The sequence below is a fragment of the Acidobacteriota bacterium genome, assembly GCA_029861955.1.
GTDB lineage: Bacteria > Acidobacteriota > Polarisedimenticolia > Polarisedimenticolales > Polarisedimenticolaceae > JAOTYK01.
The window spans coordinates 1-115,343 of the sequence record JAOTYK010000002.1 but is presented as its reverse complement, the minus strand read 5'-3'; the positions used below and the strand labels follow the sequence as shown (position 1 = coordinate 115,343).

The window sequence follows — 115,343 nt, the reverse complement described above, 5'->3', positions numbered from 1 at the left end:
ATTACGGTCGATGCCCTCTCGTATTCGGGTTCCGAGAGTCTCGTCGTTCTCAAGACCGGCCAGAGTTCAATCGTCGACTTCCAACTCGAGGCCGCTCGTTACGTGGACACGATTGAGATTGACAATGGATGGGTCTACGACACTCAGAGTACGGCGACCCAGGGCCACTGGAGGCGGGTCGATCCGGTCGGGACGGGCGGAGGCACGATCGAGCCGGCGGACGATCACACACCGTCACCCGGTATCCGCGCGTGGGTCACGGGGCAGGGTCTCATGGGAGGGGCCGCCGAATTCCAGGACGTGGACGGCGGCACCGCGGCGATCTTCAGCCCCACCATCGACCTGAGCGGCATGCAGAATCCCGCATTCAGTTACTTCCGCTGGCTTTCCACGACGGCCGGCTCGCTGGACGGCGGGACCTTCCGCGTCCAGATTTCCGACGACGCCGGCGCCACGTGGAACACGGTCGAGCAACTCACCAAGGAGGCAAACTCCTGGACTCGCTCGGTGATACCCGTGGTTTCCCACATCGCCGTCAACGATCAATTCCGCGCGCGGTTCGCGTGTGAAGCGATTCCGGAGTTGGACCAGCAACGCATTCTCGAGTGTGCGTTTGATGACATCAGCATTGTTGAGGAGTGCCGCTCTCGAGTGGTGACGGGAGGTTCCGACCTCGACGCCGATGGCCAACTCGACGGTTGTGACCCCTGTGCCCTGGATCCAGGAAATGACATCGACGGCGACGGCATCTGCGGCGACGTCGATAATGCACCCTATGCGGCCAACGCCGGTCAGACCGACGGCGACGGCGACGGAGTGGGCGACGTGGCCGACAACTGCCCGGCGATATCCAACACCGTTCAGAGCGATCTGGATCTCGATGGTCTGGGGGACGCGTGTGACGCCGATATCGACAACGACGGAGTTGAAAACACTGCAGACACGGACCAGGACGACGACGGAATCCTGGACGTCACCGACGTTTGCGTGACCCGATCGGACCCGGCGCAGATCGATCGCGATCTGGATCTTGAGGGTGATGCCTGCGACACGGACGACGGGGTGGTTCATGGACTGCATGTCGACGGCAATGGGCTGACATGGGCCCCCGAGTCGGGTGTCGATGGATACAACGTCTATGCCGGCGAGATTGGCGCCGAACTGCTTCTGGAGTTTGCGTCCTGTCGAGTGTCAAATCTGTCCCGAACCGATTTCTACGATCTCTTCATCCCCGAACCCGGTGCCGGAACGTTCTTCCTGGTGACGGCAGTTGTCGGCGGTGTGGAGGGACCGTTCGGTGAAGGGCGAGACGGGTTGCCGCGATCCATCGCGCAGCCGTGTTCCGCCAACCCATGACTCGTTCTCTCATCAGTCGGCGATTTCGCACTTGGGTGGCAATCGCGCTCCTGAGCGCAGTGTGCGCTCCTGCGATGGCCCAGAAATGGAAGCCGGTCGAGGACCAGAACAAGGCACGGCAAGATGAACCGGTCGTCGAGAGGGTTCCGGTTCGCTACCGCGTGATCGCGACGGACCTCAGAATCAACCGTCGCTCGCTCGGGGAATCGACCCACTCGATACGCGGAGTTCCCGCCGAGCCCGTCGATGCGCTGACCTATGACGGACAGGGACACACCCGGCTGAAAGGGGAGGCGGTGATCGAAGTCGATCCCGTCCATCAGCGCGGACTCGTCTTCGCGCGATGGCAGGATGACCACGGCGCCTGGCAGCTTCAGCAGACTTACTTTCATCATCCCGAACACTCGTCCGGTGTCCGGCTTGGCCGTTCTCGCAAGGATGTGGAGGACCTGCTGAATCTCGGGATCGCCCGCAACGTCTACATCCACGGTGATACCGGAGGGGGGACGCCGGTCCTGCCAACGGTCTTTGCGTATCTGGCTACCTGGGGTTTCGTGGAGGTCGATCTCGATGGTGAGCTCTTTCCGAATTCGTTCGGTTGGCCGGGCCCCGAGCGTTGGATCGGCCATACGATGTTGACGGAGGGCGTCATCGACGACTCCGATGGCACCGTCCGGGCCATCGCGGGAGAGATCTACGACCCAAAACGCCACAAGAGCCAGGGCGAAGTGGACCGCCAGGATATGGAACTTCACATCGCGTTCCACGACGAGCGGTATCCGCTGACCGAGAATCGACCGGCGATGTTCGCCTTCAAGATCCACCTGATCTTCGAGGACGTCGTGCTCCACATCGTCGATACGCAGGAGCCCCTGGACTTCAGTCAGGCGGAGGCCATCCTCGAGTCGATGCGCCCCACTCTTGGTAGCGACGGGCTCTGAGCGGTCACTTCCGTCGCAGTCCTCGGGTGAAGACCTTCCCCTGGATGATCTTGTGGGCCGGCTTTCCCGCCATCATCCGGAGGCGGGCGAACTGCTGACCACAGCCGTGGCAGTGACCTTTGCCTTCGGTGAAATCCTCGACGATCCGCTCGACGAAACACTTGACGAGCCCACCTCGCCCGCCCTTCGAATACCGGTATAGTGCGGTGCGGCAGCCGGCGCAGAAAATGTGTATCGTTCGCCGTTCCGGGCTTCCTTTTCGGGCCATGATCGCGCCTCGGAATTAAACTACTATAAGAATCTGGAAGCGGTCTGCGCGGTTGTCCAGATATGCGTCATCACAGGATCCGGGTTACCAATTAATGCTTGGAACCCATCGCGGATTTACCGTACTCCAACCTTTGAGACAAGTTGAGGAAGATCTAGTGACCCACACCTTGCGTAGATTCGGGCCGGGCCCGCTGGTACTGCTGTGCCTGCTGGTGACTGCTGTCTCTGCTGGAGACGATCGCATCGCGACGGATGCTGCGAAGCAGGACTGGGAGAAGGTGACCGAGACCTGGTTCGACGATCTTCAGCCTGGAAAGACCGTTCACCTGACGAACCCCCACGGCAACGTCTACTGCCGGTTCGGCGGCTATGAGCCCCGGGTCGAGATCATCGGCACATTTCAGAGACTCGACGATCAAGCGTTGCCGGCGCTGACCGTGCGGCGAACCATCGCCGCGAACGGTGATCTGGAGGTGGAGGCGGTTTTCGGCGACGGAGCGGCCTCCGGTGACGGAAGCCCGCGCGTGCGGCGGGACCGTGTCGACATCGTCGTGTTCCTACCCAAGGGGATTCACCTGGAGGTTCAGACCGAAGACGGCATGGTCGAGGCCAAGAAACTCCAGAGCGATTTCGGGTTTCGTTCTTCCACGGGAACCCTGATGGCACGCGGCATCAAGGGAACGGTCCATGCGTCCTCGGATCGCGGAAGACTCCAGGTCTTCCTCGACAACGGCCATACGGATCAGCTTCAGGAGTTTGTCACCGTGACCGGTGAGATTGAACTGACGCTCTGGGAGGATGCCACGCAGGATGTGACGCTTGCGACCTCCGGCGAGATCAGCACGGACTTTTCGTTACAGTTTGAATACAAGAATTTTGAGGAGCCGGGCAAGATCGCGACGGCGACGACCAATGGCGGTGGACCGGCGGTCCGACTGCACTCGCAACGCGGTCCGATCCGACTTCTCCGACAACAACGAGACTTTACGCCGGCAGAGAACCGATAGGGGGCCTCCGTGTCTAAGACACAGACCGATTCAAGGAAATGGGTGATCGCGACCTGCGTCGTCGTGACGCTTCTCGCTCTTGGGACGCTCGTCGTCACCGCCGAGGAGCAGGCAGTTGAGAACGAAAGGCCTCGACTGGCAGAGGTCAGCGCACCGGTCACACCGTTCGTGTGGGACGGCGACGTGCGAACCCTACCGAAGCCCGAGGAATGGAAGCCGGGAGACCCCGTCCGCGAGATTCCTCGACGGTACTACCCAAAACCGGGCTTCGTCGATTTCGATCCGATCGGCGGTCGAGATCCGCTATTCGAGTTGCAGAGCGCGTTCGATTCGTCACGCGGATCGGCGGACGACAATGATCAAGACCGTGCGGCCCTGGGCGGTGATCCGTTTGGTACGCCGTCACGGAACTTCCCGGGCTTCGCAGCTACTGGAGCCGGAGTCCCGGATACAGTCGGCGACGTTGGCCCTAACCATTTCATTCAGAGCGTCAACGCATCGGGCGGCGCGAGGGTTCGAATCTGGGACAAGGCTGAGCCGACTCCCAATCAACTGGCGGACTTCTTCATGGATTCGCTCGGTAGCGGGCAATGCGGTTCCGGTTTCGGTGACCCGATCGTCCTCTACGACCGCGAAGCCGACCGGTGGATGATCAGCGAGTTCGCAACATCCGGAAACAACAACTGCGTGTACATCTCGCAAACCTCCGACCCGGTGTCGGGCGGCTGGTTCGCGTATGCGTTCAGCGGGCCGTCGTTCCCCGATTACCCGCACTACGCCGTCTGGCCAACCGACGCGAACGGCGGACTGGGTTCTTATCTTGTCACCGTCAACGACGGGCCGAGTGTCTGGGCGATGGATCGCGGGAACATGCTTGTCGGAAACGCTGCGACGTTCCAGCGATTCACTCTTCCGAACCTTCCCGGTTTCGGTTTCGAGACGGCGACCGCAGCCGATATCGATGGTCCAAACCAGCCGGACTCCGGCGAGCCCGGGATCATCATGCGACACCGAGACACCGAGAGTCACAGCGGACCCGCGGCGCCGGGAGACCTCCTCGAGATGTGGGAGTTCGACGTCGATTGGGTCAACAGCGGAAACTCCACGCTGACCCAGCTCACCAGCATCGATGTTGCGGAGTTCGACTCAAGCCTCTGTGGTTTGACATCGTTCAACTGTTTTCAACAGCCGGGGACGGGAACGACTCTGGATCCTCTTCGCGAGGTGATCATGCACCGGCTGCAGTACATGCGACACGGTGCCGGATTCGAGACCATCGTCGGCAACTTCGTGACCGATATCGACGGCGCGAACACCGGCGGCATTCGCTGGTTCGAGCTTCGTCGCAATAACTCGTCCGATCCATGGAGTCTCGAGCAAGAGGGAACCTGGTCGCTCGCAGATGGCGATAGCCGTTGGATGGGTGCAAGCGCCATGGACCAGTCGGGCAACATCGCGCTGGCTTACAACGTCTCCTCGACGTCGACGTTCCCCAGTCTTCGCTACACCGGACGTACCTTCGATGCACCGCTCGGCATGATGACGCAGGGTGAGAACATCATTCATGACGGCACCGCGTCGAGTGGCACCAACCGCTACGGCGACTACGCCGCGATGGGTCTAGATCCGACCGACGACTGTACGTTCTGGTTTACCGGGGAGGACAACACCTCCAGCGTTTTCCGGACACAGATCGCGTCGTTCCGTTTCGAGGCCTGTGGTTGCGAGACACCGCCGACCCCGTTGGTGGCCGATGCCGAGACCAATGGTGACAATCAGATCGATGTCACGTGGAACGACGCGGATCTTGGATCCGTCGTCGAGTATCGGGTCCGTCGATCGCGCACGATGGGTGGGCCTTTCACGTTGGTCGCAACGATTCCGGACAGTAGTCCGGGTGTTGGAAACTCCAACGGCTATCTGTTCTCGGATACCGATGTGTCCGGTGGATTGACGTACTATTACATCGTTCAGGCGTTCGATGGCGAAGCCTGTATCTCTTCGCCTTCCGCTGAGGTCAGCGATACGGCTACCGGAACGTGCCTGTTGGCGCCGTTGTTCGGTGGGTTGGACTCGGCAACCGGCAACCCGTTCGGAGTGTGTAGCATCGATCTCGCCTGGACCGCCGCCACGGCCGAGTGCTCGGGCCCGATCAGTTACAACATCTATCGTTCGACGGCAGTTCTGTTCGAGCCGGGTCCCGCGAGCCTCCTGGTTTCCGGTCTTACAGCAACGGACTTCAAGGATCTCAATTCGTTGGTCGATGGTGTCAACTACTTCTACGTGGTCCGGTCCGTCGACGAGACGAACGGCAAGGAAGACACGAACGTCATCAAACGACAGGTCGTTCCTCAGGGCGTCGGCGGGCAGGATTGCATTACGGGAAGCGGTTGCGAAGACAACCCATTCGTTGATGTCCAGCCGAACGGGCCGCTGACGGTGTGTTCCGAGTCGGTTCCAACGCTGACCGGAAACCTCACGAACGGTGTCGGTCCTTTCGTGTACCAGTGGACCAAGGACGGGATCGATATTCCCGGTGCGACTAACGAGGCCTTCACGCCGACGGATCTTGGTGTTCACGCTTACAACCTCAAGACTCGGGCGATCTCGTGTCCGGATACCGTGTTCGACGGTCTGGACACGGAGTTCAACGTCGTCAATCAGCCATTCTTCAATGGCGTGGGAACCGTTACGAATCCTCAGAACGACACGTGTACACTCAACGTCGACTGGGATCCGGCGACCAGTGTCTGTGCTGGCCCTATTCGGTACTTCGTCTATCGCGACACCGATTCGAACGTCGAGACGACGCCCCAGAATCTGATCGCCGGCGGCATCCTGTCGGATTCGTTCTCCGATACGGCAGGGCTGGATGACAGTGTTCAGTACTTCTACGCCGTTCAAGCTGCCGATGACGAGACGGATGTCCCGGATGGCAACGCTGTGTCGCGGAGCGGTACGCCTGACGGCCCGTTCAATGGAATCCAACCGTTCTTCTTCGAGGACTTTTCGTCCGCGAACTCTCTGAACGGCTGGACTATCACGACCGGACCCGGTAACCACAACTGTGGCGAGTGGTTCCTCAGCAGTGGTTCGTCGGAGCGGCCCTCGAACGGTAGCGGCCAGTACGTGACGGCAAATTCCCGGTGCCAACCGTTGCTTCCGCTGACTTCGGCCAGCCTCGATACGCCGGCGATCGACGTCTCGATCGTCAGCGGTCTCATTGGGGTCACGTTGGAGTACGACATCTACTACAACCACCAAGATGGCGACGATGCCACCGTCGAGGTCTGGGACGGTGCGCAGTGGGTCGTGCTGTGGGCGGACTCCAATAGCGACTTCAACAGCCATGCCGTTCACGATGTCACGGCATACGCCGTCGGCAATCCGAACTTCAAGGTTCGCTTCAACTACCAGAATGCCAACGGCGACCGTTGGTTCTCCATCGACGATGTCGAGGTCAAGACGGAGGCCGTCGTGGTCTGTGACACCGGTCTGGGCGGCCCGTACGCAGTTCCTCTCGGGGCGGGGTTGACGGATCCGATCCGCGGCGATCGCGTCAATGTGTCGGGCAGCGAGATCGACGTTAGCTGGGATACCAGTTGCGGCGCGACGGAGTTCAACCTGCTGTACGGTGATCTGGGCAACGTATCGACGGTGGCACTATCCGGCAGTGAGTGCAGCCTCGGCAGCAGTGGTTCCTACTCCTGGACCAGTGTCCCGGTAGGAAACCTGTTCTTCCTGATCGTCGGTAGCGATGGCATCGATGTTGAGAGCAGTTGGGGAACCGACAGCAACCTCGGTGAGCGGGGAGCCCTGGCGGCGTCCGGCGAATGCGGAGCCGCATTCAAGGACGTCGCAAACACCTGCGAGTAAGCGTTCGAGTCTCTCAAATAGAAAGCCCCTCCCGAATCTCGGGAGGGGCTTTTTCTTGGTCGCGTGCAAACCCGGACTACAGCGGGAAGAGCGTCTCCAGCAGGTCATCGGTCTGATTCTGCCAGGCCGCCCAGCCGATACCGGTAGGAACCTCGCCGCCGACCGGACGATACCCGCGGTCCCGCAGGAATGCGCGGAAGTCGGAGTTGGAGTCCCTCATGTCCCAGGCCTCATGGGGCGAGCGCAGGTCGTACGTGCCCCAGTCCTGGTAAATCGTCAACGGTTGCTCGTCGGCATTCCGAACCTTCGCTTTCAGCGCGTCGAGTTGCCCGCCAAAGAGGATGGCCGACTGAGTCAGGACCTGACCGAAGATGCCGGGTTGCTCGAGGGCCGTGAAGTAAGCAGCGTAGCCGCTTCCTCCGGCTCCAAAACTGGCGCGACCGGCTGCCTCTGCAATGGTGCGATAGGTCTCGTCCACCACCGGCACAATCTCTGTCGCCAGGAGAGCCGCCATGCCTTCCCGGTTGGGCGGCCCCGGGGTCCGCTCACCGGCGTGGAGAAACACGCCGATGACCGGTGCCACGGTCTTTCCGATCAAGTTGTCGAGCGCGTTCTTCATGCCGCCGTCGTCGAGCGCTTCGTCCCCACCGTGAAAATAGATCACGGGTAGTCGGCCCGTCATCTCGTCGTAGCCCGCGGGTAAGTAGGCGCTGAAGACCTGCGTGCGACCCTCGACGACCTTACTCTCAAGCGTGTGCTCGACGATCTTGCCCTGTCGATCCGCGCCGGCCTCGTCCAGGTACCACGGCTTGCGCCAGGCGGGCATTGCGAACCAGGACAACTCGCCGTCTTGCCCGTCCGGTTCCGTTCGGTCGTTGAGCGGGTCGACAATGTTCTCTTCGAAGTTCTTGATGAACCCGTAATTAACCCGCGCATTGGGCTCGAAACGAGCCGTGTAGTAGAAAAGATCGGTTCCAGCCACGCGTGTCATGGGGTCTTCACGGCGGGCGCCGATGATGTCGCCTCTGACGCCCACGTCGTTCGCCTCGCCACGATAGACGAAGTGGACAAGGTCCATTCCCTCGATGATCGGGAAGCTGACCTGGCTTGCGAGGTACTCGTCTATCGTCGCGCTCGGTTCGGTCGCAGACTCGAGCTGGCGAAGAAACGACGCAAACGTCGAGCCCGCAGGCATCGCGGTGGTCATCGTCTTCATGCTCTCGTCGAAGGCGTTCGAGAGATCGACTCGCGCGATCTCGTTCATGCTTCGGGCGAAGAGCCCGCCGTCCGCAAACGCGACCTGTGACCAGGACAACTCCTCGAAGAGGGGTATCTGTGCGATCTCTTGATAGCCGTCCGGAGTTGCGCGAGCGAGATGAAGCGTACCGGCCTTGGTGATGATCACCAGATGATCATCGAGAAGCGTGATGAATCCGTCACCCGGCTGCCGGGACTTCCAGACGGACTCGCCCGTCTCGACGCTGACACAAGTAAGAACCCGACCGGTCACGCCGTATAGATGTCCGTCATGCACGACGGGGGTCACGTAGGTTCCCCGAATCGAGTTGGAGTTCCACAGTTCCTCGACGGCATAACCGAGTTCCGGGTCCGGTTTGACCTGGATCATCGAAGAGCCATCCGTCGTGTTACTGAGGAGGAATCGGCCTTCGCCTGCCGCGACCGGGTTCATGCTGCCACTTCCGATGGCGCGTCCATCGCCCTGATGTTCGTATTCGAAGGCTATCGTGCCGGCCGAGGCGTTGATGCCGAACAACTTCTTGTTGCTCGCGGCGATGACCAGTCGTTTCCCGCCGATAAGGGCGACGGTCGGGGACTGGTAGGCGACCTGGTCCGTACCGAGGGTCCATTTCAGTGCGCCGGTTTCCGGGTCGAACCCTCCGACCGCTTTCCCGCCTCCGGTGTCGGTGGGCTCTTCTTCTACCTCGCCTTCCTCGGCGTCGGCATCCGGAGGAGGAGGTGGTGGGTCTCCCAATTCCACGACGAGAACGCCATCGACCAGGATCGGCGACGTGGAGAATCCGTAGTGAGGCTTTGGAATCTCGTGGTTCTCGACCAGGTGAGTGCGCCAGAGTTCCTTGCCGGACTTCAGTTCCAACGCGAACAGTTCGCCCCACGCACCTAGCATGTAAACGCGCCCGCCGGCGACGAACGGCGTCGCGATCGGGCCATCGTGGGACCCGTCGTGGCCGTTGTAGATGGGTCCGATCTGGGCGCGCCAGACCTCCTCACCGGTCGTCGCATCGACGGCGGACAGAAGGTCAAGATCGCCACTGGAGAAGCCGCCGATCACCAGACCCTGGGTGGCGACCAGAGACGCGTACCCGGAGCCGTAGTCGTGCTTCCAGTTCAACTCCAGCCCGGTCTCGTCGGTGATCCCGCCGACCCCCTGGAGGGCGCCGTCGAGGTTGGGGCCGCGGAACGAGGGCCAATCCAGTTGCCCCTCGGCAGCGATCGCACCACCCGTCGCGGCGACGGTCATCAGGCAGAAGACAATCATCGTTGGGACTCTTCGACTCATCATGTTCACTCCGCGTGCCGCCGAAAGTCGACCTTGAAAGTCGATCCGGCTTGCGTCCAGTCGCCTTCAATCAGGGATCCGGATTCGTTCATCGTGCCTTGATAGGTGCTCTGGGCGGCCGGGATGTCGAACGTTACGCCCCGATCCTCCCCGATTGCGATCTCGGCGATCGGGGTATCGGCCCCGCCTTGATCGAGATTCTTGATCGAACCCCCATAGCCCTCCTCGGCACCGCTGAGGTTCAGCACCAACCGGAGCTTGTGAGGGCCAGCGACGATCATACCGTGCCAGGTGCCCGGTAGGCCCTTGCCGGCCACGCCGTCACCGGTGAAATCGGCATAGAAATCCTTGTCGTAGTCCGCCGGTCTCTCACCCCGGGTCATGGAGAACGGGATCGCCTGCCCGCCCTGTTCGAACGTCCCGGCCAGCGAGTTTTCATCTTCCGACAACGTGCCGTTGAATGTCGGGTCCCCCGGCACCTCGGGGATGGAGAAGCTGGCGCTGCCTTCTTCCACCGAGACGCCCGCCATGGCGACCTGTCGAATTCCCTGGGAGGGGACATCGATCCGTGCTTTCCAGCTGCCGTCGTCACCCTTCTCGAGCGCGACCGTGACGGCGATCGCGCCGCTTGGCACCTGGATATCTCCGGCCCAGAATCCGGCGAAAGCATCGTCTCCGGCCGCAGAGGCGACCGAGATCGCCGAGAGCAGCAGGGTCGCCGCGAAGCAGGTTTTCAATCTAGATTTCATCATGGCTCCTCGAGTGGATTAGTGTGTCGGATGAGGCCATTGATTACACCTCAGACCGCGGCGACCCGCAAGGGCTGGAGGGGGCGCCAGAGGGGGATACGGAGAGCCACCCTGCGAAGTTTCACGGTCGAGGCGAGTTGTGAATTGTTGTAAAAATGGGCCCTCGGCATTCGCCGTGGGTTGAGGAGCGGGTAAAGGGGTCGCGATGTTCGACGAACAGTCCATTCTCGTCACCGGCGGCGCGGGGTCCTTCGGTCGAGATTTTGTTCGAAATCTCCTGAGGCGCCACGCCCCCCGTCGAGTGGTCGTGTTCTCCCGCGATGAGTTCAAGCAGTTCGAGATGCGAAACGAGATGGGCTCGCGTGTCTTGCAGTTCGTGCTCGGTGACGTTCGCGACCGCGATCGTCTCGTCGAGGCCATGCGGGGCATCGATCTCGTCGTTCACGCTGCGGCGCTCAAACAGGTTCTGGCGGCAGAGCAGAATCCGATGGAATGCATCAAGACGAACATCCACGGTGCGGAGAACGTGATCTCGGCTTCTCTGGCAAACGATGTGAAGCGGGTGGTTGCTCTCTCAACGGACAAGGCGGCCAGCCCTGTGAGTCTCTACGGCGCGACGAAATTGGCCGCCGATCGACTCTTCGTCGCGGCAAACAATATCGCGGGCCAGCATCCGACCTTGTTCTCCGTCGTACGCTACGGGAACGTTGTCGGGTCTCGAGGCTCCGTCCTTCCTCTCTTTCGTGCACAACTGGCCGCCGGCAAGGATGAGCTACCGATCACGGATCTGCGCATGACGCGTTTCTGGATCACCAGCGATGAGGCCGTCTCGTTCGTCAGCGCGGCCTTCCAACGGATGCAGGGCGGCGAGATCTTCGTTCCGCGTCTTCCTTCCGTTCGAATCGAGGATCTTGCACGATCGCTCGACGAATCGGTTTCTCTGCGGGAGATCGGTATTCGTCCCGGCGAGAAGCTCCACGAGATGATGTGTCCGGAGGCAGACTCCCATCACACGCTTGAGTTCGCGGACCATTTTGTGATCTACCCGAACACCGAGAACAGCGAGCGAGAGGTTGATTACACTCGTAATCTACTAGGAGAGATCGGCAAGCCGGTCGACCCTGGATTCGAGTTCTGCTCGAATTCGAACGAACGATTCCTCACCGTGGAGCAGCTGCGGGAGATCAACCGCCAGAGTTGAAGCGTCACTCGTAGAACTTCAGGAGTTTTCGTTCAACCCGCTCGAAGTTGTGGAAATTCTTCAGCTTTCTCAGGTCTCGGGCGCGGGGGCTCATCAACCCCAGTTTGAGAAGCACGCCAAGCAGCGGATTAGGTGGGCGAACGTTGAACGGGATCAGGTTGAAGTCGAACAGTTTCGGGATCGGTTGGCCATCCGAGTCTTCAACGACCATGACATTCATCGAGTGAAGGTCCACGTCGTATAGTTCTGCCTCGTGAAACAGCTTCACCATCTGACGAACATGCTCGAACAGTGACGGCGGTAGCTTCCCCTCGTGGCGTCGGTAGTAAAAGTAGTACAGCTCGCCGTCGAGCCGTTCCTGCATGAACCCGCGTACGTCGTCGACGACGAGTGTCCCATACGGGCGAGCAACGTACCTTGCCATTCCGGGAGCCTCGTAGAATGCCAGATTCCGCGAGTACTCGAACTCTTCAAGGCGGACCGGGTGTTTGCGCGCGTGGCGTTCCAACGCAGACAGCTTGTAGATCTTCAGCGCAACTTGTTGGCCGTTCCAGATGGCGTTGTACACGCCACTACGCCCACCCTCGCCCAGGCGATCGAGCACCTGCACATCGCCGATGGTTCGGTTTTCGAACGACGGGGGGTCGGTATCGCTATGCGTTGTGGGGAGACTCACCGACCACGATCCACTTGTCGGAGAAGACACGGGCGACGGGAATTACACGTCGAATCTTGATGCCGGCTTCACGGAACTCATCTTCCATCTCGCGTCGAGAAACTCGCTCGAGTGGAGTCTTTGTCATCCTGAGGGCACTCTTGATCTTCCACTTCAGATAGCGCGGCGTGTAGCAATGCCGGTAATCGATGATCAACCAGCGGCGGGAGACTCGACCCATCTCTCGAAGGATTCGAACTCGCGTTGCGGGATCGACGTGAAACATGAATCGGATGGACATCACGCAGTCGACCGAGCTATCAGGCATCGGGAGCGCCTCGGCATCCGCCTGGACGTACCCGGCAAACCTCTCGAGATCGTTGAACTTGCTTTGCGCCTCGACCATCATTTCCAGGGAGATGTCGCTTCCGATCACCAGGTGTCCACGCTCGGCAAGACTCCCGGTGAATCGTCCGGTTCCGCAAGGGATGTCCAGGACCGACTCGACGCCATCGGTCTCGTCGAGCGCCTTGCAGATCGCCTTCCACTTCTTGATGTTTCGCCGTACTCTCCGAGGTTCGCCGAACCGATGAAAGTCGTAGTCGCTAGCTACCGCGGATTCCCGGTAGAACTGTTTCTTGTACGCGTAGCCGTGCTCAGTCGGGCGACTGGGGTCATCTTTAGAAGGTTTGCGCGCCTGGTCCATCGTCGAGCTTTTTGTAGTGGAGTTATGCGGGAAAGTCAAGCGAAGCGTCGTGCCAACGGAACCCGGACGGGTCGATAGACGGCGAAAGCGGACTATCGGGCCAGCTCTTGCGGTGCGCGAGAGAGTGGTATTTCACGGGGGCCACGTCGTTGGGCGCATCGCCATGAAACAAGCTGGCCAGGTACTGGATCTGACCACGCCCGACGCCGAGCTCGTATTGCCCGCCACCGTAAAGTGAAATCGACGCATCGAGGAAGTGATCGTAGGCGTCGAACAGGGTTCGGAGTCTTCCAAACCGTGAGGGTTTCATGTTCAGAATCGTTGGCCGGTAAGGCAGCCCTTTCAGATCGTCGATACTGTGGATATTGGCGTCCCAACTGACACGGTCGCGATGGGGTCCAAGGACCCGCGCACACTCGGCGTCATCGGCGGGGTCCTCAAGGATGGCGTCCGGAAGGCCCTCCGCGATCGTCTTGTACATCGCAGGGTGGGGGGGCGGGCCGCTGAACGAACCCACGTAGAGCCCCTTGAGATCCACGACACGGATGTTCCCTAGCTCGCCCAGCCGGTCGACGAAATGGGGCGTCCACGACGCGTCGTAGTCAATCTTGACCTCCAGTGAGGGCTTGTCGATCCTGCGGGCAAGAACGGGTTCGACGCTTGGAGGGTTGCCGAGGGACATCGACGCCGCGAAACGAACAGGTTGGGGGCGGCGTTGGAGAATTTCAGCCAGGGTGGTGTCCGACTGGCGCAGCGCGAGGTCCAGCGCTGCACTCTCGAACGCCCAGCGCCGGTAGTTGCGGGATGCCGGCGACTCGGGGGGTGCCGGAAACAGATCCAGGGTATCCAGATGTCGACTGAAATCGTCGAGCGTGAATGTCCCGGCAAGATTCAGAGTCGCTCCCCGGTCGAGGAAGGACCGCTGCTCGTCCGCCGAGTAATTGACGTCCTCTCCTAGCCCGTCGTGTCCCCCACCCTGCAAACAGACTGTCGTCGTGAGACGAGTCCAGCCTCCGTTCGCGATCTGCTGCTGGTGGAGTCGATAGCCGTCGATCGTGACCGGCAGATCTGCCAGACGTTCGTATAGCGACGTCATCGTGTCTGGGCCGCCGCGGACTTCCAGACCAGGTGGATTCCGAACGCGCGTCCGGGAGCGAGAGGGGACTTGTCGTCCGCCGACCGGAAGTAGGACTCGTCCAGCAGGTTTTCGCCACTCACGTGCAGAGCCCAGTCGGTGGAGAGGTCATAGCGGATCGCGGCGCTCAGAAGCTGCACGGATGGAATGGCGACCTCACCGGAAGGGGCGAAATGGTCCTTCGCCCCTCGTACTCGAAGACGGGCCCTCCAACTCCAGCGACCCGTTCGATGGGAGACCCCGACGAATGCCTCATGAGGTGGGATGTCGGCTAATTCGTCACCTGTTCCGTCATCCTCGCCGCGGATCAGATGGCCACCCCACTGCAACATCCAGTCGCCCTCGAACCGTCTCAGTCCTTGAAGCTCTACCCCGTTGATGGTCCCGGAGGTCAGGTTAACGAAGCTGCGAAGCTCGTCTGGACCGATGGTCACCCGTTCGATGTAGTCGTCGATTCGGTTTCGGTACAACGCGAATGAGACCAAAGACCGTTTGCCGATCCTGCGGGTCGAGAACTCTGCGTTCAGGGAGCGTTCGGAGTCGAGGTCGGGGTTGCCGACTACCCGGCCACGACCGGTGGAGCCGCTGAAGAACCTCTCCGTGAGACTTGCAAATCGAAGACCACTGCTGATCGAGCTGCGCACCTCCCAGCGGTCGGAGAGTCGATAGGAGATTCCGGTGAAGCCGTTCGCGGTGAATTCATCCGGACGTTCCGTCCCATTCTCCTGGACATCGCTGGACAGGCGGATGCCGCCCTCGATCTCGATTCGATTTCGTCGATGACGAATACTCGAGAACACGCCGACCTCGATCTCGTCGGCACCGTCGAGCGTCCGAAACGTCTCGACCGGATCCATCGACATCGGATCCAGCGGTGTCCTTACTTCACGCGAATCCACGTCCCGACGACCGATCGTCTCGACGCCGTATCGAATACGAGTGTCGATGCCCTTTCGATGTTCTCGCTCGAATCGCACTCCGAAATCGAAGGCGTCATTGTCGACGACTGCGCGCTCCACGCCCGCCTCTACGATATCCGTCTGCAGGTCCTGGGTGTGAACGTAGCTATGAAAGCGCCATCCCGCATCGGCTTTGACTTCGAACTTCAGCAGTTGATGGCGCTCGCGGGGGTAGATTGTCGTCCTGGCCGGAAAATCCGTATTGGACTTTCCGATGTCATCTCCGTAGCTGGGTATCAAGATCCATCGATATTGCTTGTTACCCGCGCGATGACTGTAGCGAAAGACGGCTGATGTCTGGCTGAACGCTGAATTGAGGACGTCGCCCTCGGCGGTCTCCGCGTTGTTCGCGGTCCGATGGGCGAAACTGATCGAGCCGTTTCCGGCTCCGAACGAGCCGGCAAGCCAGCTCTCATCGCCGTCGCTTTTGTACCCGGTCTGAAACATCGATCCCGACGGGCTCGACGGGAACGATTGCACCACGCCTCCCAGCGCACCGGAGCCGTGAAACGTGGTCGCCGGACCGCGAACGATCTCGACACGCCCGACGAGGAGAGGATCGAGAAACGAGGCCGAGACTCCGGCACGCCGCTCGCTGGTGATTCGCATTCCCGAGATCAACTGAATGACACGTTGTCGAGAGACGCCGCGTATCGAAATCGTCTGGAACAAGCCATCCTGACCGTTTTCCGAGACGCCCGGCGCACTCGCCGCCAGGCGTGTCACCGACTCCGGTGTATCCAACGTCTCGCCGGGTGTCAGAACCGTCGAGCTTGCTCCCACGGGACTGTCCGTTGCGCCTTCGATCTCTGCCTTGGCGGAGACGTGCTCCTGCCATTCGATCTTCTTCGCCTCTTCGGTCTCGACCGAGTCGCCCTTGTCGTCCTTGTCGGACTGGGCCCCGATGATCGAAACGACGGACAGAGCTAACACCAGGCATAGGACGCGGGAGGGCGCAACACGTTGCATTAGACCGGAAGCTCCTCGATTCGACCCGACGTCTCTCACGCCGGCGCGGCGTGCTTCGTATCTAATGATAGTGTCCGACCGGGGGCCGTACCACCGTCAGTTCAAGGTGGACCATTCGTCGCCGCAAGTTCGAACACCTGCAAAGCCCCCGTGTCGCGAACGTAGAGCCGGGTGCCGACGAGTGTGGGAGCCGTCCACGTCTTCTCATCCGAGATCGTCGCTCGCGAGAGGATCTTGAGACCGTCGCGTCCCAATCGCACCAGGGCCAGATTGCCATGCTGATCCAGGAAGAGTGTCTTGTCTCCGATGTGGACAAAATTGGCCTGTGAGAAACCTCGCTCTTTCCAGAGAATCTCGCCGGTTTCCGCGTCAATTGCCGCCAGGATCGATCCGTTGTTGCCGATGGAGGCGTAGAACGTGTCGTCGATCCGGATCGAATTCCAGTAGTGAATGCTGACCTGGCGATTGGCCCAGAGTTCCGTCACCTGGGTCAAACCATCATCCGCAAGCGCGAGTCGGAGCACGCGCGTCCCGCCATCCGGCTGTGTTGCGACCCACAGAAGGTTGTCTTCGCCCCACACTGGTGCCGTCGAATTGTTCTTCCACTGGTTTACCGACGGGTGACTCCAGAGTCGCGCGCCATCACTTGCATCGACGCCGATGATCTCGTCCGCGGAGAAGTAGACGAGCTGTTCTTGCCCGTCGACGTCGATCACTGCCGGCGATGCGTAGCTGACGCTGCCAGGCTCGCTGGCCCACACGACAGATCCGTCTACCGGGTCGAAGGCGGCAACGGCCATCTGCGCGCCGCCGACGAGGACGATCACGTTCCCGTCGTGTTCGATCGGACTCGCCGAAAATCCGAAATCCAAGACGGTCGCACCCAGATCGGGGACCAGATCGTGGGACCACAGGATCTCGCCGTCCTCGATCGCCATGCAATGTAGGAGGCCGCTATAGCTCAACGTGATCAGTCGATCACCCAGTATCAGGGGTGTGGCGTTGGGGCCCGTGCCGAACTGCAGTACGTTGCCGTCGTGCGCCGGCGCCTCGTAACGGCGACTCCACTCCTCGACGCCGTCTTCTGCTCGAAGGGCGACGACAACGTCCTGATCTCCCTCGCGATAAAGCGTGAATAGTTTGCCGCCCGCCACGACGACCGCCGAGTAACCGGCCCCCAGATCGCGCCGCCAGACCGTCGTGGGACCCATGGAAGTCCAGATGTCCGCGAGGCCTTTCGTCGGGAGTTGGAAGTCTTGGGTCGGTCCGCCCCAACCTGGCCATCCGCGTCGAGTCTCATCTGTCGACAGACCCATCTCGGATGGGTCCTCGCCGGCGGCGGAAGGACGGCGATCGCCGTTCGCAGGGCAACCGACGGAAAAGACGAGAGAGACGAGAGCCAGGGCAATAATTCGAACGGTCATCATGGGGCAGAGCTTAGCGGTGGACGGGGGAGCCCGTCAATTGATCGGCCGTTACCCTGGGCCGGGATGCTCGGGGTATCATGACCCGCGGCACAGGTCGGTCATTAAATCTCATCGGTCGGGAGTCACGAACATGATGAAAGTAATCGTCGGGTTGATCAGTCTAGCGATCGTCAGCTGGGTGCCAGCTCTATCCGTAGAAGGCGAAGACGCCAAGTCCGACGCGGTCGGCGTCCTGACGCGCTCCGATGCGGCGCTCAAGGCGGTCAAGTCGGCGAGCTATCGTACGGTCACCACGGTGACCGGCGTGGCGGAGAATTTCGTCAAGCCCTCGAAGGGCGAGGCCGTGATCAGCGGCTGGGCGAACCAACTTCCCGAGAAGATGTACGTGCATGTGGCGGTCGCCGACGGTGAAGACACGCTGGAGCTGACCGGCGGCGGCAACGGCGACAATTACTTCGTGATCGATCACTCCAACAAGAAAGGCTACGAGGACATGGATCCCGGGGTTCTCGGGTCTCTGGGACGAACCCTGCAGGCCGCGATCGTCGCGGAATTCGTTCACCCCTCGCCGATGGGCGATGAAATCAACGCCGAGAGTCTGGAGATGTTGGAGGAGCACGAAGTCGGCGGCGAGTTATGCCACCAGATTCGCGTTGTCTACAGCGGCGGGCGAGGGCAGTCGATCTGGTCGATCGCGAAATCGGACGACCTTCCACGCCAGCGCACTCAGATCTTCAGCACCCCTCAGGGAGAAGGATCGCTGACCTATCAGCTGTTCGACCTGGCAATCGACCCCGAGATCGACCCGTCGAAGTTTCGCATGAAACTTCCCGAAGGTTACGAGCAGGTTGACGACTTCGCGCCCTGAATCGAGGGCAGTCGCTATTTCAAGCTGAGCGCCACCATCTTCTGCTGATCACGGACGTACATCGTCGCTCCGATGATCGTTGGAACTGTCCATGAGACGCCATCGAAGAGGGAAGTCTGTGCCTGCATCGTCAGGTCTTCCGGTGTCGCCGTTGTCATGGACAGAACGCCATCCTCATCGAGGACGAATAGGCGACCGTCAGCGGCAATCACGTTCGCCTTGGCATAGCCACGCTTGCGCCAACCGATTTCTCCGGTCGAGATGTTGACGGCAGCCATGAACGCAGGTGTTCTCATGCCGGTCGATCCATAAACCCAGTCACCGTCCTGAACACTTGTGACGTGGTAGAACTGGATCTTGCGGGTTGACCAGGCCTCTTCTGCGGTGCTCTTGCCGTCCTTGACACTCAGTCGAATTCCCTTGGCACCCGCTTCAACTGCCGAAATGAATAGAACGTTGTCGTTCGAAAGCACCGGCATGCTTACGTTCTGCTTCCATGTGTTCTCGTGGGGTATCCGCCACTTCAGGTCGCCGTTCTTGGGATCGAGACCGACCACCTCGCTGGCCATGAACGTGATCAACTGCTCTTCGCCGTCGATCGTGAATATCCGCGGAGTTGAATAGCTGTTGCCGAAGCTCTGGTTCTTCCATGCGACGGAACCATCGTCTTTGTCGAACGCGACAACGCTGGTGCCTTCGCCACCGACCAGTGCGATGATCGTATCGCCGTAGGCAATCGGACTGGACGAATAGCCATGATTCAGGAAGTTGCCGTTGAACGGTTCGCTCCAGAGATCTTTCGACCAGATCGCCTTGCCGGTCTTCTTCTCCAGGGCATGCATGACGCCTGCGATCCCGATCGTATAGACGCGGTCGCCGTCGATCAGGGGTGTCGAGCGAGGGCCGATACCGAATTGGGTGACATGACCGTCACGAGGCGCGGACGCGTAGGCGTGCTCCCAGATGGTCTCTCCCGACTTCGCGTTGGCGCAGAGGACGACCTCGTTGTCGCCGGTGCGATACATCGTGTATATCTTGCCCGCCTCGTAGAGGATTCCCGAGTAGCCGTCGCCAAGCGAGCGGCTCCAGAGTTCTTTTGGACCGCTCTCGGGCCACGCGTCGGCCAGTCCAGTTGCAGTAGCTCTAAAATCCTGAGAGGGGCCGCCCCACTGGAGCCAGTTACTCTCTGTCGGTTTGTCCGCTGCCGGGAGCAGGGAGACCGTAAGTACAAGCAGGCCAAACAGAGTGCGTTTCATCTTGTCACCTCTTCTGCGACGTCGTTCGAATCGAGACTATCGGGATTCGGTCCTGCCCCTCAGGCGATTCCCAGCATATACCAGACCGGATCTTGGCGGCGGAAGGCGGTATTATTGATGGTCATGACCCGTTCCCATTCAATTCAAGTCCATTGGGCCGGCGCACTCGCGGTATTCCTGATCTGGACGTTCGTCGGATGCGGCCCACAATCGTCGCCGCCCGTAACCCCGGCCGATGAGAACGTTCTGCTCATCACGGTCGATACCTTGCGAGCAGATCATCTCGGTGTGTACGGAGCCACGCAAATCGAGACTCCGAACATGAACCGCCTGGCCACCGGAGGCGTGTGGTACGAGCAGGCAGTTGCCGCGTCACCGATCACACTCCCGTCCCATGCCACGATCCTGACGGGGCTGGACACACCGCACCACGGGGTTCGTCACAACGGCCTGTTCGTGCTGGATGAGAAGTTCGAGACGCTGGCGGAGATTCTTCGTCAGCGTGGCTACTCCACGGCTGCGTTCACGGGTGCGTTCGTCCTGGACCAACGCTACGGTCTCGGCCAGGGATTCGACCACTACGACGACCAGGTCCACATCGGTGGCGGCAAACGCCCCGGTGGGACGTATGTTGAACGCGACGCCGGAGTCGTCGTCGATCGAGCCTTGCAATGGCTGAACACCCGCGATACTGATCGCCCTTTCTTTGTCTGGTTGCATTTCTACGATCCCCACGCGCCCTACCGCGCCCCGTCGCCGTGGATGGAGCGATACGCGACGAACCCGTATGCGGGAGAGGTCGCCTGGGTCGACGACCGCGTCGGTCATCTCCTTGAAGAACTCGGAGAGGCCGAACTTCTTGATCACACGCTTACCGTACTGACCGCGGATCACGGTGAGGGTCTGGGGCAACATGATGAGTGGACTCACGCCGACCTGATCTACGAGAGCACGATGCGTGTTCCGCTGATTTTCTCCGGACCATCGGTCGCACGAGGCGGCGGACCGGTTCGCGATCGCCTGGCCGCAACCGTAGATGTTCTTCCGACCGTACTCTCGCTCCTCGATATTCCGTTCGACGGCAACCGCTTCGATGGGATTGACCTGATAGGCGAACCCATCTCACCGGACCGACAGGTTCATGTCGAGACGATGGCACCGCTCCTCGATTACGGATGGTCGTCGCTGCACGGCTTGCGCACACTGACCACCAAGTACATCGACGCCCCCGATCCGGAGTTCTTCGATCTCGCGACGGACCCGGGAGAACTGACCAATCTCTACAACGATGACGCCAGAGCTGTGGAGTCAAGGCGCGTCCTATCCGAGCTGCGAAGTCATTGGGGTGATGATCTCGCATTGCTTGACGGCGGTCGCGAACAGACACCCGACGAGCGCCGTCGTCTCCAGTCGCTCGGATATGTCGCCGGTTCGAACGCGTCACGGCGAGTGGGTGGCGAGGATCCGAAGACGATGATGGGGGTCTGGCGTCGGATGCGGGAGGCCGTGGATCTTGCGCGTCAGAAACGATACGAGGACGCGCAGGCGGCGATCGAGGCCGTTCTCGCCGAGCAGCCGACATCGGCGCGGGCGTGGTACAGCGCGGCGAGCATCTATGAAATGGCCGATGTCCCGGATCGCGTCGAGCATGCGATGCGGCAGGCCGTTGCGCTTCAGCCACGCTCGGAGGGGTACGTCACCCTGGCCCGTTACGCCCTTCAAAGAAACGATGAAGTCGCGTTTCGTGACGCCCTTGACGCTGCGGAGGCGCTCGACCCACGGGACGGCGGCGTGGCGATCGGCCTGGGGCACTACCACGCGTCTCGTGGCCGAATCGCCGAAGCGTTGGCCGCGTTTCGCCATGCGATCGAGGTGGATCCGATCCGGTCCGGCCCGTACGCTCGTCAGCAACTGGAACGACTCGAGGCGGCGCAGGGAGATACCCCATGAGACGATCGCATCTGCATGCACTTCCCCTGTTGTTGTGTTTGACGGTTGGCCTGACGTGGTCATTGGACTCCCCGTCGACGACCGAATCCGACAGCAGCCTCGCGACCGCGTTGTCTCTCGAAAACGCCTTCATCGAAGTCGCGGAACGGGTTTCGCCAGGGGTAGTCGCGATTCGCGGCTACCGAAAGATCGCCGCTGGGGCCAGTCCCCGCGACGAGGACGGCTGGACCGGGCAGGAGGCCGAGCGGTTTCCTGGCCACGCGAGACGGACGGCGCGAAGCGGGTTCTTCGTCAGCAAGGACGGATACATCCTCACGACTCGCGACGCGGTTCAACACCCGGATGACCCAACGCCCGTGGACATCCTGGAAGTCGAATTCGGTCGGCAAGTTCGCGTTCGTGGTCGAATCGTCGGCATTGAACCCACGATCAACCTCGCGGTCGTCAAGGTTGACACTCCGGTCGAGCTGACCGTTCTCCCATCGGCAGATAGCGATCTCATACGTGTAGGGCAATGGGCGATCGCTTTCGGCGATCCGGAAGGAGCTGAGCGAACTTTCGCGGCGGGAGTCGTCTCTCTTCGTCCCCAACGTGACTGTTACCAGGAGGAACTGACGCGAACCTACGTTCAGACGTCGAATCGCGTCCCGCCTCAGAGCCAGGGCGGTCCCCTGGTTGATATTCACGGTAGGGTCGTGGGGATGAGTGTTCCGCCCGGGGCCTCTGCGCCATCGGATGAGCTGGATCGGGTCGCCGGAGTCGGATCCGGCTTCGCACTGCCGAGTAATCTGGCGATGACGCTTTATGGAGCGCTGCGTGAGAAGGAGAGCCGCGTCTCGCCGTGGCTCGGGTTCTCGGTTCTCCAGCTCTCTCCTGACCTGCGAAAACAGTTGCAGTCGTCACCACGAACGGGTGTCTACATCGACGATCTGTTCGTTCCCAGTCCGGCATCACAAGCGGGTGTCCAGGTGGGTGACGTGCTGGTCGAGATGGGTGGGCAACGGATCCTGGCGGTCAAGGACTTTCAGCGGTGGCTCTATCTGTTCGGCATCGATCGAGAGGTCGAGTTGCTCCTGTTCCGCGACGGGAACGAGATCAAAACGACGGTCACCATCGAACAACGTCCAGCGGCCGCAATAACCCGCTGATCCGAACCGGTGTCTCCAACGGAATTTCGTTTCCAACGCGACGGGATTTCGTTTATCCTTCCGCCCATGAGTCACGGACAACCGCTCAGATCTCTCGATCAGGTCCTGGTCGACCTCGCCGCCCTCCGAGACCGACAAGAGTTGGGGAACTGGCTCGTGACGACGCTCGCAGATCGCCCCGACGTGTTGTGGGCCTCTCTCTGGGATCAGCGGCGAACCGACGATGAGATGTCCGGCACCGGGGCCGACTCGACGGCCGCGTGGAGGATCTGGGATCGGGCGGGGCTTGCCGTGGTCACTCCCGTGATCGATCGGACTGGCCTTCCGCTGGGTGCCGCCACCATCATCGACGGTGACGACGCCGGGAAGACCAATTGGCACAACGATCTGGCGGACTCCAGATTGGCGTGGGCTCGGATGCCGGGTGTCCGCGGCGTCGCGTTTCAGCCGATTACCGGACCCGGGAACGACGCCGGAACCTGCGCGATCCTTGTCATTCTCGCATCGGTGACGTTCGTCGGCGGGGGTGTCGCCTGGCTCAAGACGTTGGCCGCCCACATGACTCAGGCTCTGGGGCGCGCGGCGTTCGTCGGGCAGTCGAGTTTGACAGACGGGCCAGTGCTGAACGAAGAGCAAATGAGAGAGTTCGAGCGCCGAAACCTCCGGGCCGCGCTCCAGGCCAGCGACGGCAAGATCTACGGTGACGACGGTGCAGCGGCCCGTCTGGGACTTCGTCCGACGACGCTGGCCTCTCGGCTCAGTAAACACGGCCTCGATCGCCGGTCGTCTTAGCGCTCCCGGCGCCATTCGCCGATTCCGGAATAAAAGACTCGCGAATTGTCATTTGAGATGGCATTTTGCTGTCAGCTATCGTCTATTGTGATCGATGGAACGTCGAGTGTCGGATTCCAATCAGATGCCCCGCGGGATTTCGCTGGCGACGAGTCATGTCGACCGGCAGGAGGCGATCTTCACGCCGGAAGCGGTCTCGTTCGTTGCACGGCTCACGCGCCGGCACGGACCCGCCCTGGATCGGCTGCTCGCTGCGCGGGTGGATCGCCGTGCGCGGATGGCAACGGGCGAAGAGCTTCGGTTCTTGCCCGAGACAAAATCCGTTCGCGATGGCGACTGGAAAGTCGCTTCGATCCCGTCGGATCTCCTCAGGCGACACGTCGAGATTACGGGACCCGTCGATCGCAAGATGATCATCAACGCGCTCAACTCGGGCGCGGACTGTTTCATGGCGGACTTCGAAGACTCGTCCGCCCCAACGTGGGATGCCATGGTCGCCGGGCAGGTCAATCTCCGCGACGCGGTCGCCGGGACGATTTCGCTCCACGATGAATCGCGCGACAAGCACTACCGTCTGAACGAGAATACGGGGACGCTCCTGGTACGACCGCGCGGGTTGCATCTGGTCGAACAGAACATGCGAATTGACGGGAAGCCTGTTCCTGCAGGCCTTTTCGATTTCGCGCTCTATTTCTTCCACAACGCACACCGATTGCTCGCAAAGGGGAGCGGACCGTACTTCTACCTTCCGAAACTGGAGAGCCACCGTGAGGCCAGATGGTGGAACGACGTCTTCGTCGATGCCCAGGAATTCCTGGGACTCCCGATTGGATCGATCAAGGTCACGATGCTCATCGAAACGCTCCCGGCGGCCTTCGAGATGCACGAGTTGATGTTCGAGCTCCGGCAGCACTCTGTCGGACTCAACTGTGGTCGCTGGGACTACATCTTTAGCTACATCAAGACCCATCGCGAGCGACCCGATCGCGTTCTTCCGGACCGATCGCAGGTGACGATGGAACAACACTGCATGCACGCCTACTCCCGTCTGGTGATTCAAACGTGTCATCGGCGGGGCGCACATGCGATTGGCGGGATGGCCGCCCAGATTCCCATCAAGGGGGACGATGCGGCGAACCAGGTCGCGATGGAAAAAGTCCGTCGAGATAAGCTCCGCGAGGTCACCGATGGCCACGACGGAACCTGGGTAGCTCATCCGGCGCTGGTGACGATTGCCCGCGAGATCTTTGACGATGGAATGCCGTCAGACAGCCAGGGCAACAATGACCACCAGCAACACGTACTCTTGCACGATCTTCGCGTGTCGGAAGAAGACTTGCTGCGAGTCCCGGAAGGAACACGCACCGAAGAGGGACTGAGGCTCAACGTGCGTGTCGGCATCCAGTACGTCGCAGCCTGGCTGGAGGGTCTTGGCTGTGTTCCGCTCTACAACCTGATGGAAGACGCGGCGACGGCTGAGATCTCTCGCGCTCAGGTATGGCAGTGGGTCCACCATGGCGTCGAACTCGAGGATCAATCTCCTGTGACGGTGGAGCGAATCAGCTCCGTGATCGATGAGGAGATGGTCAAGATCCAACAAGAAGTCGGCGATTCCAGGTTTGTTTCATCGCCGTACGCCGAGGCGGCGGAGCTCTTTCGCCGCTGGTGTTGCGCCGAGACGCTGGAAGAATTCTTGACCAGCGCCGCGTATGCGCGATTGATCGAACGCGATTCAAATCGCTGAATCACCTCGCTGATACGGGAAGCTACGTGAGATCGTCGTCGTTTCTCGCGTCGTGATAGCATCCGTCCTTACTCAAGCCTCGAATCGCGTCTTTAACGACGCGACGGCGGGTCAGCACGGGGGATGGAGTGTTCCGGCGACGCAAGAAAGTTGGTCTGCTTCTCTGCGCCCTCATGTGGACCGCCAGTCTCTTGCACGCGCAGAGCGGCGGATTGGAAGTCGTCGTACGCAACTCGACCGACGGTTCACCGATTGTCGGTGCCGTCGTCACACTGAGCCATCCGGAGCAGTTCATCTCGACGACGGCGGTCGCGACGAACGCGTCGGGAATCAGCCTGTTTCCGGTCCTGCGGTCGGGTGGTGGCTACATCATCGAGGTCGAAGGAACAGGATTCTCCGGCCGTCGATTCGATCAACTCCGAATTCAGAGTAATGCGGTCAACCGAGTCGAGGTTTTGCTAGCGGGCGAAGTTATCGAATCGGTCTCCGTCAAGACCGAGGGGTCTATCGTCGATCTTACGGAAGTCGGAAACCGGACAAAGTTCGACGCTACCTTTCTGGAGAACCTCCCGATACCGGATCGCCAATACCAACGGATTCTTACACTCTCGCCAGGGGTGAAGGATGATGATGGCGATGGCAACCCGAACGTACACGGTGCGCGCGATCGAGATTTTCGCGCAGAGGTGGGCGGCGTCGGGAATACCGATCCACTCACCGGCGAGTGGTTGAGTTACCTCAACCTGGATGCCATCGAGGAGCTTCAGGTTCTCACGACCGGCGCCGGCGTCGAATACGGGAGAGCCTCCGGCGGGTTTGCAAACATTCTCCAGAAACAAGGCAGCAACCAGTTCGAGGGAGTTGCCAGCCTCATCTATCGGTCGTCGAACTTCGATCGCGATGGAGCGGCAAACCGAGAGACGCCCGACTTTCGTTGGCTCCAGCCATCATTCCAGGTAAGCGGGCCTCTCGTTAGAGATCACGCCTGGTATCGCCTCTCGGCCGAGTATATCGATCGAGAAGATCCGATCGTGTTTCTGGATCGCACCGAGACTCAGGTTCGAAAGCAGGCGATTCAGTCGTATCAGGTGACCACACAGCTGACGCCACGGAACAAGTTGGCGTTTCAGTTTTCGTCGGACCCATTAGAAATTGAGCGCTTCAACCTCTCCTCGACGATACCGGGGTCGGCGGCGACCGATTTCGATCGTGGCGGCGAGACTTTTACCCTTACGTGGACAGCGCCGTACTCGCCGAACCTTCTGGTGGAGAACATCGTTGCGTACCAGAACCATAGTCAGGAGATTGTTCCTTCCGTTGAAGGAGTTCCGAACGACTGCGTGGTTTTCGGTGCCGTGCCCGCCGACAGGTTCGGCATCCTCAATCAGGCCAATTGCCTGGATATCGAGACGGGTAGGCAGAGTGGGACGGCAAACGAGTCATCGGCAGACAAACGGCAGCGGCTGACAACGCGTAGCCAGGTCACCTATTTCGCGAACAACCTCTGGGGCATGAGTCATCGATTCAAGTTCGGACTTGTCGTCGAGAACGAGCGTTACTTTCGGCGAATCGAGCGAAATCCTACGCTTCGCTTTACGACCGAACGGGTTCCATTGGGGTCACCCCCGATCGTGGCCACGGTCGAGGCTCGGATCGCGGCGCCCAATGGTTCGCAGGGGCGTGCGACGGGCGTCAACACCACGCTGTTCTTCGAGGATCAGCTACGACCGATTCCAAGCCTGACCATAACCGCCGGGTTCCGGTACGACCGCGAGGAGATCAATTCCGACGGATTCAGACCGTTCGACCCCGAGGCCGAGGCGGCCACCTTTCTGGCTCCGTTCGATATGACCGGCCCGATTCCGCTCGACGCGTTCGCCATTTTTACGCGGTTCAACGACATCCTCGATTTCCGCAACGAAGTCGGCGCCGTCCTGGGCATCTCACCGTCGTTTATTCCCCTGAGTGCGGCCGCAAACGTTAGTAGCAGGTTGGTCAAGGCGCGACAGATCGAAGACATCAATCTCGTAAACCATAATGTTGCCCCTCGTATCTCTATCGCATGGGATCCAGGGGGAGACGGAAAAACCAAACTGACGGCGACGGCGGGACGGTATTACGACAAGATCTTTCTCGCAGTACCGCTCGTCGAGATCGAGCCCGCGGAGACCAACATTACTTTCCGCGCGTTCCCGCAGGGCGATCGGTTTGTCAATAACGGACGGGTCGGATCATTCGACCCAGCCGTATCGGTCCAGGCGATCGATCACGACCTTCGAACCCCCTATCAAAACGAATTCACGCTGGGGTTCGAGCGTGCTCTATGGAACGAGTCGTCCGTTCGATTGACCTACATCAAGAGGCGTTTCCTGGATCAACTTCAGGACCAAGATTTCAACAACGCGGTCGATGACCGGGGGCGCTGTGTGGTTCCAATCTTTTTTGGACAGCGGCCCGTCGCGGCCTCTCCAGGGGTTGGAGCGCTCATAACGGTTCCCGGGACCGGGGAACAGTACACGGATACGGATCCCGGTGTCGGGGACGGACGTATCGACGACTGCACCGGGGATCTCCTGACGTCTGGTACACCGCTAAACCCGATCCAGGCGGAAGTCCCCGATGGACTTCCCGATCTCTACAACCAGAATCCTGCCTGGGGAGAGATCCTGGTCATCGGGAACTTCAATCAGACCGACTACCGCGCGTTGGTCCTGGAGTTCGTCAGGCGCCAGTACCGAAACTGGCAGATGAACTTTTCCTACACGTACTCTCGGGCCACCGGGAACGCCGAGGATTTCGATCAACTCCTTGGCAACGAGCGAAATCTCATCGAGGACGAGGAGGGATTCCTTTCCTTCGATCAGCGACATGTAGCTCAGCTCAGTGCGATCTCGCTGACCCCCTGGGGTTTCCGGCTTGGGGGAACGCTTCGGTGGGAATCCGGGCTGCCGTTTTCCGATCTCCAGAGCAAACAGACCGTCTTTGGTCGTGCCCCCGAGTATTTCAATCTCGCGTCGTTCAATCAGAAATTCCGACTGAGATACACGCGTAACCAGCGGAACGACGAACGCAACCCAGGCTTCTGGACGGTCGACATGCGTCTCTCGAAGGAGTTTTCTCCCTCTGCCGGAACCCTGCTGCAGGTGACCGTGGAGGTGTTCAACCTGCTCAATGACGACACCCTTCGACTTGAGGACCGTGTCCGCAACACGAACGCCGGCTCCCAGCGCTTCGGGCGGCAGTGGCAGTTGGGACTGAGGTACAGTTTCTGACCCGATCGTCGTAGACACGCGGATATCTTCAAAGAATTTGATCGAGACGGCCTTGAAGTATTGCGTTTTTTGCGGCCCATTTATTGACGTTTAGACGTCGGCCTCTCAGCGGACCCACCTCCATCGTGAAGTTAATATAACTTCATTCACGTTCACAGCGCTATTAGCTTAAGTTTGATTAAGCTATTGTAATTTGCTTGATACATATTCATCTCGCAAATTCCGTCTCTGTGTGCTCGCCGAACTGGGTATTCGACGTGCACTCGTGAAGACAACGTCCGAGAAAAATCTCCCGACGTTCCCAAGGTGAGGAGGCATTGAGATGAGCAGGATTCAAGGAAATCGGCGGTGGACTCGGGCGATGACGATGATCGTCGTTCTTACGGTTCTGGGGTGCGGGTTGGCTCTCGCAGCTCCGGGTCCGGAGGTCGAGATCAAGGTCGATGTCGCGCGGCTTGCCGTTCGGACGGTTGCCGACGGCAGCCAACAGACGATCGAAGAACCCGTCACGAATGTGACTCCCGGCGACGTGCTGGTCTATCGGCTGACTGCGAGCAACGTGGGCAAGGCCGCGGCACGGAATATGCGCCTGCAGGATCCGATCCCGAAAGGGACGGTCCTCGTTACGGAGTCCGTCAGCAGTGATCGCGCCGTTGTAACGGCCAGCATCGACGACGGCGTAACGTACGCCACGTTTCCGATCCAGATCGAAACGACTGCCGTGGATGGGTCTGTCACACAGGTTCCTGCTCCCTCGTCGGCTTACACGCATCTGCGTTGGAAACTCGCAGACACGATTGCGCCAGGCGACGAGAAGTCCGTCAGTTTCAAGGTGCGCGTTGAGTAATTCATTCAGGGCTCAAGACATTTACACGGAACCGTCTCGGCATTTGGCCGTGGCGGAGGAGAAGAGGTGATTTGATGGCACACACGTACATCAAGCGTTTCACGCTAGGTGTAGCGCTGACGTTGCTGATGGTGGCTTTTGCCGCCGATAGCTTCGCGGCAGGTACTCCGGCGGGAACCGTTATTTCCAATACGGCAACCGCCGACTACGAGGACGCCAATGCCAACGCGTTGCAGGCAATCTCGAATACGGTGACCACGACGGTGAATCAGGTCTCTGCGGTCGATATTTCCCCACCAACAGGTTCGCTCAACGCAGATCCCGGAGATCTCGTTTGTTACGCTCATACCGTTTCGAACAACGGTAACGACGCCGGTATCATCGATATCGCCACGAGTAGCAGCCAGGGCTTCACGGTCACGGTCTACGAGGACGTCAACACCAACGGTACTTACGAATCCGGTACCGATACACTTCTCACCGACACGGGTGGCAGCGCGGATGTGGATACCGGCATACTGCCGGACAGCGTCAGTTCCCCCGGTAACAACTCCATTGAAATTCTCGTGTGCATCGCGGTCCCGGCTGGAACTGCCGACGGAACGGTGGATGCGACCGACATCGATATCGCCTCCGTTAACGATCCCGGAGCGACCGATTCTGCGACGGACACGACGACGGTCCAGTCTCCTGATCTGGGTGTCGTCAAGTCGGTGTCGCCCGTCGGCAACCAGCCCCCCGGCACCACGCTGACGTACACCATCGTCGTGACCAATAATGGCGCAGTGGACGCTCTCAACATCGTGCTGACGGATCCGGTTCCGGCCAACACAACGTATGTTGGATCGTCGATTACTCAGGATGCCGCTACCCGAACCGATGGTGCGGACGGCGACAACGCCGACCATGACGACACCAATGCTGGCGAGGTCACCGTCGCCATCGGGACACTGGCGTCAGGCGCGAGTACGACGATCGTGTTCGAGGTAATGATCGACTGATCGTAGGCTCAAGGACCGAATAGCTCCTCACCCAGGGTGGGGTGTCCTTCTTCGGAAGGGCACCCCGCCCAACTATCTCTCGTTCTCGGGATAACTCTTTTCGGAGTTCGCCTGCAATGGCTAGGTGCGCCGTAGACGTGTCGACCGCGTTTCGTCTACTAAAGACGAAGGGCGGTCGTTCGCTCGTCGGTATGTGCGTGCTGATTCTGGGAACTTTCGGCCTCCTGAATGCGCAAGGCCCCACTCCGGCCGGCGTAGAAATCACAAACATCGCAAGTTCGACCTTCGAAACCGAAGGTTTTGGGTTCGCGGGACCCCAAACCGTGGACTCGAACGTGGTCGTCACGATGGTTCTTGGCACCCATTGTTTCGAGAGCCCGCAAATCGGCGTGATCCCGCAGGGAACGGTCGCTCCCGCCGAACTCCTGACCTTCACCGTCGCGATCACCAACGACAATTCGCTCGATCTGAACGACGTAACCGTGCGGACTCCACTGGACGTGGGGCTCCTGGCGCCAATCTCGTTTTCGACAATGACCGTGACGACCGCGAATGGGGGTTCGGCAGAGGTAACCGGGGTCTACGACCCGATGAGTCGCACGCTCACCTGGACCGTGGACCAGATCACGGCCGGTGACTCGATCGAATTGGAATTTCAGGCAGAGGTCCAGTCGGGCCTCGTTCCGGATTCCACGATTGCCAAACAGGCCGAAGTGTCCTCGCTTGCGTGTCCGGTCCCAATCTCTACCAACGTGTTGGTCATCGGGATCGTTCCGCCGGTTCTACAACTCACAAAATCCGCCAATCGGTCCAGCGCGACGGTCGGCGACTCTGTGATCTACTCACTCGTCGCGGCCCATAGCGGGACTGTTCTCGATCTTGACAACACCGTCGTGGTTGACCGGTTGCCACCGACGCTTCGCTATCTGCGGGGCAGTACGACGATCGACGGGGTTTCTGCACCCGATCCGATCACCGCCGAGAAAGGTCGACTCCTCACGTTCGGCCTCGGTCTGCTGCAGCCCGGTGATGGGCGACTCGTCCGTTACGCAACCGTCGTCGCCGCCGGCGCCGTCCGCGGAGAAGCCATCAATCAGGCACATCTCGAAGCGATGACTCCTGCGGGTTCGCTCGTCGTGTCCGATCAGGCTACTGCGGCGGTTCGACTCACACCCGGGCCGTTCAGGAGAGAGGCTCAGTTAGTGGGGCGTGTCTTCGTCGATGACGATTCCGATGGAGTCCCGGACGATGGCGAACCCGGAGTCCCGGGAGCTCTGGTCACGATGGAAGACGGTCGCGGAGCCCTGACCGACGTAAGCGGCCGCTGGAGCATCACGGGCGTGGATCCCGGATTGCACGTCGTTCGCATCGATCCCGCGACCCTTCCCAGTTCGATCATTCCTACGATCGGTGGCACCCAATGGGTCGGCGATGCCGGCACTCGTTTCGTGGAGGCTCGAGCTTCAACCCTTGTCATCGCCGATCTTCCCGTGGGGCCACCGCTCTCCCCGCGTTGTTCGATCACCGCCGAGCCAATTAGCTACACGTTGCCACTGGCGATCTTTCAGGATTCGCGCGGGCGATATGACAGCGCCGCGGATCGCCATCTGCAGGCGCTGGCTCGACTTGTCGACGATGCCGGCGTTTCCTCAGACCGTTCCATGGCAGTCAAATGCGGTGACGACTCCGTCCGCCAACGCATGGCCCGGGAAATCTCCGCAGCGCTCAACGTCGTCCGACGAATAAGAGATTCGCGCCCGGAGGAGAACCGACCGAAATCCTTCGAGCAGACTCTACGCACCGTGAAGCCCGTGGCGCAGATTCTGTCTCCGCTGGAAGGCGATGTCGCGGATCGGACACGCATCGATATCGACGTCATCGTACCGACGGAGTCCGGTTCGGAACTGCGCGTCAACGGCGGACTGGTTCCCGAGAGACGGGTCGGAACACGTTCCGAGCTTCCGTCTCGTGGTTTGATCGCGATGCGCTACGTGGGTGTAGAGTTGCGACCGGGGGACAACGTCATCGAGTTGAATTCGGGGGCGGCGGTCATTCATGTCAGTCTTCCCGATGAGCCCGTCGAACTTGTCGCGTCGGCCGAAGGGGGGCACTGGGTCGCCGACGGCGTCACGACTCCGGTTCTTATTGTCGAGACTCTCGATCAGTTCGGAGCCCGTTCGCTCGCCAGGCAGACGCTAACGTTGGAGATCGAAGGCGCAACGGTCGCTGAGGACGATCTCGATCTCGAGCGTTCCGGACTCCAGGTTCGGATTGTCCGCGGCGTCGCGAAAGTCGCAATGTCACCCCAGACGTCGCCTGGTCGCGTTCGCGTCCGAGCTTCCACCGATTTGATGGAGATCGAAGAGGAGATCGAGGTTCATCCTGGAGGCGGCGGATGGAGAATCACGGGTCTCGCCGAGGCCAACCTGGTGGGGGACGGTGGCGTCGAGGGTGACGGCGGTGCGGCACCCGGGCTGGGAGATCCGATCACGGAAAGCGGCGGAAGAGTTGCGTTGTTCGCACGCGGTCCTCTCGGCGACAAGGCGCAACTGACAGTCTCGGTCGATACGGAGCGAGAGCGAGATAGGGACCGCCTCACCAACGACTTCGAACCGGATCTGTTCTATCCGGTCGTCGGAGACGAAAGCGTTGCGATCGATGAGGCGGCATCTCAGGGCAAAGTGTTTGTACGGGTTGACGGAACTCGCGGGTACGCACAGTGGGGAGATTTCTCTACTGCGTTTCGACGGACCGAACTCGGTCGCTATGATCGCAAGTTGACCGGAGCACGCGGAAACGTCTCAAAGGGCGGATTCTCTTTCGATGGATTCGCCTCGAGCTCGGATCAACAAGTCGTCCGGGACGTATTCGAGGCCGACAATACATCGGGCCCGTTCATCCTTCGGTCGAGCCCCGTCGTGGCACGATCTGAGACCGTCATCGTGGAGACACGCGATCGGTTTCACACGGATGAGGTGATCTCTCGTGAGATCAAACGTGCGGACCTGGACTACGATCTCGACCCTGTTGCAGGCACAATTCTCTTTCGTGGGCCCATCGCCGCGTTCGATGCGGCGCTGAACCCACGTCGCGTGGTGGTCTTGTACGAGTCGCGCGGCGGTGGAGAGGATCAGTGGACCGGTGGCGGCCGCGTAGCGTGGAGAAGCGGCAGGAATTTCGAAATCGGCTCGACCGCGGTCGTCGAGGAGAGATCCGGAGAGAACTACTCACTTCTTGGGATGGATCTACATTGGCGTCTGTCGCCGGGCACACAACTTCACGCGGAGGTGGCTTCGAGTGATGCCGGCGAGCAGTCGACGGCTTACAGACTCCATCTATCCGGCGCGCCCCGACACCAGCTTCGTTGGGAATTCGGGTTCGAAGACGTCCCTCAGGCGTTTGACAACCCGACGCTCCTTGCCGCGCCGGAAGTCGGGTCTCGACGGATTCGGGGCCAGATCGAATGGCAACCTACCGACGACTGGAGGATCAAGGCTGAGGGATACACCCAGGAGGACGAGGGTGCGGGCATCGATCGAACGGTGCTCGGTGTCGAGGCGGAGCGTCGCGCGGGCCCCGTCACCGCTCTCGGCGGATTGCGTCATGTCTCCGCCGAAACCGGTGCAGGCCCGGAAACCGATTCGACGCTGATCAAGGCGGGGTTGCGCGGAAAAATCTCTGATCGTTGGTCCGCCGAGTTCCATCGAGAGCAGGCGCTCAGCGGAGAGACCGCGCCTGGTTTCCCCACGCGCACCGCTGTCGGTGTCTCCTTCGATGTACGGACGGATACGAAGATCTTCCTACGCGAGGAGATCGAGTCCGGCGATGGCCCTGATCGGGATCGAACCGTTCTCGGCGTCGAGAGTCAAATCGGACCCCACACGCGGGGCCTGATGAACTACAGCCTTAACGGAGGGGTCCAGGGCGACTCCCTCCGAGCACTCGCCGGTGTAGAAACCGTTCTCCCGCTCGATGAGAGGCGGTCGCTCCAATTCTCCGCCGGCCGACTTCAGACGACGTTGGGTGACGACACAGGTGACTACACCACCCTTGGCGCCGGTTTCGAGTACCGAACCGGAAGCAAACTTCTATCGACTCGATACGAACTTCGACTCGGCGAACTCGACGATCGCCACTTGCTAACCGCGACCGGAGCGTTCAAACCATCCGAGCCGTGGACGATCTTTGTGAGAGAGCGGTTATTTGTTGATGCGCGAGATGGAATCGACACATCGTGGCGCGGGGAGGGTCTGCTGGGAACTGCGTATAGACCCCTTGCGGGGAGATGGCAGTTCCTGACGAGACTGGATCATCAGATTGGCAACGGCGTGGCTGGCACCTCAGCCGGAGTCTTGCCGGGGACAGCCCCCACCGAACCGTCCAGCTCGATCGGAACGCCGTCACCCTCAACAATCGGCATCGGTCTGGGCACGGATCCGGGCCGCGGGTATCCGGATACCGATGTGATCTCGATCTCGGTCGCCGCTGGCTTTCGACCCACGGCCAAACACCGCGTCGCGAGTTCCGTGATCGTCCGTCACGTCGGTGAGGACGAGACGCTCAATATTCCCTCAACGCTGGCCCGACTCGTTTCCCTCCACTACACGACACAGGTCCATCAGCGTTGGACGTTAGGAATGAGTCTGCGAGAATTCGCCGAGCTTCGCAGTAGCACTCGCGACTCCGGAGCCGGTGTAGAAGTTGGCTTCCTCGCGTTCCGAAATCTGTGGATCACAGTCGGATACAACGTCATTGGATTCGACGACGGGGACTTCTCGGCCGCGGAAACGACCGAGAGCGGTGCGTTCGTTTCGTTCAGATTCAAGTTTGACGAACGCAGCCTGACCCGACTCGGAGACTTGCGACTGGATCGCTAGTCGAGGTCGAGCATGCGGAGATCTTCGAGGTAGTGGGTTGTTCGAGGATCCTGCAGACGGATCAAGCGCTGAGCGACGTCCGCCATTCGGGTCGCGACAAGCCCCGCCTCTTTCAAATGATGACTCGATCTTGCTTCGTTCTTCTGATCCAGGTATTGCGAGAGTAATTCCATGTGGCCGAATAATGCTGTGAGCGGATTATTGATCTCGTGACCCAGCGTCGCAGCCATCTCCAGTAACGCAGTCTGATGCTCGGTCTTGCGTAACTCATCGTTTAGCCGACGTGCACGGATTCCAACCCGAACTCTTGCAAGGAGTTCCGGTGGATCAAACGGCTTGGCGAGATAGTCGTCGGCACCCGAGTCGAGACCCATGACTTGATCTTCTGCGGAGTCCCGTGCGGAGAGGAGGACGACATAGGTCTCTCTCAGGCCCGGGTCACTCTTGATCGACCGGCAGTACTGGATGCCATCAAGGTTGGGCATGACCCAGTCGCAGAGAACGAATTGGGGGAGGAGCTCACGGGTCCGTTGGAGACCCTCGCGTCCGTCCTTCGCTAGATGAACCTCGTACCCGGCGTCGAGGAACCGTTGCTCCAGGACCGCGCGCATCGAGTGGTCGTCGTCGACGACCAACAACCGATCCCGTTTTGACATGTCTTCCTCATCGCCGGACCCTCCGACGGGACTAACTTAGGGACCTGGAAACCCAATTGGCAAGTTCGAGTGGAAAGTCGTGGAACTCTCACTTCTTGAGGCTCATGGAAAGAAGACCAAAATGGTCCGGTCTTCTGGTTGACGGATGGTAGGGCTACGTGCATATTGATCACGCGCAAATCGAGTTGCTTCAAGCACTTATGCGAATGTTTCGCAACTAGCTTGCGGCTCAGGGTCGACATCCCATCACCCAACCAGGTTCGGTCTGTGGTTGGAGTCGACGAAGCGACTAAGTTGCGACCGGTTCGCATGAAGAAGTCTGAAGGGCGTGAGGAAAGGGGAATCGTGAGAATAGCTGACATCACTCATGCGAACGGTTCGCATAACAGTTCGGGCTCTCCTCGTCGTCGACGCGGGTGGGCCGCAGCGATGGCCGTCGTCGTGACGATGGCAGGGTCGGTCGGATGGATACTTCGAGCCGACGAGACCTCCGAAAAGCCGGCCGAATCCAGGCCTGTCGAGGAGGCAACGACCGAGTCGTCCGTCGTCGTCGAAGAAGTCCGCGTCATCAGTAAACCTCCGAGTCGGACGCCTGGGTCGATCTCCTATATCGGCCCCGAAGAATTGGAACGTCAGGGCCACACCGATATCCACCGGATTCTCCGATCGGTACCCGGGGTCAACCTGCAGGAGGAGGACGGATACGGCCTTCGTCCTAACATCGGGATGCGCGGGACGGGAAGCGAACGGAGCCAGAAGATCACCCTCCTCGAAGACGGAGTGCTCATCGCCCCGGCCCCCTATTCGGCGCCGTCTGCGTACTACTTTCCAACGACGGGGCGGATGGACGGAGTCGAGATTCGTAAAGGATCGAGCTCCATTCGTCAGGGACCTCAAACCAACGGCGGGGTGCTCAATCTACTCTCCGCAGGCATTCCGTCCCATTTCGGGGGACGCCTTCAATGGACCACGGGGTCGGATGCGTCACGGCGAACGAGCGCCAGAATTGGGGACTCCGGGCCTCGCGTCGGGTGGCTCTTCGAGACCTATCAACTCAAGACGGACGGATTCAAGGAACTGGATGGAGGCGGTAAGACGGGATTCGACCTCCAGGACTACCTGTTCAAGGTGAGATATGTCATCCGCCCCGGGGCGCGACGATTTCAGATGATGGAACTCAAACTTGGAAAGACCGACCAATTCGGTCGCGAAACCTACGTGGGTCTTAGTGACGCCGACTTCAATCTCAATCCGTACCGGCGGTATGCCGCGTCGCAGAGAGACAGGATCACTGCGGACCATGAACAGGTCCAACTGCGCCATGTCATTCGACTGCGAGATGGGTTCGATGTCGTAACGACCGTCTATCGCAACGACTTCTTCCGAAACTGGAGCAAAGTACAGTCGGTCCAAGGTCAGTCAATCGCCAATGTTCTTCTCGCGCCTGACGACTTCGCAGACGAGTTCGCGGTTCTTCGCGGCGATATCGATAGCGTGGACGATGCACTGTCTTTGCGCCACAACCGTCGAGACTACTTTTCGCAGGGTGTGCAGACCACGGTTCGGTATAGACCTGGTTCCCGCCTATCGAATCACGAGTTCGAATTTGGACTTCGCGTTCACGAGGATGAAGAGGATCGGTTCCAGGAGGAAGACGGCTACCGCATGCTGAGTGGTCAGATGATCCAGACCTCGATTGGATCGCCGGGAAGCCAGAGTAATCGCATCAGCGGAGCAACCGCAGTCGCGGGCTATGTCGAGGATGAGATCACTCTGGGTCGCTGGACCGTGACGCCCGGAGTTCGGTTCGAGAGCATTGACTTTTCGCGCAGTGATTTTGGAAAGAACGATCCACTTCGGGTGGGGGACTCCTTGACGACCGGCCGCACGGAGTTCGATGTGATCATCCCCGGACTCGGCACAAATGTACGCATCGGTGACATGAGCCACGTATTCGCAGGAGTCCACCGGGGCTTTGCCCCTCCGGGGCCGGGCTCGAGTCAACAGGCCGATCCCGAGGATAGCGTCAACTACGAGATCGGTTACCGATTCGAAGGCCCGACTCTCGGCACCCAGATCGTCGGGTTCTTCAACGACTACAAGAACCTACTGGGTTCCGACACGCTCTCATCGGGTGGAACCGGCACGCTCGATATGTTCAACGGTGGCGAAGTCGATGTGATGGGTCTTGAGACGTCATTCCATGCAGAAATGGGACGAGTTGCCTCGTCCGTACGTTTCCCCCTGGCCGTGACCTACACGTTCACGGATGCCGAGTTTCGGAGTAGTTTCGAGAGCGATTTTGCCGGATGGGGCGATGAGGTCATCCGTGGCGATGTTCCTCCCTATCTGCCGAAGCATCAGGCTGCGCTTCAACTCGGGATTGTTCACAACGCGTGGTCTCTGAACACCGAGATGTCCTGGGTTGATCAAGCGCGGACGGTGCCCGGTCAAGGGCCGACGACCGACGAAGAGACTATTGACGCGCACTTCCTCCTGGACGTGACTGCAGAGGTTCGTGTTCACGACTCCGTTCGAATGTTCGTCCAATCTCGCAATCTTACGGACGAGCGATATATCGCCGCACGTCGGCCCGCCGGTGCGCGACCAGGGATCGGAAGGACGATCGCAGTAGGGTTCAAGTGGGATTTCTAGGATGCCGTTGCGTTGGTTGACGTACGCGGCGGGTCTAGTCGTTGCGACGTTTGTCAGCGCCCCGTTGTTTTATCTCGTGATGCGAGCGATGGCTCTCGGACCCTATCGTGTCCTGGAGTTCTGGTGGCGTCATGGTCAAGTTCAACTGCTCATGCAGACAGTTGCCTTGATGGTGGGCGTTGTGGCGATCGCGAACGCGATCGCGATTCCGGCAGCGTGGCTGGTCGCTCGGACCGACCTGAGGTATCGGGGCATCTGGGCCACCATCCTTGCGTTGCCGCTTGTCATCCCAAGTTACGTTTCGGCGTTTTCCTGGGTCTCCGTACTGGGCCCACGCGGGCTGCTTCAGGGAATGGTCTCTTTTCTTGGCGTCGAGCGATTGCCCGCAATCGCGTACGGTTACACCGGTGCGCTATTCGCTCTGGCGTTGTTCACATACCCGTACTTGTTTCTCCCCCTGGTCGCGGCAATGAATTCACTCGACGGGAGCACAGAAGAGAGTTCACGAGTACTCGGAATCGGACCGTGGAGAACGTTCTTCCGCGTCACACTTCCGCAACTTCGTGGATCGATCGCGACGGGATCCCTGCTAATCGCGCTCTACGCGTTATCCGATTTCGGGGCAGTGTCAATCGTTCGATATAACACCCTTACACTCGGTGTGTACAACGCATATCGGAGTCTGTTCGATCGATCCGGCGCGGCCCTGGCGGGATTGCAGTTGGCCGTTGTCGCACTCGCCGTTGTGGGTCTGCATGGGCTTGTACGTCGCCGCGAGCGCCGGAGCACAACGGGTTCGCAGCGGACGCGATCAGTAATAGAGCTCGGTCGATGGAGGATTCTGGCACGGATAGGCCTGAGTTGTGTCGTCGTACTCAACATAGGCATTCCGCTTCTCGCGATATCGGCCTGGTTGACCCGTTCAGGATTGCCGCAGTCAACACGAGGTCTGATGTCGGCCACGCTGAATTCCTTCACGGTTTCGAGCCTTGCCGCGATCGCGGCGGTCGTGCTGGCCTTCCCCGTGGCGCTGTGGGTTACTCGCTCTCCAGGGTTTGTCGGCCGGTGGGTCGAGCGATTGTCCATCACAGGGTTCGCGATGCCGGGGCTAGTAGTGGCTCTCTCGTTGGTGTTTGTTGCGACGCGGCAGCTGCCGTGGATGTATCAGACTACGCTGCTTGTGGTCATTGCTTATGTCATACGATTCTTGCCGGAGAGCCTCGGGGCGACCCGGAACGCACTGCTGCAGTTCTCGCCTCATTACGAAGAGGCAGCCCGCAATCTGGGCCACGGCGCAATATCGACGTTTCGATCCGTAACCTGGCCACTCATCAGGCCAGGCGTTCTTGCAGGAGGGGCTCTGGTCTTCATGACCGCGATGAAGGAGTTGCCGGCAACTCTGATTCTCAGACCCATTGGGTTTGAAACACTCGCGACAACTATCTGGAGTGCAGCCTCCGAGAGTTACTACGCGGATGCTGCCTTACCGGCATTGTGTCTCCTGTTCGTCGGCGCGGTTCCGGTCTATCGTTTCTCAATCCAACCAACGTTGAGGGTGCCGTGAGTCAGAGAACCACACCCCATCTCCTCGAGACGCGATCATTGACCGTCTATCGAGGCGATCAGCTGGCCGTCGATGACGTCGATCTCACACTCGACGCTCACGAGATCCTGGCTCTTGTGGGCCCCTCTGGCTGCGGGAAAACTTCGTTCCTGAGGTCTCTCGCAGGATTCGAAAGGCCAATTCGCGGGACGATCGAGATCGGTGGAATCGTCGTCTCGGATGATTCTCGCTGGCTGGCACCGGAAACTCGTCAGGTCGGGTTGGTCTTCCAGCACGGTGCGCTCTTTCCCCACCTCAATGTCTCGGAGAATATCCGCTTTGGGATTCGCAAGAATCCGCACAGCGATGACCGAGTTCGCGAACTGTTGGCGTTGACTCGAACCGAGGAACTTGCAACTCGCTTTCCTGACGAGTTATCCGGCGGGCAATCGCAACTTGTCGCGCTCGCCCGCGCGCTGGCGCCGGCGCCTCGTGTGATTCTCTTCGATGAGCCGTTCGCAAATCTGGATGTTCATCTCCGCGCCGATGTGCGGCGGCGTATTTGCGACATACTTCGCGAGACCCGAACCGCGGCCCTGTTTGTCACGCACGACCAGGAAGAGGCATTGAGCATCGCCGACAGGGTCATCGTGATGCTTGAAGGAAGAGTCCTCCAGGATGCGCCGGCTCAGACGGTCTACGACCGTCCTGCGGATCTCGGTGTCGCGCAGTTCATCGGCGTTAGCCAATTCATCGAAGGCCGGGCCAACCACCAGCGGGTCGATTCGCTGTTCGGTCCCGTGGTCGAAACGGATCTGTCTGGTCCAGTCCGGATTCTAATTCGTCCGGAGGACATTCGGTTGGAACCGGGCGGCGTCGAGGCGCGGATCTGCGGGAAGCAATTTTTCGGACATGACGTCGTCCAGGAGATCGAACTTTCCGGAGGGGAGCGCCTGGCGATGCGGGTCTTGCACGGCAACTCGGCGGAGAACGGCGACCTCATCCGAATCGGCCTGCGTGAGAAGAGATACCAGGTATTCCCGATCGATACAGGTTCCTCAGACTCTTAAAACGACTTTCGTACAGCCATCGAGTTTCCGATCGAAGATGTCGTATCCGTGAGCCCCATCGGCAAGAGGAAGTACATGAGATACGAGCGACGCCAGAGTCGATTGGTTGTCTCGAGCGAACGGTAGCAGCTGCTCCATGAGATGGCGTGCTGGGCACCGCCCGACTCGGTAGGTCAGGTTCTTGTCGTAGGCCTCGGTAGGAGAAAAACTGAACTGCGGTTCGTTGTGAACCCCGACAACGGAGAGTGTCCCTCCCGGTCGGAGCAGGTCAATCGCAAGTCGATGAGCATCTGCGTTGCCGACGACCTCCATCACGGCGTCCGCACCTCGGCCGTCGTTCTCCGAGTGAAGCCGTGCGACGACATCTTCGGTTGCCCCGTCAATGGGAATGGCTCCGAAGTCGACGGCCCGTAAGAGACGGTCGGCAACACGATCTACCGCGTAGACACAGGTCGCGCCGAGATGACGTGCGGCGGCAATTGTCAACAACCCGACCGGTCCGCATCCCACGACGACATAGACTCCGTCAGCCTCGACGCCGGCCTGAAGCGCGCAGAAATAGCCGGTAGAGAGTATGTCGCCGAGAAGAACACCCACACTCTCGTCGATGTCAGATTCCAGTTCGAGTAACGTTCCGTCCGCATCGGGAACCCTAATGTACTGCGCCTGGGCGCCTTGCAGTCCCACACCATTCTGTACCCACCCGAACAGTCGCGAACGGTCGCAACGCGACGTCAAGCCGGTTCCACAGAAGTAACAGTGACCGCACGAAGTCGTGAATGGCGACATCACCCGTTTCCCCGGCCGAACCGTGTGTACCGACGAACCTACCTCGACGACTTCTCCGACGAATTCGTGCCCCATCACGGTGCCGACATCGATACCGCTCTCACGACCATGTAGGACATGTAGATCGGAGCCGCAGATGCCGGCGAGCGAGACGGCGACGATGGCGTCACCCGACTCAAGAACTCTGGGGTCCTCGACGGAGTCCAACTGGACTTGCATTTGGTCGACATAGGTAATCGCTTGCATGCTCCAATGCTAGCAGAGTCCGAGAGTGTTTCAGACAATCCAGACAACGTGGACAAGCCCGTCACTAGGAGTCCATCGAGGGTGACTCGTGCCCGGAAATGTCGAGTTCGGATACGTACCTTCAGAATGCGGAAAGGCCCGCGGTAAGTTGGGGTTCCACATGGATAGGCTGTCACCGGCACAGGTAGAGGCGTTCTTTCGTCAGGGGTATCTCGTTGTCGAGGGCCTCTTTACGTACCGTGAGGTGGTCGCGATCCGAGATGGCTTCGATCGAATCCTCGACAAGGCCAAGGGGATCTCAGAGACGGCGGACCTCGATGGTGCGCGATTTGTCGTGGGGCGCGATGACCGAGGCCGACCCAGAATCGATCGCGTCGTCTGGTGTGGCGCCGCCGATTCGGGGCTGCTTCGAGTCGGCGCAGACTCACGCCTACTCAGTCTCGCGGCGCAACTTCTTGGCTCGCGTCGAATAATGCAACTGATCAACCAGGCACACTACAAACTCCCCGGCGACGGGCTTGAGTTTCCGTGGCATCAGGATAGCCATCATCGGAGGTACGGTGGCGCGCTGTGGAACGACGTCAACGGCCGTGGGAGCTACGTTCAGACGGTCCTTGCGGTCGACCCCGCCCACGCGGACAACGGGCCGTTGCGCCTCATTCCTGGATCCTCGCGGGGCGGCCATCGAGACTGCACGGTCGGTTTGCCGGCCGATCTGCGGGAGCGGGACGCGATCGCACCGGCTCTGGCCGTCGGAAGCGTGATGCTGTTCGGCCCGTATACGTTTCATGCGAGCGCGGCGAATCGCTCCAGCAAACCCCGTCGTGTACTCATCAACGGGTATGCCTCTCCGGGGGCCAACGCCCGGCACTACCCGGGGTGCGGTCTGGGGAGAGATCTTATCGCCCCAAGAAACGTCGGTAGTGAATATCACGCCCTTACCACGCTACAATAGCGCTCCGCTCTAGCTGTGGCCGGGTTCGATGACGCGTGCACTCTCGACAGTCCAGCGATTCTTACGCTTCGCGCAGGCGATCAGTTTAGATATCGTCTGTGGTGTGGTCTGTGGAGGCTACTTCGCAACGACCGTTACCGGCTCCGACCTGCCGATCATGTGGTACGTCCTCCTGGGCTTGTCCACGTGGGTTATCTACCTGGTCGATCATCTGCTCGATGCATTGCGTGTCCCGCGACGTGATCTGTCGTGGCGCCACTGGACGGTGTTGCGTCACCGCCACTGGTTCGTGCCCTGCATCGTGACGCTCGGCATCGTGCTGCCGATTCTTGCGCTCAGGTTTCTTCCAACACCGACTCTGTGGTGGTCGGGAATTGTCGTCACTGCAGCTCTCTCGCATCTCTGCTGGGCACAGCGCGCGCGACGGCACTGGCTTCCCAAGGAGGTAACGGCGGCAACAATCTACGTTGGGGGAATCTGGTTCGTTCCGCTCGCGATGGGGCGGGTTGACCGCTGGACGGTATCTCTGCTCGCGCTGCATTGGGTCGCAGCGTTGTTGAATCTCACCGCGTTTTCCAGGTTTGATTGGGGCGCGGATCGCGCGGGAGGGCGCTGTTCCGTCGTTCGAGACTGGGGAGACCGAGCCTGCGATGCGCTTGTCGTCTGGTTGGGGATCGCAGCCAGTGTCGGAACCGTGGTCGTGGTCCTGACGGCTCCGCCAAACATCTATTTCGCGGCAATCGCTTTGATTCCTCTGACGCTGGCACCCCTTCTGCTCTTACGACATTTCCACTGGTTCGCGACATCGGATCGGTATCGATTGGCCGACAGCCTGTTCCTTCTGTTGGCGATCCCCGCCGTCGCCGGCTGATGTCTGTGAGTACGCTCAAGGGCGACCGCTCGGTCCTCGGAAGTTTTGACGGTATCAGCCCGATCTATGATCTTCTTAGCTGGTGCTATGGATTCGGGGCGATCCAGCGCAGTCGCCGCCGACTCACTCCGTTTGTGTCTCCTCCTGGGCGAGTGCTTGTACTCGGCGACGGTACGGGGATGGCCCTCTGCGAGTTGCTTCAGTCGTTCGAGCCGCTGCAGGTCGTTTGTGTCGATGCGTCTCGGCAAATGTTGCAGAGAACCGAGAAGCGGCTGAGCGTTCGCGTACCCCATGCCATGTCGCGGGTTCGTCTGATTCACGGCGGCATCGAGGATGTTCCCGTTTCGGACTCGTTCGATCTGATCGTGAGCCACTATTTCCTGGACTTGTTCGATCCGTTGAGGCTCAACGCGGCACTCTCTCGGCTGGACGTCATCTGGGAACCTGGCGGCAGTTGGTGGGTGACGGACTTCACGAGACCGACGGGCGTTTCCGTCGGTGCCCGCTTGCAGGGGGCGATGCTGAGGGTGCTTTATCACTTCTTTCGCTCGAATTGCGGCATCACGACGCGAACGCTTCCCGATATCGAGGGTGCCTTCCTGGCCAGGGGCTATTCGACTCAGCGGAGGATTCGCAGCGCATGGGGAACTCTGGAGACGATGCTTTTTCTGAAGCCAGAAGTCGTCACCGAATTGACCGGTCGCCCCGACGCCTCCCCCTCGAGTTGATTGCATCCGCTCACTTCGTCACAATGGAACTTTAGCGACGGAGTTGTAACGAGTGGATGTTCAGGTTCGATGCCCCGCCGACGGCTGCCATCATCACTTTAGGGTCCCGGCCCGAAAGTTGGGCCGAAGCACGACCTGTCCGACGTGTGGGGTTCGGATGACCGCTCGATCGCCAGAGGTCGACGATCGACTGAGGGACCAGGAGACGCTGATCCAGGGGAGTGCCGGTGAGCCGACGCCGGGTATCGAGAGACTCGAGTTCGTCGTTCTCCTGGACAACATTCGCAGTGCGTGGAACGTTGGTTCGATTTTTAGAACCGCCGATGGCTGCGGAGTCCGCCACGTATACCTCTGCGGAATCACCGCGACTCCTCCGCGCCCGGATATTGCCAAGACCGCTCTCGGCGCGGAGCGAGCCCTTTCATGGGATTACCACGCCTATCCAGAGAGCGCGCTCAAGCACGCGATGGCCGCCGGTTATACTCCCGTCGCACTTGAGAACGAGGCGTCGGCCACCGTCGACGAGTTCGATTGGCCGAAACGGGTATGTCTAGTCGTAGGTAACGAAGTAGCGGGTGTTAGCATCGAGATAATGCATTCGAAACCACGCCTGGTCTCCATCCCGATGATCGGAGTGAAGAATTCTTTCAATGTGGCCGTCGCGTTCGGTATAGCGGCGTATTCGGCGGGGCTCTCGCTTCGATCAAGAGCGACCTCGTCGGTGGATCCAGGGGAGCGAGGAGAATCATGAGATGGACTGTCGTCCTCGTCGTTGGTATCAGCCTGGGCCTCGCGCTGCCGGCACCCGCGATTCACGCAGAGGAACCGGACGAAACCCTGAATCTACCGTTGACCATCGAACAGGTCTGGTATCGAACAGAGCGCAAGCGGGGCGTTGTAGGCGCCAAGAGCCGAGGCGATCTGACAATCTCCGAGAGTTCTTTCGATTACGTGGCGCGCAAGGAGTCTTTCACCCTGGCTCTCGACACGGTTCACGGCATCTTCATCGGCAAGATGCGTGGTGACGTGGACACGGACTGGGTCCTGTTGTGGGTTGGTTCACCGGAGAGTCCAGACCTGATCGGGTTCCGGGATGGTCGCAGGATGGGCTATGGACAGCGAACCGAGGAGATCTACCGGACGCTTCGCATCGCACTGAAACAGACCCAGTCAGCTCAGTACCGTTCGCCTGCGGGCTACGTACCGTACGATCGTAGCGGTCGAGAGTTTGCCATCTCTATCCCCGAACAGTGGATCGGAGTACGTCGAACCTTCGAACAGAGGGAAAAGGGACCGCATCTCGGTACAACCGTCTTTGGCAGCCGCGAACGGGTGCTCGATACGCCTCCATCAGCTACCGATCGACAACGTGGCGACGAGGTCGTGCTTCAACGTCGTCCGATCTCACCTCGGCTGTCGTGCGATGCGTTCGGCAAGAGAGGCGTAGACACCGTCACGAGCTGGGTAACGGAGGAATTAAGTGGACGCGGGGTCGAACTTGTCGGTCCGCTTGACGTCGAGGCGACCCGTCTGGGTAGCTGCAACGGAGTTCGGGTCAAGGGTCGACTATCCGACGGAGGCGATCGAACGCGAGTTGTCGAGTTTCGCGGGATTGCCGATCTCGGCGTGGCCTATCTGCTTTCATTCGAGACGGACACTGAAACGTACGAGGAGCATCTTCAACGATTCGAGAGAATCGTCTCGACGTTTCAGATCTCTCCGACACGCCAATGACGACGGTCAGAAGGGGTCGCTAACGATGGCATGGATCAAGACGGTCGCGCCGGAGGACGCCGACGGGCTATTGAAGCGGCTCTACGACGCGGCGATCGGAAGGGCCGGGAGAGTTTTCAATATTATCCGGTTGCAGAGCCCGCGCCCGCACGTCCTGCGGGCCTCGACACAACTCTACCGAGAGGTCATGTTTGGTCAAGAAAACGGTTTGAGGCGGATGGACCGTGAACTGATCGCCACGGTCGTCTCGCATGCAAATGCGTGCTTTTACTGAACGAGAGCGCACGCCGACGATCTCCGGGCCGAGGTCGAAGACCCCACTATCGCAGAGAAGCTATGCGCAGACGTCATGGTCGACTTCCGAAAGGCCGACCTTGATCAAGCGCAACGTGGCATGCTCGAGTTCGCGGTGAAACTCACGAACTCCCCCCAGTCGATGAACGGGGGAGACATCGACAGTCTTCGGCGGCTGGGATTTGACGACCCGGCGATTCATGACATCGTTCAGGTCACCGCAATGTTCAACTACTACAATCGCCTCGCGGACGGTCTCGGGATCGAGTCCGAGGTCGATTGGTAAGAGGATCTAATCGTGCTTCCGTTGGAAAGCTTCTTCCGAAAACCAGAACGAACGGTGGTCCGCATTTCTTGTGGGGGGCAGCGGATCGCCTGGATGGCTCCGTACGAGCGCCGCCTCAACATCTACACTCGCGATCTGACGGACGGAACCGAGATGCGGGTGACGGCCGTCACGGATCGGGACCTATCGGGGTACACCTGGGTTAGCGATACGCGTCTGCTCTACGCGCGTGATACCGGAGGAGACGAGAACTACCACCTCTTCGCGGTAGATCATGACGGCGGAAATCCCGTCGATCTCACACCCTTCGATGGCGTCAAGTGCGAACTCGTGGACGACCTTCCGGATGTCGACGACGAGGTGTTGGTTCAGATGAACCGGAGAGTCCCGGAACTCTTCGATGTGCATCGACTCAATGTGGTGACGGGAGACCTGACGATCGTTGCGGAGAACCCGGGGAACGTTCAAAGCTGGATTACCGATCACAACGGGCAATTGCGTGCCGCGATGACGACCGACGGAGTTCACTCGTCACTCTTGTTCAGAGAGTCCGAACAAGATTCATGGAAAGAGCTTGCCTCCTACGATTTCAAGGAATATGCCCGACCGCTTGCCTTTACCTTTGATAATCGGCGGTTGTACGTGACCAGTAACCTGAAGCGGGACAAGGCGGCTATCTTCGTCTTCGATCCGGCAGACTCCGCACCCTCCGAGCTGATCTACGAGCACCCGGAAGTTGATGTTGCCAACCTCATCTACTCGAGAGTCCACAAACGACTCCTCGGTGTGGCCTTCGAGACCGATCGTATCGAGCGAGTGTTCTTTGACGATGAAGGAGGGAAGGTTCAGGCGCTTGTCGATAGCCGACTTCCCCATCGTGAGAACTCTCTCGTGTCCGAGAGCAAGGACGAGAGTCGGTTTATCGTTCACTCCGGGACGGATCGAGACCTGGGAAGCTACCATCTGGTCGATGCGACCGAGATGACGGTAGAGAAACTGTTCGACGTTTCGCCATGGCTGGACCCGGATCAGCTTGCGCCGATGGAGCCCATTCGGTACACGGCTCGCGACGGTTTGACGATTCCCGGGTATCTGACGCTTCCGGCAAAAGGGGGGGGCAGGCCTCTCCCGACGATCGTCTTACCCCACGGGGGACCCTGGCACCGCGACTCCTGGGGCTTCAATCCAGAGATTCAGTTTCTCGCCAATCGGGGATACGCGGTTCTTCAGATGAACTTTCGTGGCTCCGCAGGGTTCGGTCGAGCCTTCATGGAAAAAGGGTTCGGCGAATGGGGCAAGACGATGCAGGACGACATATCCGATGCGGTCGCGTGGGCCGTCGACCGTGGTACGACCGACCCGAAAGCGGTCGCAATCTACGGCGGCAGTTATGGAGGGTACGCGGCGTTGGCAGGGGTTACGCTGACGCCGGAGTTGTACGCGTGTGGTGTCTCGTACGTGGGGGTTTCCAACATCTTCACGTGGATCGAGTCGATCCCGCCGTACTGGAAGCCCTACCTGGAGATGATTTACGAGATGGTGGGTCACCCCGAACGTGATGCAGAGCGATTACGAGCGACGTCACCACTCTTTCACGTCGACAACATTCGCTGCCCCCTGCTTGTGGCCCAGGGGGCTAACGATCCTCGCGTGCCCAAGGCAGAGTCCGATCAGATCGTTGCCGTTCTACGGGAGCGCAGTATCGACGTCGAGTACCTGGTGAAGGACGACGAGGGACACGGGTTTACCAACGAAGAGAATCGCTTCGAATTTTATCGACTTCTCGAAGCGTTTCTCGCTCGGCACATGCCATCCTGAGAACATTCAGGGAGCCTTCGGCTCGTTGAACCTTGAATGCGATCCGTGCCCGATCGGAGGGTCGCCCGTCGACCGCACAATCCCACCGATCAACCGGTCAAGATCTTCGATCTCGAATGGTTTCATCAACACATGATTGTCGAGCGACGCCAGGAACTCCGTCGTCGTGGGACTGCCGGTGTCGCGCGTCGTGAAGATCACGCGCGACAAGAGATCGGGACGAACTCTACCCAGCCATTCATAGAACGAAATGCCGTCCATCCCCGGCATTCGCAGGTCGACGACGAGGACGTCAAACTCGAACGTATCGACCGCTTCGAGGGCTTCCGCGCCGCTTCGCGCGGAGATCACGGTCCAACCTGCCGATAAGAAGAAGTCTGAGAGACCCTGCAAGATCGATGATTCGTCATCGACGACCAGGATTCGGCCCCTGAAGGCGAGAGTATGCGGAGTCGTCGAGGCTTCCTTGACGGCGACCGGCGCAGCATCCGCCTCGACGATCGGGAGCGTAATTCGGAACGTCGTCCCGGATTCTACCGATGAGTCCACATCGATATGCCCATCATGTTCCTGAATGATTCCATAACAGATCGAAAGCCCGAGGCCGGTTCCGCGACCGACTTCCTTTGTGGTGAAGAAGGGCAAGAAGGCGTTCTCCGCAATCTCGGTCGCCATACCAGGACCGTCGTCGGACACGTCTAGCTGGATGGTATTCCCGCGGGTCCTGGTTTCCAGCGAGATCACGCCGGACCGTCCCGTATCCTCGATCGCCTGCTCTGCGTTGCTGACAAGGTTGATCAAGACCTGCTGTAACTGATGGGCGTCGGCAAACGTCGTCGGCAGATCCCGCGAAAGGCGAAGATCGAATTCGATATGTCGGATCTTCATCTCGTGCTCTCGAAACTCGACGAGTTCGTCGCAGAGGCGATTGAGATCGACCGCGGATCGTTCGGGTTTGTGGCGCCGTGAAAACGTCAATAGGTTCTGGACGATCTTTCCCGCCCGCCGCGATTCACTTCCTATCCGGCTCAACATCGCATGGCGACGCCCGTCGTCCTCTTCCGGCAACAGCAGTTCTGCGTAGCCCATGATGGAGGTAAGCGGATTGTTGAGTTCGTGTGCCACGCCGGAGACCATGATGCCGAGCGCGGAGAGTTTCTCGTTCTGTCGGATCTGGTTCTCGAGCTCGCGACGATCGGCCAACCATCGCGCGTTGGATAGCGAGACGTTGATGAATCGAACGAGTGTTTCCAGATGTGCCAGATCATCTCGATCAAAACTCCGGCGCTGGAAATCGTGAGAAAGAACGAGAATGCCCGCGGGTCTGTCGAGGATGGTGAGGCCGGCGACAAGCATGGACGGCGAATATGTTCCGATCGTTCTGAGAGATTTCGGAATCTCCCTCTCTCCCCTCAGTAGCGCCGCGCCGCTCTCCGGGAGTCTCAGTTCTTCTAGAGACGCCTCCAGCCGATCCGGGGCCGGGGCACTCAGGCCCCGGTGGGCCGTAACGCGGAGCCCCGACCGATCTTCATCTTGAAGGGCGAGAAGTGCAGAGGGCGCCTCAAGCGCCTGACAGGCAATTCGAAGGATGGCCTCCTCCAGTCTGTCTTCGTCGAGTTCCTTTCCAAGTTCCAGCCCGAGGTTCTGGAGCGAGTGGAGTTCGCTGGCCGAGACTTCCAGATTGCGTTCCTTCCCCGCGAGTCGCGCCAACAGCAGGCTGACCCCGAAAACCGGCAGCGCGATCAAGAGGATGAGGGCGGGGTGGATCACCCAGAAGATCGCCATCGACAGGCCGGACACCAGGCACTGGAGTTCGTTGTAGACACCCGCCATCGCGATCCACTTTCGCAGAAGAATCGGGGTTCGATTGACGAGACTGACGACTGTGATCGTCAACGCGTGATTGACGAGAGCAAACGCAACCATCGTCGCTACGGCCGCACCCAGAGGCGCGAGGGCGATCGTCAGTTCACCGGAAGTCTGCTGAAGGAGCAGCCGCCGAACGAGGCTCGCGACCCCAAGGGAGATCCAGAGATTCCCCAGGTTGAAAGCGGCGTGGAGTAAGTTTCGGCGGAAGACCACCTGATCCGAAACGGTGACGATCAGCACGGCGATACATGCCATGCCCGGATTGGCGACGGCCAGCAGGGCGTAGATGAAAGTGCTCGAAACCTGGTGGGCGATCCCGGTAGGCAACTTACTGACGTACCGCACCGTGGTCAGCGGTGCCAACGCGCCCAGGCCACCAAGAATGAGGACGGCGGTCCAGTGCCCCCCGAGAGGATCGACGTGTGCGATCTGCCACGCGCCGCTGACAATCCCGGCGATGATGACCGCCCGACTGAAGAGCCTTGCGGGGAGGGTCAATGCCTGATTTGTGGACACCGAGTTACCCCCGCTCCAGACCGACGTTTATGCGATTATACTCCCAAACCGGCACGCGACGGTGCTGCGAACGCACGGCGAGGAGGAGGGTTGACGTGAATTCCGCTGAACTGGGACGCCTGCTAGACACGGTGTTTGCACCGCAAGAATCAGATCATGGCATCGCGCTACTGGTGGACCTGCCGGATGAGGCGAGACCCGACCATCCCGCGTGGAGGCGACGACGAGAGCTGGCCGATGAATGGCACCGCGAATTGAAGGTGGTGGCCCGGGAGCGGTCACTCGGGCCGGTATCGCTATTTCGTTTCCCGAACGTCCGCGGCAACAACGCGGATCTTCCGGAGAGCGCCCGCCGATCGGATTCAGAGGGACAAGACGGACCGAGCGAGTCGTTCGAGACGATTTTCAAGACACACTCCCTTTTCATTGCCATGACCGAGTTTTCGGCGACTGCACCGATGAAGTTGGCGGCACGTCGTTTCGGGTTTCGCGCGGCAACGATGCCGGGATTCAGTGAAGCCATGATCCCGGCGCTGCGTCTGGACTTCGTCGAGATCGATCAACGATGCGCAGCGCTCAAGGCTCGGTTGGATGTCGCCGATGCCGCTGAATTGATCTTCGAGGTCGAAGGCACTCATCACACCCTGTGTCTCGATCTTCGGCACCGTGAAGCGACATCGAGCAGCGGGCGTCTGGTCCAGGCGGGGATCGCGGGCAATCTTCCATCCGGCGAGACGTATATCGTGCCTTACGAAGGAGAGCGTGACGGCGATTGTTCTCGAACGACCGGAACGATGCCTCTGGAGCTCGACGGTGAGTTGATCTACTACCGTTTCGAACGCAATCAGGTCGTCGAGGTCGTCGGTGACGGACCCGTGGCCGCAGCCGAGAGGCGTCATCTCGATGCCGAACCGGGTTACCGTAATCTCGCAGAGCTCGGTCTTGGGGTTCTCGGGGACTACGGGATCCAACCCATCGGGGAGATTCTCCTCGATGAGAAACTGGGGCTGCATCTCGCGCTTGGTCGTAGTGACCATTTCGGTGGGGCGACGGGTGTGGAGAGTTTCTCCGCGCCCGACAAGGTCGTTCATATCGACCGGGTCTATCTTCCGGAACTCCAGCCGCGAGTGCGGGTTCGACGGGTGACACTCTCCCGCGAAGACCCGACGGTCGAACGAATCCTCGAGGACCTACTGATGCAGGACGGGGGATACGTCTGAATGGGGTCTGAAGGCTTTGCGGATCCACCAGAGGTAGCCAACGCCCGCGACGGTCAGGGCCACCGTCGCGACGGCCAGCCCCTGGGTCGTCGCATGAGATCCCGACAGGATCGGGATGACGCTCTCCGGGTAACCCAGCGCCTTGTACATCTCGGAGACTGGGCGAGCCACGATGGTCCACAGAGTCGAGACGCCCGCGAGTAGAAGGGTCAACTGCGAACCCCACCATCCCAGCGGCTTTTGCCGATAGCAGAGAACAGCCAGGGCGACGGCGACGACGATTCCGGCCAGCGTCACACCGCGACCGGCATTCGTGGCGAGATAGCGTCCGAACCACGGAACGGCGGGTCGCCCGAGCGTGGGGATACTAACGACCGCCAGAAGGAACCACCCGATCGCCAGTGGCAGTATCCTCTCCGGACAGCGATCGGTCCACGATGGCCGGGTGTCGTGTCTTCGTACCGTCGCTCGCACATCGGCCCCGTGATATCCCCAGGCCAGGATTCCTGGAACGACGACACCGAATGCGGCGACGATCAGCAGCACGAACTTACGGGCAAGATCTGCGGCCTGTTCGATGTCCTGTTCGATCTGGGATGACGCGATGGCGAGCAGATCATCCAGGAGCATTGCCGTCAGCACGAGCGCAACAATCCCGGTCAGTAACCAGGTCCAGGCGACGGTCCTCATGACTGGTGGAACCCATCGCCGCAGCCGAATCGACCCGATGCCCAACACGATCAGCCCGATGCCGACCCCTGCGTAGAGGGAGGCACCCATCCCTGCCGCCTGACCGGAGCCGACGGTGGCAGCCCCGTCCCCCTGGAACATCGGAACCGCGACGATGACGGCGAGCCCGATTGCTCCGATCCCGATCAACACGCAAACCACTCCGAGCCCGAAGAGTCGCAGGCTACGGTCAATCGAGGTGGAGTCCGCGGGGGGCTGCATCGCGAAGCGATCTTATCAGGACGCGGAAAAGAAAACGGCGCGGGTTTCCCCGCGCCGTTTCGGACTTTAACGTTAGAGCGAGAAACTACAGCCAGCCCTTCAGCATGTCTTCGGAGAGACGCGCCGGGTGGCCGCGCCAGACGACCTTTCCGTCCTTCACGACGGCCGCAGCCGGCACACCGCGAACGTTGAAGTGGCCGGTCGCTTTTCCGTCTTCCTTGGCAACGGGGTAGCTGAGCTTCTGGTCGGTGATGAACGCCGAAACCTTGTCATCGGTGGCAGAGCGCGTCACCTTCGTCAGTCCAACGACCTGGAGACCCTCATTCTTGAACTTTCCGTAAAGCGCTTCAAGTTTTGGGACTTCGCGTTGGCAATGCGGACACCAGGTCTCCCAGAAGACGAGTAGCGTAGGTTTGTCACTGCTCAGGTCGATTTCGCTCTCGCCCTGGAACCACTTTGTGATGCCCCAATCCGCAGGCGTCGCCTTGCCGACGACCTGCAACTCCTCATTCATGGTACGAGCGCGCTTGGCTGCGTTTGTCGAAGAGTACTTCTTCATGAACGCGCCCATCTGTGTTTTGGCGCTCTCCAGATCGCCGGCGAGGACGGTCTTGGAAATCGCGGCAAACGCCTGCTCGGCTTCGCCTTCCAGGGGATTGACTTTCGCCTGGCCCGCGGACTGAATCTGACGAGTCAATTGACTGATACGGGTGTTGGTCTGGGCCTCGAGGTTGGCAAGGCGCTTCTCAAGAGTTGCGACCTTACTCTCGAGTTCCGCGACCCGATCACCCTCCTGGGCAAACGTCGTAGACGAGACCCCGAGGGCCAGCAGGGCCAGAACGCAAACGGTTAACAAGATGCTCGAACGGCGCATGGAGCCTCCAAATAGACACTGAACTGGATTCGAATTTGACGAATGCCTGAACACTGATAATACCGTCAGATTCAAATGCGGCAAATGAAACCGGCCCACGGCAGATTCGCCTTGGGTCGCCAGGGGCACGATTCCGTCATGGGTCCGGCCGTCGGCCTGAAAAACCACCCCAAAAAGGACCCTTTTCGGGGGTTCATCGACCGATCCCGGTTCAGTTGATGGCGTGCGGCTCGCTGAGGGCGAACGGGGCAATCTCGACCCGAAACTCCCGGCCACCTTCTTCGCGCATCTCGTAGCTGCCGTGCATCGTCCCGAAGGGTATCGAGAGTGGGCAGCCCGAGGTGTACTCGAAGGACTCGCCGGGGGCGAGTACCGGTTGCTCGCCAACGACCCCGGGCCCCTGGACCTCTTCGGTTGAGCCGTCACCGTCGGTGATGATCCAGTGGCGAGAAAGGAGTTGGACGGTCTGGACGCCCTGGTTCTCGATCGTGATGTGATACAGGAAGAACCACCGCGACGCCCCCGGCCGGGAATGTTCGGCAGAATATTCCGATCGCACGTGGACTCGAATCTCTTCCGTCGTTGCCGAAGACTCGTTCATATCGGGGCCCTCTTTCCGGGTCCGAAAAGGCTACCACAGCCGCGTCGACGACCCGCAGCCGAACGTGCTAGCCTTCGATTATCCAACGGCAAGGGGAAAGCAATCATGAGTTATCTGACTGACGATAAGTTGGTGATCCTCGGCTCCGCCGGAGCCATCGGGTCAAACATGGTCCAGGCCGCGTTGACGCTGAGTTTGACTCCTAACGTGACGATGTTCGATCCCTTCGACAAGGGAAATCAGGGAGCGGCCGAGGAGATTCACCACTGTGCGTTTCCCGGGGCTCGCATCGAGTGGACATCGGACATCGGACGCGCGCTTGACGGCGCGAGTTATCTGATCTCGTCCGGCGGCGCCCCGCGCAAGGAAGGGATGACCCGCGAGGATCTCCTTCGCGGCAACGCCGAGATCGCCGCTCAACTCGGAAAGGACATTCGCGAGTACTGTCCGGAGTTGCAGTTCGGCGTCATCATTTTCAATCCCGCAGACATCACCGGGCTTGCAGCCCTCGTCCACTCGGGGCTGGCGCCGGCCAGAATCGCGACTCTTGCGGCTCTGGACAGCACCCGATTGCAGACCGCCCTCAGTCAACACTTCGACGTGCCACAGGACGAGGTGAGTGGCTGTCGCACATACGGTGGGCACGGAGAGACGATGGCCGTGTTCGCCAGCACTGCAAAGGTCTCGGGGACCCCGTTGACCGACTTGATCGGCACGGATCGATTGACCGATGAGGCATGGGCAGAGATTACACAGCACGTCAAGCAGGGTGGGAAGAAGATCATTGAACTGCGTGGCAGGAGTTCGTTCCAGTCGCCGGCGCATCAGGCTGTTCGAATGGTCCAGGCCGTGATGGCGGGCGGGGGATACGAGTGGCCGTCCGGAGCTTTCGTGAATTCCGCCGAGCACGGTTTCGAGAACATCATGATGGCCATGGAGACTCGACTCGACCGCAACGGTGTCCAGTGGGAGATGCCGACTGGGTCCGAGAGCGAACTCAGCGAGTTGCGGGCCTCGTACCAACATCTATGCAAACTTCGCGATGAAGTGATCGAGATGGGCATGCTGCCGTCCCTCGACCGCTGGTCCGAAGTCAACCCGAACCTGAAGTAGTCTCGTCGTGGAAGAAAACGGGAAGCTAACCATCGATCGCGTCAATCTCTCCGGGAAACGCGTCCTGATGCGGGTCGATTTCAATGTTCCGTTGGTCGACGGGAAGATTGACAACGACAACCGTGTGGTCGCAGCGCTCCCGACGATCCGCCATGCCCTCGATGCCGGCGCTTCCGTCATCTTGATGTCCCACCTCGGGCGGCCGAAGGGGAAGGTGTGTCCGGAGTACAGCCTCCGGCCGGTCGTCGACTGTCTGGCGTCCCATCTCGATCAAGAGATCGATTTTGCGACGGATGCCGTGGGTCCCGAGACCCAGCGATTGGCCGACGGGCTCGTCCCCGGGCAGGTCTTGCTTCTCGAGAACTTGCGATTTCACCCCGGCGAGGAGAAGCCCGACCGGGAACCGGATTTCGCCCCGGCGCTGGCAGCGCTGGGCGACACCTATGTGAACGACGCGTTCGGAACCGCCCATCGAGCCCACGCATCGATGGTGGCGGTCGCCAAGCGGTTCGATCATCGCGCTGCCGGCTTCCTGATGGCGCGAGAGTTGAACTACTTCAAAGCTGTACTCGACAACCCCGGACGTCCCTTCGTTGCAATCCTTGGAGGCGCGAAAGTCAGCGACAAGATCGTGGTCCTGCAGAGACTCGTCGAAAAAGTCGACGGCCTTCTGATCGGGGGTGCCATGGCCTACACGTTCCTGGCGGCCAAAGGAGTCGCGGTTGGAGATTCAAGGGTCGAAGAGGACAAGGTGACGATCGCCCGTGAGATTTTGGCCGCGGCCACCGAAGCGGGCGTGCAGGTGGATCTCCCTCAGGACCACGTTTGTGGTCGCCAGTTCGAACGCGACACGGAGACCCGGGTCACCGAGGGCGCCGAGATCGAGGCGGGCTGGATGGGGTTGGACATCGGGCCCCGAACTAGAGAGGCATTCGCCGCAAGAATTGGCGGCGCCCAGACCGTCGTCTGGAATGGTCCGATGGGCGTCTTTGAGTGGGATCCGTTTGCCGCCGGTACGATGGATGTCGCGCGGGCGGTCGCCGAGAGCGATGCCGTCTCGATCATCGGGGGCGGCGACTCGGCCTCCGCAGCGAAGCGATCCGGGTTTTCCGATAAGTTCTCTCATATCTCTACCGGTGGTGGTGCAAGCCTCGAACTGCTCGAGGGGAAGCCTCTTCCCGGAGTCGAGGTCCTCACCGATGGATAGATCGCAACTGCGCCGACCCCTGGTCGCTGGTAACTGGAAGATGCACGGCCTCGGGCAAGAGGCCGTCGAGTTGGGGACCTCCATCATGCGTGAGGTCTCGGGCATAGACGACGTCGAGGTCCTCATCTGTCCGCCGTTCACGGCGCTGACGGAAATCGTTGCGGCGGTTCGTGACAGCAAAATTATCGTCGGTTCCCAGAATTGCCACTGGTCTGAACGCGGCGCGTTCACCGGTGAGGTCTCCGTTCCGATGTTGAAAGCGGTCGGCTGTCGCTACGTGATCGTCGGTCATAGCGAGCGGCGTCATGTGTTTGGCGAGGATGACGAGATCGTCGCGGCCAAGGTTGCGGCATGTCGCGACGGAGGCCTGATCACGATTCTCTGCGTCGGTGAAACCCTAGAACAGCGTGAGGCCGACCGAACGTCCGAGATCGTGTCCACTCAGTTGTCCGGCGCACTGACCCTGGGGAATCTCACGCCGGAGAACCTGGTCATCGCGTACGAGCCGGTCTGGGCGATCGGGACCGGTCGTACGGCAACTCCTCAGCAGGCACAGAGCGTGCACGCCGGCATTCGTCAACAGCTTGGCGATAGCCTGGGGGGCGATGCCGCCGCGGCGATTCGCATCCTGTATGGCGGTAGCGTCAACGCAGAGAATGCGGACGCGTTATTTGCAATGGAAGACATCGACGGTGGACTGATCGGGGGAGCCTCGTTGGCCATCGACAGCTTTGTGCCAATCGTTCGGGCCGCTTCGGCTTCCCGATAGTCCGTGACGAACAACCGCAGGAGAGATCGAATGCGCAGACTCCGTGTAGCCGGATGGATTCTTCTGGTGGCCGCCCTCACACAGGTCACGATCGCCGAGGAACGCGACGAGCGATCGCTTGCGCTCGCGAATTCCGTCATGGAGAAGATGGGTGGGCAAGAGGCGTGGGAGACGACACGCTTCCTGCAGTGGGATTTCTTCGGTGGTCGAACCCACCACTGGGATCGCTACAGTGGAGACGTGCGTATCGAGGCGACGTTCGAGGATCAGGAGTACCTGTTCCTGATGAACATCAACTCCAGGAAAGGGCAGGTCTTCAAGAATGGGGAGTTACTTCCGGAAGGCGAGGAACTCGACGCGGCGTTACAACAAGGCTACGAGGTCTGGGTCAACGACTCGTACTGGATGGTGATGCCCTACAAGCTTCTCGACCCGGGGGTCTCGCTCGCCTACCTCGGCGAGCGCGTCATGGAAGACGGGACCGAGGCCGATGTCGTCACGATGACGTTCGGCGACGGTATCGGTGTCACACCGCAGAATCGCTACGACCTCTTCATCGGCAAGGTGAGCGGTCTAATCGAGGCCTGGTCATTCTATGCCGACGCGGCCGACGAGGAGCCGCGCTTCACGCTACCGTGGGCAGACTGGAAACGATTCGGAAAGATCCTCCTGGCGACGTCACACGGCCAGGACAAGGACTGGGCGATTGCGGTCCACCAGACGCTGGACCGCACGACGTTTACCGACCCATCGCTGCAAGATTGACCCCGACGATCTAGGCGTCGATCCCGAGGAGGTGGATCTCCTCGACGGAACGGGACTCTGCGAAGAAGATCTGCTCGACCTGGTCGGACAGCTCTGAATCCAGTCCGCCACCATCGAGGATTTCACGATAGCTCTTGGCGGCATGGACCTCGGTCTTCATCGCTTCGCTCAACATGATCTGATAGTCATCGGTGTGGATGATCTCTGTCGTATCGGCGTCGGTGCGTGCAACCCCGCCAAGCTTGACGATAGCGCCACGAACGATGTTGCTGTGAGTGAGCGATTCGGTGGCCTCACTGTCAAAGAACGGCTTCAATTGCAGCCGGTAGATTCCGCGGACGTACGCAGCGTAGTGGGCGTACATCGTCATCGCACGCATCTCCCACCCAAGCGCGTCGTTCAATCGTTCGATCAGTTTCTTGCGTTCAGACATAATTTATCGCTCCAGTTGATGTCTCTAATCTAGCACGTCGGCGTCAATCGAAACGGTTGTGCGGCTGCTTCGTGTTGGAGAAGCCAGCGCTTCATCTCGACGCCACCGCCGAACCCGGAAATCGATCCATCGGCGTGGATCACGCGGTGGCACGGGATCACGATGGCGATCGGATTGGTGGCGTTCGCGGTGGCCACAGCCCGTGCGGCGGTCGGCTGTCCAAGCCTTAGCGCGATTTCGCGGTAGGAGACGGTCGAACCCACGGGAATCTCGCGCAGAGCCGCCCAGGCCCGTTTCTGAAACTCGGATCCCTGGGGCGCGACCTCGATGGCTTCGAGCGCCTCGTGCCGTCCGTCGAAGTAACTGCGAAGGGCGCTCGCCACCGGTCCGTCCGCGTCGTTGACCACGTCCGGCAGCGGACCGAGCCGTTGCTCGAGCCGTGGACGAAGATGGGGCCACCGATCCGGCAGCGCGAGCCCGACCAGGATCTCGCCACGCTGCACAAGGTGGAGGTCACCGATCGGGGTCGGGAATCGCTGGATCGAGTGAGGCACGGGCGTATTCTAACGTGACGACAGTCTGTCCTCTCCCGGAGACAGAAATCCCAGCCCTTTGTCCATTTTTCCCATGTTTGGACCGCTGTGGCCCGGCCGACCACGGTGGCACTACGTTTGCTGAATAAAAGGAGGAGGGCCCCGCCGCATGCGGGGCTCCCAGCGGAGGCCGTGATGATAAGGAAGACGATGACTCTGACGATGCTTGTGGGCTTGGCGGTGATGCCGCTGTCCGCATTTGCCGATGATTCCCTCCGGGAGGGACCGCGATACGAGCGCCGCAGTCCGCGCACGGCCGATCCCGCCGAGGCTCCGGCGACTACCGTGGTTCCTCAGAGCCTCCGTATCGCGGTTAAGAGCAACAGTTCCGCTACCGCGAACTCGAATACCTCAAACAGCCATGCAGCCAGCGCGACACGGCCGCCGGTTCGTGGACCGCTGCAGCGCGCGGCAGATCTAGCCGGACGCTGGGCTGCGGAAGAGCGCGTGACGCTCCATGGACGACGCGAATACTACCGGGTTGGCTTCTTCGAGGGTCTTCACGCGGCGCGGCTGGACAATCGGATCGGGCGGCACGATCGGCTCGTCGGTGAGCAGGACGGATGGTTCGATCCTGAGGCTCGTCGAATCGGAAGCCGCGACGGTTCGCGTCAGGCGGAAGAGCTGGCGTTCGCTGCTGCGGAGCAACAGGTCGCGGACCAGTTCTTTGATCTCGATCGGGATCCCGTTCGCGACCCGCGCCCTCAGCTTCAGCCGTACCAGGGACAGCAGTACGACTGGGAAGAACCTACGCTCCAGTCCGTGTTCTACGACCGGCGGAGTCACGCATCGCTGCGTCTTGGAGATCGATTCGATCTCTACATCTCCGACTGGGATCGTACGCCGTGGAACCTCTATCAGTGTCCAGACTTCAACGAGTTCTACGTTGCGAACTGGAATGACTCCGACGTCGCGTTTCGGATCTGGGTCGAGGATCGTCATCGGTCCGTAGTCTATCGGGCGCTGAACCAGGGGGCTGAACGAACAGAGTTCAGGGACACGTTCATCCGAGCCTACACACACGAATTGACACGTCTCTATCAGCGGCAGCTCACCCGCTATCATCGTTTTGGCGTCGAGGACGGCTGGTCCTACGGGGCCGCGATGCGATCGGCCCTCTCGTTCCGGCAGGGTTATCGGATTGGTTTTGATCGCGCCGTTCGTGAAGCCGCAGAGACGGGTTTCGTGCGAGCCTACCCGGCGTCATTCGTCGATGGGTACCGACGATCGTTCGACGACTGGGAGAACAATCCGCACCCGGCCATCTACGACGTGCGTTTTGTTGACGGAAACGATGATGGCGTCTACGAACCGGGTGAAGCCTTCGTAGTCGAGTATGAGCTGGCCAACTTCGGTGGCCGCGCGGACTCGGCGAGCTTCGAAATCCGAGGCGACGGCCTGGTACGACCGGCAGTTGCCGACATGCGACTACCCGCTCGAAGCCGGGTGGCGATGCGAGAGCCGCTCCAACTACAGATCGGGGATTGGGTGACCCCGAAGACTCGGACGGATCTTGAGATGTATCTCGCGGAAGCCAGCGAGGTCGTGTCGCTTGACGTGCAATACCCGTTGCAAATTCGATCGTCGGCGTGGAATGCACGTCGTGACGACCTCACCGGACAGGTCACGCTGGAAATCGAAGTGTCCAACGTCAGTCGAGTTCCTCGGGACGGGCAGATCCGGCTTAGCAGTTCGAGCCTTCCGGGCTTTGAACGGACAGCGCGTTTCGATTCGGTTCCCCGGAATGGACGAGGGCGCGTCTTCTTCGATGTCGAGGGCTTGCGTCCCGTAGACCTGATAGCCGGTGTTGTTCAATTCGACGCAATGGTCGTCAGTGAGAACAAGACGCACGATTCCTCGGTGCATCATCTGGTCGGTACAGCCAGAGACCTTCGCAATCCGGACCTGACCCGCCTGATGATCCGTCAGGCGACGGAGTCCGGCGCGTCGTTGTCGGACATCGACGCCGCCCGTGGATTGTTGATCAGTCGCCTGGAAACAGACTGGCAGTCCGTTGTCCGTGGCAAGGGCAACGCATACAAGCGAGACTTCAAGAGCAAAGGCAGCGAGACGGCCCTGGGTGAACTTCTTCAGACTTACCGTCAGGAGCGACGCCGAATCGTTCGCAACGACGTGTTCCAGGGTCTCAGCAGCGACATCGTTGCGTTGTCGAAGGAACTTCCCGGTTCACACCCGTTCCTTCGAAAATTCGCGCGGAAGCTGGCGGAAGAGTTGCCCTAGGTCGAGTCGCGGGAGAAGCAGTGACTACGTAGCGCCGGTGGGTCGGAGTGACTCCCCCGAAGGGGAAACAGGTCACAAGCGTCAACCGGTCGCTACCGTCGTCCTCCAGAACCGATCCGTCGTTTGCATCGACCACGAACAACTCTCGAACCACCCATTCGCGACGTTGTTCGTGAGTCGTAAGGACCATCCGGTCGCCCGGTCGAAGATGTTCGAGGAACGCAAAACGACCGTCGCGGTGGCCACCGAGCACCACGTTTCCGGCGCGGTTGGGCAAGGCAGTGCCATCCACGTGGCCGATCCCAAACGCCATTGACGTCCCGCTGGCACCGGAGAGAATCGTGCGGCGGATACCAAGCCTCTCGACCTCAAGTCGGGCCAGGGGATGGGTGTCCGCCCAGGCCCAGGGTCGATGGACGCCGCCATCCAGCCGGTGAGCTTCCCACGCCGCTTCGATCAATCGATCAGCCAGAATTGCCTTTACTTTCATGTATCCCTGCTCCGTGAACAGTAGGCCCGCCATCGCCAGGCAAACAATCGACAGGCAAAACGATCCGGTCCGAGTCACGCCGGATCACGGGTGCACGCCAGCCAGAACAGAACTCCGATACCCAGGAGGCCGAAAAGCATCGCAAGCCTCTTCTTGATCGGATCGAGTGTTCCGCCTTGTGGCAACGACGCCGTCTGGTTCCGTCGTAACGTGTTTCCGATCGCCGTCGGCGTTTGTTCGACGGCCACCAGGCTGGTGAAAGCGGTCACCTGGTTGAACTCCAGCGCGATTTCGATGACCTCCTCCTTCAGGGTCGTGTTGTTCGGTTCGAAGTAGCGACGATCCATCAACGATTCGATGCGTGTTCGGGCCCACAGGGTTGCGATGCCGGCGTGGGGAGGCGCCGCTGTCGGTTCGACCGTCTCGACATAGCCACCGTGAGGTCCCCATGCCTTGACCAGAAGCGCGCCCGGGTCCTCACCCGCTTCGAGCCTCATCGCGACGACCAGCGGTTCACCGGAGTGAAGATCCGGTAGCGGCGACGGGAAACTCTCCAGAACCCTCGCGGTACTTTCATCGATCGACAGATCCATCAACAGCGGCGCATCGACGACCGCAAAGAACCTATCGACCTGCTCCTCGGGATCGTTCCCATTCCCGACGAACCTCGCGATTCCGCGGCCCAACTGGGCCATCTTTCGCATCAGGTGCCGATTCGGTGCACTTCCGATCCCCAGCGTGTGGATCCGGATTTTGCCCGACTCGTCTGCGATTCGCTGCAGGATTCTCTCCTCGTCTCCGATGGCGCCATCGGTGAGAAAGACAATTCTCTGGAGATGTCTCGTGGTGGACTCGCCCGCCAACTTCAGCGCGTCCTCAAGTGCCGGGTAGATCATCGTCCCGCCACCTGCCTCGAGACGACCGATCCACTCCCGTGCGTCGCGGATTCCGTCCTCGTCGGCCTGAATAAAGCGGTCCGCGTAGCGGGAATAGCCATCGTTAAACCGAATCAGATTGAATCGATCGTCCGGACGCAGCCGTCGAAGCGCCTGATCGAGCGCGTCGCGAACGTTGATGATGGACGGGCCGGCCATCGATCCGGAGACATCCACCACGAAGATCGTCTCACTCGGAATCGGCGTCAACTCGACGCGCTCGGCGGCTGGAACCAGCATCATCATCGCGTAACGCATGGAATCTCTCTCCTCGAGAAACCAGGCCGCATGAGGTCGGCGGCCATCCGTAGGACGCCACTCGACGACGAAGTCGTTCGCGCCCGAAACCGCACCGGAAAACGTTGCCCGTTCGATTCCGGTACGAACGTCTCCCGCCATGCTCGGCGGGCCGAGGTCGGGGTGCGACGGAGTTCGAAGGTCGTGAAACGGGATCCCGGCAGTCAGGCCTACGTCCAGAGATACCGTGGGGATCGAAGGAGCATCGTTGGCGGGTCGTGAAGTTTCGTCCACGTCACCGGGGATGTAACGGGGGGTGTAGACCAGTGGAAACGCATAACGAAACGTCCCGTCGACAAAACGCGCCTCGTCCATGAGCGCGACCGTGATCTCGACTCTCTCGCCCGGATTGATATTGGCAACCGAGGTGCGGTAGAGGTTAGGTCGGCCACGATCCACCAACGCCGCCTTCTTTCCCAGCGACTTCGCCTGCTCGTACACCCGGCGGGCCTCCTGCTTTTCACGAACTTCTGCGACAATCCTTCGGGTCCCGATCCGCATCTCCATCCCGTCGACCGCAGCACGTTCCGGCATGGGAAAGACGTAGGTCGCTTCGATAACCTGCTCGGAGTCGTTGAGGAAGACCTGACGGATCGTGCCACGGACGAGGAACCCGGTGATCTCGAGTTCTAGTTCCATCGACTCCATGGGAAGCGGGATCAACGTCCCATCGTCACGTTTCCAGAGGAGGTCCGCACCGCCGATCGAATCGAGTTCGATGGAAGCACTCTGCGCGATCGGGACAGAGATCAACATGGCAATCAGAAGTCCTTTCACCATCGATCGAAGTCGTGAATTCATCGCCACCTCCAATGCCACACTCAGGACCTGCTCCATGAGTCGGTTGAAGATGCGAGTTCGCAGGAATCGTGCCGGCTGGAATTCCCCTAAACGCGAGGGGTCGACGCCGAGACCGTGTGCGGTACGACACGGAGGTGTGTGTCCCTAAACACCAGCAGCCGTGGCGCCGGTTTCGCGGTAGGATAATCGGCACGCCCCCGGCCGTAGGGCGAGGAGACGTAGAGACGATGAACTACCCGTGGCGCACCCTGGTTTGCCTCTTGACCCTGACCGCGATCGCACAGGCGGCAAATAACAGCCTGCCAGGTGATTCCGGTCAGATCACCGCCGATGAGCTTCGCGGTCATGTGGGGTATCTCGCCGCCGACGATCTCAACGGACGGGATAGTGGTGGAGGTGAGATCCGCGAGGCAGAAGCGTATATCGCCAATGCGTTTGAACGGTTCGGTCTGGCACCGCTGCCGGGACATGACAGTTTCTTTCTGCCGTTCCATCTCTATCGCAGCAACTTCGACAAGAAGACGACCAATCTGACTCTGAGTATCGGCAAAGAAGACGTCGTCGGTGAAGTCGGGCAGCAGTTTCGTCCGTTCGATTTCTCCGACAATGGCCGCGTCGATGCGGAAGTGGTCTTCGCCGGTTACGGAGTCTCGGCACCGGATTTGGGCTACGACGACTACGCGAAGATCGATGTCGAAGGCAAGATCGTTCTTCTCCTTCGTCATGTTCCGAACGAATCAAGTGGGGAGGGGAGCTTTGCGGCTGGCGCAGCCACTCGTTACGGTGCGTTCGCTACGAAGGCCCAGGTCGCAGTCGAGCACGGCGCCGCCGGAATGATTCTCGTCACCGACCCGCTCAATCACGGACCGAACGACGATCTTCGGATCGGTCGACGCCTGACGCTGGATCGCGGCAGTCTCTCCGCCGGCCAGCAGAGTGGGCCGACATTTCTAGCGGTGCATGCTAACCAGTCGATAATCGGGGACTGGCTTCAGAAGGCCGGTGCCGATCTGTCGGAGCTGCAGACGGCTCTCGACTCCGGCAAGAAGACCCACAAGTTGACGGTGAACGGCTTGCGAGCCAGCATCGGGGTCCAGCGGGTCGAAGGCGCGGAGGCTGTGCCGGCCCGCAACGTCGCCGGCTTTCTCGAGGGCAGTGACGAGGATCTCAAGAACGAGTGGATCGTCATCGGCGGGCATCACGATCACATCGGCGGTTACCACGGTGAAGGCGATACGATCTTCAATGGGGCCGACGATAATGCCTCTGGGATTTCCGGTGTTCTCGAGCTGGCCCAGGCATTCGCGTCTCGCGAGCAACGACCGCGAAGGAGCATCCTGTTCGCGACATTCTCCGCCGAGGAAAAGGGATTGCTCGGGTCGCGCGCGATGGTCGAACAGGAACATTTCCCGGTCCATCGCACTGTGTTCATGTTCAATCTCGACATGATCGGGAGGACGGATTCGGACCAGATTCAGGTCTACGGTGACGGCTATGCCCGAGGTCTTCGCGAGATCGTCGATGCGGCCAACGAGCCAGTCGGGCTGGAGCTTACCTACGCGGGGACGGAATACGCGGGTAACAGCGACCACGCCAGCTTCTATCAGGCCGGCGTTCCGTTCATGTTCTTCTTCACCGGCCTCCATGACGACTATCACCAACTTGGAGATCACGCAGACAAGCTTGACTACGACCGCATGCAACAGATCCTGACCGTCGGGTTCAACACGATCGAGACGATGGCCGATGCCGACATGACCCCGGCGATGATCCATGTCGTCGATTGGCTAGGGATTCAAATCGAACTCGTCGATCGGGACGGATTCGACGTTCCGGTAGTGACTCACGTCGCCGATGAATCGCGTGGCTACCAGAGTGGATTGCGGTCGGGGGACGTGTTGACGGCCCTCGATCGGCGTCCGGTGGCGGAGACTCGCAGTGTCGGCAAGGGTTTTCGCGACGTGCAACCGGGTTCCGAGGTCGAACTATCGGTGCGACGCGGTGAGGCGACCCATACGATCGCAGTCGAGCGGGCGAAGACCGGCTACATGGGCGTCTTCCCGACCCCCGTTGATGAGGACAGAAGAAGCGAATTGGGCCTACCGGACAACGAGGGCATTCTACTGCGCTCCGTGGTAGCCGATGGGCCATGCGGGAAGGCCGGTCTGGTGGCCGGGGATATCATTCTCCGAGTCGACGGTCGACCGATCAGCGCGTCGTCGCTCTCGTCGATCCTGTCCCAGATCGGGGCGGGCGAAACCGTTGACATGCTGGTCTTGCGAGAGAGTGAGCGACTGACGATTCCGGTCACGCTCGGGGAGCGCCCGGGCCGGCGTCGTTAGAACGCCGATCAACGCATCCGGCTTAGACCCAGACGCAGTCGACGTCCCATCTTGGGAACGTCTCCGGAGATGTGAAGCAGTGTCCGCGACTCCGCTTCGACCCAGACCTCGGTTTCGCCCTGCATGTTCAGAAGGCCCTCCGCAGTCTCGTCCTCCGGGACGATATTCAGGCGGAGCGCCGACGTCGACCACTCTTTTTTCTTTGACCGCTGGTCACGCCCGGTGTCGACGGCGAATTGGCGGTCGAGGATCTCTCTCTCCACGACCGTGACCGTGAAGTATCGCGGTCCGTCTCCGGTGGCGACCAACACACGAACCTCATCGCCTACGTCGTGGAGCGGTTGACGGCCGAGTCCTATCAGCATGCTGGGGAAATTGTGGGCCCGCAGCGGATGGCCCTCGGCATCCACGGGAAACTCGAATCGCTTGTTTCGATACGTCGTCCACTCGGAAAGCGGGCGATGGGAGCCACGTTCCGGTTTCAGCTTCTTGACCCTGTAGCCCCTCGGGTCAAACTGATAGATGGCAGCGCGCTTACGTGAGCGGCGCACAGATCTCTGCGGTAGGCCCGTTCGTCGTTGCAACGTCGTGGTGGATTCCGAGTCCGCGACGCGTGCGCCGAAGAAGCGCGCCACGGTGCGCATGCGTATCTCGGATGGCTTTGAGGTTCCGGTCCGTTCGATGTCGACGCGGCCCGACAGGAACGCGCCGCCGCGCGCCGTCAGCTCGATCTCACGCCATTTGCCCCACGGCGGGTTCTTGTCGGTCTCGCCGGCCACCGAGGCACCCAGGAGGGCCATCGACAGGAAGACACTTGCGACGATACGATGCGTCACGAGTCCACTCCTTCGGTCGACTTTCGGCCGTCGATGTGACAGCAGGGAGCAAGCGCGTGTCCGAATCCAGATTGACCATGATTCCCGGTCCCACACCCGTTCGCGACGCGATCCTGCGGAAGTTGGCAATCCCGACCTGTTCGCACCAGGACCCGTCGTTTGTTGACACGTATCGCAACGCGCTGAACGCGTTGTGTCGCATTGTTCGTACCGAGGATGCCCATCCCTTCATTGTAGGCGGTGGAGGCACTCTCGGCATGGAAATGGCTCTGATCAACTTGTTGGACCCCGATGATCGGCTTCTGGTCGTCTCTCACGGGTTCTTCGGGGACCGCTGGGAGCAGTTGGCCAATGCGTTCGGATTCGGCTGCGATGTCATCCGATCGGAATGGGGGCGGACGGCGTCGCTCGCCTCGGTCGTCGAGCGTGTCGATGCGGGAGACTATCGAGCCGTCGCCATCACTCACGTGGACACGTCGACGGGGGTTGTCGCTCCGCTCAGAGATTTCGCCGAAGCCCTGCGTGGCCGCGACACGTTTTTCATCGTCGATGGAGTCTGCGCCACCGCGGCCGTGGACGAACCGTTTGACGAATACGGCATCGATGTCCTCTTGACGGGCCCGCAGAAGGCGATCGGTGCCCCTCCGGGCGTCGCTCTCGAAGTCGTCTCCGGACGAGCGATCGATCATCGTCGGTCTCTCGACCGGGTTCAGGGCTATTACGCGGACTGGACCCGCTGGCTTCCGGTCATGGAAAACCCGGCGCTGTATTTCTCGACCCCTCCCGTGAACGAGATCGTCGCGTTGGAGCAGGCTCTCCAGATCGTACTCGATGAGGGCCTCGACAGACGATTCGCTCGGCACCAACGATTGGCGGCAGCGATGCGCGCCGGAATGGAGTCGCTCGGATTGCGCGTCTTCGCCGATTCGGACTGCCGTGCGGATACGCTCAGCGTGTTGCTCTACCCCGACGGAGTCGAAGACGGTGCGTTTCGTTCGGCCGTTGCCGGACGTGGCGTCGTCGTTGCCGGCGCGCTCGGCCCTATTGCCGGCAAGGGGTTCCGTGTGGGTCATATGGGCAATATTGGTGCCGGCGAAGTCGGGCGCACGCTTCAGACGGTCGGGGAGTCTCTCGTTGAGCTGGGGGTGGGCGCCGACCCGTCGGCGGCCCTTGATGCGGCCTCTAACCATTTAATCGAGGAAGACGAGGCGTGACGAGTTCACTGTCGACGGACGATGTCGCCGACGCGAATCGCGCCGGGAACCACGACGCGAGCGTTGACACCTCGTAGGTTCAGTTCGCGACCGATGGAAGAACTGACGAACTTCATCGCGTCCAGTCCGAATCGGTCAACGAACTTCCGGCAGCCCGTGTGGGGCGATGGAGTGATCTCGATCACGGAGTTGCCGATCGCCAGGCACGACCCCGGTGGGAGATTGGCGCGACTCAGGTCGAACTCCACAAAAAGCTGATCGCCGGCAAGCGCCCAGCGCTCGACGCTTCCCGCTATTTTCTGGATGACTCGGGCGTTCATCAGAGTCAGTTGCATATCGGGATGGGAGCTGCCGTTATCCGTATGGCGGCTGCCGCGGGATTGCCAGTTGTCGCCGACGAGACCCTGCGCGACGTCCAGTTCGGCCTCCTCGAGAGACCGACGTTCTCCGGTGGTCGGTCGGCAGGCGATCTGCCGGAGCGAGCCTTCGTCTGCGGGAGACTGACGGATCGACGGCAGTGCGGCCTCCAGCTCCGAGAGAGACAGGTGCTGGGTAGTTTCGTCCACGAGGACATTCTAGAGCAGACGTGTGCAGTTGTCGTCGGCTGGTGTAACATCCAGATCCGCGATGACCGCCCGCCGAAAGTTACCAATCTACGCTGCGTTGCTGGTCTTCGGCATGCTTGCGGTCCTGCGACTCAATCCGTTCTGTCTCCTCGAGCCAGACTCGCCGGACTACCTGTTCACCGCTCGGTCTCTCGCCACATTTGACGGCTACCTGGAGATCGATCACCCGGCCCGCACGCCTCACGCGTTCAGGCCGCCGGGGCTTTCGATCCTATTGGTCCCGATGGCATGGATAGCCCCGTACAGCGTGGTCGCGGCGAAACTGTGGATCCTCGGAAGTGGCATCGGGTTGTTGATCCTGTTGCAGCGGTTCACCCGGCTGATCACGAATCGCTCGACCGCGATTCTCGTCTCGTTGATCGTGGCGTGCAGTCCGTACACGTTGCTGCACGGTACGGAGGTTCTTAGCGAGGTCCCATTCCTCGTGCTTATCTTCGGACTCCTTCTGGCACTGGGATATCGGGAAACCGCAGATGATGCCGCGTTGACGACTGTCGCCGAACGTCACAGGGTTCTTGTAACCGTGATACTGATCTGGCTCCCTCTGATGCGAACCGTCGGGTTTGCAATGCTGGGTGCGCTGCTTGTCTGGTCCATTTTCGTCAAGGCCAGGCGTACCTGGCTGGCTCCTCTCGCGGCTGCCCTCATCGTCAACGGCCTGTGGTGGTGGCGGGGAACCAAGGTGGGTTCGACGACCTATCTGGAGGGCATGTCGGCGCGGCTTCACGATTTGGGCGGATGGGGTTACCTGGGCACCGTCTGGGACCAGGCGCTGTTCTACATCAAGGCCTTCGCCGGATTCGTGTTACCCGGCGTCTTCTTCGGTTCGCCGATGTATGAGCGTGTCTTGATTGGTGATGCACCGCGGATGCCGGGTGCAGGCCCGCTGGGCCTCGTCGCGGTGGCGGCGTTCCTGTTGGTCGCACTCTGGGGCCTTGTCGCGCGACGACGATCCGACGGCACGTTGGTCGCGATCTATCTGCTGTTGTTTCTAGCGTTACTCGCGATCTATCCACCACGACAGGAGCGGCTGATCTGGCCACTCGTGCCGGTTCTGTGGGTCTACGCCGCCGTCGGGATTCTCGATCTACGTCGACGTTTACAGGACGCGGCACGCGGCTCGTCGAGCTTCTACGACCGAGGACTTCGATACGGTATCGGTGGCTTCGTGGTCGCGGTTCTGGCTCTCCAGCTCTACGCGAGCGTGGCGGTAGTCGCGACAAATATCTCCTGGTGGCGCGGTGGCGATTCGTTCTACGAAGAACAGGTGCCGCCCGGTTACTTTGCCGACTGGCGGCGGGCCGGCATGGAGATCGCGAAGTTAGGACAACCCTGGGCCCGTGTGCTCACGCGACACTCCGATGTGGGGCTGACCTCGCAACGACTTCAGGATTCGATGCGTTTCGAGGAAGTGTCGCCGGCCGTACTGACCCGCGCAATCGTCGGGCTACCGGCACGCTACGTCGCCATAGCGTCGACCGAATTCCGGAAGGTGGCGCCTGCCCATCTGTTTGAAGAGAGTGCCACATTCCGCTTCCAGACCGTTTGGCAGGGGCGCGGGGTCCGGGTCTTCGAGGTGCTGCCCAATCGAGAAGGTGTGGGGTCGATCGTGCCGGACGACCTGGAGGGTCGGATCGAGCGTTGTCAGAGCGCCATCGCAATCCATCCCCGTCGTCGGGACCTCCGCAGAAGGCACGTGCAGTTGCTTCGCGACGCCCGTCGAATCGAGGAGGCGGTGGCGGCACTCGACTCCCTCGAGGAGACACTCGGGACCGACGCACGCAGCGCGTGGCTTCGGGGAACGCTGCTCCTCGACCTGGGGCGATACGACGACGCGGCCGACGCACTCAACCGAGGGATTCTCTTGCCCGACGTCGGTCGTGTCGAGCGGTCGCTACGTCGTGGCATCACGCGAGCCGTCGAAGGCAAGCGGAGGGCCACCGAGGAGAGCCCACCGGCACGTGTCCGCCGTCTGGTGGACGAGGCCGGTAGTTTCCTCGATTCCGGCCTATTGCGATCGGCCACGATCTGGCTGAACCGCGCCGCGGCCATCGCCCCCGGCGATCCGTCCGTGGCGTTCCTGGTGAGCCGACTTGACGAACGAAGCGGCAACCGCGAGCGTGCCGTCAGACGTCTCGAGCGCCTGCGCTCCGCAGGCCACCGAGCGGCGGCGGGTCTCCTGGAAGAGTGGGAGTTGGAGCGACGTCTACTGGCCGGTGAGGTCAAACTCCCTCCATCGGGCTACGTTCGTTTCGCAGCGCGACGAACCGCCGAAGGACGTCCCGGCCGAGGTCTGGCACTGCTCGAGCGGGCCCATCGAAATTGGCCGCAATCCGTGGACGTCGCTCGCGGGCTCGGGCTCTCGTGGTGGTTTCATGGACGCCCGGACCTTGCAGCGCCGCTCCTCGAATCGGTCGTCAAGACCCATCCGGGAGATCGGGAATCGATCGACGCACTGACCGCGTGTCGTCGGGTCCTGGAAGTCGACTGACGGGTCAGTCGAAGGCCGCGCCGGACCGCAGGTCGTGGACCACCGACGCGTCCACCCACCAGATATCAGGGTTCCCGTTCATCGCCTCGTTGTGCATGCGTCCGAGATCGTCGGACGTCACGCGTTCGGGAGAATACCGATCCGTGATCGATGCGCGGCTAGACATGAAGAAGAAATAGCGCCCGTCGGGGGAGACGTAGGGGGACCACTCTTGACCGCTGGCATGGTTGATGCCCTGTTCGAGGGCGATGGCCTGACTCCAGCGGTCTTGTTTATCACGAAAGACAACGAAGTAGTCGACGCCACCGAGACTATCCGAGTGACCGAAGTTGCAGACGATCAGGTACGACTCGTCCGGCGCGATAAACGCGTTGAACTGTGTCCGTGCTGCGTTGACCGCGGCTGGGAGCTCCTCGGCGGCCTGGTATTCGCCGTCGACCAGGCGGGAACGGAAGATCTTCTCCGTGCGATCATCCCCTCGACGGGTGAAGTAGATCGTGCCGTCGGTCGTTACGGATGCAAAGAACTCTGCACGATCGCTGTTGATCGGTGGGCCGATTGGATAGGGCTCGCCCCAGCCATCGTCGACCCGATCCATCATCCAGATATTTTCGTCGCTCATCGGCTCGGAGCTTCCCGGGAGCGGTCGTCGCGACATGAAGTAGAAGGTTTTACCGTCGGGTGCAATGGTCGGCTCCAGGTCCATGTATTGTCCGGAGAACGAGGCGACCTCAGGCGTCATCCATTCACCCTCTACCTGACGGGTCACCAGGATCGCGCTGAACGTGAACGCCCCGCCCAGGACTCGTGAGAAGTAGAACTCAGTGCCGTCGGGCGTCATCGCAGCATCTCGTTCTCCCATGCCGGTCGAGACGAAGCCCGGCGCGAAGACCGCGGGGGTCCGGCCGGGTGGTTGTTGACCGAGGTAGGGTCCCAGCAACGACGGCTGGAGTTCGGACGTTTGCTGACAGCCCACCAACGTCATCAGAACGAGTAACCCGAGCACCATCGAGCTATTTCGCATGGAACAATCCTCCGCGCGCGAGTCTGCCCGATCCGGGGGTCACGATCCAGGGTGAATCGGCGGGTTGCGCGGTCGGGACACCGCGGGATGATATCTTGTTTGTTCATTTTCGGTTCCGGGCGGGGAGGATTCTATGGCCGGCAAGACGTCAGAGGTAGATATCGCCGACGCCCGGGGGACGGAAGAGCTGCTCGACGATGTGATCGCCGGGCTCGCTGCGACCAACAAATCGTTACCGAGTAAGTACTTCTATGACGAGGCGGGTTCGCGGCTTTTTGACGAGATTACCCGGCTCGACGAGTACTACGTCACCCGGACGGAACAGGCGATCATGGATCGTCACGCTGGTGAGATGGGGGAGCAGATCGCCGAGAACGTGATGCTCGTCGAATACGGCGCCGGAAGCAGCATCAAGACCCGCGCCCTCCTGGACCATCTGGATGATCCGGTGGCGTACGTGCCCGTCGACATCTCGAGAGAACACCTCAACCAATCCGCCGAGTCTCTTCAGGCGGCGTACCCTGACATCGAGGTTCTCCCCGTGGTCGGTGACTTCACCCAACCGTTCGAGTTGCCGATTGCGCGTCGAACACCGGATCACGTCGCCGCCTATTTCCCGGGTTCAACGATCGGTAATTTTGAGACCGAGGCGGCTCACCGCATTCTGCGGGGGATCGCACCCCTCTGTGGTTCCGGGGGTGGTCTACTGATTGGGGTCGACCTGCAGAAGGACCCCGCGGTGATCGAGGCGGCTTACAACGACGTGGATGGCGTCACGTCACGGTTCAACCTGAATCTCCTGCGAAGAATCAATCGAGAGCTGGGCGGCGATTTCGATCTCTCTCAGTTCCGCCATCTGGCAACCTACGACGAGAAGGCCGGATGCGTCCGGACGTTTATCGTGAGTGATGTCGATCAGATCGTCAACGTCGCCGGCCGACAGTTCTCGTTCGCCAGCGACGAGCGAATCCACACCGAGAATTCCTACAAATACACGATCGACGGATTTGCCGGTGACGCCGCAGAAGCGGGCCTCGAACTACACCGGGTTTGGACCGACGCTCGAGACTATTTCGCGGTCATGCATTTCGTGGTGCCATAAGCCGAGCGGTTGGAGGTCGAAGATGCGTAGTGCGACCGGCAGCGATCGATTGACTTCCGAGCGACTCCGGCAGTTCCGGTCGGTGCGCGCGTTCTCTCTGACGCTCGCGGAGACGCTGTCTCCGGAAGACTGCGCCATTCAGTCGATGCCCGATGTCAGTCCGACGCGCTGGCACCTTGCACACACCACCTGGTTCTTCGAAACGTTCATTCTCAGGGCTCGGCCGGACTACAGGGTCTTCGATCCAACCTACGAGTTCCTCTTCAACTCCTACTACAACACCCTTGGACCTCAGTACCCGCGGCCGGAGCGTGGCCTGTTGTCGCGACCGAGTCTCGACGAGGTGATCGGATACCGACGCCGCGTCGACATGGAATTGGAGCGTCGACTCACTGGGGATGCCGTTGACGCAGAGACTATTCGTATTCTCGAGTTGGGGCTTCACCACGAGCAGCAGCACCAGGAACTGATCCTGACCGACATCAAGCACGTTCTCAGCCATCATCCGATGTCACCGAGTTACCGGCACGGGACTTTCGACGATGCGAGACCTGCCCGAGACGCAGGGTGGGACGCGATCGAGGGACAGTTAGTCGACATCGGGTCCGATGGAAACGGTTTCCACTTCGACAACGAATTTCCACGTCATCGCGCCTACCTGGCACCCTATGAACTCTCGCGACGCGTCGTGACCAATGGCGAGTACCTGGAGTTCGTGCGTGACGGGGGCTACACGCGGCCGGACAGCTGGCTTGCTCTGGGTTGGGACACGGTGTCCGCAAACCGCTGGCGTGCACCGCTCTACTGGATCGAGAAAGAGGACGGCTGGTACGAGTTCACGCTGGCAGGCCTGGTTCCACTGCGCCTTCAGGATCCGGTCTGTCACGTCAGCTACTTCGAGGCCGATGCCTACGCCCGATGGGCCGGCGCGCGTCTGCCGACGGAATCGGAGTGGGAATTTGCTGCCCGAGACCAACCGGTCGAGGGCCACACGGCGGATCGTCTGATCGACGCGGGACGCGCGATTCATCCACAACCCGACTCGACCGTCTTCGGCGACGTCTGGGAGTGGACGCAGAGCTCCTACTCGCCCTATCCCGGATACCGCCCTCCGGATGGTGCACTTGGCGAGTACAACGGCAAGTTCATGTGCAATCAGTACGTCTTGCGTGGTGGCTCGTGTGCGACGCCCGCGTCAGACCATCTTCGAAGGACCTATCGAAATTTCTTCCCGCCGGAGGCCCGCTGGCAGTTCAGCGGAATTCGACTGGCCCGCTAGCGGGAGGCGGTGAGCGCCCGATTCCAGGAACCCAGTAGGACGACGCCCATGAAGACGAGGGCGGCGGTCAATCCGGCCCACAGTCCATGAACGCCCATCCCCGAGCGGAACGCGAGGAACGCGCCGAGTGGCAGCCCCAGAACCCACCAGCCCAGTAGGATCCACAACATGGGACCCAGCGTGTAGCCGGCACCGCGGAGCGCGCCTGCGGCCGTGACCTGGACTCCATCGAACAGTTGGAACAGGGCCGCTAGATAGAGCAACCCCACGCCGCGCCGGATGACCGAGCTGTCCTGGGTGAAGAGACCGAGCAGGAAGTGCGGGATGATCCCGACGATAGCCGCCATGATCGTGGCGATGACCGCAGCCAGGCCGATCGCCATCCAACCGGCACGCTTCGCCCTTGCCGGATCTCCCTGCCCGATCGCGTAGCCGACACGCACCGCCGCGGCGGCCGAGATACCCAACGGCACCATGTAGGTCACGCTGGCCACCGTGAGAGCGATCTGATGGGCGGCCAGCGCCTCCACGGCGAACTGTCCCGCGAGGATGGTGACGGCCGTAATGACCCCGACCTCGAGCAGTAGTTGGCCCGACGCCGGTAGGCCGAGTCGAAGCACGACACCGATCCGCTTCAAGTTCAGATGCCACCAGCCATCACGCCACGAGACCTCGCGTAGTCCACGACGGCTAAGAAGAATGACAGCGGCCAGCGACAACGCGAGGAACGTCATCGAGGCCGTGGTGGCCCACCCTGCGCCGGTAGTTCCGAGTCGCGGGAATCCCCAATTGCCGAAGACCAGAACCCAGTTGAAGAGGACATTCACGACGTTGGCCAGGATGAGTGCCAGTACCACCGGGAACGCCCGTTCCATCGCCTGGAGGTAGCGACGAAACGTCGTATAGAGCAGCATCGGTAGGAGCGACAGACTGCACACCTTCAAGTACGGATGCCCCTGATCGATGACACTCTGCTCGATTCCGAGCAGATCCATCCGCCCCGCAACCCCCTGTAACAAGACCATCGCAGGGAGCGCGAGGAACAGAGAGAGCCAGATCCCCTGCGCTAGATACTTCAACGCCTCGTCGGTTCGACCCCTGCCGAGACTCTGAGAGACAAACGTGTCGAGGCTCAGTAGCACGCCGATTCCGCCGATGGCGAGGAAGACCCATATCGAACGACCGATGCTGACTCCGCCGATCGCCTCCGGTCCCAGACGCCCGACCATCAGGACGTCCACCACCCCCATCATCATCCAGCCGAGTTCGGCGATGACGACCGGAACGGCAAGGGCGACCATGGGCCACAGCTCACCACGGGTTCTGGGGCGGACGACTTGCATCCGAGGCACGATAGACCACTTGCGGATTACCGCAACGACGCTTCGGTCAGCGGAACTTGACGGATCGTCCGTGGGTCAGCACTCGCTCTTCGAGCACCCGGGCACTTAACCCGACCATCTCGAGTAGGTCGGGACCGTCATCCGTCGCGGAAGCCTCACGGGTTCGCAACGCCTGGAGGTACTTCATGAACGACTCTCGATACGCCCCATCGTCTCCCTGCAACAGATAGTGCACGAGCGCCCAACTCAACACGTAGTTGCCCTCTCGATTCCCGGCGGAAAACCGCAGCGGCGTCTCCATCTTCAGGAGCGCGTCGATCGATGGGCGGTTTTCGAACTGTCCCTCGTTCATCAATCGATTGAAGCGACGTGTGAATCGCGCCCTGAAGCGCGAAGTTCCCGGCAGAGGTTCGTCGAACAGTTGGATCGACTTGCGACCCGTCCGTCCGGCCTGAAACTCGAGCGAGTCGTTCACCCGTGTGCCGCTGAAGTATCCCGCGAGTCCCTCCAACAACCATGTCGGACGCGGCGTTTCAGGATGAAAGAACCTCCTAGCCAGCTGCTGATGCGCCGCGCCGTGAATGAGGCTGTCGGCGAATTCAGGAAAGCCGGTCTCGGTGTGGTGGGCCGTCACATCGAGTCTCGGGTCGTGGTCCGATTGGGACGAGGAAAATACACAGTTGTGGGAATCGCGTACGGCACTTCGATAGCTGTTGCTCGAATAGAACAAGAACGCCATCGAGTGCGACGTGTCCTCGTCCAGCTCAACCGGAGATTCCCAGCTGGACTCGAAAAAACCGTAGAACGCGTCGAGCAGATCCACTGCCACTCGAGTCTTGATACGAGGATCATCCGTCTTGACGCGGTAGTGGGCTCCCTTGAAGGCGTCGTATCGACGATTTCGGATCAGCTCTTCCCCGCGCTCCGATACAGGATGGATCGAATCGCCGGTGGACCCGACGGTCGTGCCAAGTACGAGCACAAGCGTGAGCAGACAGCGGATCGATCGATTGTGGCTCACTCGTTCCCTCCAGAGTCGAGAACGGCCGCGAGTTCCGATCTCAAACGGCTCAGGTTGCGACGGTTACGTCCAAAGTCGGCCCAGGTCCTGCGCGAAGTTGAGCGCGCCGAAACGCGGGTCGAGGTCCCTTCATCCCGGAGCGTCACGGTCACGTCGTCGAACCCGCCGGGAATCCGAACCTCCCGCGTGAAGACGACCTGAAGACGATCGTCGTCTCCGGCCTCGCCCACGTAATGCCAGCCGCCGATTCGATTCGCTGCGCTGCGGAGCGCCGGCAAGACTTCCGCCGTCGAACGCGCGACCACGTACGGCTCGAGAGACGCGGCGTGGGCACGCCAGCGTTCGTAGGGCTGGAGGGCGACGTAGACCGCCATCACGGCCACGCCGACAAGTAGAACGAGCGCCAGCCGCCTGAGTAATTTCTTCTTCGTACTTGGATACACACGTTCCCCGATGGACGTGGCCCTGTCGCCACAAGCGCGACCCTGTGCCAGAGTATAACGGAGCGGAGGGGGATTCGTTGAAGCAGCCCGGTGAAATGGAGGGTCCGCCCACGGGGCCAAGCGCGGTCGCCGTCGAGGTCTACGATCGCGTTCTTGAACGATTTGGTGAGCCCGATCTCCGGATCGATTCCGGGACGGGTGCCGAGAGCTCGACGATCGTCAGCGTTTTCGCGTGGTATCCGACCACGGAGGTTCCCCTGACGACCTTCGCGACGATCGGGATGTGTGACGTCCCCATCCACGGCGCGAATCATCGAGTGGAGTTGCATTTCGCCAGAGCCGGGGATCTCGCCGACAACGAGATCGAGGCGGTGGGGCAGTTTCTGATCCATCTCGCCGGCTGGACGGCCCGTCGATCCGTCTTGCTGGACTGGTGGCACCTACTCCCGGGAATCGACACGATCCCGACGTATCCGGGCTGTCACGCGATGCTCATGCATCCGGCGTTCTCTCACGGCGGTTGGGACCGTGTTGAGGTCGAGATTGAAGATCCGGGCAGCGAGGAACGACCCACCGAGGTCCGCATGCTGAATATCGTCCCGTTGACCGACACGGAGGCGGAGGAGATTCGGACGGAAGGGCTGCGCCCAACCATGGAGCGTCTCTACGCGTTGGAAAGCGGAATGTTCGCGCCACGTCCCACGAAGCCGTCGAGCTAGTTGTAGCCGATCGCCACGGCGACCACGAGCGCCAGGGCTGCGGCGGTCAACGCCTTGAGCAGGAACGGGATGACGAAGCGTAGCCAGCGCTCGTAGGAGACTCCGGCCATCGTCAGGATCCCGATCAACACGGGGTTGGTCGGGACGACGATGTTGGTGAATCCGTCACCGAATTGATAGGCCAGCACCGACGTCTGTCGACTGACACCGACGATGTCCGACAGGGGTGCCATGATCGGCATCGTGACATAGGCCTGTCCACTCCCGGAAGGGATGAACAGGTTGCAGACGGATTGAACTGCCAGCATGCCGACGGCGGCGACGTGGGGCCCGAGAGTTTTGAGGGGTTCGGCGATGCCGTGGATGATCGTGTCGATGATCTGCCCATCCGTCAGGACCACGCCGATGGCACGGGCGACCCCAATCAGCAACGCTGTCGTCGTCAGTTCACTGGCTCCGATGCAAAACTTTTTCGCCGTCTCGTCGACTCCGATCCGGCCGACAACGCCCATCGCGATCGCCAGGCCGAAGAACAGCGCGCCCATCTCGACCAGATACCAGCCATTCTTGATCAAGCCCCAGAGGAGGAGTCCCAGTCCGACGGCGAGAACCGCCAGCACGGAGATATGCTTCGCGTTGATCTTGTCGTACTGCTTTGCACCGACATCGGCCGTCTCGCGATCGGCCTCGCTCTTGCGGACTTTGCCTGCGTAGGACCAGACGTGATGGAACCCGATCGCGAGAAACACCAGGAGCAGGACGATTCGGAACGTTGCGCCGCTCGTCGGTGTCACGCCAGCGATGTCCTGGGCGATCAAGACGGTGAACGGATTGATCACCGCGGCTCCGTAGCCGACCCCGTAGCCGACCACGAGCACGCCGACCGCCGTGAGCGCGTCGTAGCCCAGTCCAATCAGGAGCGCGAGAAGCATGGGGACAAATGGCAAAAACTCTTCCGCCATTCCCATCGTTGCGGCACCGCAGGCGAAGATCAACATGCTGCCGGCGATCAACAGCGCCGGCTTGTTGCCCATCTTCTCCAGTAGGAATCCGATCAGGGCATCCGCCGCGCCTGTGGCGCGAAACACACCGAACGCGCCGCCGATAATGAAGACGAAGAAGATGATCTCTTTCGCCTCGTCAAAACCCTTGGGGACTGCGACCAGAGGAGTCCAGACCGGGAGGGTCGTCCGTTCCGAAGCCTTCGTATAGCTGTCGGCGACCACGTAATCATGGCCGCCGTGGCTCTCCCGCTCGAAGGCACCTTGAGGCATGACGAGCGTCAGCAGATAGGCCAATACGACCATGCCGAAAAGCAGAGCCAGAGTGTGCGGGACGCGGAAGCGGCCTCGGTCCATCGGGTCAAACTCCTGTACCGGTCGAAGAACGCATCCGGTTTAAAGCGGCGAGAGTATAGCAGTAAGGAATAAGGATGGGTTGTCCCGGGATCGCAAGTGGCGGAAGATGGTCCGCGCAGTAGAGGCAAACGGAGTCGTAAACGGTGTTTCGTCGAATCAGCGTGGTGACCACATCGCGGGCCGACTACAGCCATCTGTACTGGGTCCTGCACGAACTGCGGGAAAATATCGATGTCGATCTTCATACGATCGCCCTGGGAGCGCCGCTGGCCGACGAATTCGGCAGGACTGTCGGCGAGATGGAGGCCGACGGGTTCCCGGTCCACGACCGCATCGAGTGCCTGCTCAGTTCCGATAGCGACGTCGGCATGGCGAAGACCATCGGACTCGCCACACTGGGTCTGACGGAACGCCTGGCGGATCGTCGACCCGACCTCATGCTCCTTATCGCGGATCGTTACGAGATGTTGGCGCCGGCTTCAGTCGCCCTGGCACTCCGTATTCCGCTGGCGCACATCGAGGGAGGTGAGGTCAGTGAGGGAGCCGTCGACGACGCCGTTCGCAACGCCTTGACCAAGATGAGCCATCTCCACTTCGCGCCCACCGAGACGGCACGCCGTCGGATCATCGCGATGGGTGAAGAACCCTGGCGCGTTCATCGGACCGGCGCTCCGTCGCTGGATCATCTTCGGCGAAGCACGTTGCCGGACCGAACGAAGCTGAACGAGGAACTCGGCGTCGAGATCACGGCGGAAACGATCGTCGTCGCCTACCATCCCGTGACGCTTGCGACCGATACACTTCTTGAGGCCGACGGCCTGTTCGCCGCCCTCGAGCGGATCGATCGACCGCTGGTGTTCTGTTTCCCGAATGCGGACGCCGGAAGCCGTCGGCTGACGGCTCGAGCGGACGCGTTTTGCCAAACTCGATCCAACTCGCAGCTGTTCGTCAATCTGAACCCCGTCACCTACTGGTCGCTCCTTCGTCACTGCGGATTGATGCTCGGGAACTCAAGCAGCGGCATCATGGAGTCACCGGCACTGCAGCTCCCGACCGTCAACGTCGGCATGCGGCAGCAGGGTCGAGAGCGCGCCGCCAACATCATCGACTCGCCGGCGGATCCCGATCGGATCCTGGCCGCGATCGCAGAGGCCAGTGATCCCGCATTTCGCGCCGGCCTCGAAGGGATGCAGAACCCCTATGGCGACGGAACCGCGTCGAAGCAGATCGTCCAGGCGATGATGGACGTGGACCTGGAGCGGCTCCTCGTCAAACGAGCCGTCCCCCTCGACTGAATCATGAGCCAGCGCCCCCACAAACCCATCCCCCTGTCGGCTCCCGACCTGGACGAGACGGATCGCGACGCCGTTCTCGAAGTGTTGCAGGGGCGCCACCTCAGTCGTGGGCCCTTCATCGAGGCGTTCGAACGACGTGTCGCGGAGACGGCGGGGCGTCAAGAGGGTGTCGCCGTCAGCTCCGGAACCGCGGCGCTCCATCTTGCGGCGATCCTATCCGGTCTGAAGCCGGGCGACGAGGTCCTGACGACGCCGTTCAGTTTCATCGCGTCGGCCAACATCATTCTCTACCTGGGGGCGACGCCGGTCTTCGTCGAGATCGACCCCGAAACCCTCAACATGGATGTGGACGCGCTGGAGTCACGGATCACGCCGAGAACCAGGGCCATCGTCGCGGTTCATGCCTTCGGCCGACCCCACAAGATCGGCCGCCTCGAGGCGTCGGCCCGGCGACACGACTTGATCCTGATCGAGGATGCGTGCGAGGCGATCGGCGGAGAGTGTGACGGCCGGCCGCTCGGCGGTTTCGGAGACTTCAGTAGCTTCGCGTTCTACCCCAACAAGCAGGTGACCTGCGGCGAAGGGGGCGTCCTGTTAACCGATCACGGGAGTGCCGCCCGTCGTGCTCGCGGGTTGCGGAATCAGGGACGGGACCCGGACGGACCCGGCTACCTGGAACTCGGGTTCAACTATCGGATGACCGATTTCCAGGCGGCGCTCGCCACCTCGCAGTTGCAGAGGTTGCCATCGATCCTCGAGCGTCGGCGACAGATCGCCGACGGCTATCGGCGTCGACTCGAACACCTCAACGAGTGGGTCCTCCCGGTGGGGGATCCGGGATCCAGTTGGTTCGTCTACGTGGTGCGATTGCATGACGACCTACCTCTAAATTCGAGAGATGCGATTCTCTCGGGTCTCACGGACAGGGGGATCGGCTGTGGACGGTACTTCGAGCCGATCCATCTTCAACCGTTCTATCGGCAGCAGTTCGGTTTTTCGGAGGGTGACTTCCCGATCACGGAGCGGATTGCGGCCCGCACCATCGCGCTCCCGTTCTTCAATCGAATCACCGAGGAGCAGCTCGATCGCGTGGCGGAGGCGCTGGCGGAGCTCACCCCCCGATTGTCGGATCTACCGGGTGGGACGGCGTAGGACCTGACCTCGGGCCTCGGGCGAGTAGAGGCCGCCGTCTACCACAGCGTGCCCTCCCACGAGAACCATCGCGATTCCGGCCGCATGTCGCCGGGGTCTCAGCCATTCGGATCGATCGCCGACGGTATCCGGATCGAAGAGCACCAGGTCCGCCACGTGGCCCACACGGATCTGTCCACGATCGGGTAGCCCGAGGAGCTCCGCCGGATAGGTCGTCATCTTGCGCACCGTGACGGGGAGGGAGGGGCCCTTGCCTTCCCGCGCCCATCGCAGGGCTCGAACAAACGCACCGGCATGGGCGGGGTGCGGAACTCCGGTCCCATAGTCCTCTGCGTCCGAGACGATGGCAGACGACGGATGCCGAAGGATCGTCTGCAGACCGGCGTGCTGCTCGTCGTCGCCGGAGATCTCTCCGACCCACTGGCCAACGCCTCCGTCGAACTCGAGCATCAGGTCGGCGACGACGTCGAAAGGGTCTTGCTGGAGTTCCTGGCCCAGCGCCGCCAGGCTCTTGCCGATTCGCGGGTCGTCTTGCCGTGCGGCAAGACTCGCGACATAGATTCCGTCCCACCCGACGGCCTCGACCAGATTGTGTGGCCAACCGTGGGCCTCCCAGGGTGGCCATTGCGGGACGCGGTGCTGCAACTCAGAACCGATCCGGCGGCGGGTCTCTCGATCACGAAGCCGCTCGAGGAGCCGAGGCATCCCACCCTCTAAAGCCCACGGTGGAAAGATGGCCGACATCATCGTTGCCGCACGGGTGTAAAGGAACAGGTCGTGGGAGACGCTCAGGCCCTCCTCCCGCGCCCGATCTTCCAGACCAAGCACTCCGTCGATTTGCGGCCAGAATCGCGTTCCGACCGCCTCCAGGTGCGAGTGATGGACCCGGACACCGGTGACCCGCGCCAGCTCGATCAGTTCCTCGGTAGCGGGTAACAGCGTCTCGGACGAGCCGCGCACATGGGTCGTCCACAACCCGTCGGATTCGGCGACCTCGGCGGCCAAAGCCTGAAGCTCGGCCGGGTCGCTGTACATCCCCGGTGGGTAGATCAGTCCCGTCGAGACACCGAACGCACCGGCTCGAAGCCCGCGTTGAATCTGCCGTCGCATCGCATCCAACTCGGCGGCGTCCGGGGGGCCGGCCCGGAGCCCCATCGCCGAGATGCGGACCGGGCCATGGGGAACGAGGGTTCCGACGTTGATCGGTAGTTGCTGCGACGTGAGGGACTCGAGATAGCCGGCCGTGTCGATCGCCCCTACCTGCACACCCTCAGGCGTCATCCAGCTGTTGATCGACTCGAGCAATGCGGCGGTCGGTGGGTCTGCCGGCGCGACTCCGAGACCACAGTTGCCGACGATCCAGGTCGTGACACCCTGTCGGAGTTTCGCCTCGATCAGCCCGTTCCGCTGGGGTGCATCCGCCAGCAAGACCAGATCGGCATGACTGTGAAGATCGATGAATCCCGGTGAGAGAACGAGACCTTCCGCATCGACCCTTCGCAGTCCGTCGGGTTGGATCTGACCTTGCTCGCTTGCCAGGATCTCCGCGATCCGCCCATCACGCACAAGAACGTCGGCGCGAAAGGGGGCCGCGCCCGAGCCGTCGACGATCGTCGCGTTGTCGAACAGAAGCCCCGTGGGGTGACCGGGTCCGCAGGCCACCAAGGCCGTGAGCCACAACCCCAGGGCGGCCCAGAGCCGCTTCACTGTCCAGCGAATCCCTGCGACAGCACTCCAGGCATACCCCGCGAGTCCGAGAACACCACCCGCGGAGGGCGGTCCCATTCCATCGTTTTTGCCGCGCGTCGGACCTCATCGCCGTACGGGTAGGCCGTCATCCCATGAAACGGGATCGGCCCCAACGACGTGTTGGCGGCGGAGTTGGGATCCATGTCCTTGCCGAAACCGCTGGCGTAGAGCAGGAACGTCCGGGTCCATCCCTGAGGCGGTGGCGGCGGTGCGGGATAGCGAAGGGCGATCTCGTCGCCGTTTCGAGATGTGACGAAGGCGTTGTCCGTCTTCGCCAGCAGAGGCTCGACGGGTCCGAGACCGGTGTAATGACCGAGATGGGTCTTCCAACCGCCTTGCGGTGCGACCTGCTCCGGGAGGTAGACCGGTGGGGCCAGGGGGCCATGACCCGACGCTGCCGGGAAACCGCCATGCCGCAACACGGCTTCGTCCGCTGCAAGTCGTTGGATCTGTAGCGGAGTATCTTCGCCACCGACAAGAACCTGTACCCGATCCCAGTAGAGCCGCATCGACGTGACCAGGCGAATCCGATGATCCTCTCCGTCGAAGAGACCTTCCAGGTCGACCGTCAGTGTCTTCGGCAGGCCGGCCGGGAAACCGATCTCCCGATCGACGGTCCGGAAACCACCACGACCGTCTGCGATCTGTAGCTGTGGTGTCAGAAGTGACGCGCCGGCTTGATGTGCGGCGACGTTGGCAGAGGAGTCCGCATAGTCGATCCACCCGTCGAGCAACAGCACGACCCGGTCGTCATTGGAGAACGGCCCCAGGTCCAGTTCCAGTGTGTGAATTTCGGCGTAGCCCTTGAACGGCAGGCGCTCGAAGTTGTCGACGTAATCGCGATCGAGGTCTGCGATCGTCGCCGTCCAGTCCTTGCCGGTCGTCGGATCGATCGCCGACACCAGCGGGCGAATATCGGACGACGCGAACAGCCGGAACCCCGCGTAGGGCGGTCCTGGCAAGAGTTTCTCGTCGGGGAAGACCTCGGTTCCGACCGGGTGATCCACGACGACCAACTCGGCCTGGTCGAACCAGATGACTTCCTCGAGTTGGTTGTTGAGACGAACGCGATAAGAGCCGTCGACTTCCGTCAACCCGCCGACGATCTTGATGTACTCGTCGGGGTCCGGTGTGTTGAACACTCCCGGAGCCAGCTGATACCCCACCGCCGCGCCACCGAGAAAATCGGTGACGAACTTCCAGCCATCGTCTCGCCACGCGTAGAGCAACGGACAGGAGGTGCCCTTTCGATCGAGTTGCTCGATCTCCACCAGCTGGTTGGAGGTCAACTGGATCTCGTCCTGCAGCACACCTCCGGGCCACACGTAACGAGCCGACTCGATGGCCTCTCGTCCACCGAGCCCCACATGGAGGGCGGCACCGTCGACGATCTCAAACTTCTGACGAAGACTCCCCGCAAGCACCTCGACCTTGGCACCGATGCCGAACTTGTTGTCGCCGATCCCCTGAGACGTGATCCGAATCCAGCGATTGTCGTTGCCGCCATCGTTGCGCCAGGGTGTTAGCTTCCCGTCCGCATCCTGAACCACCAGGTCGAGATCGCCGTCACCATCGAGATCGAGGCTCGTTCGCGGTGCTCCGACCGAATCGGCAGAGAAGAGTCCGGCAGGAATCTCCCATTGCCCCGCGCCAAGATTCCGAACAAGTCGCAAGGCGTGATCCCGGCCGCCACAGGCCACATCCAGGAAGCCGTCATTGTCATGATCGAGGACGACGAGGCTAGACCCACCCTCGCAACCGGCAACGGCTGTCGGCGTCGCGAGAATCCCCCGTCGATTAAGGTGCCACGAGAGTCCATCGTCGTGGGTTCGAACCAGGTCCATCCAGCCGTCCTTGTTCAGGTCCGCTAGATGCCAACCTGAATTCGGCACCGACGCGCCCAACCCCACGCGATCGGAGACATCCTCGAAACTGTCGTCACGCTGATTGCTGAACAGTTGAATCCCGGAGACCGATCCGGCCAGTAGGTCGACGTCGCGATCGTTGTCCAGATCGCTGAATGCCACCTGGACTTCCCCGGCGTCGCTGCCGGAGAACACGATCCCGTGATCCAAACCGGAACGAATCTCGAAGTCGCCGGAGGCGTCATTGGTTGCGACAAGGCAGTCCGGCTTGGCGCCGTTCCAACAGGCGAACAGATCCAGATCGCCATCATGATCTCGGTCCACCAGAAGGGCGTCCAGCCCGGTGTCGGGCAAGGAGGGGATCGCCGTCGGCAACCGTTTCGGCCCGTCTTCGCCGCCAACGATGACGCTGAGGGTCAGCCGTGGACCCTCGGCGATCAGTGCGATGAGATCTTCGACACCATCGTTGTTGACGTCGCCGGGCAGGAGACGACGAACGTCACCCTTCACATCGATCGGCGCGCCGATTCCCTGCGAGTCCAGAGTGACCGCACTCGCCTTGGTCGTGACGAAGAGGATGTCGCCGCCGTCGGATCCAGAACGACCCCGTTGCCAGGCGAGTGCGCCCTCGACGACGAACTCGAGGGTCTCGAATCGGACGTCGATGGCCGACGGAGCGGCGAGCATTCCACCGTCGTAGTCGACACCCATCGCGTAGGGGCCCTCCTCGCCGTACTGGGACCCCACCGCCTCGTCGAGGCCGGATCGTTCCCGGATCTCCTGCGAGCGTCGAATCAGCTCGGCGCCCTCCTCCTCCTTGCCGAGGGTCATGAGGAGTCGGCCGAGGCCGTACAGGCTGGACACGTGAGTTGGGTTACTTTGCAACGCGTTCCGAAATGCATTCTCGGCCGCATCCGATTCCCCGGTGCGCGAGAGGACGATGCCAAGGTTGTACTGAGTCAGCAGATCGTCGGGGTCGAGTGATTCCACGGACAGGAAGTGATCGCGAGCCGATTCGAACTGGCCGCGCTTCTTCTCCACGAGCCCGAGGTTGTAGTGGGCGTAGGGATGACTGGGATCGCTCTCCAGGGCCTGGCGAAGCAACGCATCCGCCTCATCGACTCGACCTTGCTGATTGACCGCGACGGCCGCGTTGTTAAGCAGCAGGGGGTCCGTCGGCCTTAGTTTCAGCGCCGCCCGAAAAGCGGCCTCCGCCTCCCCCCACTTCTGTTGGCCCAGATAGGCGGTGCCGAGGATGTTGTGTCCGACGATGTCATCGGAAACCGCCCCCGCTTGTTCGGGAGGGGACGGGCAGCCAAACCAGACCGTCGAAGAGATCAGCAGAACAACGGCCATCACGCAAATCTTAACCGGGCGTGTCATCGTCTTTCAGCTCCTGATGCGATCGTTGCATGTCCACGAGTCAACGGTCTTCCGATCGAGACGCAGGACCGTTTCGAAAACCAATCGTCTTGCGGCGAGGTAATCACTGATTTGAAACAGGGCCACATGGGAGTGGATGTAGCGAGCGGGAACGGCGACCACGACCGTCGGAACACCGTGGCCGCGAGTTTGAATCGCTGCGGCGTCCGTTCCACCTGAACGGCGTACCGCCCACTGAACGGGGATGTCGAGTTCGGATGAGAGCTCTTTCAACAGCGCCAACAGCCTTGGGTGAGCGATCGCGCGAGGGTCACAGAACCGGATCTGCGGGCCGGCACCGACCGCACCCTGAGGGGTATCGTCGCTTTCGAAATCGTCCGACGGTGTGCACTCCAGGACGATTGCTACATCGGGGTTGGCCAACTCGCATGCGGGGCCCGCGCCTCGCGTGCCGACCTCTTCCTGGACGGCACCGACACCGATGACGGTGTTGGGGTGATCCCGATCGGCCAGGGCCTGCATCGTTTGACACATCAGCGCAACACCCAGGCGATTGTCCAACGCCTTACCGCTATAGACTCCATCGACACCCATCGGTCGGAACTCCGCATCCGGAACGACCGGATCGCCCACGGCGATTCCAAGGGATGCGGTGCCCGCCGGGTCGCTGGCACCCACATCGATCGAGAGCGTCTCGATGGCCTGCACCCGGCCACGCTCGGCCTCGGTCAGGAAGTGGGGTGGTTGGGAGGCGATGATCCCCGGGATCTCGCTCCAGTCGGCGTCAGCGGGACCTGTGGCGCCGGTCAGGACCCTCACACGCTGGGCCAAAAGGACATGGGCCCAGAAGCCCCCGAGAGTTACGAAGCGAAGACGGCCATCGTCGTCGATCTGCTGGACCATCATCCCGACCTCGTCGAGGTGGCTGTCCAGGAGGACGCGCGGACCTGCGGGATCGCCGACCTTCTCGCACTGAATCCCGCCGAGGCGGTCGTGCCGCAGGGTCCCGACGTCGTGCAATTCGTCTGCCACCCGGCGTCGCACGGGATCCTCGTAACCGGGAGGGCCGGCGGCTTCCGAGAGATGCTGAATCAGCTTGAGAGTGGCGGCGTCGGGCATCGGTCGCTCCGTTGCGGGTTTCGGGTCCCGATCCGCAGGTCAGGATATCGCAAACTGCGGGACGCGACCCGTTTCCGATGCCTATAATGCTGATCCATGCAAGATCGTTCTCTCTCACCCCTGCAGGCTGAACGGCAGCGTTACGCGCCGAAGGTCCCACCTGCGCTCATGAGCGCGGGCCCGACGTGGGAGGGCGCTGCCGCAGCGTCGCAAGTGGACCCGACCATCGCGTCCCAGTTTCCGCATACCGCCGAGCTTCTGCAGATTCGCTGCACCTCCGGAACCCTCGCACCGGCTGGCCAACGTGTCGGTGTCGTTCTCAGCGGGGGGCAGGCACCGGGCGGACACAATGTGATGACCGGCCTCTACGACGCGCTCAGCGCCCACGGTGGCGAGTTGACCGGTTTTCTCGGAGGCCCGATCGGGATCATCGAGGACAAAGGCCGGGTTCTCGGTGCCGCAGAGATCGACGCCCATCGCAATACCGGGGGATTCGACCTGATCGGGTCCGGCAGGGACAAGATAGCGACCGAAGCGCAGTTTGCTGCCTGCGCCGAAGCGTGCCGTCGTCGGGAGCTGACCGGCCTCGTGGTCATCGGGGGAGACGACTCCAACACGAATGCCGCAGTGCTGGCGGAGTGGTTTCTTGCCAACGGAGTATCGACATCCGTCGTGGGCGTTCCGAAGACGATCGACGGTGACCTGAAGGCCGGTGCGGTCGAATGTTCCTTCGGGTTCGATACGGCGACTCGGGTCTATGCCCAGCTCGTCGGCAACATCGCACGCGACGCACGTAGTGCAGGGAAGTACTGGCACTTCATTCGACTGATGGGGAGAAGCGCGTCTCACGTGACCCTCGAGGTGGCCCTCCAGACTCAACCCAACTTCGCATTTATCGGCGAAGAGGTGCGAGCCAACGGCTGGACGCTTGCGCAGTGTATCGAGAAGATCGCGGCGGTCATTGTCGATCGAGCGGGCCGGGGGCAGCACCACGGAATTTGTCTGGTACCCGAAGGCCTGATCGAGTTCATCCCGGAGATCGGCCGTCTGATCGAGCAACTGAATACGGCTCTGGCAAACGACGATGGGAACGGGAGCGAAGAGACCATCCTGGCCGGACTACCCGCCGATTCCCGCAACGTGTTTCGATCGCTTCCGGCGCAGATCCGGGGCCAGTTGCTCCTCGATCGTGACTCTCATGGCAACGTGCAGGTCAGCAAGATCGACACGGAGTCCCTTGTCATCGCGAAGGTCCAGGAGCACCTGAACTTCTCCGACAGCTTCCGCACACAGCATCACTTCTTCGGTTACGAGGGGCGCTGCGCTGCACCGACCAATTTTGACGCGGACTACACGTACGCGCTGGGAAGGACCGCAGCATCGCTTCTGGCCTCCGGCAAGAGCGGCTATATCGCGGCATTGACCGGTCTCTCTACAGAAGCGTCCGCCTGGGAGCCGACGGGGGTGCCGTTGACGTCGTTGATGCATATCGAGACACGCAAGGGCAAGCCCGTGCCGGTGATCGCGAAGGCGTTGGTGGATCTCGATGGCGCTCCGTTCCGGTATTTCGCCGAACGACGACGACAGTGGGCTGATGACGACGCGTATCTGTACCCCGGCGCGCCGCAGTACTTCGGGCCCGCAGAGATCTCGGACGGCCGCACGATGACCCTCACCCTCGAGGCCGAAGAGCGCGCCTGACCGATGGGACGTCTTGTCTACTCGAGTGGCCCCGCGGGAAAGAACGATCCTTGCCGGAAATGCTTCCAGCGGCCGTGTCGATGTCCCGCGTCTGTTGTCGACACCCGCCCACCGGAGTCCCATGCGATCCGCGTGCGAATCGACCGCTCCGGTCGCAAGGGAAAAGCCGTCACCGTGGCGGCGCCCTTTTTTCTCTCGCGGGACGAGACTCTCCAGTTGCTGAAGCGCTTCAAGCAGAAGTGTGGGTGCGGCGGAGCACTCAAACCCGTGGATGATCGAGCCGGCCGGGATGGCTGGGTACTAGAGCTGCAGGGCGAACGACGCGAGCAGGTCCTCACCGAACTCGCGGCGTTAGGATTCCCTGCGAAGCCGTCGGGAGGTTGAAGGATGATGGACAGGTGGATCGCGTTCCTCACGATCGTCCCGTCGCTGATGCTGTTCGGCTGTGGGCAGAGCGGCGAGGTGACGTCACGGACGCCTGCTTCGTATGACCCCGATCGACTCGAGACGTCGTCCGACCTTCCTACGGACCGCCCACTCAATGTCGGGTTCTTGATCGTCGATGGGGTCTACAACACGGAGTTGACGGCTCCGTACGATCTGTTCCACCACACCGTGTTTCATACCGGGGACCGACCCGGTATGGAGGTCTTCACGGTGGCCCCCACGGGCGAGACGGTCACCACGTTTGAGGGGCTGCGAATCGTTCCCCATTACGTATTTGCAGACGCACCGTCGATCGATGTGTTGGTCGTTCCCAGTGCCGAGGGGAGTATGAGTCACGACCTCGAGAACGAGGTCCTCATCGGCTGGGTTCGAGAGGTAGGAGGCCGGGCCCGCCATGTGGTGTCGCTATGCGACGGCGCGTTCGTTCTGGCCAAGGCGGGCCTGCTCGCCGATCACGCGGTCACAACGTTTCCGGGCGATCAGGATGCGTTTGCTCGGATGTTCCCCGAACTCGACCTTCGACGGGAAGTCAGCTTCGTCCATGACCGCCGGATGCTGACATCCGAGGGTGGCGCCAAGAGCTTCGACGTCGCGATGTACCTCATCCACCATCTCTACGGCCAGGAGACCGCAGAGGGCGTCGGGCGAGGCCTGATCATCCCGTGGCCGCCGGCCGCGATGACCCCGACGGCGACGATCGTCGATCGCTAAAAAAAGGGACGGGCGACCTGCGCCGCCCGTCCAGTACTTCGAGACCCCCCGAGAGGGGCATCAGATCAATATCGGTAGTGATCCGGCTTGTACGGGCCGTCGACGTCGACGCCGATATAGTCGGCCTGCTTCTTGGTCAGTCGGGTCAGCTTCACACCCAACTGCCCGAGGTGAAGTCGTGCCACCTCCTCGTCGAGGATCTTCGGCAGCCGATAGACCTTCTTCTCGTACTTCTCCGGGTGAAGCTTCAACTCGATCTGCGCCAGCACCTGGTTGGCAAACGAGGCGGACATGACGAAGCTGGGATGACCCGTCGCACAGCCGAGGTTCAAGAGACGCCCCTCGGCCAGCACCATCACGCTGTGGCCGTCGGGGAAACGCCACTCGTCATACTGCGGCTTGATGTTGATGCGCTCGATCCCCGGGGTCTTTTCCAGCCCGGCCATATCGATCTCGTTGTCGAAGTGACCGATGTTGCCGATGATCGCCTTGTCCTTCATCTTCTGCATCTGAGTCGCCGTCACCACGTCGTAGTTTCCGGTGGTCGTGATGATGAAGTCGGCCTCGGAGATCATGTCTTCGAGTGTTGCGACCTGGTAGCCTTCCATCGCGGCCTGCAGGGCACAGATCGGATCGATCTCCGTGACGATCACGCGCGCGCCCTGACCGCGAAGAGCCTGGGCGCAGCCTTTACCGACTTCGCCGAATCCGCAGACCACGGCGACCTTGCCGCCGATCATCACGTCGGAGGCGCGATTGATCCCATCGATGACGGAGTGTCGACAGCCATAGATGTTGTCGAATTTATGCTTTGTCACCGAGTCATTGACGTTGATTGCCGAGAAGAGAAGCTGGCCGGCTTCCTCCATCTGGTACAGCCGATGGACGCCCGTCGTGGTCTCTTCGCTGACGCCGGAAATGGTCTTAGAGAGACGACTCCAACGATCGGCATCCTTCTTGGCGACATCTCGAAGGGTCTTCAGGATGACGCCCCACTCCTCGGGCTCATTGTCCGCGTCAAACGCCGGAATCGCGCCCGCCTTTTCGAACTCGAGTCCCTTGTGCACGAGCATCGTCGCATCGCCACCGTCATCGACGATCAGGTCCGGGCCTCTGCCATCCGGCCACTCGAGCGATTCATTCGTGCACCACCAGTACTCTTCCAGCGTCTCGCCCTTCCAGGCGAAGACCGGAATCCCGCGCGGTGACTCGGGAGTTCCTCCGGTCTCGGGACGACCCACCACAACGGCGGCGGCGGCGTGATCCTGAGTCGAGAAGATGTTGCACGAGACCCAGCGCACGTCGGCGCCGAGATCGGCCAACGTCTCGATCAGGACGGCCGTCTGGATCGTCATGTGGAGGCTTCCCATCACGCGAGTGTTGGCCAGCGGTTGCTCATCGCGATACTTGGCGCGAATCGCCATCAGGCCCGGCATCTCCTGTTCCGCCAGCCGAATCTCGTTGCGGCCGAACTCGGCCTGACTGAGATCGGCGATCTTGTAGGGGTCCCGCCCGGCTGCCGCGGCGGCGGCGAACGGGTGCTGTGTTTCCGTGCTCGTACTCATCCCTGACTCCTTAAGCGTAATGATCGGTTCGAAGGATCATGAATTGACTTGGGTAGATGCGACAAAGAGGGGCGGGCCCTTGACGTCAGGATCTCGCGGCAGGGCCGTGAACGAGACCAGCGAGAGACCGGCGACGCCACATAGCCCTCGCAGTTGAGACTCGGAGAATCCCATCCAGACGTGCCCCATCTCCTGACGAAACGCGTCGCGCTCGTGGGGGAGCATGTCGACGATGACCAACTGACCGTTGCTCCGGAGCGATCGAGCCACCTCGGCGAGGACGCTCGACGGGTCGGGGACATGATGCAAAACGAGCATCAGCGTGGCGATGTCCAACGTGTCGTTCTCGATCGGCAGGGCCTCGAGGGTGCCGGAGCGAACGTCGACGTTGTCCAACCCATGGGTCCGATGACGGGCGGCCTCGAGCATCGCATCGGAATCGTCGACGGCGATAACCTGCCCGGCGACCGGAGACCATGCCGCCGCCAGACTTCCACTTCCACAGCCAAGGTCGCCGACGACGGGATCGCCCTTGACCAGCGACAGGGCAGCCGCGAGATGGATCTGAGAGCCGTAGAGCTCGTCCCGGAGTCGATCCCAACGCTGCGCGGTCTTCTCGAAGAAGGCCCGTGAGGGGTGACGTCGCGCCGCCAGAACCCCCGCCGCCCGTGTCAGGTCCCGGGAGACCTCTGGGTCCCTCAGGAGGGTCTCTCGGCCGAGGGTCCAGAGGGAGCGTGCGCTCTCCGTCAGGCGGTCCAGCGGCATCTGGTACAGACGTCTCGGCCCGTCCTTGCGGACGACGATCCAGTCACCTTCCATCAGGGTCTTGAGCTGACGGCTGACGGTCGACTGAGGCAGATCGAAGCTCTCGCAGATCTCGCCGACGGTCAGCTCGTGTCGCTCCAGAACCACCAGGAGTCGATTCCGTAGAGGATCTGACAGGGAGGCGACCTGTTGCAGCCACTGCTCGGTGGGTTGGGCGTGTATTTGATTCATCCGTATATCCGGATTTAATGATACACATTCTTCTTGCCCCGTCAATGGGCCTGACCGCCCCGGCGGCGGCGGCGGCTCGAAAGCCGGTGCCGTAAAATGAGCGGCGAGGGGAAGAGACCCATGAATCGGCCATTTTCCAAGAATCGGGTCCTGCTGCTGGGGCTGCTGACTGTGGTGGTCCCGCTGGGCCTGCTGCTGGCCATGCAGTACCGGGCGCTGACCTCCCTCCAGAAGAACTCCGCCCTGGCGGAGATCTCGCTCCTCGATAACTACCTCGATTTTATCGGCGCTGAAGTCGAGTACTTCTATCGTTCCGAGGCCGAGCGATCCCTCAACATCTCTCCCGACCTGTTCCAGCAAGGGGAGGTCGAGCGGCTCACCAACTTCTTCAAGTATCGGGAGCCCTCCGGAAAGTCCCAGGTCTTCCTGGCCCGCTTCGCCTCGACGGAATCCTGGGGCAAGATCCTGACGTGGGACCCGGAATCGGAGCGGATCGGGCCACCCACCGACCCATCGACCTTCGAGGCGATCTCCGTGGCCGTTGCGCCGTGGCGAACGTTGGCCGAGAAGGGCGCATCGATCCAGACGCTGGACCTTCACGTCGACGAGATGGATCCGTCCCGACCGATCATCCTCCTGCCGATCTCCGACGAGACGTGCCGGCTGATCGGCGTCGCCGGGCTGATCGTCGACGGTGGTTTCTTTCGAGATCAGGTGTTGCCCCGAGCGGTCGGGAAGGCCCGCACCAAGTTCCTCGATCATCAGGGCCGCGAGAACCTGCTGCTTACGGTTCGAGATCCCCGTGGGCGCCGGGTCTACGGCGATCGTTCGATCACCGAGGAGGCGACCCGTACCGGCAAGATACCGTTCATTTTCAGTGAGTGGAAGGTCGAGGCCAGCAGCCGTCTTCAGACTCCGCAGCAACTGGCCCACTCGAACTTCGTCATCAACATCTCGTTGACCGTATTCCTGGTCGGCATCCTGCTCGGGGGGCTCTGGCTGGCGCTCCGTACGATCTCTCGCGAACTGAGACTGACGGAGATGAAATCCGATTTCGTGTCGAACGTCTCCCATGAGCTTCGCACGCCCCTGGCGTCGATCCGAGTCTTTGGTGAGTTTCTTCGTCGCGGCCGGACTCACGAGCCGGAGACCACCCGGAAGTACGGCGAGTACATCGAGACCGAGAGCAGTCGACTGACGGCGTTGATCAACAATATCCTCGATTTTTCCAAGATCGAATCGGGAGCCAAGACCTATGAGATGACCGCCGGCGATCTGCGTGTGGCGGTCAGCCAGACGCTCCAGGAGTTGACGGTCCGCCTCGACCATCAGGCCTTCGAACTGCGATCCGACCTCCCCGTCGGAGAATTTCCCTTCGTTGACTTCGACGCGGATGCCATCAATCAGGCACTCACGAATCTGATCGACAACGCAGTCAAGTACTCGGCGGACAATCGGAGAATTGACGTGGCCGTCAAGCGAAGGGCGGAGCACGTCCTGTTGTCGGTCCACGACAATGGCATCGGTATCTCTCGTGACGAGCAGACCAAGATATTCGAGCGATTTCACCGGGTCGGCACGGGACTGGTTCACGACGTAAAGGGCAGCGGGTTGGGTCTCTCCATCGTGCATCACGTCGTTTCGGCACACGGCGGCAGGGTCACCGTCGAGAGCGAACTCGAACAGGGAAGTACGTTTACGATTGAACTACCGATCAGTGCGACCCATGAGGTTGACACGAAGCAACCATTGGCGATCGATGAGCCATTTCCTCAGGCCGGGAGCTCTTGATGCCCAATGTTCTGATCGTTGAAGACGACGAGGCCATGGCTGTCGCGCTTCGCGACGGCTTCAGTTACGAGGGCTGGCGCGTACGAGCCGCGACCGAGGGTGTCGAGGCGTTACAGATGGCGACCGAATCGGATCACGATCTGATCGTTCTGGATGTCATGCTCCCGAAGATGAGTGGCCTCGATGTCTGCAAGAAACTACGCCAGCAGGGGAGCCGAGTCCCGATCATCATGCTGACGGCCCGGGGGCAGGAGATCGACAAGGTTATCGGCCTGAAGACCGGTGCGGATGACTACGTGACCAAGCCGTTCAGCTTCCTCGAACTGTTGGCCCGTGTCGAGGCCGTCATGCGACGAACACAGCGTGTCGTCGACCAGGTGGACACCTACGAATTCGGCAACGTGGCGCTGGATTTTAAACGGTCGGAGGCCACGAAGAACGGGTCCGCCATCAACCTCTCGCCCCGTGAGTTTCGCCTGCTCCAGTTTCTCATCGACCACCGAGGCGAGATCCTGCCTCGTGAGCGACTGCTCGACGCGGTCTGGGGATACGACAACGTGCCCTTCACCCGCACCGTGGACATGCACATCGCCAAACTACGAAAGAAGATCGAAGACCAGCCTAATGACCCTTGTTTCATCGTGACGGTCCATCGTGTGGGCTACAAGTTCACCGGATAGACAGAAGGACTTGACACGAACCCCTGTTTGGTCGATATTGAGTTAGATTCCAATTGTTTAAATAAAGTAAGGTATCCGGGACATGAAGCAGAAAGCGGTGTTCACAACTTTCGAGACGGCGAAGCTCTGCCATGTCTCCCCCCTCTCGATCATCAACTGGGTCAACGCAGGCCGTCTACCGGCCTTCAGGACGCCTGGAGGGCACCGACGGATCCGGCGGGAGGACCTGATCCGCTTCATGCGAGAGAACGGGATCCCGCTGCCGGAAGAGCTACGGGAGGGCTCCGGGAAATCCAAGGTCCTCGTCGTGGACGACGAGGCAAGCATCCGTGAGGTGCTGGCGGAGCATCTGACGACCCGAACGACGTCCTACGAGGTTCTGACCGCCGCGGACGGGTTCGAGGCCGGTCGATTGGTCGCGACATTCCGGCCCGACGTCGTTCTACTCGATCTACGGATGCCCGGACTCGACGGCTTTCAGATCTGTCGAACGATCAAGGCCGACCCGGAGACCAAGAACACCGTCGTCATCGCGATGACCGGTTTCTACTCCCCGGAGACCGAGGCGCGAATCCTCGAGTGTGGCGCGATCCGCTGTTTCGCCAAGCCCGTCGAGTTGCCGACGCTATCGGCGTTTATCGATTCGGTGTTTGAGGCGCAGCAGACCCGGACCCGACGTCGGCCGACACGCGCCTGATCAGAAGCAGCCAAAGCTGGCGATGAGTCGATTGGTCGAGAAGCAGACTTCGACCTGATCCACATCGAGCATGCAAGTTCCCATGTCCCAATCGCACATGGTGAACGCCGTGTCACCTTTGATGTCCAACGTGATGAACGACGGCAACCCACTCTCCGGCATGATCTCCACCATCCGTTCGATGGTGAAACTCTGCCCCATTTTCGGCGTGACGTTTGCGATCTGCTCCACACAGATATCACCGATCCCGTCGGCGATCCCTTTCATGGCGAGGTCACCGGTGTCCTCCTGGCCGGGGTTTGCAAACCAGACACAGTTGTCGATGGAGTCCCGTCGGCCGTCGCGATCCGCATCTGGCGAGATGCTGCCATTGAAGACGTCGACGAACGAACACGAATCGCCGATGCCATCACCGTTGTCGTCCGATTGGTCCTCGTCCCAGAACAGCGGGCAGATGTCGACGCTGTTCAGGAAACCATCGCCGTCGTTGTCTCCGTCCACCGGAAGTACCGGTTTGGCGCGCCGCACGTCCATGGCGGAGAAGGTGACCTGAAGCATGCCCGTCACGGGGGTGTCGCGTGCCCCGACGACGATCCCATCCCGGCAAGCCCCGACGGAGACCGCGCCTGAAAGAGTCGTATCCGCGAAATCGCAAGAATCCTGGAAGGTGAAGTCGATCGGATCCGAGCCGTCCGTCAGCGTAAGCGTTGCCATTCCCGGGTTAACGACCCAGGTGACGGCCTGGTAGGTCGGCGTCGTTGACACGACCTGTTGCGGGAAGTTACCGCTGTCGGCCAGCAGGAGGTTCAGTGTGCTGAGATCGGTGACCAGATTGGGATCTTCACCGGTCGAGCAACCGACCACCAAGCACAAGCACATCACCACCAGGCCGACATGCCTCAGCAGGGACTGACACGGATGGACCATCGAGTTCCGTCTAGTTGGTCGAGAAGGTGAAGAAATCCGAAGAGAGATCGCGGAAGATGCCGCGGTTGAAATTGCCGGTCGGACAGATACACGCCAACGGGCCTGGGTCGTTGGGATTCATCGGATCGAACGCGCCGGGGCAGCCACACCCCGGGTCGCAAGCCTGAGCCTGTTGCAACGCATCGATGAGCTGCGCCCAATCCCAGTCGATGGTGAACGAACTGCCATCGGGCAGGACCTGGACGATGACCTCCCCGATATGGGTGGGGAGGATGTTGATCAACTGGTTCGTGCTGTACTGACGAACGAAGTCCTCACAGGTGGGATTCATCGGATCCGAGAAATTGGCGGGATCCAACGCACCCGTATCCCAGAAATTGATCGTGGTGATCTCGATGATCGCGACCCGATAGGTGCCGGCGGGAAGGGTCTGCGTGGCCATGGACACTTGTCCGGACCGAAAGTCGATCATGAAATTCGTTTGCAGGACGTCGATCCGGAGGTCGCCCAGAGCATCACGAGTGATCGGGTCGACGGCCTCGAGAGCCGCATTCCGAACCGAGATGGTTGCGAAGTCGAACGGAGAATCGACATATCTGCCGGTCGCGTTCGCCGCGCCAAACGTAAACATGAACTGCGAGTTGGCGGCGACGACCGGATCCGAGTCCGGGCAGCCGGTACCCGTCAGGAGAACGCAGCCCAGCACGATCGACAACACAAGAATCTTCACAAACACACGCATATCCATTGCTCCCCGAGCCGGTCCGGAAACAGCCATGGCTGAAGGTATCGCACCCGTTAGAAAGAGGCCCAACTATAGACAAATCGATGCGGTGGTACAACAGCGCAGAACGAGAATACCCTGGATCAGGGGCATCCGCGACCGGGGCGATGCGTCCCCGCCGAGTCGGTCCCCAGGCCGCCCCCGATCACCGGACAGGCGTTCTCGACCCTCACGAGGTAGAAAAGGGTTTGGCCCACGGACGGAACCAGCGGCTCTGTCGCGGTCGTATCGGCCGTCTCGTCCGATTCCAGGCAGACGGCAGGCCCATCGAAGTCCTGGGCGCTCGGCGTCCGCAGGACATCGTAGGTCAGCACTCCGACCCCACCCGTCGATACCGGGGCGATCCAGTTGAGGGTGGCCGTGTCGTCGGGGCGGCTGATATCCAGGGTCAGGCTCTCGATCGGTGTCGGCGCCTCCCAGACCTGATCGTTGACGGCATCGCAGTCGCAGACATCTCCGTAGGTGTCCATATCCTGGTCGGATTGACCCAGATTAGCCACCAGGGGGCAGTTGTCGACGTCATCGTTGACGGTGTCGTTGTCGTCGTCCAGATCGCATAGATCGCCCAGTCCATCCATATCGAAGTCCAGCTGATCGGGATTCACCGTGCCGACGCAGTTGTCGCAGATGTCTCCCAGGAGATCACCGTCGGTGTCCGTCTGATCCGAGCCGCCGACGGTCGGGCAGTTGTCGCACGCGTCACCCAATAGGTCCGGATCGCTGTTCTCCTGCAACGGATTGACGGCAAACCTGCAATTGTCGACAAGATCAAAGACGCCATCGTTGTCGTCATCGACGTCACACGCGTCTCCCATTCCGTCCGCATCCGAATCGAACTGATCGACGTTGAAGATGTCAGGACAATTGTCGATCGTCGAGCCGTCGATGGACAGACGAGGAACCAATACAAGATCATCAGACGTCAGCGCGTTGTTGTTCCATACTCCGATCGCAAGAACGTTCGTTCCGGAGATCAGCGCAGGCACCGCGGTCGAGCTGATATCAATGATCGGGTCGTAGTTGGGCTCCGTGCCGTTGCTCGACTCGTGGATGTTCGGGTTGGTATTCCAGTCGGGAGCACCTGCCGGCATCTCGAACGAACGATAGACCTCCGTTCCGTTGACCCATGCCACCACCCCGTCGTCGTAGTCGACGCCCAACGTTACCCGGTTGACCGACGGAAGATCGCTGATCTCGAACTCGCTTCGGGTGTAGACAGAGGACGTCCCGGCGGGAACCTCCGTCGCGATCAGATTCGATGCCCCCGTCGTGGTCATCTCGTAGCCGACCCCGTAGGCGCCCGGCGTCCAGGAGCTGTCATCGAACATGCGGCTTTTCCAGCCGGTGCCGAGTCCCGGGTCGCTCTGATTGGCGACATAACGCATGGTCTCCGGCGACAGTCGATTGATCGAGAGACGTGTGGCCAGAAATAGATCGGAAGATCCAGGCGCATTTCGGTTCCAGACTCCGACTGCCAAGATGTTGGCCCCGTTCTTGAGCGCCGAGATTCCAACGATAGAAATATCCGTGAGCGGCATGTAACGGGGTTCAGTGCGGTTGCTCGATTCGTGATTAGCGGAGTTGGTATTCCACGCAGGATCGCCGGCAGGCATCTCTGCCGATCGGAACACTTCCGTTCCGTTGATCCACGCGATGACGCCGTCGTCGTAGTCGAATCCGATGAACATGTCTCGGACCGCGGCCGTATTCGCGATATCGAACTCCGTGCGGGTATAGACGGAGAACACCCCGGCCGTGACTTCCGTCTGCACCATATCCTCGACACCGATGCCCGTTTCATATCCGATCCCGAAGATGCCGTCATCCCACGACGCATCGATGAAGGTGTCGGTTGTCCAGTCGAGCCCGATACCCGGATCGATTGCGTTCTCCAGATACTTCATGGTCGGCATCCGATTGGCCGATAGCCGCGGCACCAGTATCAGATCGGAGGAGACCGGATTGGAGAATGTGTTGTAGACCGCGATCGCCAGAACATTCGCGCCGTTCACCAATTCCGGTATTCCGATGGTCGATATGTCGACCTGCGGCTGGTAGTTGGGCGTCGCGCCATTACTGGATTCGTGGGTCGTCGGGGCGGTGTCCCAGTCGACCGCTCCACCGGGGACTTCTTTCGATCGGTAAACCTCGGTGCCGTTGATATACGCGACGAACCCGTCGTCGTAGTCGGCTCCAATGAAGAGGCCGGTGATCGCACCGATATCGGCGATCTGGAAGATCGTACGCGTGTAGATCGACGCCGTGCCATTGGGCACAGGGGTCTGAATCAGATTCTCCGCCCCCGTGACGGACTCGTAGCCAACCCCGTAGGTTCCCGGTGTCCATGAACTGTCATCAAATGTGGATCCCGCCCACGTGTCGCCCAGACCGGGGTTACTCGTGTTGGCCAGATAGCGCATGATGCTGTTCTGCTCGACTAACGTGGTGTCCGATTCGGGACCCTCGAGAACAAGCACCATCTCATCCGCATCGGCCCCGTCCAGCAGGACCTGTTCCTCGTCACAGATGCCATCGAGATCGATGTCGGGATCACCTGGACACGGATCGCAGGCGTCGCCCAGCCCATCCATGTCCTCGTCACCCTGTGTCGGATTGTTGTCGATCGGACAGTTATCGTCGCCCGCGCAGAGTCCGTCGGCATCGCCGTCGTTCGCCCCATCGAACGGGCACGCGTCGCACGGGTCTCCGATGCCATCGAAGTCCTGATCGGACTGGTTGGTGTTGAACACCATCGAGCAGTTGTCGCAGGCGTCGCCAATGGTGTCTGAGTCCCCATCCAGTTGGCCGGCATTCTGCACGAATGGACAGTTGTCGTCGCCGTTTAGAACCAGGTCGTCATCCACATCGCCGTCACACAGATCTCCGTCTCCATCGCCGTCCGTGTCGGTCTGATTGAAATTCGCGATGCCGGGGCAATTGTCGACGTCTCCACAGATCGTATCGCCGTCGAAGTCATCCAGAGGATCCAGCGGGCAGTCATCGCACAGGTCACCGGCGCCATCGCCATCGGAGTTGGTCTGCAGCGGGTTAACGGTCGTCGGGCAGTTGTCCACCTGGCAGGTGTTAATCGGGAAGCCCGGATTGCCAAACCCATCCCCATCGGTATCGGTGCAGCTGTCACACGTGTCGCCCAGCATATCGGCGTCCGCGTTGGCCTGTGTCGGGTTGGTGTCGTTCGGGCAATTGTCACACGCGTCCCCGAAAGGATCACCATCGGAGTTCGTCTGCGGCACGTTGGAATCCGTCGGACAATTGTCGACGTCCGCACAGAATCCATCGACATCGACGTCATTGGCCGCGTCGTTTATGCAGGAATCGCAGAGATTGCCAAGTCCGTCGCCGTCGTCGTCGGCCTGGTCGTTGTTTGAAATCGCGCTGCAGTTGTCGCAGAGATCGCCAACGTCGTCCATGTCGTCGTCGAGCTGAGTCGGATTCACGGCCGATGGGCAATTGTCGACGTCGCCGCAGACGCCATCGGTATCGATGTCGTTGTCCGGGTCCAGATCGCAAACATCGCACGCATCGCCCAGGCTATCGCCGTCCGCGTTCTCCTGGCCGACGTTGGGCTGGTTCGGGCAATTGTCATCGGGGCACGTGTTAGCGAGGAATCCTGGGTTTCCGAAGCCGTCGTCGTCGGTATCCGTACATGGGTCACAGGAATCGCCGATCCCATCCAGGTCGGAGTCTGCTTGGCTTGTGTTGGCGACCGCCAGACAGTTGTCCACGAGATCGCAGATCGAATCGACATCGACGTCCTGACAATCATCACAGAAATCACCGACACCGTCTCCATCCGTGTCTGTCTGGGCCTCGTTGGTCACGAGTGGGCAGTTGTCACACGCGTCGCCAAACGTATCGAAATCGCTATTGGCCTGATTACTGTTGACCGTCGCCAGGCAGTTGTCGCAGGCGTCTCCCGCGAAGTCACCGTCGCCATCTTCCTGGAGCGGGTTCGCCGTATTCGGGCAGTTATCGAGCGGATCGTCAATCCCGTCCAGATCCGTGTCGGCATTCAGCGCGGAGCACGTCGCAGTCACGCTTCTGGGATTGTCGTTGGAGTCGACACCGACGCCACTCTCACCACAGGAGTTTCGAGCGGACACGAGATAGAAGAAACCGCTACCGGCCAGCGGCGTCGTGGTCGCATCCCAGGTTGTGAGAGGTGTTTCGGCGACGAGGCAGACCGTTGCGGGGTTCCACATCATGCCACCGTCGAAATCTCCGCGATAGATGTTTGACACATGACCCTGCGTGCCACGGGTCCAACTCATCGTGTCAATCCCAACAGCACGCCGGAAACGAAGGGAGAGGCCGATGTCTCCCGAACCTTCGGAGATTCCCGCGGCAAACGGTCGACAGTCGGCACCATCCAGGACGCCGTCGTTGTCGTCATCGGGATCACATGCGTCGCCGCGGGCATCGAAATCGTTGTCCAGTTGCATCGGGTTGAAGGTGAAAGGGCAGTTGTCGTCGCAGTTCACCGACGCTCCACCGACACAGCGGTTGTCCTTGTTGTCTCCCGAGGAGTCCCCATCATCCAGGATGCCGTCGTTGTCGTCGTCGGGATCCGACGGGTCGGGGTCCATGTCCCCATCTGAATCGTTGATGAACTCGTAGGCGCCGATATCGACGATGGCGGCGTCCGCGCTTGAGCCGTCGGCGATTCTCGGCTCGCCGAGTATGTCGAGCGTCAGGTTGACATCAGCATTTGTGCCGACATCGATCAGGCTGCTGCTGGCGTCGAGCTGTAGATCACGATTGCCCGGGATCCGACTGAGAAACGCCGGATCGGAATCTATGTTTCCATCGATATCGATTACGTCGATGTCTACGAAAGAGCCGTCGATCTGGTTCGGGATATTCGAGTAGAAATCGTTGTATCGGACCGCGGGATCTGCGTAGGAAACTGCGAGGCCTGCACCGCCATAGAGAAGCGCTGTGTTGAATGCGATGGCGTTATTGCTCAGCGTGGCCTGGGCACTTACCAATCCCGTACGTGCCGTCGCGATGCCGCCGCCGAAATCCGCCATGTTATCGGCGACCGTGTTACTCAGAATGTAGGCCTCACTCGTGCCCGTAAGGATGGCGCCGCCGCTGAAGCTGCGGTTCAACTCCAGGACGTTGCCCTCGACGCTGCCGACGGAGGGAAAGTAGGTACCCAGCGAATAGCCCTGTCCGAAGAACACACCACCGCCGAAATCGGACGATGAGTTGTCTTGAATCAGATTGCGCGAGATCTGCGGTGTGATGTTGTTGGAAAAGCTGTAGACGGCGATCGCTCCGCCGGCCCCGATTTGCTTGTTGGTGTTTGACGACCCGGCTCGGTTCCCGCGTAGCGTATTGCTGTCGACGATCGGCGCTGTATAACGGCCGATGTAGAGAGCACCGCCAAAACCGGTGGAGTTCTCGACACCCGTCCCCTGGTCGGGTGAGGCGACGTTGCCTTCGATCAGATTACTGGTCACGATCGGCTGGGTCACCGAACCCGTGTCACCGCCACCGAAATAGATCGCCGCGCCCCAGTAATTCTTGGTGCCGCTGCTGAACAGGTTGTTGTCGGCGATCTCGTTGCCGGTGATCGTTGGGGACGAATTGAAGACGAAGATCCCGCCGCCGGTGACGGCGTTCTGCGGGTCGGAGATTTCGCCGAAGTCGCGGAAGAGTCCCTGGCCGCCCGTGATGCGAAAGCCCTCAAGTCGGTCCGTCGAGTCCGACCCCGATCCGTACACGACTGCCGAGCACGTGAGATTCTGCGTGCTTGGAGTACAGGCTGATGTCGTACACGCCCGACCCGCCGCGTCCAGGGTCGTTACGGCAGGACCATCCGTTGAGACAACCGACACGTCGGGGAACATCCGCAGCGATTCGTTGTAGTAGCCGGGGCGAACCATGACCGTTCCGCCCGTCGTATCCTTGACCGAGCAGATCGCCTCCTGGATTGTGCAGAACGGATCGAGGTCCGTTCCGGTTCCGGGTCCGGGGCAGTTGTCATCGTCGACGTAGATCACCTGTGCCGCGATCGGCGGCGCGAAGGCGAGCAGGCAACAAAAAACGACAAGGAGAAGAATCGGGGCGGTCGGTCGCCGACAGATCATATTTTCAACCCAGCCGCTCATCGCCTGAGAGAGGGCGGAGCGGAGCGAGACCCCCCAAGCCCCCCTGATATACGGCGACGGGCCCTCGTTCGCAAGAGAATCCGCATTATCGCTATTGTCTTGAGAAGGCACAGGATTCACCCGCCTCAGGGTGTGCAGTCGTTGCCCGGGAGCCGGGCAGCGCCATCGCTGTCCGTGTCGTAATCACCCGATCCGCAGGAGTTCAGGCCCCGGACAAGGTAGAAGTACCCGGATCCGGGTGCCGGATCGACTCGAGGATCGGTCCACTCCGTCACCAGCACGTCTTCGCCCTCGCAGGTGGCCAGTGAATACCCACTTCCATGGAGATCACCCAGCGCGCCGCTGACCACGTCGAAACTGGTCGCGCCGGCCGTTGCGGCCCAGGCCAGGCGGGTTCCGGGTGTCTTGGACAGCCCGATTGCTATGCCGAATGGGACGGTCTGCACGTTCGAGTCACCTGGTGCGCAATCGCACACATTTCCGGCCGAGTCACCGTCGTCGTTCATTTGATCCATATTCGCAACGACCGGACAGTTGTCGACGTCGCCGCAGATCGTATCCGCATCGATGTCGTTGTCAGCATCCAGCGGACAGATGTCGCAGGCATCGCCGTCTCCATCGAGGTCACCATCGCTCTGCAGCGGATTGTCATCGATTGGACAGTTGTCGCAGATGTCTCCCAGTCCATCCATGTCGGAGTCGACCTGCGCGATGTTTGAGATCGTCGGACAGTTATCGAGATTGCCGCAGACGAGATCGCCATCAATATCGTTGTCGGCATCGAGCGGGCAGACATCGCAGGCATCGCCAAGCCCGTCTGAGTCGCTATCGGTATTGCTGGTGTTGGCGTCGACAGGGCAGTTGTCACAGACATCGCCCACGCCGTCACCATCGCCGTCTTCCTGGCCGGTGTTGGCGACCGTGGGACAGTTGTCGATGACATCGGCCAGCAGATCGTTGTCATCGTCGGGGTCGCAGACGTCGCCCGCCCCATCGGCATCAAGATCGAGCTGCGCAGGATTGAAGGCGTTGGGGCAGTTGTCCACACTCGACCCGTCTACGGACAGGCGCGGGACCACGACGAGGTCGCTGGACGTCGGCGCTCCGCTGTTCCATACACCGATCGCCAGTAGATTCTGTCCCTGCACCATCGACGGCAGGGCCTTGAAGGTCACATCCCGAATTGGCTGGTAGTTGGGCACCAGGCCGTTGCTGGCTTCGTGCAAATTGACATTGGTATTCCATGCCGGATCGAAGAAGGGCATCTCCCGCGAACGGAAGAACTCCTGCCCGTTCAGCCATGCGATGACTCCGTCGTCGTAGTCGACACCGAAGAAGACGTTGTTCACCGACGACAAGTCCGGGACATTGATCACGGTTCGCGTATAGACCGAAAAGCTGTCGGTCGGGACCGTGGTCTGCAGGATGTTCCGCGCTCCAACGGTTCCGGTCTCGTAACCGATTCCGAAGAGTCCCTCGCTCCAGGCGCTGTCGTCAAACGCGGTCTCGACCCAGCTGAGTCCAATTCCAGGGTCCGTCCGATTGGCCACGTATTTCACCGGAGCTGCTGACATGCGGTTCATCGACAGTTTTGGCACCAGGACCAGCTCGGTCGATGGCGGGTTGCTGGGAACATTGTTCCAGACGCCGATCGCCAGCACATTCGTTCCATTGACGAGTGCAGGTTTCCCGAGGCCGGAGATATCGAATTCTGGCGTGTAGCGAGGGAGCGCACCGTTGCTGGACTCGTGGGGATCCGGATCGGCATCCCACGTCGGAACCCCAAGCGCCATTTCCGGCGAACGATAAACCTCGACGCCGTTGATCCACGCGATGAATCCGTCATCGTAGTCGGCACCGAGGAATAGGTTCTGCACAAGTAAGACACTTGCGATTTCGAAAGTCGCACGCGTGTAAACAGAGAGCGAGCCCGGCAGGACGTCGGTCTGGATCAACTGATCTGCACCCGTCGTCAGTTCGTATCCGACACCATACGCACCCTCGGACCATGTGGCGTCATCGAACCCTGGCGCGGTCCAAGTGATTCCGATCCCGGGATCTGCGCTATTCGCCAGGTATCGCATGTTGGAGGTGACTTGCCTGTTGATCGAGAGTCTTGGCGAAAGCACCAGGTCACTGGACGCCGGGGCGCCGCTGTTCCAGACGCCGATCGCCAGGATGTTGGTTCCATCCTTGAGTTGTGGCAGGGCAGCAAGCGAGATGTCAAAGAACGGACGGGGATCCGGGACCGGTCCGTTGCTGGACTCATGGCTACCGGAGTTGGTATTCCACGCCGTCGCACCTCCCGGCATCTGAGCGGAACGGAAGACCTCGACACCGTTGACCCACGCGACGACGCCGTCATCGTAATCTACGCCCAAGAACATGTTGTTGACGGCCAGGATATCCGCGATAACGAAGTCGGTTCGTGTGTAGACCGAGAATGCACCGGAGGCGATCCCCGTATCGATGAGGTCGATCGCGCCCCCGCTGGGTGCCGTCTCGTAGCCGATGGCATAGGTGCCCGAGTCCCACATCGCGTCGTCGAACACTTCCGCCGTCCAGGTCTCCCCGATCATGGGATCGCCGTAGTTCGCAAGGTATCGCATCGCAGATCCGGTATCGACGACGACCGTTTCGATTGCGTCGGCGAACTCGATCAGCACCGTTTCCGACGGCATCTCCAGCTCCACCAGCACGAAATCGTCGTTGCAGACGTCGTCGGCATCGATGTCCGGGTCCGTCGGGCAGGGATCGCAGAGATCTCCGCGACCGTCGAAGTCGGCGTCCGCTTGATCCACGTTCGAAATGGCGGGGCAGTTGTCGAAGTCGGCGCAGAGTCCGTCGGCGTCGCCGTCGTCCAGCGCGTCGTTTGCACACGTGTCGCATACGTCGCCGATGTTGTCGACGTCGAGGTCAGCCTGACTGGCGTTCGAGATGGCAGGGCAGTTGTCGCAGACATCGCCGACGAGGTCGCCATCGCCATCCAGCTGATTCAGATTCGCGACCAACTCGCAATTGTCGGCACCGTTGAGCAGCGTGTCGCCATCGATGTCGGCATCGCACAGATCGCCTTCGCCATTCATGTCGATGTCGGACTGGTCGAGGTTTGCGATCAGCGGACAGTTATCGATATCCCCACACACCGTGTCTCCGTCCGAATCGTCCAGGGCGTCGTTGGGGCAGACATCGCACACGTCACCGCTGGCATCGCCGTCCATATTGGACTGAGAGACGTTGGAGATGGCAGGACAGTTATCCAGGCTGCAACCAGCGTTCGGGAACGTCGGATCGCCGAAGCCGTCCCCATCCGTGTCGGTGCATGTGTCGCACGCATCCCCGGCACCATCGTTGTCGATGTCTTCCTGTCCCGCATTGGAGACCGTTAGGCAGTTGTCACATGCGTCACCGGCACCGTCGGAATCGCCGTCCGCCTGACCGACGTTCTGGGTAAACGGACAGTTGTCGACGCCGGCGCACAATCCGTCCATATCCAGGTCGTTATCGGGATCGTTGGGGCAGGCATCGCAGACATCGCCGACGCCGTCGTTGTCGCCGTCCAGCTGATTCAGGTTGATGACGCCGGGGCAGTTGTCGCATGCGTCGCCCAACCCGTCCGTGTCCGTATCCGTCTGGCTCATGTTCGCGACGATCAGGCAATTATCTACGTCGCCGCAGATGGTGTCGCTGTCGACATCGTTGCCCGGGTCGTTGGGGCAGGTGTCACAAGCGTCCCCGATTCCATCGAAGTCGATATCGATCTGGGCGGGGTTGGAGTCGCTTATACAGTTGTCATTGCCGCAAACGTTGGCCGGGAATGCCGGGTCACCGAACAGGTCGTTGTCGATGTCCGTACAGGTGTCACAGGCATCACCGATGCCGTCCGTATCGGCATCCGTCTGGGCGGTGTTGCTGATGTCGACGCAGTTATCCATGCCATCGCAGATGGTGTCGGCGTCGCTGTCCTGGCAGGGATCGCAGGCATCTCCAATGCCGTCGTTATCGAAATCGTCCTGAGTCGGATTGAAGTCGTCGACGCAGTTGTCACACAAGTTACCGACACCGTCGATATCGTCGTCTTTCTGATTGCTATTGCTGACCAGCGGACAGTTGTCGACGTCCGCACAATCTCCGTCGCCGTCCTCGTCGTTGGCGGCGTCCAGAGGGCAGCTATCACAAACGTCGCCGATGCCGTCCCCGTCAGCATCGGCCTGACCGCCGTTCGAGTTGGTCGGGCAGTTATCGCAAGGGTCGCCGATGCCGTCGGTATCCCCATCTGCCTGACCGGCGTTGTTGTCATTGGGACAATTGTCAACCTCGGCGCAAAGACCATCGCCGTCGGCGTCGTTGAAGGGATCGATCAGACAAGAATCACAGACATCTCCGACCCCGTCGCCGTCGCCGTCAGCCTGATCCATGTTGGCGTCTATCGGGCAGTTGTCGCAGGCATCACCGGTGCCATCGACGTCGCCGTCTTCCTGCATTGGGTTTGGCGCCAGCGGGCAATTGTCGGACTCGTCGTCGATGAGATCGTTGTCGCTGTCGTTATCGCAGGCGTTGCCGGCGCCGTCGGCGTCCAGATCGGCCTGGTCGGTGTTGTCATCGACGGGGCAGTTGTCGCAGTCGTCACCGACCGTATCGCCATCGACGTCCGCCTGTCCGACGTTGGAAACGGTGCGACAATTGTCCGAGCCGTCCGGAATCCCGTCGCCGTCGTCATCGTCGTCACACGCATCACCATCCGCGTCGCTGTCGCTATTGGCCTGATCCGAATTTGGCGTGGCTGGGCAGTTGTCCGCGGTATCCATCACGCCGTCGCCGTCCTCATCATTGCCCTGCGGATCGCAGGTTGGGGAGGCAAAGATCTCTACGCTGTTGCTGTCGATCCCCGCACGGCTCTCGCCGCACGCGTTGACAGCGGCCACCAGATAGTAGAAGACCTTGCCCTGCGGCGGTGTCTCGGGATCGAAAGCCTGTAGTCCGGTCGTCTCGCTCGTCAGGCAGGTCAGGTCATAGTTCCAGCCGGATCCGATATCGACGGTGCCGCGATAGGCGTTGGCGACAGGCCCGAAGAGGCTGCGCTGCCAGGTAAATCGGACGCCGCCGATCCCACCGTCGGCCGTCATCGTGTTTCCGATGGGCTCCGGTGGTAGTTGGATTCCTGCAAACGCCGGCGCACAATCGGAGCCGTCCGGGACTCCGTCGCCGTCGTCGTCGGGGTCGGAGTAATCGGGGTCGCCGTCCCCATCGGTGTCTCGCGTGAACTCGTAGGCACCCATATCGACACGGGCAATCCCATCGACATCGCCATCCTGGATCCGCGGGAAACCGAGGATGTCCGTGGCGCTCACGCCCGTGTCGTCACCCTGATCGATTACACCGCTCGTGATGTCCAGACGCAGGTCGCGGTTGCCTGGAATTCGACTGAGGAACGCGGGGTCGGCGGAGATGTTTCCGTCGAGTCCGATATGATCAACGTCCGTCACGTCGCCGTCGATGTTGTTCGGGATATTCGCGAAAAAGTCGTTGTAGGTCAGGTCGGGGTAGGATCCATAGATCCCCATCCCACCGGCGGCGTACAACACGGACGTATTGAAGGCCACGATATTGTTTCGCACCGTCACGACATCGGCCGGGTTCGCGGTTATACCGGAGCTCAGGCCCCCGCCGAACTCCGCTGAGTTATCGGCGAACGTGTTGTTGAGAACCGTCCCCCTCGTAGTAGAGGAGTGCAAGCCTCCACCGCTGAAGCTCCGATTCAATTCAAAGACGTTGTTCTCGACCGTTGCCCAGGAAGGGAAATACGCGATCTCGGGAGTCAATTCGTACGCCTGACCAAGAGAGAGGCCACCACCCACGTCTGCGGCGTTGTTGTCCTGAACAAGATTCTTCGAAATCGTGGGTATCGAATTCGGCGTCAACGTGTAGATGATAATGCCGCCGCCGGATCCAAACTGATTGACCTTGTTGGTGTCACCCGCTTGATTGCTGCGGATCGTGTTGTACTCCACCATCGGCGCCATGTACGAACCGATGTAGAGGCCGCCCCCTTGAGCTCCCGACAGATATCCGGAGTTTTGGCCTGCAGGCGGGTCGGCAACATTTTCCTGGATGAGATTGAGGGTGATCACCGGGGTCTGGGGGGAGCCGTACGTTCCACCACCGACGTAGATGCCACCACCCCAGAAGTCATTGGAGAGGTTTGCGTGGGATAAATTGTTGCCGACGATCTCGTTATTGGTGATGGTCGGTGCGCTGGCAAATACGAATACGCCGCCGCCGGCCAGCGCGTTCGGAGGGGACCCATCACCGAAGTTTCGGAACAGACCCGTACCGCCGATGATCCGGAACCCATCCAGCCTGGTGCTGTTATTGAACCCGGAGCCGAATACCACCGTCGAACAGGTGAGGTTGATCATGCTGTCGACACACGCCGACGTCACACACGGCTTGCCATCGGCATCGACCGTCGTGACGGCGGGTCCGTCCGTAGACACGACGTTAACCGTCGGGAACATCCGCAGCGACTCATTGTAGAAACCCGGTCGCACGTAAACGGTGCCACCGCCGGTGTCCTTGATGCTGCAGATCCCGTCTTGTATCAAACAATACGGGTCGAGATCGGTCCCGGTGCCACCGGGACAGTTGTCGTCATCGACATAGATGTCGGTTTGAGCGAGCGTTACCGTCGCCACGAGGCATAGCAATGCCAACAGGACTGCTCGGCGAATCATGCGTCCCTTTCCCAGTGTGCGGCGTCGGGTGACCGTCTTTATATGTCGTTCGCTCATGACACTCAAGGGCTCGGATCGCAGGCATCGCCGATTCCGTCGCCGTCGCCATCGAGTTGGTCCGGATTGACCACGTTGGGACAATTGTCCGTGGTCGGGTCGTTAATCGCTAGCCTCGGCACTAGAACCAGGTCATTGGAATTCGGCGCAGAGTTATTCCAGACACCGATGGCCAGAACGTTAGTGCCAACTTGAAGATGGGGTGCCACGACGGAATAGATATCCACGTCCGGATCATAGGTCGGCGTCGGATCGTCGCTGGACTCGTGGCTTGCAGCGTTTGTATTCCAGTCCGGCGGGCCCGCAGGCATCTGGGGCGACCGGTAGACTTCCTGGCCATTGATCCACGCCGCGAATCCATCGTCATAATCGGCAGCCAGGAGCATGCTGTTGATCTCTGCGAGACTCGTCAGCGTGAAGTTTGTTCGAGTGTAGACGGAGTGCGCTCCATCCGTCACAGTCGTCGCGATCAGCGCCTCCGCTCCAACACCCCGTTCGTAGCCGACGCCGTATTGACCCTCGGTCCAGGGGCCGTCGTTGAACGCAGTCGCCGTCCAGGACAGTCCTAGTCCGGGGTCCGAGACATTGGTCAGGTAGCGCATGTTCGGGGTTATCGGTCGTTTGACCACGATTCGCGGTGCGACGACCAGATCGGTCGACGGGCCAACCATCGGCGCGCTATTCCAGACACCGATGGCGACGGTGTTCGAGCCCTCGCGAAGCAGGGGGATGGCGACCGACGAAAGATCGACGGGGCGTGAGTAGATCGGGAACGGTCCGTTGCTGGACTCGTGAGCCAGGGAGTTGGAATCCCACGCAAGAGCGCCGGCGGGAACCTCCAGAGTGCGATGAATCTCGACACCATTTAGCCAGATCGCGACCCCGTCGTCGTAATCCAGTTCAACCGTGAAACGCGTGATGGACGGCAGATCCGTGATCTGGATCTCGCTTCGTGTATAGATCGAGAGGCTATCTTCGGATACCGGTGTCGAGATCAGGTTGTGGGCCCCGACCACGTTGGACTCGTATCCAATCCCGAACGTACCCGGTGTCCAGCCGCTGTCATTGAAGACATCAGCGGTCCAGGCGGTTCCGATCCCGGGGTCGTCGTCATTCGCCACGTAGACGAGCGGTGAGCCGCTATCGAGGACGACGTCCGCGATCAGGCCGACGCCCTCCAGGAGTACGCTCTCCAGGTAGCAGACACCGTCATTATCGGGGTCGGTCCCTACCGGACAAGGGACGCAAGCAGGCGCGGGGTTCAGCGGGCAACTGTCGCATGCGTCACCTATGCCGTCGAGATCGGAATCGATCTGCGGACCGTTGGCCAGTCCGACACAGTTGTCCAGATCGTCGCACACACCGTCGCTGTCGGCGTCGTTCGCCGGATCCGCCGGGCAGCTATCGCACACGTCTCCCATCCCGTCGCCGTCGCCATCCAGCTGGCCGGCATTCGAGATCGTCGGGCAATTGTCGTCGGGACAGATAGAGCCTGAGCCGGGGTTGGCGAAGCCATCTCCGTCGGAATCCACACAACTATCACACGCGTCACCGATCAGGTCGCCATCAACGTCCTGTTGCAGCGGATTCGCGGTGACCGGGCAGTTATCGACGTTGGCGCAGCGGCCGTCGCCATCGGCGTCATTATTTGCGTCGGCCGGACAGCTATCGCACGCGTCGCCGATGCCGTCCCCATCGCCGTCGACCTGCAACGGGTTTGCGATTCCTGGGCAGTTGTCGAGGGCGCACTGGTTGGCCGCGAACCCGGGGTCGCCGAAGCCGTCGCCGTCGAAATCGGTACAGGTGTCGCACTCGTCGCCGGCGCCGTCGGCATCACGATCCGACTGGTTCGGGTTCGAGTTCGCCGCACAGTTGTCGCAGGCATCGCCCACGAAATCGACATCCGCGTCGTCCTGAGATGCGTTCGCCACCATGGCACAGTTGTCGTCAAGATCGCCGATGCCGTCGATGTCGAAATCCAGTTCGGCCACGGCGCAGGCGATGGCCGGGTTGCGTAGTATTCCGTCGCTATCGCTGCCGATGACGCTGTCGTTGCATCGGTTGCGCGCGCCGACCAGGAAGTAGTGCCCCGTGCCCGGTGCGAGAGCCGTATCGTCGGTCGTCGTCCGCGAGGGGATCGGACCATTTAGGCAACTCTCGTCGTAGTTGAACGTGCCCGAGTCGAAGTTGCCACGGTACACATTGTACGTCTGGCCTTGCGCGGCACGTCCCCACTCCAGGGTCACCTGTCCGCCGGACTTCGACAGGCGGAGCGAGTCAGAGACCGGATCCGGATCGTCGGCGACGCCGATGATCAGCTCCGCACAATCCGGCCCGTCGGCCACACCGTCATTGTCGTCGTCCGCGTCGCAGAGATCTCCCAAGCCGTCGCTGTCCGTGTCGGTCTGGGATGCGTTGGCGAGCGTCGGGCAGTTGTCGACGTCGCCACAGACTCCGTCGCCATCGATGTCATCGTTGACATCATTCGGGCAGACGTCACAGGCGTCGCCGGCTCCATCGCTGTCCGCATCCGTCTGCGAGCTGTTGGAGATCGTCGGACAGTTATCCGCGTCACCGCAGATCGTGTCACCGTCGATGTCGTTGTTGGCGTCGTTGGGGCAGGTGTCGCAGGCGTCGCCCAGCGTGTCGCTGTCGGTGTCGGCCTGGCCGACGTTGGACGTCGTCGGGCAGTTATCCACGTCACCGCAGATCGTGTCACCGTCGATGTCGTTGTTGGCATCGTTGGGGCAGGTGTCGCAGGCGTCGCCAAGCGTGTCGCTGTCGGTGTCGGTCTGACTGACATTCGACGTGGTCGGGCAGTTGTCCACGTCGCCACAGACGGTGTCACCATCGATGTCGTTGTTGGCATCGTTGGGGCAAGCGTCGCAGG

At 60.9% G+C, this 115,343-nt stretch carries 81 protein-coding genes and 1 pseudogene (1 of these 82 running past the window's edge); 46 read left to right on the top strand and 36 right to left on the bottom strand.

Annotated features, from left to right (window positions below; all coding sequences use genetic code 11):
* Together OES25_01490 and OES25_01485 are read left to right on the top strand one after the other, a co-directional pair.
* Nucleotides 1-1,356 carry the 3' portion of a choice-of-anchor B family protein gene (locus tag OES25_01490; GenBank protein ID MDH3626313.1) on the top strand. Its footprint begins 1,938 nt before the window's first position, so only the last 1,356 of its 3,294 coding nucleotides appear in the window; the start codon falls outside the window, past its left edge; its stop codon occupies nt 1,354-1,356.
* Between the two features lie 35 nt (nt 1,357-1,391).
* Nucleotides 1,392-2,297, top strand: coding sequence for a hypothetical protein (locus OES25_01485; GenBank protein ID MDH3626312.1), 906 nt, complete (start codon nt 1,392-1,394; stop codon nt 2,295-2,297).
* 4 nt (nt 2,298-2,301) lie between these two features.
* On the opposite strand, the gene OES25_01480 is transcribed toward OES25_01485, so the two are convergent.
* Entirely contained in the window at nt 2,302-2,565 is a 264-nt protein-coding gene (locus OES25_01480; GenBank protein ID MDH3626311.1) for a hypothetical protein, read from the bottom strand.
* A 157-nt stretch (nt 2,566-2,722) separates the two neighbouring features.
* Between OES25_01480 and OES25_01475 the strand changes: the two genes are divergently transcribed.
* Together OES25_01475 and OES25_01470 are read left to right on the top strand one after the other, a co-directional pair.
* Nucleotides 2,723-3,574 carry a hypothetical protein gene (locus OES25_01475; protein MDH3626310.1) on the top strand — a complete coding sequence of 284 codons (852 nt, stop codon included), beginning with the start codon at nt 2,723-2,725 and terminating at the stop codon, nt 3,572-3,574.
* A gap of 9 nt (nt 3,575-3,583) precedes the next feature.
* Nucleotides 3,584-7,450 (top strand): hypothetical protein, encoded by a 3,867-nt coding sequence (locus OES25_01470; GenBank protein MDH3626309.1) that lies wholly within the window; start codon nt 3,584-3,586, stop codon nt 7,448-7,450.
* 76 nt (nt 7,451-7,526) lie between these two features.
* Here the strand turns inward: OES25_01470 and OES25_01465 are convergent, their stop codons facing one another.
* On the bottom strand, nt 7,527-9,992 hold the full coding sequence (locus OES25_01465) for a PQQ-binding-like beta-propeller repeat protein (GenBank protein MDH3626308.1): 2,466 nt from the start codon (nt 9,990-9,992) through the stop codon (nt 7,527-7,529).
* A gap of 2 nt (nt 9,993-9,994) precedes the next feature.
* Nucleotides 9,995-10,738, bottom strand: coding sequence for a hypothetical protein (locus OES25_01460; GenBank protein ID MDH3626307.1), 744 nt, complete (start codon nt 10,736-10,738; stop codon nt 9,995-9,997).
* 205 nt (nt 10,739-10,943) lie between these two features.
* Here OES25_01460 and pseB point away from each other — a divergent pair, with 205 nt between their 5' ends.
* A complete protein-coding gene (gene pseB / locus OES25_01455) occupies nt 10,944-11,939 on the top strand; it encodes a UDP-N-acetylglucosamine 4,6-dehydratase (inverting) (GenBank protein MDH3626306.1) in 996 nt (331 codons plus the stop codon).
* 4 nt (nt 11,940-11,943) lie between these two features.
* On the opposite strand, the gene OES25_01450 is transcribed toward pseB, so the two are convergent.
* The 5 genes from OES25_01450 to OES25_01430 form a co-directional block, all read right to left on the bottom strand.
* Nucleotides 11,944-12,615 carry a hypothetical protein gene (locus OES25_01450; GenBank protein MDH3626305.1) on the bottom strand — a complete coding sequence of 224 codons (672 nt, stop codon included), beginning with the start codon at nt 12,613-12,615 and terminating at the stop codon, nt 11,944-11,946.
* Nucleotides 12,593-13,300 carry a class I SAM-dependent methyltransferase gene (locus OES25_01445; protein ID MDH3626304.1) on the bottom strand — a complete coding sequence of 236 codons (708 nt, stop codon included), beginning with the start codon at nt 13,298-13,300 and terminating at the stop codon, nt 12,593-12,595. Before OES25_01445 ends, OES25_01450 begins: the two co-directional genes overlap by 23 nt.
* Before the next feature lie 22 nt (nt 13,301-13,322).
* Nucleotides 13,323-14,396 carry a hypothetical protein gene (locus OES25_01440; GenBank protein ID MDH3626303.1) on the bottom strand — a complete coding sequence of 358 codons (1,074 nt, stop codon included), beginning with the start codon at nt 14,394-14,396 and terminating at the stop codon, nt 13,323-13,325.
* Nucleotides 14,393-16,363 (bottom strand): TonB-dependent receptor, encoded by a 1,971-nt coding sequence (locus OES25_01435; GenBank protein ID MDH3626302.1) that lies wholly within the window; start codon nt 16,361-16,363, stop codon nt 14,393-14,395. The genes OES25_01440 and OES25_01435 overlap by 4 nt, the downstream gene beginning before the upstream one ends.
* A gap of 101 nt (nt 16,364-16,464) precedes the next feature.
* The gene (locus OES25_01430) at nt 16,465-17,790 is read right to left on the bottom strand and encodes a PQQ-binding-like beta-propeller repeat protein (protein ID MDH3626301.1); all 1,326 of its coding nucleotides are present in this window, start codon (nt 17,788-17,790) and stop codon (nt 16,465-16,467) included.
* A 130-nt stretch (nt 17,791-17,920) separates the two neighbouring features.
* Between OES25_01430 and OES25_01425 the strand changes: the two genes are divergently transcribed.
* The gene (locus OES25_01425) at nt 17,921-18,658 is read left to right on the top strand and encodes a DUF2092 domain-containing protein (protein MDH3626300.1); all 738 of its coding nucleotides are present in this window, start codon (nt 17,921-17,923) and stop codon (nt 18,656-18,658) included.
* 14 nt (nt 18,659-18,672) lie between these two features.
* Here the strand turns inward: OES25_01425 and OES25_01420 are convergent, their stop codons facing one another.
* Nucleotides 18,673-19,914 carry a PQQ-like beta-propeller repeat protein gene (locus OES25_01420; GenBank protein MDH3626299.1) on the bottom strand — a complete coding sequence of 414 codons (1,242 nt, stop codon included), beginning with the start codon at nt 19,912-19,914 and terminating at the stop codon, nt 18,673-18,675.
* 123 nt (nt 19,915-20,037) lie between these two features.
* Here OES25_01420 and OES25_01415 point away from each other — a divergent pair, with 123 nt between their 5' ends.
* The 8 genes from OES25_01415 (at nt 20,038) to OES25_01380 (ending at nt 35,545) form a co-directional block, all read left to right on the top strand.
* Nucleotides 20,038-21,864 carry a sulfatase-like hydrolase/transferase gene (locus OES25_01415; protein ID MDH3626298.1) on the top strand — a complete coding sequence of 609 codons (1,827 nt, stop codon included), beginning with the start codon at nt 20,038-20,040 and terminating at the stop codon, nt 21,862-21,864.
* The gene (locus OES25_01410; protein MDH3626297.1) at nt 21,861-23,012 is read left to right on the top strand and encodes a S1C family serine protease; all 1,152 of its coding nucleotides are present in this window, start codon (nt 21,861-21,863) and stop codon (nt 23,010-23,012) included. Before OES25_01415 ends, OES25_01410 begins: the two co-directional genes overlap by 4 nt.
* A gap of 66 nt (nt 23,013-23,078) precedes the next feature.
* A complete protein-coding gene (locus OES25_01405; GenBank protein ID MDH3626296.1) occupies nt 23,079-23,804 on the top strand; it encodes a hypothetical protein in 726 nt (241 codons plus the stop codon).
* A 124-nt stretch (nt 23,805-23,928) separates the two neighbouring features.
* Nucleotides 23,929-25,548: a malate synthase A gene (gene aceB / locus OES25_01400; GenBank protein ID MDH3626295.1), complete on the top strand. Its 1,620-nt coding sequence runs from the start codon at nt 23,929-23,931 to the stop codon at nt 25,546-25,548.
* A 173-nt stretch (nt 25,549-25,721) separates the two neighbouring features.
* Nucleotides 25,722-28,820: a hypothetical protein gene (locus OES25_01395; protein ID MDH3626294.1), complete on the top strand. Its 3,099-nt coding sequence runs from the start codon at nt 25,722-25,724 to the stop codon at nt 28,818-28,820.
* Between the two features lie 322 nt (nt 28,821-29,142).
* Nucleotides 29,143-29,667, top strand: a complete 525-nt coding sequence (locus OES25_01390) for a hypothetical protein (GenBank protein MDH3626293.1) — start codon at nt 29,143-29,145, stop codon at nt 29,665-29,667.
* Between the two features lie 74 nt (nt 29,668-29,741).
* Nucleotides 29,742-30,668 (top strand): DUF11 domain-containing protein, encoded by a 927-nt coding sequence (locus OES25_01385; protein MDH3626292.1) that lies wholly within the window; start codon nt 29,742-29,744, stop codon nt 30,666-30,668.
* 323 nt (nt 30,669-30,991) lie between these two features.
* Nucleotides 30,992-35,545: a DUF11 domain-containing protein gene (locus tag OES25_01380; GenBank protein ID MDH3626291.1), complete on the top strand. Its 4,554-nt coding sequence runs from the start codon at nt 30,992-30,994 to the stop codon at nt 35,543-35,545.
* On the opposite strand, the gene OES25_01375 is transcribed toward OES25_01380, so the two are convergent.
* Both OES25_01375 and OES25_01370 read right to left on the bottom strand, forming a co-directional pair.
* Nucleotides 35,542-36,201 (bottom strand): response regulator, encoded by a 660-nt coding sequence (locus OES25_01375; GenBank protein MDH3626290.1) that lies wholly within the window; start codon nt 36,199-36,201, stop codon nt 35,542-35,544. The two genes, OES25_01380 and OES25_01375, sit on opposite strands and share 4 nt — an antisense overlap.
* Nucleotides 36,202-36,566: 365 nt before the next feature.
* Nucleotides 36,567-36,770 (bottom strand): hypothetical protein, encoded by a 204-nt coding sequence (locus OES25_01370; GenBank protein ID MDH3626289.1) that lies wholly within the window; start codon nt 36,768-36,770, stop codon nt 36,567-36,569.
* Here OES25_01370 and OES25_01365 point away from each other — a divergent pair.
* From OES25_01365 to OES25_01355, 3 genes are read left to right on the top strand one after another with little or no spacing between them, the layout of a single operon-like run.
* A complete protein-coding gene (locus OES25_01365) occupies nt 36,769-38,856 on the top strand; it encodes a TonB-dependent receptor (GenBank protein ID MDH3626288.1) in 2,088 nt (695 codons plus the stop codon). The two genes, OES25_01370 and OES25_01365, sit on opposite strands and share 2 nt — an antisense overlap.
* 7 nt (nt 38,857-38,863) lie before the next feature.
* Nucleotides 38,864-40,420 carry an iron ABC transporter permease gene (locus OES25_01360; protein MDH3626287.1) on the top strand — a complete coding sequence of 519 codons (1,557 nt, stop codon included), beginning with the start codon at nt 38,864-38,866 and terminating at the stop codon, nt 40,418-40,420.
* The gene (locus OES25_01355) at nt 40,417-41,469 is read left to right on the top strand and encodes an ABC transporter ATP-binding protein (protein ID MDH3626286.1); all 1,053 of its coding nucleotides are present in this window, start codon (nt 40,417-40,419) and stop codon (nt 41,467-41,469) included. Before OES25_01360 ends, OES25_01355 begins: the two co-directional genes overlap by 4 nt.
* Here the strand turns inward: OES25_01355 and OES25_01350 are convergent.
* A complete protein-coding gene (locus OES25_01350; GenBank protein ID MDH3626285.1) occupies nt 41,458-42,504 on the bottom strand; it encodes an alcohol dehydrogenase catalytic domain-containing protein in 1,047 nt (348 codons plus the stop codon). The genes OES25_01355 and OES25_01350 overlap by 12 nt on opposite strands.
* Nucleotides 42,505-42,664: 160 nt before the next feature.
* Between OES25_01350 and OES25_01345 the strand changes: the two genes are divergently transcribed.
* The 8 genes and pseudogenes from OES25_01345 (at nt 42,665) to OES25_01310 (ending at nt 49,190) form a co-directional block, all read left to right on the top strand.
* Nucleotides 42,665-43,459, top strand: a complete 795-nt coding sequence (locus OES25_01345) for a phytanoyl-CoA dioxygenase family protein (protein ID MDH3626284.1) — start codon at nt 42,665-42,667, stop codon at nt 43,457-43,459.
* A 28-nt stretch (nt 43,460-43,487) separates the two neighbouring features.
* Entirely contained in the window at nt 43,488-44,330 is an 843-nt protein-coding gene (locus OES25_01340; protein ID MDH3626283.1) for a hypothetical protein, read from the top strand.
* 5 nt (nt 44,331-44,335) lie between these two features.
* Nucleotides 44,336-45,058: a methyltransferase domain-containing protein gene (locus tag OES25_01335; protein ID MDH3626282.1), complete on the top strand. Its 723-nt coding sequence runs from the start codon at nt 44,336-44,338 to the stop codon at nt 45,056-45,058.
* A gap of 157 nt (nt 45,059-45,215) precedes the next feature.
* On the top strand, nt 45,216-45,809 hold the full coding sequence (locus tag OES25_01330; GenBank protein MDH3626281.1) for a TrmH family RNA methyltransferase: 594 nt from the start codon (nt 45,216-45,218) through the stop codon (nt 45,807-45,809).
* Complete coding sequence (locus OES25_01325; protein MDH3626280.1) at nt 45,806-46,792, top strand: hypothetical protein; 987 nt, start codon at nt 45,806-45,808, stop codon at nt 46,790-46,792. Before OES25_01330 ends, OES25_01325 begins: the two co-directional genes overlap by 4 nt.
* A gap of 25 nt (nt 46,793-46,817) precedes the next feature.
* Nucleotides 46,818-47,066, top strand: coding sequence for a carboxymuconolactone decarboxylase family protein (locus OES25_01320; protein MDH3626279.1), 249 nt, complete (start codon nt 46,818-46,820; stop codon nt 47,064-47,066).
* Nucleotides 47,067-47,084: 18 nt separating this feature from the next.
* Nucleotides 47,085-47,372: pseudogene (locus OES25_01315) on the top strand (peroxidase-related enzyme).
* A gap of 12 nt (nt 47,373-47,384) precedes the next feature.
* Complete coding sequence (locus OES25_01310) at nt 47,385-49,190, top strand: S9 family peptidase (GenBank protein MDH3626278.1); 1,806 nt, start codon at nt 47,385-47,387, stop codon at nt 49,188-49,190.
* A gap of 6 nt (nt 49,191-49,196) precedes the next feature.
* On the opposite strand, the gene OES25_01305 is transcribed toward OES25_01310, so the two are convergent.
* Complete coding sequence (locus tag OES25_01305) at nt 49,197-51,575, bottom strand: ATP-binding protein (protein ID MDH3626277.1); 2,379 nt, start codon at nt 51,573-51,575, stop codon at nt 49,197-49,199.
* Nucleotides 51,576-51,670: 95 nt separating this feature from the next.
* On the opposite strand from OES25_01305, the gene OES25_01300 reads away from it, so the two are divergent.
* Nucleotides 51,671-52,795 carry an aminopeptidase gene (locus OES25_01300; protein ID MDH3626276.1) on the top strand — a complete coding sequence of 375 codons (1,125 nt, stop codon included), beginning with the start codon at nt 51,671-51,673 and terminating at the stop codon, nt 52,793-52,795.
* Here the strand turns inward: OES25_01300 and OES25_01295 are convergent.
* From OES25_01295 to apaG, 3 genes are all read right to left on the bottom strand, one after another.
* On the bottom strand, nt 52,766-53,746 hold the full coding sequence (locus OES25_01295) for a hypothetical protein (protein ID MDH3626275.1): 981 nt from the start codon (nt 53,744-53,746) through the stop codon (nt 52,766-52,768). The genes OES25_01300 and OES25_01295 overlap by 30 nt on opposite strands.
* A gap of 85 nt (nt 53,747-53,831) precedes the next feature.
* Nucleotides 53,832-54,620, bottom strand: coding sequence for a TlpA family protein disulfide reductase (locus tag OES25_01290; GenBank protein ID MDH3626274.1), 789 nt, complete (start codon nt 54,618-54,620; stop codon nt 53,832-53,834).
* 211 nt (nt 54,621-54,831) lie between these two features.
* Nucleotides 54,832-55,221: a Co2+/Mg2+ efflux protein ApaG gene (gene apaG, locus OES25_01285; protein MDH3626273.1), complete on the bottom strand. Its 390-nt coding sequence runs from the start codon at nt 55,219-55,221 to the stop codon at nt 54,832-54,834.
* 105 nt (nt 55,222-55,326) lie between these two features.
* On the opposite strand from apaG, the gene OES25_01280 reads away from it, so the two are divergent.
* The 4 genes from OES25_01280 (at nt 55,327) to OES25_01265 (ending at nt 59,075) form a co-directional block, all read left to right on the top strand.
* Nucleotides 55,327-56,334: a malate dehydrogenase gene (locus tag OES25_01280; GenBank protein MDH3626272.1), complete on the top strand. Its 1,008-nt coding sequence runs from the start codon at nt 55,327-55,329 to the stop codon at nt 56,332-56,334.
* Nucleotides 56,335-56,401: 67 nt separating this feature from the next.
* Nucleotides 56,402-57,541, top strand: a complete 1,140-nt coding sequence (locus OES25_01275; GenBank protein ID MDH3626271.1) for a phosphoglycerate kinase — start codon at nt 56,402-56,404, stop codon at nt 57,539-57,541.
* The gene (gene tpiA / locus OES25_01270) at nt 57,534-58,310 is read left to right on the top strand and encodes a triose-phosphate isomerase (GenBank protein ID MDH3626270.1); all 777 of its coding nucleotides are present in this window, start codon (nt 57,534-57,536) and stop codon (nt 58,308-58,310) included. Before OES25_01275 ends, tpiA begins: the two co-directional genes overlap by 8 nt.
* Nucleotides 58,311-58,340: 30 nt before the next feature.
* Nucleotides 58,341-59,075 carry a hypothetical protein gene (locus tag OES25_01265; GenBank protein MDH3626269.1) on the top strand — a complete coding sequence of 245 codons (735 nt, stop codon included), beginning with the start codon at nt 58,341-58,343 and terminating at the stop codon, nt 59,073-59,075.
* A gap of 10 nt (nt 59,076-59,085) precedes the next feature.
* Here OES25_01265 and OES25_01260 read toward each other — a convergent pair whose 3' ends face one another.
* Both OES25_01260 and OES25_01255 read right to left on the bottom strand, forming a co-directional pair.
* Nucleotides 59,086-59,508 carry a ferritin-like domain-containing protein gene (locus OES25_01260; GenBank protein ID MDH3626268.1) on the bottom strand — a complete coding sequence of 141 codons (423 nt, stop codon included), beginning with the start codon at nt 59,506-59,508 and terminating at the stop codon, nt 59,086-59,088.
* A 29-nt stretch (nt 59,509-59,537) separates the two neighbouring features.
* The gene (locus OES25_01255; GenBank protein ID MDH3626267.1) at nt 59,538-59,891 is read right to left on the bottom strand and encodes a methylated-DNA--[protein]-cysteine S-methyltransferase; all 354 of its coding nucleotides are present in this window, start codon (nt 59,889-59,891) and stop codon (nt 59,538-59,540) included.
* A 345-nt stretch (nt 59,892-60,236) separates the two neighbouring features.
* On the opposite strand from OES25_01255, the gene OES25_01250 reads away from it, so the two are divergent.
* Together OES25_01250 and OES25_01245 are read left to right on the top strand one after the other, a co-directional pair.
* A complete protein-coding gene (locus OES25_01250; GenBank protein MDH3626266.1) occupies nt 60,237-62,342 on the top strand; it encodes a hypothetical protein in 2,106 nt (701 codons plus the stop codon).
* Nucleotides 62,343-62,379: 37 nt separating this feature from the next.
* On the top strand, nt 62,380-62,658 hold the full coding sequence (locus OES25_01245) for a hypothetical protein (GenBank protein ID MDH3626265.1): 279 nt from the start codon (nt 62,380-62,382) through the stop codon (nt 62,656-62,658).
* A 248-nt stretch (nt 62,659-62,906) separates the two neighbouring features.
* Here OES25_01245 and OES25_01240 read toward each other — a convergent pair whose 3' ends face one another.
* A complete protein-coding gene (locus OES25_01240) occupies nt 62,907-64,865 on the bottom strand; it encodes a VIT domain-containing protein (protein MDH3626264.1) in 1,959 nt (652 codons plus the stop codon).
* A 227-nt stretch (nt 64,866-65,092) separates the two neighbouring features.
* Between OES25_01240 and OES25_01235 the strand changes: the two genes are divergently transcribed.
* Nucleotides 65,093-67,207, top strand: a complete 2,115-nt coding sequence (locus tag OES25_01235) for a M20/M25/M40 family metallo-hydrolase (protein ID MDH3626263.1) — start codon at nt 65,093-65,095, stop codon at nt 67,205-67,207.
* An 8-nt stretch (nt 67,208-67,215) separates the two neighbouring features.
* Here OES25_01235 and OES25_01230 read toward each other — a convergent pair whose 3' ends face one another.
* Nucleotides 67,216-68,043, bottom strand: coding sequence for a hypothetical protein (locus OES25_01230; protein MDH3626262.1), 828 nt, complete (start codon nt 68,041-68,043; stop codon nt 67,216-67,218).
* A gap of 56 nt (nt 68,044-68,099) precedes the next feature.
* Between OES25_01230 and OES25_01225 the strand changes: the two genes are divergently transcribed.
* The gene (locus OES25_01225; protein MDH3626261.1) at nt 68,100-69,257 is read left to right on the top strand and encodes an alanine--glyoxylate aminotransferase family protein; all 1,158 of its coding nucleotides are present in this window, start codon (nt 68,100-68,102) and stop codon (nt 69,255-69,257) included.
* A gap of 5 nt (nt 69,258-69,262) precedes the next feature.
* On the opposite strand, the gene OES25_01220 is transcribed toward OES25_01225, so the two are convergent.
* Entirely contained in the window at nt 69,263-69,823 is a 561-nt protein-coding gene (locus OES25_01220) for an MOSC domain-containing protein (GenBank protein ID MDH3626260.1), read from the bottom strand.
* Between the two features lie 61 nt (nt 69,824-69,884).
* Between OES25_01220 and OES25_01215 the strand changes: the two genes are divergently transcribed.
* A complete protein-coding gene (locus OES25_01215; GenBank protein MDH3626259.1) occupies nt 69,885-72,374 on the top strand; it encodes a tetratricopeptide repeat protein in 2,490 nt (829 codons plus the stop codon).
* Nucleotides 72,375-72,378: 4 nt separating this feature from the next.
* On the opposite strand, the gene OES25_01210 is transcribed toward OES25_01215, so the two are convergent.
* Entirely contained in the window at nt 72,379-73,398 is a 1,020-nt protein-coding gene (locus tag OES25_01210) for a hypothetical protein (GenBank protein ID MDH3626258.1), read from the bottom strand.
* Between the two features lie 133 nt (nt 73,399-73,531).
* Here OES25_01210 and egtD point away from each other — a divergent pair, with 133 nt between their 5' ends.
* Nucleotides 73,532-74,500, top strand: coding sequence for an L-histidine N(alpha)-methyltransferase (gene egtD, locus OES25_01205; GenBank protein ID MDH3626257.1), 969 nt, complete (start codon nt 73,532-73,534; stop codon nt 74,498-74,500).
* Between the two features lie 22 nt (nt 74,501-74,522).
* Entirely contained in the window at nt 74,523-75,779 is a 1,257-nt protein-coding gene (egtB, locus tag OES25_01200; protein ID MDH3626256.1) for an ergothioneine biosynthesis protein EgtB, read from the top strand.
* Here egtB and OES25_01195 read toward each other — a convergent pair.
* The 3 genes from OES25_01195 to OES25_01185 are packed head-to-tail and all read right to left on the bottom strand — an operon-like array spanning nt 75,776 to nt 78,586.
* Entirely contained in the window at nt 75,776-77,122 is a 1,347-nt protein-coding gene (locus tag OES25_01195) for an MATE family efflux transporter (GenBank protein MDH3626255.1), read from the bottom strand. The genes egtB and OES25_01195 overlap by 4 nt on opposite strands.
* Before the next feature lie 46 nt (nt 77,123-77,168).
* Nucleotides 77,169-78,143 (bottom strand): DUF1570 domain-containing protein, encoded by a 975-nt coding sequence (locus OES25_01190; protein ID MDH3626254.1) that lies wholly within the window; start codon nt 78,141-78,143, stop codon nt 77,169-77,171.
* The gene (locus OES25_01185; protein ID MDH3626253.1) at nt 78,140-78,586 is read right to left on the bottom strand and encodes a DUF1499 domain-containing protein; all 447 of its coding nucleotides are present in this window, start codon (nt 78,584-78,586) and stop codon (nt 78,140-78,142) included. The genes OES25_01190 and OES25_01185 overlap by 4 nt, the downstream gene beginning before the upstream one ends.
* 77 nt (nt 78,587-78,663) lie before the next feature.
* Between OES25_01185 and OES25_01180 the strand changes: the two genes are divergently transcribed.
* On the top strand, nt 78,664-79,305 hold the full coding sequence (locus tag OES25_01180) for a suppressor of fused domain protein (protein MDH3626252.1): 642 nt from the start codon (nt 78,664-78,666) through the stop codon (nt 79,303-79,305).
* Here the strand turns inward: OES25_01180 and OES25_01175 are convergent.
* The gene (locus OES25_01175; protein MDH3626251.1) at nt 79,302-80,663 is read right to left on the bottom strand and encodes a TIGR00366 family protein; all 1,362 of its coding nucleotides are present in this window, start codon (nt 80,661-80,663) and stop codon (nt 79,302-79,304) included. The genes OES25_01180 and OES25_01175 overlap by 4 nt on opposite strands.
* A gap of 143 nt (nt 80,664-80,806) precedes the next feature.
* Between OES25_01175 and neuC the strand changes: the two genes are divergently transcribed.
* Both neuC and OES25_01165 read left to right on the top strand, forming a co-directional pair.
* Complete coding sequence (neuC, locus tag OES25_01170; protein MDH3626250.1) at nt 80,807-81,958, top strand: UDP-N-acetylglucosamine 2-epimerase; 1,152 nt, start codon at nt 80,807-80,809, stop codon at nt 81,956-81,958.
* A 3-nt stretch (nt 81,959-81,961) separates the two neighbouring features.
* Nucleotides 81,962-83,110 (top strand): DegT/DnrJ/EryC1/StrS family aminotransferase, encoded by a 1,149-nt coding sequence (locus tag OES25_01165; GenBank protein ID MDH3626249.1) that lies wholly within the window; start codon nt 81,962-81,964, stop codon nt 83,108-83,110.
* On the opposite strand, the gene OES25_01160 is transcribed toward OES25_01165, so the two are convergent.
* The 3 genes from OES25_01160 to OES25_01150 are packed head-to-tail and all read right to left on the bottom strand — an operon-like array spanning nt 83,090 to nt 89,226.
* The gene (locus OES25_01160; protein MDH3626248.1) at nt 83,090-84,817 is read right to left on the bottom strand and encodes an amidohydrolase family protein; all 1,728 of its coding nucleotides are present in this window, start codon (nt 84,815-84,817) and stop codon (nt 83,090-83,092) included. The genes OES25_01165 and OES25_01160 overlap by 21 nt on opposite strands.
* Nucleotides 84,814-88,080, bottom strand: coding sequence for a tetratricopeptide repeat protein (locus OES25_01155; protein MDH3626247.1), 3,267 nt, complete (start codon nt 88,078-88,080; stop codon nt 84,814-84,816). Before OES25_01155 ends, OES25_01160 begins: the two co-directional genes overlap by 4 nt.
* A gap of 33 nt (nt 88,081-88,113) precedes the next feature.
* The gene (locus tag OES25_01150; protein ID MDH3626246.1) at nt 88,114-89,226 is read right to left on the bottom strand and encodes a M20/M25/M40 family metallo-hydrolase; all 1,113 of its coding nucleotides are present in this window, start codon (nt 89,224-89,226) and stop codon (nt 88,114-88,116) included.
* 96 nt (nt 89,227-89,322) lie between these two features.
* On the opposite strand from OES25_01150, the gene OES25_01145 reads away from it, so the two are divergent.
* The 3 genes from OES25_01145 (at nt 89,323) to OES25_01135 (ending at nt 92,085) form a co-directional block, all read left to right on the top strand.
* Nucleotides 89,323-90,927, top strand: a complete 1,605-nt coding sequence (locus OES25_01145) for a diphosphate--fructose-6-phosphate 1-phosphotransferase (protein ID MDH3626245.1) — start codon at nt 89,323-89,325, stop codon at nt 90,925-90,927.
* Nucleotides 90,928-91,059: 132 nt separating this feature from the next.
* A complete protein-coding gene (locus tag OES25_01140; GenBank protein MDH3626244.1) occupies nt 91,060-91,311 on the top strand; it encodes a translation initiation factor in 252 nt (83 codons plus the stop codon).
* Nucleotides 91,312-91,314: 3 nt separating this feature from the next.
* Nucleotides 91,315-92,085, top strand: coding sequence for a DJ-1/PfpI family protein (locus OES25_01135; protein MDH3626243.1), 771 nt, complete (start codon nt 91,315-91,317; stop codon nt 92,083-92,085).
* A gap of 65 nt (nt 92,086-92,150) precedes the next feature.
* On the opposite strand, the gene ahcY is transcribed toward OES25_01135, so the two are convergent.
* Nucleotides 92,151-93,650 (bottom strand): adenosylhomocysteinase, encoded by a 1,500-nt coding sequence (gene ahcY, locus OES25_01130; protein ID MDH3626242.1) that lies wholly within the window; start codon nt 93,648-93,650, stop codon nt 92,151-92,153.
* Between the two features lie 36 nt (nt 93,651-93,686).
* Nucleotides 93,687-94,646 (bottom strand): methyltransferase domain-containing protein, encoded by a 960-nt coding sequence (locus OES25_01125; protein MDH3626241.1) that lies wholly within the window; start codon nt 94,644-94,646, stop codon nt 93,687-93,689.
* Nucleotides 94,647-94,766: 120 nt separating this feature from the next.
* Between OES25_01125 and OES25_01120 the strand changes: the two genes are divergently transcribed.
* The 3 genes from OES25_01120 (at nt 94,767) to OES25_01110 (ending at nt 97,814) form a co-directional block, all read left to right on the top strand.
* On the top strand, nt 94,767-96,437 hold the full coding sequence (locus tag OES25_01120) for a HAMP domain-containing histidine kinase (GenBank protein ID MDH3626240.1): 1,671 nt from the start codon (nt 94,767-94,769) through the stop codon (nt 96,435-96,437).
* A complete protein-coding gene (locus tag OES25_01115) occupies nt 96,437-97,117 on the top strand; it encodes a response regulator transcription factor (protein MDH3626239.1) in 681 nt (226 codons plus the stop codon). Before OES25_01120 ends, OES25_01115 begins: the two co-directional genes overlap by 1 nt.
* An 82-nt stretch (nt 97,118-97,199) precedes the next feature.
* Nucleotides 97,200-97,814, top strand: a complete 615-nt coding sequence (locus OES25_01110; protein MDH3626238.1) for a response regulator — start codon at nt 97,200-97,202, stop codon at nt 97,812-97,814.
* Here the strand turns inward: OES25_01110 and OES25_01105 are convergent, their stop codons facing one another.
* From OES25_01105 to OES25_01085, 5 genes are all read right to left on the bottom strand, one after another.
* Complete coding sequence (locus tag OES25_01105) at nt 97,815-98,741, bottom strand: thrombospondin type 3 repeat-containing protein (GenBank protein MDH3626237.1); 927 nt, start codon at nt 98,739-98,741, stop codon at nt 97,815-97,817.
* A gap of 10 nt (nt 98,742-98,751) precedes the next feature.
* Nucleotides 98,752-99,483, bottom strand: coding sequence for a hypothetical protein (locus OES25_01100; protein MDH3626236.1), 732 nt, complete (start codon nt 99,481-99,483; stop codon nt 98,752-98,754).
* Nucleotides 99,484-99,608: 125 nt separating this feature from the next.
* Complete coding sequence (locus tag OES25_01095; protein MDH3626235.1) at nt 99,609-105,641, bottom strand: MSCRAMM family adhesin SdrC; 6,033 nt, start codon at nt 105,639-105,641, stop codon at nt 99,609-99,611.
* Between the two features lie 146 nt (nt 105,642-105,787).
* Nucleotides 105,788-112,396, bottom strand: a complete 6,609-nt coding sequence (locus OES25_01090) for a thrombospondin type 3 repeat-containing protein (GenBank protein ID MDH3626234.1) — start codon at nt 112,394-112,396, stop codon at nt 105,788-105,790.
* 62 nt (nt 112,397-112,458) lie between these two features.
* Nucleotides 112,459-115,343: thrombospondin type 3 repeat-containing protein (locus tag OES25_01085; GenBank protein ID MDH3626233.1), on the bottom strand; the 2,885-nt coding region annotated here is incomplete at its 5' end.

What these genes read in the sequence shown, in the direction of transcription:
- OES25_01425 (MDH3626300.1), top strand. Translation starts at nt 17,921, where the DNA reads ATGATGAAAGTAATCGTCGGGTTGATCAGTCTAGCGATCGTCAGCTGG.
- OES25_01165 (MDH3626249.1), top strand. Translation starts at nt 81,962, where the DNA reads ATGAGCCAGCGCCCCCACAAACCCATCCCCCTGTCGGCTCCCGACCTG.
- OES25_01090 (MDH3626234.1), bottom strand. Translation starts at nt 112,396, where the DNA reads ATGATTCGCCGAGCAGTCCTGTTGGCATTGCTATGCCTCGTGGCGACG.
- OES25_01275 (MDH3626271.1), top strand. Translation starts at nt 56,402, where the DNA reads ATGCGGGTCGATTTCAATGTTCCGTTGGTCGACGGGAAGATTGACAAC.
- OES25_01145 (MDH3626245.1), top strand. Translation starts at nt 89,323, where the DNA reads ATGCAAGATCGTTCTCTCTCACCCCTGCAGGCTGAACGGCAGCGTTAC.
- OES25_01465 (MDH3626308.1), bottom strand. Translation starts at nt 9,992, where the DNA reads ATGATGAGTCGAAGAGTCCCAACGATGATTGTCTTCTGCCTGATGACC.
- OES25_01320 (MDH3626279.1), top strand. Translation starts at nt 46,818, where the DNA reads ATGGCATGGATCAAGACGGTCGCGCCGGAGGACGCCGACGGGCTATTG.
- OES25_01125 (MDH3626241.1), bottom strand. Translation starts at nt 94,646, where the DNA reads ATGAATCAAATACACGCCCAACCCACCGAGCAGTGGCTGCAACAGGTC.
- OES25_01435 (MDH3626302.1), bottom strand. Translation starts at nt 16,363, where the DNA reads ATGCAACGTGTTGCGCCCTCCCGCGTCCTATGCCTGGTGTTAGCTCTG.
- OES25_01350 (MDH3626285.1), bottom strand. Translation starts at nt 42,504, where the DNA reads ATGCAAGCGATTACCTATGTCGACCAAATGCAAGTCCAGTTGGACTCC.
- OES25_01120 (MDH3626240.1), top strand. Translation starts at nt 94,767, where the DNA reads ATGAATCGGCCATTTTCCAAGAATCGGGTCCTGCTGCTGGGGCTGCTG.
- OES25_01405 (MDH3626296.1), top strand. Translation starts at nt 23,079, where the DNA reads ATGAGTCACGGACAACCGCTCAGATCTCTCGATCAGGTCCTGGTCGAC.
- OES25_01395 (MDH3626294.1), top strand. Translation starts at nt 25,722, where the DNA reads ATGTGGACCGCCAGTCTCTTGCACGCGCAGAGCGGCGGATTGGAAGTC.
- OES25_01250 (MDH3626266.1), top strand. Translation starts at nt 60,237, where the DNA reads ATGATAAGGAAGACGATGACTCTGACGATGCTTGTGGGCTTGGCGGTG.
- OES25_01235 (MDH3626263.1), top strand. Translation starts at nt 65,093, where the DNA reads ATGAACTACCCGTGGCGCACCCTGGTTTGCCTCTTGACCCTGACCGCG.
- OES25_01440 (MDH3626303.1), bottom strand. Translation starts at nt 14,396, where the DNA reads ATGACGTCGCTATACGAACGTCTGGCAGATCTGCCGGTCACGATCGAC.
- aceB (MDH3626295.1), top strand. Translation starts at nt 23,929, where the DNA reads ATGCCCCGCGGGATTTCGCTGGCGACGAGTCATGTCGACCGGCAGGAG.
- OES25_01105 (MDH3626237.1), bottom strand. Translation starts at nt 98,741, where the DNA reads ATGGTCCATCCGTGTCAGTCCCTGCTGAGGCATGTCGGCCTGGTGGTG.
- OES25_01240 (MDH3626264.1), bottom strand. Translation starts at nt 64,865, where the DNA reads ATGAATTCACGACTTCGATCGATGGTGAAAGGACTTCTGATTGCCATG.
- OES25_01260 (MDH3626268.1), bottom strand. Translation starts at nt 59,508, where the DNA reads ATGTCTGAACGCAAGAAACTGATCGAACGATTGAACGACGCGCTTGGG.
- OES25_01135 (MDH3626243.1), top strand. Translation starts at nt 91,315, where the DNA reads ATGATGGACAGGTGGATCGCGTTCCTCACGATCGTCCCGTCGCTGATG.
- OES25_01115 (MDH3626239.1), top strand. Translation starts at nt 96,437, where the DNA reads ATGCCCAATGTTCTGATCGTTGAAGACGACGAGGCCATGGCTGTCGCG.
- apaG (MDH3626273.1), bottom strand. Translation starts at nt 55,221, where the DNA reads ATGAACGAGTCTTCGGCAACGACGGAAGAGATTCGAGTCCACGTGCGA.
- OES25_01410 (MDH3626297.1), top strand. Translation starts at nt 21,861, where the DNA reads ATGAGACGATCGCATCTGCATGCACTTCCCCTGTTGTTGTGTTTGACG.
- OES25_01480 (MDH3626311.1), bottom strand. Translation starts at nt 2,565, where the DNA reads ATGGCCCGAAAAGGAAGCCCGGAACGGCGAACGATACACATTTTCTGC.
- OES25_01280 (MDH3626272.1), top strand. Translation starts at nt 55,327, where the DNA reads ATGAGTTATCTGACTGACGATAAGTTGGTGATCCTCGGCTCCGCCGGA.
- OES25_01265 (MDH3626269.1), top strand. Translation starts at nt 58,341, where the DNA reads ATGCGCAGACTCCGTGTAGCCGGATGGATTCTTCTGGTGGCCGCCCTC.
- OES25_01345 (MDH3626284.1), top strand. Translation starts at nt 42,665, where the DNA reads ATGGATAGGCTGTCACCGGCACAGGTAGAGGCGTTCTTTCGTCAGGGG.
- OES25_01385 (MDH3626292.1), top strand. Translation starts at nt 29,742, where the DNA reads ATGGCACACACGTACATCAAGCGTTTCACGCTAGGTGTAGCGCTGACG.
- OES25_01100 (MDH3626236.1), bottom strand. Translation starts at nt 99,483, where the DNA reads ATGCGTGTGTTTGTGAAGATTCTTGTGTTGTCGATCGTGCTGGGCTGC.
- egtB (MDH3626256.1), top strand. Translation starts at nt 74,523, where the DNA reads ATGCGTAGTGCGACCGGCAGCGATCGATTGACTTCCGAGCGACTCCGG.
- OES25_01150 (MDH3626246.1), bottom strand. Translation starts at nt 89,226, where the DNA reads ATGCCCGACGCCGCCACTCTCAAGCTGATTCAGCATCTCTCGGAAGCC.
- OES25_01295 (MDH3626275.1), bottom strand. Translation starts at nt 53,746, where the DNA reads ATGCAGCCCCCCGCGGACTCCACCTCGATTGACCGTAGCCTGCGACTC.
- OES25_01110 (MDH3626238.1), top strand. Translation starts at nt 97,200, where the DNA reads ATGAAGCAGAAAGCGGTGTTCACAACTTTCGAGACGGCGAAGCTCTGC.
- OES25_01445 (MDH3626304.1), bottom strand. Translation starts at nt 13,300, where the DNA reads ATGGACCAGGCGCGCAAACCTTCTAAAGATGACCCCAGTCGCCCGACT.
- ahcY (MDH3626242.1), bottom strand. Translation starts at nt 93,650, where the DNA reads ATGAGTACGAGCACGGAAACACAGCACCCGTTCGCCGCCGCCGCGGCA.
- OES25_01095 (MDH3626235.1), bottom strand. Translation starts at nt 105,641, where the DNA reads ATGATCTGTCGGCGACCGACCGCCCCGATTCTTCTCCTTGTCGTTTTT.
- OES25_01325 (MDH3626280.1), top strand. Translation starts at nt 45,806, where the DNA reads ATGAGATGGACTGTCGTCCTCGTCGTTGGTATCAGCCTGGGCCTCGCG.
- OES25_01290 (MDH3626274.1), bottom strand. Translation starts at nt 54,620, where the DNA reads ATGCGCCGTTCGAGCATCTTGTTAACCGTTTGCGTTCTGGCCCTGCTG.
- tpiA (MDH3626270.1), top strand. Translation starts at nt 57,534, where the DNA reads ATGGATAGATCGCAACTGCGCCGACCCCTGGTCGCTGGTAACTGGAAG.
- OES25_01415 (MDH3626298.1), top strand. Translation starts at nt 20,038, where the DNA reads ATGACCCGTTCCCATTCAATTCAAGTCCATTGGGCCGGCGCACTCGCG.
- OES25_01390 (MDH3626293.1), top strand. Translation starts at nt 29,143, where the DNA reads ATGAGCAGGATTCAAGGAAATCGGCGGTGGACTCGGGCGATGACGATG.
- OES25_01155 (MDH3626247.1), bottom strand. Translation starts at nt 88,080, where the DNA reads ATGGCCGTTGTTCTGCTGATCTCTTCGACGGTCTGGTTTGGCTGCCCG.
- OES25_01195 (MDH3626255.1), bottom strand. Translation starts at nt 77,122, where the DNA reads ATGCAAGTCGTCCGCCCCAGAACCCGTGGTGAGCTGTGGCCCATGGTC.
- pseB (MDH3626306.1), top strand. Translation starts at nt 10,944, where the DNA reads ATGTTCGACGAACAGTCCATTCTCGTCACCGGCGGCGCGGGGTCCTTC.
- OES25_01175 (MDH3626251.1), bottom strand. Translation starts at nt 80,663, where the DNA reads ATGGACCGAGGCCGCTTCCGCGTCCCGCACACTCTGGCTCTGCTTTTC.
- OES25_01460 (MDH3626307.1), bottom strand. Translation starts at nt 10,738, where the DNA reads ATGAAATCTAGATTGAAAACCTGCTTCGCGGCGACCCTGCTGCTCTCG.
- OES25_01375 (MDH3626290.1), bottom strand. Translation starts at nt 36,201, where the DNA reads ATGTCAAAACGGGATCGGTTGTTGGTCGTCGACGACGACCACTCGATG.
- OES25_01420 (MDH3626299.1), bottom strand. Translation starts at nt 19,914, where the DNA reads ATGAAACGCACTCTGTTTGGCCTGCTTGTACTTACGGTCTCCCTGCTC.
- OES25_01430 (MDH3626301.1), bottom strand. Translation starts at nt 17,790, where the DNA reads ATGATGACCGTTCGAATTATTGCCCTGGCTCTCGTCTCTCTCGTCTTT.
- OES25_01330 (MDH3626281.1), top strand. Translation starts at nt 45,216, where the DNA reads ATGACCGCTCGATCGCCAGAGGTCGACGATCGACTGAGGGACCAGGAG.
- OES25_01210 (MDH3626258.1), bottom strand. Translation starts at nt 73,398, where the DNA reads ATGCGAAATAGCTCGATGGTGCTCGGGTTACTCGTTCTGATGACGTTG.
- OES25_01370 (MDH3626289.1), bottom strand. Translation starts at nt 36,770, where the DNA reads ATGACGCGGACTTCTTCGACGACGACGGACGACTCGGTCGTTGCCTCC.
- OES25_01340 (MDH3626283.1), top strand. Translation starts at nt 43,488, where the DNA reads ATGACGCGTGCACTCTCGACAGTCCAGCGATTCTTACGCTTCGCGCAG.
- egtD (MDH3626257.1), top strand. Translation starts at nt 73,532, where the DNA reads ATGGCCGGCAAGACGTCAGAGGTAGATATCGCCGACGCCCGGGGGACG.
- OES25_01215 (MDH3626259.1), top strand. Translation starts at nt 69,885, where the DNA reads ATGACCGCCCGCCGAAAGTTACCAATCTACGCTGCGTTGCTGGTCTTC.